The sequence below is a fragment of the Prevotella bivia DSM 20514 genome (assembly GCF_000262545.1).
GTDB lineage: Bacteria > Bacteroidota > Bacteroidia > Bacteroidales > Bacteroidaceae > Prevotella > Prevotella bivia.
The window spans coordinates 216,843-301,326 of record NZ_JH660660.1 but is presented as its reverse complement, the minus strand read 5'-3'; the positions used below and the strand labels follow the sequence as shown (position 1 = coordinate 301,326).

Below are 84,484 nucleotides of genomic sequence, written 5' to 3'. Positions count from 1 at the left end.
CGTCCTCCAACAGGTTGGAATCCGTTGGATAGCGTACCTCTGCGTCGCAGCATGTGGCGTCAATCTTCATCGTACCGCCGTGATCGTTGCCGTCCTCGTCGGTGTATTCCTTCTTCGGCTTGCTCTCGTCTGTTTCCGCCAGCATCAGGGTCAGCATGTTGAAGAAGTCATGGTCGAGTCGCTTGCGGACAAGGACGAACAACTCTGGCACGAATACCGGCTTTTCCGTAAACTTCTCAAGCCCAAGCAGGTATTGCATGTAGGCATTCTCCTGAATGGCTTGGATGGTGTTCTCATCGCTCAGTTTTTCCACATGCTTCACGATTAGCGCTCCCACCACCATGCGGGCGGGCTTGTTGCCGGCACCGTTGTGGCTGTTCCTCAGACGTTTGTTGTATTCCCTCTCTATCCTGTCCCAGGGAAGGTGGTCGGCCAGCTTGACCCAACGGTTGGATTTGCTCAATCCCGAAAGTGACTCCTGAAGTTCAAACAGGTCGTGACTGAGATATTGTGAGTAGTATTTCATCTCGATTCTTGAATCGTTTTAACATCCAAAGGTAGTCATTTTGGACGAATTGACCAAATTTTATACAACATAAATAGTTGATTGTCATATAGTTAAGATTAACGCAGAGTCAACCAGCAAGTGCAAAATTACAAAAGGTGCTTAAAGAACTCGCACTTTGGAGTAGAAAAGTTTAATTTTTCTCTTGGTCTTTCGTTCAATTTCTTTTGTATGGACATAATTCTCTTGTCCGTATAGTTATCAAACGAATCCTTTTTAGGTATATACTGCCTGATTAATTTATTTGTATTCTCAACAGTTCCCTTTTGCCATGAACAATATGGGTCAGCGAAGTACACGGGCACGCCTAAGTATTTGGTGATGTCCTTATGTGCCGCAAATTCAGGTCCGTTATCTGTTGTAATTGTCTTCAGGCTGTTCTTGTATGGCAGCAGTAGTTTCCTAACCACCTTTGCCAGAGGCTTTGACTGCTTTCCAAATGGCAGTTTCTGCATAAGTAGCATATTGGTGGATTTCTCCACCAGTGTGAGTATGGCATGCTGGTCAGGGTCTACGATTAAGTCCATCTCAAAATCTCCGAATCTCTTCCCGTCAACTTCCTTACTTCTTTCATGGATACTCATCCTGTCCTTTATTGGAAGATGTCCGCCTTTGGGACAATGCCTGTATTTCATCTTATGCCTTGTGTGTTTTGCAAGTTTCCCTGTTGTGTCATTGTGGATGATGTTATAGATGGACTGGTGGGATACCTCTATGCCCTCATTCATGCGCAGATACCCTGATATTTGTCTTGGAGACCACTGGTCGTTGGTAATATATTCTTTAATTCTCCAAACTAATTCGTCGGAGAGTTTGGCGTTAGTTACTGTGTTCTTCCTGCACTGCATAGCCATATCATGCGCCTTCGGCCAGATATACTTTCCAGAAGGCGTGCTATTGCGTTTGATTTCACGTGAGAGTGTTGACTGACTAATACCGACGATGTCGGCAATTTCTTTTCTCGCTGTTTGCTTTTGGAGTAAGGCAAAAATTTGCGACCTTTGCTCCGAGATTAATTGATGATACATAAACAATACAAAGTTAGTTAATCTTTGGGAGACAGAGGTCTCCCTTTTTTATTTGTATTGCTGGTTGTTTCTTTTTCCTCGCCGAGAGAGAGATGCAGACAACCTCTCGCTACGCTTCGGGAACGTCTGCATCTCTCGGTGAGGGCTACTCTTTTATTGCACTTCGTTTTGGAACTTGCACATTTCACTACAGTGCATCTCTTCCAATTGTTGTTCACCCTTGGGGGGTAATGAGAAGTGCATCTGTCGTTTATCAATTTTATCTAGTTTGCGCTTAATAAGTCCCTTATTTTCAACGGAAGTGATGATCTTTGAAGTGTTTGAAGGAGTTTACTGTACTATACGTTTTATATCCGCCTGATAGATTACGAACATCCTTAAAACCAAGCCCGATGAGGATGCGTTGTGCCAAATATCCACGTAAACCAACGGCACAGAAAACAATAATAGGATTATCTGTAGACACCTCATTGATTCGTTCACGCAAATCGTCTATAGGTATATTGATGGATCCTGCGATAAATTGCTTTAAAAATAAAAATCTATTTTATTGGTTACCAATTTCTTAAAAATAGCAATTAGTGTCTTATATTGGTATGGTCGGGGAGGGGGTATTGGAAGTGTAAAAAACATTTACAGAAAATGTTGGGCGATATAATGTTTAATATAGCTGTAACTATATGATACAAAAGGCTTTACAAAGAGGTGATGTTTTACGGTGCAAAAGGTGATGTTTTGTGGCTCAAATGATGATGTTTTAATGAATAAAAGGTTATGAATTGCAAAGCAAAAGGTCATTATTTGAATTGCATTTATAAAAATATTTTACATACCATGCAAGAGGATGGGCAATTATTAATGTAATAAGAGGTCGTCCATAACAAACATATAAGGGCAGGTTATTATTAATTATGAATTCTCAATTGAATGAAATTCTCAATTCGTATAGCGTTAGCCTTTTGTTCTTATGTCTCTTATTGAATTGAGGGTTTGTTAGTTGTCTTAAAATAATTGTTCCCCCACCTTTTTCTTGCTGTGTCTGTGGTGGGGGTAGTGTTATGAGATGTTAATATGTAGCTTATCTATATTCTTGGAAGAAAGAGTACATTTATAGCACTTCTATCTGTATTGTAATATCATCTAACGGGCGATCATTACGGTCGGTTTCCACACTTTGAATGCGCTCAATAATGTCTAGCCCTTCTTCTACTTCACCGAAAACAGTGTACTGATTGTCGAGAAACGGAGTACCACCAAGAGTAGTATAAGTCTCTATTTGTTCGAGAGAAAAGACGGGCTTCCCCAGCTCTTTACTTTTTGCTTTAGCTTCTGCAATGAGTTTATCTTGTAGTGCTTGAAGCCCTATACGGTTGCGGTTACGGCGCAGATCCATGATTTGATTGCGATATTGTTTGGTTAAACCGTTGAACACATCTTGCTCTTGCTGCATTGCCATTTGTTTCTCTATCTGTTTTAGCTCGCCATTGCTGTAGGTTTTACCCCAAACTATGTAGAATTGGCTACCGCTACTCTCGCATTCAGGGTTGACTTCATCGCCTGTGTGCGCCGCACTCAACGCACCCCGTTTATGGAAAAGTTGAGGATAAACAAACTCGGCAGGGATGGTATAATCTGGACCACCTGTGCCAAGCATCTTTCCTTTTGGAGCATTTCGGCTATTAGGATCGCCTCCTTGTATCATAAATTCTTCGATGACACGGTGAAAAATAGTGCCATTGAAATAGCCTTCTTGCGCTAATTTTAGAAAGTTATCACGATGTTTTGGGGTCTCATCATAGAGGCGAACAATAATATTGCCTTCTGGGGTTGTAATTTTTATTTTTGCCATTGGTTCTTGTTGATATTCTTGTTCAATTGAGCATCTTATTTCTATTGCGAATTGATTATAGAGGATTGAAAAAAGTTATGAGTAAATGATAGTGAGCCGTTTTTTCAAGAGGTTTAATACTTTTCCGCTTCATTCTAAAGAATAAAGTAAGAAGGGGATTATTAATACTCAATTTTCCATTTTCAATACTCAATTTTCTACATTTTTCTTGCTTTATAAATAGCCTCTTTTGCTGCGTTGATTTCCTGAAATTTCTCTTCAGCAGCCTTGCGAATATCTTCTCCAAGCGATGCTACGCGGTCGGGATGATGTTTGAGAGCCATCTTGCGATAAGCAGCTTTTACCTCATCATCAGTGGCAGAGGGGAGGATACCTAGTACTTTGTATGCAGCGACGAGGTTATTTTGCGGCTGTGTATTGCTTTGATTATTGCTATATGAGTATCCCATATTGAGCATTGACTCTACATCTTGCAGGGTAAGATTGAGGTGGAGCGCAATGTCGTTGAGGGCTAAAATTTCTTCAGAAGAAACAGAACCATCGGCTTTAGCAATAGTTACTAGATAATTGAGCAGTTGGAGGCGTTGTCCCTCGCTCATGTGGAATGACATTTCAACGCAACTTCTGTGGATGGTTTCTTTGAAAATAGGCATACCCTCTTGGTTCATCTTTTCGAAGAGCTTTTTAAGAATTTCCTCACCTTGTGGTACTGCGTTCTCACCGAAATTATGACGAAGGAAATTGCGTACATATTCCATTTCCGAATGCATTACCTTACCATCCGCCTTTATAATATAAGAAGAGAGTACAAGGAGAGAAAAGAGAAATGAGTTTCGCGTTTCTTCAAAAGGTGCTTCGTTGTAGAAGTTTGATGAGGAGTGACCATTGGCGTCATACTCATTCGATCGACTATCTGTGCCTTGCGAGGCGTCTGACATTAAACTTCCAACGCAATAACCAGCCAATGCGCCTAATATATTTCCGCCAGAAAGTATCCAACCAAGGGCGGCACCAATCCATTTTCCTTTTGCCATTATATAGTTTTATAAAATTATTGATAGAACATCTTTTACAATAAATGTGCCAATCTTTGTAGTGTTTACTTTGTTAAATACTTTCATAAGTAGGTATGTCGTCTAAATATAAATATTTTTTACTATCATAATCAAACTTACAAACGTATATTTCTATACCATTTGTTACAATAAGATAAGGTACATGAAGGAGGATGTTATAACTGAAAATTTGATCGAACACTTTCTGTGTAATGGAGATGTTGGGAGCTTTGTATTCGATAATCATTCTTGGTTGTAGGTTTGTATCATAGAGAACACTATCTGCTCGCATCTTCTTATCGCCAAGATTAAGACTTATTTCATTAGCTAAAAGACCTTGTGGATAGTGTTTTTGCTCAATTAAAAAATGGATGAAGCTTTGCCTTACCCATTCTTCAGGTGTTAGCGTTATGTATTTTCTGCGGAGCATGTCGAGGATATAACGCTTTCCGTTTTCTTCTTTTATGGGGAGATGATTAGATAAGAAGTTTGCCTTCATTGTCTTGCTAGATTATGCTATATATAATAAGGTGGGATAAAGTGAAACGGAAATTTTGTTTTCTGTCCAATTTCTATTATCTTTGTATCAAGGTTGAGTACAAATATTAGTTTCAACCATGATACAAAGATAAGAAAAAACGCAATGCCAGCAAAGTTAGATGCCATATTTCAGCGTGTTATAGCCGATTTGAAGGCGAAGAAATATGCTCCGTTTTACCTATTAATGGGAGAGGAATCTTATTTTATCGATAAGATTTCAGACTTTATAGCCAACAATGTACTTGAACCAGAGATGCGCGATTTTAACCAAACGATTTGTTTTGGTTCGGATGTTTCGTGTGCGCAAGTGGTAGATATGGCAAAGCGTTACCCTATGATGGCAGAACATCAGGTGATCATTGTAAAAGAGGCTCAAAACGTGCGGTCGCTAGAACCATTAGAAAAATATCTCAGTGGGCAGTTGGTAAAATCTACGATCTTGGTGTGGTGTCATAAGAATGGTTCTATTGATGGTAAAAAGAAAATTGTGAAATTAGCCAATGCTGCTGGTGTCGTTTTTGATAGTGTGAAATTGCGCGATTATCAGTTGCCTATCTTCATTCAAGAATATCTTGATGCGAAAAAGGTAACAATAGATCCTAAGGCGAAACAGATGGTAGCCGATGCCGTGGGGGCAGATCTGAACCGATTGACGTCAGAATTAGACAAGGTAATGATTTCTCTTCCAGAAAATGGTATGATGATAACACCTGATATCGTGGAGAAGGAGATAGGTATCAGTAAAGATTTTAATGCTTTTGAACTGAGAAATGCCATTGTTCAGAAAAATATTTTTAAAGCAAATCAGATTATCAAATACTTTGACAATAATCCAAAGGCTGGGTCTTTATATTCGTTTCTTCCTATGCTTTTTTCTTATTTCCGCGATTTAATGATAGCACATTATATTCCTGGGAATAACTCGGAAGATGCACTTGCTGCTGGTTTGGGATTGAAGAGTAGGTGGGGGGCTAAAGATTATATGATAGGGCTTCGTGCTTACTCTGCTCGTAAGACAATGGATATATTAGGAAAGGTACGTGAAATAGATGCAAAAAGCAAAGGCTTGGATAATCCTAGTACTGGTTCTGGTGATCTGATGAAAGAGCTTATCTTTTTTATTTTGCACTAATAGGATCGTTATCTTGAAATTGGACATTGCGCTTTTGATAATCAAAAGCGTTTTTATATCTTTATTTTTGTGTGATGTTATTGTAATAGGGTGGTTTTTAATACGGCTTTAGCTTTATTATTGCGGTAAGAATAGAAATAGAGAGCTATAAATTTCTATTTCACCTAGTTTTGAAAACCTAAATTTTAGGGTTTATCTTTTGATAATTAAGCTTTTAAATAAAAAATATCCTTCTATTTTTCGCATATTTACAGCACACTCTTCCCTCCGCTTTAAATATCAAAATTTTAGAGAAAGTAAGACTAAAAAATAGGGGGTAATTTTGTTTTAACTTCCTTTATGACAATCAAAAGAGGCTTATACGTTTGCAAATGTAGTTGCATTTAAGAGATAAAATATAATATTTAAGAAATAAAACTAATATTATTTGTGTTTGTGTTTTTAAAGTTTGCTCTTTTGAAAATAAAATAATAAATACCCCTTCTTATATGAATATCTTTTCATTATTTACAATATAACTATAATATGCTTATTCCTAGTATATTATAGATATATTGTAAAGCTAAACAAAGACTTTTGTTCAGCCTTGTAATTGATCTTGCGTATATCTGGGGTTAATATTGATTTATATATATAATATAATATGCTGTATATCAATAGTTTTATTTGTTTTGTTACAGTTTATTCTAGGGGGCATTTAGACTTGTAGATTTTAAAGGTCGAAATAAGCAGATTTTCTTGTAATTTGTGTATTTACAATTTAAAACTTTAAATATAAAATTTATAATTTCGTATTTAAAAGTTTGCGCAAATATATTTTGATTATTGAATTTTTATATTTACTTTTGTAAATCAAAGTAAGGACACCATTTTTTTAGAATATAGTGAGGTTTTAAGTATGAAAGATAGAATAAAACTGCTTATGGAGCATCAGCGAATGACCCAACAAGACTTCGCAGGATTTATAGGAATATCGCCGGGAGCATTAAGTAGTATTTTTAGTGGTAGGACAAAGCCAACTCTTAATACAGTGGAAGCCATTCGAGGGAAATATCCAGAGATTAATCTTGACTGGTTAATGTTTGGAACAGGTCCTATGTTCTTAGATAATGAATCTTCTGCTACGGATAATGATAAGCCAAGCAAAGGAGAAGAACTTTTGCCTTTCGATACGGTTTCGCCTACTTCTTTGGACACACAAACACCAAATGTTCTTCCTAAGAATTGTTCAGAGGTACGAACAGAGGTGAAATATATTGACAAACCTGCTCGTAATATAACCGAAATACGTATCTTTTTTGATGATCAAACATGGGAGACCTTTGTTCCTAAGAAGTAATATTATCAAGTTTTTCGTATCTTTGTATTTAAATAATGAAATTCAAAGATGAAAAAGTTTCTCTTAGATCTTACAGTAACATCGTTTGAGCAATTAAACGATAGGTATTTCTTGATAAAACTATTTAGTGATGTACCAATGCCAGAGGTTGCTCCTGGGCAATTTGTTGAAGTAAGGGTCGATCACTCTCCTGCCACTTATCTACGTCGTCCTATTTCTATCCATTTTGTGGATTATGATAAGAATGAGCTTTGGTTGCTTATTGCGAAAGTGGGTGAAGGAACTAAAACGCTGTCTTATTTAAAAGAAGGCGATAAGCTAAACTGCCTCTTCCCACTCGGTAAGGGCTTTAATATGGAGGATGTCAAAGGTAAAAACATTCTTCTTGTGGGTGGAGGTGTTGGTGTTGCGCCAATGTTGTACTATGGGAAACTGATAAAAAAGCAAGGAGGGTATCCAACTTTTCTCTTAGGTTATCGTACGAAAGCAGATATTATGCAAATGGTAGCGTTTGCTCAATATGGTGAAATATGTATCACGACAGAAGATGGCACAGCAGGCGAGAAAGGTTTTGTAACGCAGCATTCTATTTTGAATAAAGTAAAATTTGATCGTATAGCCACTTGTGGACCTAAACCAATGATGATGGCTATAGCACAATATGCTAAGCAGACACAGATACCTTGTGAGGCTTCATTGGAGAATTTAATGGCTTGTGGTTTGGGCGCATGTTTGTGTTGTGTGGAAAAAACCATTGACGGCAATCTTTGTGTGTGCAAAGAAGGTCCCGTATTTAATATTGATCGGCTACAATGGTATTTCTAGTTTGTAAATAAAAAAGATAAGGAAATGGCTAAATTAAATGTAAATATTTCTTCGCTTCAACTAAAGAACCCTGTTATGACAGCAAGTGGTACTTTTGGATATGGACTAGAGTTTGCCGATTTTGTACCTTTAGAAGAGCTTGGAGGTATATTCGTAAAGGGAACAACGCTTTATGCTCGTGAAGGAAATGATTACCCACGAATGGTTGAAACTGCACAAGGTATGCTCAATTGTGTGGGACTTCAAAATAAGGGTGTTGATTACTTTTGTAATCACATTTATCCAGAACTGAAGGATATAGATACCAATTTTATCGTCAATGTTAGCGGGGACTCTCCTGAGACGTATGCTGAAGCTGCTGCAAAGATCAATGAATTGGATAAGATTCCTGCTATCGAACTTAATATTTCATGCCCAAATGTAAAAGAGGGCGGTATGTCGTTTGGTGTTACTTGTGCTGGAGCGGCATCTGTAGTGAAGGCTGTTCGTGTCCATTATAATAAGACTTTAATCGTTAAGCTATCTCCAAATGTTACAGATATAGCAGCCATAGCTCGCGTTTGCGAAGATGAGGGTGCTGATAGCGTGTCCTTAATTAATACCTTAATGGGTATGGCTATTGATATCGAACGTCATCGTCCTAAGCTGAGTATTCGTACAGGAGGGCTTAGTGGTCCTGCTGTTAAACCAGTGGCTTTACGTATGGTATATGATGTAGCAAAGGCAGTAAAGATCCCTGTTATAGGCTTAGGAGGTATCTCTACGGCTGAGGATGCTATAGAATTTCTTATGGCTGGAGCCTCGGCTATTCAAATAGGAACAGCCAATTTTGTAGATCCTACAGTATCTATAAAGGTACGCGATGGTATCAATGCGTGGCTTGATGATCATGGATGTCAGTCGGTAACAGATATTATAGGTTGTGTAGACTAAAATATATCTAAGGTTTTTAAGTAAAAAAGTTTGGAGGATTAGGTTTTAGTGTTTACTTTTGCAGCACTTTTTAATAAGGCTGTTATTAACCTTAATTCCGCAGTATTTTTTCTTGTGAGAAAATTTTATATGTTGAGGTGTCTTTTGGGGACTCTATATGTTGATGTGAGGTGCTTCGGTGTTTCTTGGTTTTTTTCTAAGCATAAAATCCCCCACCCAAACCAATGGGGAATATTAAAACCACAAAGAAATACTGTTTATTCAAGGAAGACTTCTGAGTAGTAGGTTTTATTTGTATATAGGTTCAGAACGTGCTGCCTTCCAGTGCGCACCCATTTTGCTGGTACGCTGACGAAATGTAGGATAAAGGCTTTCAGCCTACTTGTCTTTTTCAATGGCTTGACCTTATCGCTGATATGACGGACGAGATAGAGATAGAAGTTCTTCAGCATGGCGGTAACCATCATGAAAACCATGTTCTCAGCCATAAAGGAAAAGGGCAGATGTGACCAGCCGAAGTCATTGTTCTGTATGTCGAAGTTCTTTTCGCTTGCTCCACGTTCATTATAAAACGTAATGATGTCTTTCTCGGTAGACACCCAGTCGTTGGTGAGGATACAGCGGTATGTGTATATTACTCCGAACATATCCGTCTGCTCACTGCCATCCTTGCCTTTCAAAGGCTACGCTGTACGACGAGCCTGTATGACTTTCCTTCTATCAAGCTGTCTATGCTGATGGATGTGACATCGCATTTCTCATAGCCAACCTCAACGTCTTTCCATTCCTTCAACTGTTGGAAATTCTCGTAGCGACTGCCGCAGTTGGCAGCACGAATGTAGAACGTGTTGCAGCGCTGCTCTACGGTTTGGATGATTTCCTTTGAGAACGACCCGCAGTCAGCACGGAAACGCTCTATTACCACACCAAGTTCTGAGGTTACACGGTCCATAATGCGACGGAGCGTGTCCTCCTGATGGAATTTCACATTGGTGTTTCCGTCACGGTTCTCACCTCCGACTATGATTCCCCCAATGGAAGCCCAACCAGGAAAATAGCCAAGGTCCTGCTTATAAGAATACTTAGCATCGAACTTGTGGGCTGGAACGAACTGGTGGTCAAAGTCCAGGTCAACATGGCTGCCCACCTTTATAAGCCCCATTCTCCGTATCATCCGTAATAGTAAGGTGTTCAGCTTCTCTGCCGTGTTGAAACTGTAAGACTTGCCGGAGATTTCGCTCTTGTAAATAATGTTCTCTTCAGCAAGCTCCTTCAGTCCGCGCCCAACTGTGTCGGCACCGGGTAACAGCGTATCAGGTCTCTGCTTGAACTGCCCTATAAGTGCATTGATGTCCTCAAGGCATTCTCCACCACAAAGGTAGCTGAAGAAGAGAGAGCCGAAAATACTTCCATGGCTGAATGCCTTGCCGCTACTTCCACGTTTGCCCAATACGGATTCGGTAAGTTTTTCAAAGCCCAACTTTGAGAAAACGTCCATAATGTGATAAATTCCACCGAAAGAAGTGATATTCTCGTTTTTAATTGCTACCTTTGTCATGTCAGATATTTGCTTACTTGTTATGTTTACAGCACCAAGATAGGTGAAATTTCTGACATATCCAAGTGTTTTGAGAACTTTGTTTCTCAGGCACTTGGAGTTCTTACAAGAATTTATGCTGCGGAATTAAGGATTAATAGAAAAATATAAGAGGAATAGATATGAATAGACAAGGAGAGGCACTATCCTTAAAGAGTTTAACAAAGAGTACTGTTTGGGATATACAGGAAAGTGATGTTTTCCGTCTTTGGGCGCAGGCAGAGCGTAATGGTGATGTAAAGGAAAACTGGTGTCATTATATGGACGTTATAAAAAGTGCTTTTATTATTGAAGAGGTAAAAACCAATAAACCAGAGATACTCGCTAAGTTTGAAGCACGTGGATGTCAAGTGGCTGAAGTTCATATTGACGAGGGTACAAGCTTTAAATGGGCCATTAAGAAGAAGCCTATTTTGCGTACCACCGATCTTACTTGGGAGAATATCGGTCATATTTCTGCACGTAAGCTTATTGAGGTTCTTGAACGCAACTTTGGTGGTGGATGGGATAGTCTCCCTCAAAGTGTACAAGATATTATCAATAGTGCTTTCGACATTAGCACAACAACCTTACCTGTTGATCGTTTGAAAAAGCCAGGTGGTTTATATCACCAGAAGTTAGAAGATGGTTATGAGGTCTTAGAGGTGGCTAAAGGTACTTGGGTTGAAGCTATCTTTGCTAAGGAGAAGCCAAAACTAGAGCTGTCAAGCACTAAGCTTAAGTTGGATGAGGATCTTGATGATGATCGTTTAAGCGATGAGGAAGATGATGATTTAGACTTGAATGATGATGACGAGTTGACCGAGAAACGCAAATCGGATGATGATGAAGACGATGGCTTTGATGAAGATAAGTTGACAGAAGAAAGCTATCGAACTACATTTGATACTAGTACAGATGATCTTGATCTACAAGCTAGCGAAGTAAATGACGAAGAAGATTTCTAATTCTGATTATAGTATAATTGTAAAGGGGTTACGCCGTGATGGTTGTAGCCCTTTGCCATTAGTTTTAAGATAAACTCATCTTTTGCCTTAGTTATCTTTATTTTTACAAAAAAAACACTATCTTTGTACCATTGAAGCTATTTTAAAAGCATGGTAAGAACAAAGGCAACAAGTAGCGAAGCAAAGCCAGCTGCCAAGAAGACAACAACAAAGAAGAAAGGTGCTAAAGCTAAAAAAGCACCCATAAAGCGCACAATATCAGATGCTCTTATTCCAATAAAAGATGAGACATGGCTTATACAGCCTATTGCTGTAACTATGATGCGCTATGACTATTCGCTTATTCAAGTGCGAATACTCGTTTCTATTGTTGAAAACTTGCAAGCTATCCTACTTGGAATATTAAATAATAAGCAGAGTGCTCAGCTCGATTTGTTTCAAACAAAGGAGCTGGATGAAGATGGTCGTATGCCTATCAAGCTGCCTTTTAAGGAATTAGGAGTAGATCCTAATCACTATCCAGAGCTTCGAACATCTCTTAAAATGTTAGCTTCTTTACCTGTAGAAATACCTTATAAGACCACAGAAGGTAGAAAGTACACAAAATATACCAACCTTTGTGATGTCTATATTCCACAAGATAGGTCTTATAACAAATATGCTATTCTCAAGCTTAATCGTGCTGTTGCAGAACGTTTAGTTTCCCTTGACCTTGGTTATCATCGCTTGGGAAAGCAGATAGTTTTTGCTTGTAAAAACAAATACACGCAACGCATCTATATGTTTATAGAGTCTTGGGTAAATAAAGGACGTACTGTTATAAAGACAATCGATTTCCGTAAAATGCTTCGTTTGGAAGATAACTATAAAAAGTTTTCCGATTTCTGCCGTCGTGTTCTCGATCCTGCTATGGCAGAACTTAAAGATATGGCTGGTAAAGGATATTGCGATTGCTACTTTGAATATGAAAAGAAATACGATCATGGACAGAGAGGGGGAGAACCCGACGAACTTATTTTTACTATTTTCAAAGCTAATAACAATGTAAGCGAGCAGTTGGCAGCTATGTCAGAGGCACAGCGTAGCCAGTTTAAGTCAATGTTAATCAAATACTTTGAGTTTGATGCTGACAGAGCACAACAACTTGCCAATCGTATAGATGCGGAGTCTTACCAGGAAGCTATTAGCAAGTTGATTGATCTTCGCGAACGTTTCCGCAATACTTATATAAAGGATAAAGCAGCTTATACCTATAAGAGTTTAGACGAGTTGCTAAAGCAAAAAGAAGGTGTAACAGCAGAAGCTGTGGTTATAGATTAGTTTTTTAGGATTTTTGTGTGCGTATGCGATTAGAAAAAATAAGCAAAGAACGTGTAGCTTCGGCCATAGTATATGGATTTTTTCATAGTTTCTTTTCAGGCGAAATGGACGCATTGTACCCTGATAGACGAAAGTTTGATCCTAAAGAAATAAAAAACTGTGTATCTGATTGTTATGAACAACTCAATACTTATTTCATTACAGCCGTTTTTCCTTTGTTTATTCGTCTTAATTACAATGATTTAGACGCTGTTATAGCAGATATGGAAAAGCGCCATTTCTCTAACAATACATCTCCCAAGCTACTTTTACGTTACGCTTGTGGTTCAAAGGCTGTTTATGATGCAGTAAAGACAGAATATAAGCAGCATTTGTACTATCTTTTAGAAGGCAAATTCCAAACGCCAGCAGAATACCTTGAAGTATGCAGACCGTATAAAGGTGATGAAGAAATTGCTGTGATTGATGCCATTAGAGCTATGGCTCGTGTGCAGATGCAGGCATACGCTATGGGCATAAAACTTTCTAAGGGCGAGATAAAGACATTACATCAAGCTACTATTTATCGCTTGATGATACAAGGTATGATAGTATTATTGCATGAAGAAAATATTGTTTTCGAAGAAGAAAACCTAGAAATGATGTTTCGTAAAGCATGCCTTAACTCTGATAATTTTGAAGTTTTAATGAACGAAATGAACCAAGCTTTTGAAGACTTAGCGCAGTAATATTGCTAAATATGGAAAAATTAAAGATATAAGCCGACATTTAGTGCTTAATATTCGACCTATAGATCTAATTTTAGCGATGCTCTCTATAGGATCTCTATATTTCAATGTCAGTGTACCGAAAGAATGGTGATTGATATGAAACGAAAGAGGTTGTCGAATACCACGATCAAACCTATCGCTTTGAGGTGTACTCCTATCTGTATTCGACTGCGTGATGTTTCAAAAATAGGTCTGTCCTCTTTCTTATCTGTTAGTGGGTAAAGCGAGAGCATCCCTCCACTATCGGGTGCGCAGTGGTGTGATGCTCTCTACAAAAGCTTATTCGCTGTTGTTAAACAACTTAGCCTTTATCTTGTAGCGGCTTGTAAAGTAATAGAGTGGAAAGCGAAAGATTTATTCTGCCGAACTTCCCGAATTATAAAATGTTTTGAGTTTTTCAAGACATTCTTCAGCAGCTTGGCGCCCTAAGTCGTATGTTTGTTGCATTACCTCTGGTTTATGGCAAAGATGCTCGATTGGGAGCTTTGTTTTCGGTCGGATAATGAAAGTATTGCCCTTTTTAGTCTCTTGTTCGAGATAAGCCAACTGCTTGTTGTACATAATATGGCGCTTGCGCATAACTCTTATCATGCGTGGGTAACGATGTAGCCACAGCCTTATCAGTGGCATAAGCTTATTAGGTTGTTTCTGATACCCTTTTGGCTGAGTGGCAACAACGATATTTCGTTCAAATCCCTGTTCTTGAAAGAAAGCTAAAGGGATAGAGTCTGACACGCCCCCGTCAAGATATTTCTTTCCGTCTATGTTGACAACTTTTGCAAATAGTGGCATAGAAGCAGAGGCGCGGATGTATTCTAAAGCCGTGTGATCTATCTTGTCAATGCGTTGATAATGCGCTTTTCCAGTACCAACATTGGTGCATACTACCCAAAACTCTTGTGGATTATTATCGAAAGTTTCAGTATCAAATTTATCAATATAAAACGGCATATAATGGTAAGCATATTCGCCACCAAAGTAATCGCCAGTGGTGAGGAGCGAACGGTAGGACGCATAACGCCAATCGTGTGCCAGATTTTTATTGTAACGGATAACGCGTCCTGGCTGTTTGGAAATGATATTACAGCCAAAGGCTGCTCCAGCCGATACACCAATGATCCCGTCAGGATGAATATTGTTCTCCATGAGCACATCCATAACCCCAGCAGAGAATAATCCTCGTAGTGCGCCACCTTCTAAAACTAGTCCTCTTTTCATTTCTTATTTGCCTCTCTTTGCCTTAAATTTTATACAAATCTGTCTTCTATATATTGTTTATCATGTCTAAAGATATTATGTTATTATGTCTTGCCATGATATACTTTGTTATGCAAAAATACAGATAATTGTCTTATAATTTGCTGTTTAACTTCAAAAGATTGTGCTTTTAACTGGGAATTTAGTACCTTTGTATTATAAAAATAACTAAGTTGAAACAAGTATAAATAGTTGCTGCTGTTTTACTTACATAAAAACCTACAAATGAAAAAGATAGCATTTATAATAAGCTTTGTATTGACAATTATTATAAACGTTTGCGCTCAAACTCCTGTTGACTATGTAAAAACCTTAATGGGTAGCGCTTCTAAACCATCACTCTCTACTGGCAACACTTATCCTGCTATAGCACGTCCATGGGGTATGAACTTTTGGACACCACAAACGGGTAAGATGGGTGATGGATGGGCTTACACTTATAATGCTGATAAGATACGTGGTTTTAAGCAAACACATCAACCTAGTCCATGGATCAATGATTATGGACAGTTTTCTTTTATGCCCGTTGTAGGGACAAAGCATTTTGACGAGGAGGGTAGGGCGAGTTGGTTCTCGCATAAAGCAGAGGTAGCTACACCTTATTATTATAGTACCTACTTAGCCGACTATGATGTAACAACAGAGATAACCCCTACATCGCGTGCTGCAGTTGTGCGTATTACTTATCCAAAGAGCAAGGAAGCCCACTTTGTGCTGGATGCCTTTGATAAGGGATCATACGTGAAGATAATGCCAAAAGAGCGTATGATCGTTGGTTATACTACAAAGAATAGCGGTGGTGTGCCTGATAACTTCAAGAACTATTTTGTGTTGAAGTTTGATCACGACTTTACCTATACCGCTGTGCAGCGTGATAGTACGTTACTAGAAGGAAGGCAAGAGCTAACAGCCGATCATGCTATGGCAATTGTTGGTTTTAATGTAGAGCGTGGCGAGAAGGTAAATGTTAAGGTAGCTTCATCGTTTATTTCGGTTCAACAAGCAGAGGTAAATCTTGCAGAAGTAATGTCGCAGAGCTTTGATGAGGTAAAGAATGCTAGTAAAGAAGAATGGAATAATATTCTTGGACGTATTGCAGTGGAAGATGATAACATCGACCATTTGCGCACATTTTATACCTGCTTATATCGCTCTACACTCTTTCCACGTTCCTTGTATGAGATAGATCAGGCAGGCAAGCCAATTCATTATAGTCCTTATAATGGTAAGGTGCTATCTGGTTATATGTTTACCGATACAGGTTTTTGGGATACTTTCCGCTCGTTGTTCCCATTGCTCAATCTCGTTTACCCTTCTATGAATATGAAGATGCAAGAGGGATTAGTAAATGCTTATAAGGAAAGTGGCTTCTTACCAGAGTGGGCTAGCCCTGGTCATCGTGATTGTATGGTGGGTAACAACTCGGCTTCTATCGTAGCTGATGCTTACTTAAAGGGTTTACGTGGTTATGATATTGAAACCTTATGGAAGGCTGTAGTATATGGTGCTAATGCTGTTCATCCACAGATTAACTCTACGGGACGTAAGGGCTTTGAATATTATAATAAGCTGGGCTATGTGCCTTACAATGTTGGTATTAAGGAGAATGTAGCACGTACTTTGGAATATGCTTACGACGATTGGTGTATTTATCAATTGGGGTTAGCACTAGGTAAGTCGGCAAAGGAGCTGAAACCTTTTAAGGCACATGCTATGAATTATCAAAAGGTATTTGATAAGGAAACCAACTTGATGCGTGGTCGCAACGAGGATGGAACGTTTCAAGCACCTTTTAATCCATTTAAGTGGGGTGATGCGTTCACCGAAGGTAATAGTTGGCATTATACATGGAGCGTGTTCCACGACCCTGCTGGCTTGGCTAAGTTAATGGGTGGCGAGAAGGTTATGGCACAAATGCTAGATAGCGTATTTGTTGTTCCTCCTGTTTTTGATGATAGTTATTATGGATTTACTATTCATGAGATACGCGAAATGCAGATCATGAATATGGGCAACTATGCACATGGTAACCAACCTATTCAGCACATGATCTATCTTTACGACTATGTTGGCGAACCTTGGAAAACGCAATATTGGGTAAAAGAGGTGATGGATCGACTTTATACCGCTACTCCTGATGGTTATTGTGGTGATGAGGACAATGGTCAGACTTCTGCTTGGTATGTATTCTCTGCACTTGGTTTCTACCCAGTTTGTCCAGGAAGTAACCAGTATGCTTTGGGCGCACCTTACTTTAAGTCGGTGAATATAAAGCTTGAGAATGGAAAATCAGTGAATATAAAGGCAAACAACTATCAACAGACCCACCGCTATGTAGACAATATGCTTGTAAATGGAGCTGTTTACACAAAGAATTATATAGATCATAGCTTATTAATGAACGGTGCAAACCTTGTGTTCGATATGTCAGCACAAGCTAATAAACAGCGTGGAGTAGAAGCAAGCGATCGTCCTTATAGTTTCTCTAATGGTGGAGTGATAGCAAAATAGCATAGTGTTCTAGTATTTCGATAAAGCTTAATTCGATTTTTATATTTCTAATAAATAAATGTAATTAAAAGCACCAGATGAAAAAGTTTTTTTCTCTCGTTATTGCCTTGATGGCAATGACAACAAGTATGCAAGCTCAGAATGTGCAGTTGCATTATGATCTCGGTCATAGTCTTTATGATGATTTGTCAAATCGCCAGAGCGTAACCACTACTGTAGAGATGTTTAAACCAGATAAGTGGGGTTCAACTTTCTTGTTTACCGATATTGATTATAAGAAGGATGGTACTATTGGTGCTTATTGGGAGATTGCAAGAGAGTTCAATCTAACACAGAACAAGCAGTGGGCTGCACACGTAGAATATAATGGTGGTGCAGGTACTGGAGAGGCTGAGAACGGCTATTTTGGTAATCGTTATCAGCATGCTTTCTTAGCGGGTGGTGCTTGGAATTGGCACTCACAGGATTTCTCAAAGACATTCTCTGTACAGCTTATGTATAAGTATTATTTTGTTAACCATCACACAGGTTATCGTCCTTTCAGTGGTTTTCAGCTTACAGAAGTATGGGGATTGACCTTTGCAAAGGGACTTTGCACTTTCGATGGTTTTGCCGATTTATGGTATGATCCTAATGTAAATGGTAAGCTAATCTTTCTAACCGAACCACAGTTTTGGGTAAATATGAATAAACTAAAGGGTTGGGATAAGATCAATCTATCTCTTGGTACAGAGGTAGAGATTAGCAACAACTTCGTTTGGAATAATAAGGGAAAGAATAACAAGTTCTATGCTATCCCTACTATCGCTGCTAAGTGGACTTTCTAAGAAGGATATATTAAATAAAAGGAGTTATCTACAGATTTTTTATCTCATAGATAACTCTTTTTTTTTACGATTTAGCTAGAACGGCTAGTTGCTAAAATTAGCCATAAAATCATCCTCAGATAGGATCGGGATGTTTAGTTCCTTTGCTTTCTTATTTTTCCCAGAAGTGCTTTTCACATCATTATTGATAAGGTAATGGGTGCTTTTCGATACACTTCCCGTTACCTTACCACCTTCGCTCTCAATATAAGCCTTTAACTCATTACGGTTTTTATAATGATGAACATCACCTGTAATGACAAAGGTTAAGCCTTGACATAGGTTGCCTTTTGGCTCTGATGAAGTTTGACTAACGGTGAGTTCTTGCAAGAGGCGTTGTAGTTGTGCGTAGTTGCTATCGTCTTGCATCCAGCCTACAAAGCTAGCACTTTTTTCTGGTCCAATACCATCTATTGTGGAGAATATTTCCTCATTGTTTGGTCTTGGCTCTTCGAATAATGACCTTTGAAGGGTGGGTGATACCATGTTTTCACGACTCTTATTGATCAATTCCTCCAAAGGATAAGCTGAAAGCAAGCGTGTACATACATCTTTACCTACTAAAGGTATGCTTAAAGCGAAAAGTAACTGTTTAGCTTCCACTTTACGTGATTTCTCTATAGCTGTAAGAAGATTGTCGCAACTCTTCTCGCCAAAGCCTTCCATGTACTTTAGCGCCTCAGCTTTTTCTTGTAGATGAAAAAGATCGGCATACTCGGATACCCAACCAAGATTGATAAACTTCTGTACAGTTTGCTCAGACAGACCATCAATATTGATACCTTCTTTCGATACAAAGCGCGCAAACTTCTTGAGTTGTTTGGCTGGACAATGGTGGTTGGTACAGTGGAGGGTGCGCGTTCCACTAGCCTCGCTCTCAACGATTTGGGTGGGTTGATGACAAACGGGACATGTTGTAGGTATGGTAAAACTGCCCAAACACTCGGTAACACTGATCACTTTGGGGATAATCTTATTGGCTTTAATCACCATGAGCTTTGTGCCAGCATCACCAATACCGAGTCGTTCGCATTCAGAAATATTGCAGAGGCTAGCACGTTTTACGGTGGTGCCTTCTAGCTCTACAGGCTTGAACACAGCCACTGGCGATATTGTAGAGGTGGCACACGACCATTCTATATATTCCAATGTCGTCTCTACGCTTTCATCTTGCCATTTAAAGGCAAAGCCTGCACGTGTGGCATGGTGTCCCGTTACCGATCCTGTCGCAGCATATTCGGTGTCGTCATAGGTTATCACTAAGCCATCAACAGGGTAGGGCTGTTTGTCTTTTCGAGTAGTGTCGGTAACGCGGAGTGTCCAAGTTGCGATTACTTTCTCAATGTTTTCTGCCGTTGGTAGAGTAATAAGTTCGCGTTCTACCGTGTTAAAGCCTAATTTGTCAAGGAAAGCCATTCGATCGCCCCACGAGATAATCTCCTCATCGGTGTGTACAAGTGAGAAAGGTATCCAGCGCAGATGACGTGCTTTTACCTCGTTGATATCCTTTAGTGTGAGCGATCCTGAAGCTAGATTACGAGGGTTGGCATATTCCTCTTCCGACTCAAGGTTGAATTGTTCGAAGTCGGCATAGCTTATTACGGCTTCTCCACGGATAACAATGTGTCCGTTAGCTTTTACCGTAGGTAAGATATTATCAATAGCAGCAGCTAAATGAGTAATATTAGTACCAATGTGTCCATTGCCACGTGTTACTACTTTTGTCAGTTTACCATTATCGTAAGTTACGACCAATGTTAAGCCATCTAGCTTCCATGAAAGCCAAATAGGACGTTCTTCTGCCCACTTTGCTAGCTCTGTCTCACTCTTTGTTTTGGCTAGTGAGAGAGCCGGATATTCATGTTCCTCTTTCTGCCCTTTGAGTTTGTCTGCACTAACACTATTGGTAGGGGAGTTTGGAAGAACCTCTCCAAGTTCTTCTTCAAGAGCCTTGAGACGGTCGAAGGCTGCATCCCATTCAAAATCAGTCATGGCTTCGCCCTTACCATTATAATAAGCATCAGAAGCTTCATTCAGTTGCAGGACGAGTGCTTCCATTATTTTATGTTTATCTTCTGTCATTGTTTATTGTTATTGGGTATTGAGAGATAGAACCTTGATGAGCTGCTCGTCGGCAGCAGTCCACTGAAGTGTTAGTAACTCCTCGGGGAATAGCCATTTAGCTTCAAGATGTTCCAATAGTTTATAGTTCTTATTATCAGCCGTGCAGGCAAAAGCTTTTAGTGCGATGGTGAAGTCGGGATATTCATAGATTATTTCACCTATTTCTTCTCCCATAGTAATTTCCCAATCAAGTTCTTCTTTTATTTCTCTTCGCAATGCTTCTTTTGGAGTTTCGTTAGCTTCAACTTTTCCTCCCGGAAATTCCCAATGCTCGGCTATATAGTGTGGACCTTTGCGTAAACGTTTTGCACAAAAGGTCTTACCTTCCATTTTGACAACTGCACATGCTATATTAATAACCTTCTTTTTCATAAGCTATCTTTTAGTTACAAATATACAATAAAAGCATGAAAAAACTTTGCTAGTAGCTTCAAATTTAGCCTCTATTTAGGAGTCTTATATTATCTTTTGTGTAACTTTGCCTCCGAATAAAAACTTAAATGTTTCATATAATTTATGTCAACACTTACTATTTCAATTATCGTTGTGTTTGTGATGGGGTATATGCTCATTGCAACCGAAAGTCTAACTAAGATCAACAAAGCTGCAATAGCGTTGTTAATGCTTGCAGCGTGCTGGATTTTGTATATGGTAGACCCTGCTCAATTTATCCAAGTTATGCATCCTGATGTAAAGGTTGCTGCTGATGCTGTGATGTCGTTTGGCAATAAGCTAATCGTAGAACATCTTGGCGATACGGCTACAACCTTGTTTTTCTTAATGGGGGCTATGACCATAGTGGAGATAGTCGATCAGAATGGTGGCTTTAATTGGGTGAAGAATGTTATGCAGTCGAAGTCGAAGCGTGGCTTGATGTGGAAAATAGCGTTTATGACTTTCGTCCTCTCTGCCATCTTAGATAATCTTACCACGAGCATTGTTATGATTATGATTTTGCGTAAACTCATAAAGTCGCATGAGGACAGAATGATTTATGCTTCATTGATTATTATTTCTGCAAACTCTGGTGGAGCTTTCTCTCCTATTGGTGATGTTACCACTATCATGTTGTGGAATAAGGGATTGATTACCGCTGCAGGCGTAATTAGCGAGATCTTTATACCTTCACTCTTGTCAATGGTGATCCCTGCGTTGGTATTGCAGTTTATGTTAAAGGGTGATATTCTTGTAGATGTAGCATTAGAGAAAGGCGGAAGTGCTGATAGTAGAGATGAATTTTCTGGTGGCGAGCGCAAACTTATCTTTGCTATTGGTGTAGGTGGCTTGATGTTTGTTCCTGTGTTCCATACTTTAACAGGTCTGCCTCCATTTATGGGTATTCTTTGTGTGTTAGGTATTTTATGGACAGTAACAGAAGTGTTGTATCATCGTTTACACCGTAAGATTGGTGGTAGTGAGGACTTTGCAAAGCGTGTTAGCAATTTGTTGAGTCGCATTGATATGTCAACCATTCTTTTCTTCCTCGGCATTTTGATGGCTGTAGCTTGTTTGGAAGAGGTTGGAGTACTAGAGCAGGTAGGTAAAGGATTGAATGTAGCTTTCAGTGGTAACCACTATGCAGTAACAGGTATTATTGGTGTACTTTCATCGATTGTCGACAATGTACCATTGGTAGCTGGTAGTATGGGTATGTATCCTGTAGTTCCTACAGGCGATATGGCAGTAGATGGCATCTTCTGGCAGTTGCTAGCTTATTGTGCTGGTGTAGGTGGATCTATGTTGATCATCGGTAGTGCAGCAGGTGTTGTGGTAATGGGCTTAGAAAAGATTACTTTCGGTTGGTACATGAAGAAGATTTCTTGGATAGCTTTCATAGGCTATATTGCAGGTATTGCTTCTTATTGGGCTATTCGTACTTTTATCTTTACCACTCCGCTATAAGAACAATTTAACAAATGACAGATCCTTGCTAAGTTTATAATTTAGGCTTTATATAATATAGTAAAGGTGGGAGATATTGCTTCTTGGGCAATACTCCCACCTTTTAAACTGTTTGATAAAACACTTCCTTATTTAGGGAGGAAGCAGATATGTCCTGGACAAACGCCCGATGTTTCTATTGAATAGAGGTATCTACCTTGCATATTGTAAACAAGAATAGCACCTCCCGCAGTGAAGTTTCTTGCGTCCATAATGTAGATATGTTGGTTCATAGGGTTGATGTATAAACCGTGTGGGGTTGCGATAGAATGTGAAGTTTCAATGTTCTTGATAGGCTCGTCCTTTACCTCTTCCATTGTATTGATGTCGAATGCACCATACAAACGCTGTCCATTCCAAGGCGTAGCACAGTAATATACCTTGTCGCCAGCAAAGTCAAAGTAAGTTACACCGATTTCGTGAGTATGGATAGGGGCATCATTTTTTATAATAACGATACCCTCATCGTTGGGCTTATTGTAATCGCCTAGACAGTTAACCCATATTTTTCCAGTTTTGTCAACGGCTACATGTGAAGGGTTTTCTAAACGTAATTCAATATCCTTTGCTTCCTTTGTAAATGTTTTCAAGTCAATAATGCTGAGTGTTTTGCCATATTTGCCCTCTGGAGAATTAGCATATCCGCCACTGTTAGCAACATAGAGCTTTCCATTGAGGACAGCTAAGCCTTCTGGTTGATAGCCTACAGCAACCTTAGCTGTTATTTCAAATGTTGTTTCATTAATCTTGTATACGAGTCCTGGTTCGGTTGTTTTACCTGTTATGCCCGCAAAGGATGTAACGTATATAAAGCCATTATCATAAGCTAGGCAGCGACAGTTAGGTACTTGTATGTCCTTTTTGATAACCTTACCAGTGTTAGTGTCGATAACCATCACAACGCCCGACTGATTTAATGTTATCCACACCTTACCATTTTTGTAAATAATATCGTTACCAGTATCACCAATGTGCTGAATATCTTTAGAGAAATAGCCATTAAAATATACATTGTCATAGAATTTACCAGTCGTAAAGTCAAGATAGTCGAGTGTAGCATTGTTCTTCATCCACTGCCCTTCGTTGAGCATGTACATTCCTTTATAGTCGCCAGTGGCTATTTCCTTAGTTTGTAGAAAAGGTATTTCTACTGGTGGTTCTGTTTTTTTCCCACCAGGCTCTGTTGTAGGGTTATCGTTGCTACATGCCGTAAAGGTCATAGCGAGAGCCGTTATGAGCGATAACCCTATAGCTTTAGGTACTAGCGCAAATGCGCGTTGTTTGTTGAATGTAAACATAATTTTATTATTTTAGTATGAATAAATATTGTTATTGCGTTTTATAGTTCTACTTGTAGCCCTATGGTTCCACTCGTGCCGGGCATAGGATAGTTGGCTATCACCTCATAGCGTTGGTTGAATAGGTTATTTACCTCTAATATCGCTTTGCAGGGTAGTTTAGCTAAGCTGAATTTGTATTGCAAATTAAGATCGTGTGTAGCCCAAGCTGCCATGTAATAATAGGGAATATTGTCTTGTGAGCTATACCTACTGCCCGTAACGATAGCGCTATAATTGAGTATGAAGTTAGCGTAGTCAGCCCCTAGAGTTACTGATCCGCTGTGGTGCGGAACGTAGGGTATTTGGTTTTTATAATAAGAATCATGCTCAGAGGTAATATCCAAAGCCGATTGATAAGTGTACTGCGACTTCACCGAAAGTAGTAGTGGTTGCGCTTTCTTGCCCATAGGAACAGCCATATCAAAACCTGCGGCTACATCTACGCCCATTATTCTAACTGTGCCAAGATTGATCATCGTCCAGCGAAACTGTTTTCCTGTAGGGTAGGCTATAATCTTGTTATGAATGGTGTTATAGTAAGCATCTAATTGTAGGTGTACACGTTTTGCCCATGCTGCTAACCATTGGTGAGAGAATGTAGTACCTAAGTCGTATTGCGTAGCTACTTCTGGAAGGAGTTTGGGATTACCAAAATCGATGTAGTAGAGATCGTTGAAGGTAGGCATACGGAAGTTGCGCTTAGCAAATGCACGTAGTTCTAGATTGGTTTTGGAAATACCATTCTCGGCATACTCCGTGTGTACAATGGGAACGTTTACAAAAAGAGCTGGACAGAATTTGGTAATGGGCTTTGGTGGTTCAGCAAGAAGGTGTAGCGCTTTGAGATCATCGTCTATGTGGGTTGCTAGCAGTGATGCTTGTGCCTTCAAGAAGGGCAAGTCAATAGCTGTAGCAAGACTCACAAGGTGAGAGAAACGAGTGGGATAGTTGAAATTCTTCGTGTTTGCATTTAGTTTATTCCAACGGAAGTCGTAGGCAGCTGAAATTGTCCAATTAGGAATTAATTCGTATGCGTTTGCAGTGGAGAAATACACCTCTTGTTGCCAAAAGCTATTGTCGTATGCTATGTAGTTGGGGTTATCATTTTTATAATGTGTTTTGTAATAGGCATACTTTGCTAACCATTGGGTGGAAAACTTGTTAGTAATATCCTTTTGGAAACGTCCTTGAAAGAAAGCGTTAAGGTCGTTTAGACGTTCGGAGCTTCTCCATACGTTTTCTATGATTGCTCCCGGAATGCCACGCGATGAGTTATAGAGATACGCCTTAAAGTTCCAAAAGCCACGCGAGATAAGCCCGTGAATATTTGCCTCTACACGCTCAGCTAGTATATCGCCATTATGCCGAGTGGCAATGGTGTCGTAAGTGGAAACACCATCGTTTGCAAGCATTGTGTGGTGGAATTTATATTTTCCGCTTGCAGTGAGTAGCTCGGCATTTAACGATGTAACCACAGCAGGGGAAAGATGTTGTTCCCAAAGTGCAGAAAGATTGAAGAGGTCGCTTGATCCATATTTTATTTTCACTTTTAGGTTATAGTTTTTACCATTAGTGAAGCGTGGTAGGCGAGTGCGAATATATACGCTGCCAGCATTACCAAAGTCGGAGGCGGGTTGGAAGATAGAACTCTTCTGACCATTATAAAGCGTTATCTCATCTACATTGTCAAGCGAGAATTGTCCAAGATCTATCTGTCCATTTTGTGCATTACCTAGCATTACGCCATCATATACAATGCCAACATGCTGACTTCCCATGCTTCTAACATTAACGGTCTTGATACCGCCCACACCGCCATAATCCTTTACCTGTAAGCCTGCAAAGTAGCGAAGTGCATCGGCTATAGACTGGGTGTTGAGGCGTTCAAGGTCTTTTCCTTTTAGCTTTTGTGAGGGGATTATCTCGCGCTGTGTTAGGCGAGAAGTAATGATAACCTCGTTAAGCGTATCGTTGAGTGCCTTTAACTTATTATCAGCTTTGATCTTAGTGGCTGTAAGAAATAATAAGGCGATGAGAAAGATACAATGAATGTACCTTGGAGGTACATTATTCTTCCAATTATAAGGGTACATGGCGCTATTATACATTGATTGATGAAACAACATTCTTCCGCGAGAATAGATGTTTTAATAATATAGGCAGGTATTCTGACTTATAGCTAAACCCTAGCAAATCGCCTTCCCATTTCTCTTTACGGAAGCAGTGGCTTTTGTTTGCTAGTTCATACTGATATATATATATATATTAATGTGAAAAACCCACAAGTATTAGTATGATATTTTGCTATTTACAGCTGCGGGACAGTATCGGACTTACACCGATTTCCCTTTTTAATCATGTTCACAATGAACCTATATATGCGGTGCAAAGATACAAAGATACTTTGTAATAGACTAGAAATATTTATTAGAAGGCTTAAGCTTCTTGAGAGAAAATCATACTTTTGCTTCTATTTTAATTGGTATATAAGCATAAAAAATGGAAGAGCATACTCTTCACAAATACACTCTTCCTTACCACAACGTTTAAGGTTTTCGACAATGTTTGGAGAGATGGTGTAGTGGAGCATATCACATGTTGACTAAACCTACTCCTTGTGAGATTGTTTCATTTCTGTTGAGAAATATTATATGCACGTTTCAGTACATATTTCTCACAAAACATTTTTGCAAGTATGTTCGTCATTATTTGTTGGATGACGATTGTTTATGAATAGTTAGTAATAGTAATTCTGTTGCAAAGATATATTTTTTTTCCTTTTCTGCAAAAGAAAATAAAAAAAATATTTTCATTAAAATAAGTTTTTTATCCATTTTACGTATAAAGTGAGTGAAAGATTACTTCAGATGACATTTGCAGATTTATGAGCGAGGTATAGATAGTCTTTGCAGATGCTTGTGTAATTATGTTTTGCAGCAACTATTTTGGTAGACTCCAAAATAGTTGTTGTAAAAAATAAATATAGTAAATTATAGAAGGTTATCGTTCAGATCCCTTTTACAACGTAAAAGGTAACCTTTTGATGAGTAAAAGATTACCTTTTAATGAGTAAAAGGTAACCTTTTGAGGAGTAACAGGTAACCTTTTGTAACTCGTTGCCTATAAGAATGTTATAACGTTAAAAAACAGAACTTAACGCAATTATGTATGTAATGATTTTTCAAAGAACAATTATACATCGTGGCAAGTTGATATAGTTGTCTTTGAAACATACAATTCTATTCGTCCTATTAAGCTATTTTTTCTCCTTTTCTTCTACTTGTTTTTTAGCATACTTGCTACCATCCATATTTAGATAAACATGCCTGCCTTTGCGTTTAGCATCAAAGTAGGGTGGCTCTTCGCGAAGTGAAATGGAGTCGTAATCAAATGGAATTACAATGGTATCTTTACCATCTGGCAAGATAACTCCCATTTTCCCCTCTAGCTGAGCTATAATAGGTAGTATTTGGAAAGTGCCAACATACATATAACAAGTTCGCAAAAATTCGTATTTAGGACTAACGATCACATTCCCTTTATAGTCTGCAATGCCGAACTTTCCATTTTCTTCAAACACCGTATGATACCTTATATATATATCGTTAATAAGTTGGAGATATTGCACGATACGCCTTTTATCATTAATAAGAGTAACAAGATAGCTATAGGTATCGCAATAGTTTGCCATAGCACGAGCTAAAACAAGCTTCATATCTAATCCTTTTAACGCTTTTCGATTAAGGTCAAGATACTGCGCTATAGTAGCTTCCTTCTCGTCTAACGAAAGTCCTTGCAAATGTTCTTCGAATAAGAGCATTTGTTGTTTGCTACCACTCATTGCTTTAATATATCTATGAATTTGCCTACAAATTTCTTTGCATACAAAGTGGCGAATTTGATACACCTCTATAGGATCGGTATATTCTAGGTTAAAGTTGTCTTGTGTTATCATAAGCCGTCCTCCGCTTTTTCGCAAAGATAGTGTATCTTTCACATTTAGCCAAAGTTTTATTCTGTTTTTTTATATTTGCTTCACGGCTCTTTCATTTAAAAAGTCTTGGTTCTTATTCTAAATATCATTATTTTATAGCACGCCAGTAACACAGTGAAAGCTGTTTTTTTCTAAAAATACTACCATAATTATATGGTATTTAGCTATTGATATTCGTGTGGTATGATAGGTTTAAACGAGTGCATCTACGGTACTATCAAGGAAGCTGAACAATCCCTCGGTGGAGATCCTCAAATCTTCAGCGAGAAACGGAAAATTCTTCGGAACTTCGAAATCTTTCTTCCGAAGTTTCATTTCATTCTTCCGAACTTTTATTTCGACCTTCCGTGAAGAATTTTCGTTTGCTCTGTGGAGTTTTTTGATTTCCTCAAGAGGTCATCATATGTAGTCCCTAGAGGAAAGGATTATAATGCGTCAGCCCTGTTCTCTGTTATTTTAGGATAAGGAATTTATTCCTCTCGCTTATACTTAGCGATGAGTTCGTTTAACATAGAAAGTATGCCATCAATGGAAATGCCACTGCGCTCGCTCATCATAGCGATGGTTGCTTTAGGAATGATAATGCGTGCGAGAGGTGAATTGAGCATTTTAAAAGCAGAATTCATACTTGGCAAATCTTGCCGTAGCTTTGGGTAGATTTTGAACAAATCCTGTAAGCGAGTATTGGCAGAGAGTTCTATTATCGAGCCTTCTCTTGTTGCAGGCGTATCGTCTGGAGTAGACTTTTTCGCCTCCATTGATTTTACTCCTTGCATGTCATTTGACCACGTCAGCAACGTACGTGAACCTTGAAGCTCACGAATACGATTACAATCTTGCATCATTTCGAGTACTCCCCTAAATCGTCCTTCTGAGTCACGCACAGCAACATAATAAATATAGATGAATACACCAGGTTTGTTAATCCAAAAATCCACACTATCCTGCTCACCCGAGCGGAATTTGGCAATGATTTCCTCAACGAGGTGGACGCTGGTGCGCGGATGGCAGTTCTTCACATCACGTCCGATAACATTCTTGCTACGTGGGAAGATGCGGTGGTTGGTATCTGAATAGAAGCGAACGAGTTCGTTTTCATCTACATAAGATATATCTATAGGAAGATGCTTGTAAATGAGGTTGATTTGTTCGAGGGAGAGTTTGCCTGTTGTAACATCGAAAACTCGGCATGTATCGTCTCCCCCCAGACCATATTTACTAAGAAGCGCAGATAGTTCTGAGGTAAAACCGTCAGGGACTGTTGTGGATTGGGGTTCTGTTTTGTCAGTATTTTGGAAATTCTCTACATCAATCCATGCAAAGCCAATTTCGTAATCTCCCAGACGCATCTGTTCGAATTCTTCTGGAGTTATCATCGCCAAAGCAGTTGGGTAGAGTACAGATTCTTCTTTCTGTAAAAGATCCCGCACATCTGCCACAATAGTAGACTGCATTGCCAAAAACTCTTCTTCTTTGTCTTCTTCAATAAGATTTTTAGCATCACGTATTTCGTCTCGTACAAAGTCATCGAGCAACCACATCGTAGTCGTTGGGCGGTCAAATCCTTTCTGTTCGAGTATGGAGTAGAGCTGATTCTGCTTACGTGAAAGGTGAGTGCGAAAAGCCGCTATTTGGTCGTACAATTCAAGCCACTGGTTCTTGATAATCGGATATTGTACAAGATCTTCTATAGAGAGCATAAAGCGACGCATTTCTTCGTTCTCTCTGTAGTAGCACATGATAGGGTGGTTAAGAGGAAGATTTGGGCGACTAGTGTCCATCACTTCATCAAACAGCTCAATCATTTTTTGAATATCCTCCTTATGACACTCATTCTCTTCAATGGTTTTGAGTTCTTGTTCTGCCAATGCAATTTCATAAGGGTAGATTTTCCCAACTTGCTCTCTTATTCGGGTTCTACCCTCTTCCAATGAAATATCTCCTCGTTGGTATTCTTCTTTAATCTCGAGTATTTTGCCGAGTTTTTCAAGGTCTACATGCGGCAGATGTTTTTTCATATCCATAACGTCATTGTCTGTTGATGAGGTAAACGAAAAAATCACTCTCTTCTATGGCATTTATGCCTACATGAGCTTCGCCAGGAAAATGTAAAACGGTACCTGTGCTGATACGATGTACCTCGGTATCGTCAAGAGTAACTTCCACAGTTCCTTTCACTATAGTGAAGTATACTTCCTGTCCTTTATGGTCGTGTGAGGGAATTTGTTCTCCGCTTTTCAATTGCAGGTGTACCAGCATGAATTCTTTGTTGTCAACAACCTTGCCTAAGGCGCTGATTTTCTTGCCGATATGATTGATTGATTGTTCCATAATCTCTTTTTATTTGGTTATGATTAATATCTGTCTGCTACAAATGTACGTAAAACATTTGAATGACGTTCGTTTTGATGTCATATATTTGTATGTAGATGTATTACAGCCTATTGCAACTGTGCAAAGCTAAATAAGATGCTATTGCTTATGCTCTCTTAGCTACTTGAACGCTTGCTTGTATCTTCATTGTTGAAGTTGAAAGTCCGTTGCTGAAGCTGTCCGAAGTTGTCCTCCACGTAGATGTCAATCGTTTGTCGGTCGGTAGAGAGAGGTTTATGAACCAATCTCTCTTATATCGTTGTAGGACAACACATTATATATTTTAATAAGTCTGTACTGTAGCATTTTTGTAGCAGTTTTTTGACTGACTGTTGCATAGCACTTTGACTATCTTTTGAAAGCATTTCAGCTCTCTCTTTATGGTTGCAAAGGTATAAAAAGTAAACTAATCACCAAATGTTTGGTATAGAATTATTTGCAGCCTTCACGGCTCTTGCACGGGACTGACCTCATTGCAAATAAGGAGAAGTGGAACGGCAACCTAACCATCATAGATTATGAGTGCGAAACTGTCAAAAAATCAACAGGAAGCTGCACTACTGAGAAAAGGCTGTATGTAAGCAGCCTGCCTGCGAACACACCAAGATTAGGGACATTGGTGCGTAATCATTGGTCGATAGAAAGTATGCACTGGAGGCTAGATCGTAACCTGTTACAAGACAAGATAAAACGAAAGTCGGCAAGGGCAGCCCGCAATTTAGATACCATACAAAGAATTGTCTACTCCGTGTTCTCAATATGGAGAGGACGGAGAAAGAAAAAATCCGACAAAAGAAAGGGCATAGCAGAACTGATGAGACATGTTTCATTGAGTTTCACAAAACTATTGCCTTTTCTGTATCAAGATACCAATGCTACTATAAAATAAAAAAGGAACTATGAACCTTAAAATAAGCAGTTCACAATTCCTTATCTTTTATACTTATTGTATGTTGATTTTGTTTCTCAATTACATAGTAACGCTATTTCGCAATTGACGTAGATGCTCCTTGTAAGCATCAAAGTCTTTAATTTCAGTGCGCGCCACACCACTTTCTATAGCAGCCTTAGCAACAGCAGCACTCACCTCTACGATCAAACGGGGATCAACGGGTGTTGGAATAAAATATTTTGCCCCAAAGGTAAGTTCTGTATTATTGTAAACCTCTTTTACAACATCGGGTACTGGCTGTTTAGCAAGATCGGCAATGGCTAGCACTGCGGCCATCTTCATCTCTTCGTTGATAGCAGTAGCATGAACATCGAGCGCACCACGGAAGATGTATGGGAAGCCCAATACGTTATTAATTTGGTTAGGATAGTCGGAACGACCTGTCGACATTATCACATCGGGACGTGCTGAGATAGCATCCTCGTATGTAATCTCAGGGATAGGATTGGCAAGGGCAAAAACGATAGGGTGGTTAGCCATAGAGCGCACCATATCTTGCGATAAGACATTCCCCTTTGACAAGCCTACAAAAACATCTGCTCCCTTAACAGCTTCCTCTAAAGTGTGTACATCTCTGCGATCAGTAGCAAAGAGTTGCTTCTCTTTAGTAAGGTTTTCACGATCGGAGGTAATCACGCCTTTTGAGTCGAGCATTAAGATATTTTCTTTCTTTAAGCCTAGAGACATATAAAGTTTTGTACACGAGATAGCAGCAGCACCAGCACCATTTACTACAAGTTTTACTTCCTCAATGTTTTTCCCAGCCACTTCTAAAGCATTCTTTAGTCCTGCTGCCGAGATAATAGCCGTACCATGCTGATCATCGTGCATAACAGGAATATCTAGCGTACGCTTCAGTCGTTCCTCAATGTAGAAACATTCAGGGGCTTTAATATCTTCGAGGTTAATACCACCAAAGGTTGGTGCTATGCGTTCCACTGTTTCACAAAACTTATCTGGATCTTCTTCGGCAACTTCAATATCGAATACATCAACGCCACCATATATCTTAAACAGCAAGCCCTTACCTTCCATTACGGGTTTACCACTCATAGCACCAATGTTACCTAGTCCTAAAACAGCAGTGCCATTGCTTATAACAGCTACCAAATTGCCTTTATTAGTATATTTATAAGCATCGTGTGGATTTTGCTGTATCTCTAAGCAGGGATATGCCACACCTGGGGAGTAAGCCAAACTCAAATCGGTTTGTGTGTTGTAGGGTTTAGTAGGTTTTACTTCAATTTTTCCAGGACGCCCAGTGTTGTGATATTCAAGAGCTGCTTCCTTTGTTACTTTAATCATATTTCTTAGTCTTTTTTTTGTTTGTTCTGTTTCTGTATATCAGTGTAAGGTATACACGTTACAAAGATACCAAATTCACAATAAAACGATGTGAATATTCATAAGTTTTTTGTAATTTTGCTCCCTAATAAATATAAGTAACTCTATAATAACACCAAAAATATTTTTCTTGTAAACTAAGGCAAGAATATAAATAATGAAAAGTAACATCCATAAGCCTTTATTGCTTACATGCTTGGTAGTCATAATCCTCGTGTTGCTCCACTTCCTACCAACTATCAAGATAGCAGGAACCGAACTTCGTAAGATAGATATATTGAGCGATTTAATCCATAAAGAAAAAACATCAACCTCGGCGATTATCACCTCTTCAAATAGTGTTATGAAAATTACCACAGGCGATGGTCGTAAGATCAACTTTAAAGAAGAGTGGGGGAAGGGTGTAGAACCTATTACCGATTATGGCACTAATACAGGCAATAGCCTAGACGATTTCTATGCTAATCTTACCAAGCTTGCTGCCCATGAAGCAGTGGGACATCCTGTGCGCATTGCTTATTTTGGCGACTCGTATATAGAAGGCGATATTCTCCTTGCTGATCTGCGAGAGGATCTGCAAAACAAGTATGGTGGCTATGGGGTAGGCTGGTTAGACGCTGGTAATGATATTAATCAATATAAGCATACTACCACTAATAAATTCTCAGGTATAGTAGAGCACATGGTAAAGCGTCCCGACTCATACGATGTTACAAAGGCTGGTATAGCTGAGCGTTATTATACGCTGTCAGGTCCTGCTCAAATAAGTCTTGCACCTTTTGTCCTTCACGAATACAAGCGCACTGATATATGGAGTAGTACCAAACTTTATCTTCGTCCAACGGCAGGTGCTAATGTTACTATCAATATTGACGGTGGTAAGCAACAGACCATCGCAGTATCTCCATCTACAGATATTCAAATTGCCGAGTTAGCAGGTAAAACTTCAAATGCACTTATAAAGATTTCAAGCAGCAATGCGACACTTTTTGGTACTGCACAAGAAGCCGAAGAGGGTGTTGTAGTAGATAACTTTAGTATGCGTGGATCCGATGGGCAATCGCTAGCTAAACTGCCTGAAGCTATGTTAAAGCGTTTTGCTGCTATTCGTCCTTACGACTTAATCGTGTTCCAATTTGGTGTTAACGCTGTTGATGCAAACACTACTCCCGAACGTTTACAGAAGTATATTAAGGGAATGGGTAAGGCAATAGAACTCTTTAAGCGTGCTTTCCCTAATACAAGTATTCTTATAATGGGTGCTCCAGATCGTGGTTCAAAGGCTTCACCTAATGGAACAATGAAGGGAATAGAAGAACTAGAGCGCTATCAAATGAAGCTAGCACAAGAATGTAAAGTGGGTTTCTATAGCTTATTCAATGCTATGGGAGGGGCTGGCTCTATGTTGCGCCTTGTTGATGAGCAAGGTATGGGAACTAAGGATTATGTACACATTAATTATAAAGGTGGCAAGTATATCAGTGAACGCATTTTTAAATCAATTGTGGCAGGGCAAGGCAACTATGCTCGTCGCAAGAAAATGATAGAAGAACATTAATCCCCCCCTTTTTTAATACCGTATATATACATGGACTTTAACAACATATTTGATACAATTCTTAGCTTTTTCAGTGCTTTAGGTAGTCAATTTGCAGCTTATTTCTCATCATTAGATGCTGCTAATATTCTTTCTATTTTACAGTACGATCCTCGTAACCCATTGCTATTTTCTTCGGGAGCTTTTCTTTTTATCTTCCTTGCTTTTATGCTGGGGTATTGGGGTTTCCGCAAACAACTCTCGGCACGCTTACTTTTCGTAACGCTCTTTTCTTATTATTTCTTTTATAAGAGTAGTGGGATCTACTTCCTATTATTAGTAATCATTACGATTTCCGATTTTTATATCGCACGCCGAATAGCTCAAAGTGAAAAGAAAAAGACTTGGCTTGTCCTCTCGTTATTTATCGATTTAGGTATGTTGGCTTATTTTAAATATACCAACTTCTTTGCAGGTATGGTGAGCCAAATGATAGGTAACAACTTTCAGCCATGGGATATTTTCCTTCCTGTAGGTATTAGTTTCTATACTTTTAAGACTATATCTTATACCGTTGATGTTTATCGTGATAAGATGAAGCCACTAGAGAGCTTGCTTGATTATGCTTTCTATGTTAGCTTCTTCCCTACATTGTTAGCAGGACCCATTACGCGTGCCAACGATTTTGTTCCACAAATTCGTAAGCCTCTTCATCTTTCCAATGAAATGTTTGCGCAGGGCGTGTTTCTCATTGTTATTGGTTTGCTTAAAAAGGCAGTAATCTCCGATTATTTATCCGCCAATTTTGTGGATCGTATTTTCGATAACCCATCGCTCTTTTCAGGAGGTGAAGTTTTACTAGGGCTCTATGGCTATTGCTTCCAAATTTATTGCGACTTCTCTGGCTATTCTGATATTGCTATTGGTATTGCGATGCTCCTTGGATTTACTATTCCTCAAAACTTCAATGCACCGTTGCAAGCCGACTCTATGACCGACTTTTGGCGTCGTTGGCACATCTCTTTATCTACATGGATACGCGACTATGTATATATTGCGCTAGGTGGTAATCGTTATGGAAAATGGCGTATGTATCTCAATCAGATGATAGCTATGACGGCCTGTGGGTTGTGGCATGGTGCTTCTTTAAACTTTATTGTTTGGGGAGTGCTGCATGGTTTGTTTGTATGTGTGCATAAATTCTGGTCGCAAACTATCTTACATCACGATAAGCGCTATCATCCTGCAGGTATCAAACGCTTCTTTTCAGTGTTTATCACTTTCCACATTATCACCTTCTCGTGGCTACTCTTCCGTTGTCGCGACTTTCAAGCTGTGGGCATCATGGTGCGTCAAATGTTCACCAAGTTTAATCCTAGTGTATTGCCCGATGTCTTTGTGGCTTATAAATATGTATTCCTCCTCATGGGCTTTGCATTGCTCTCGCATTGGATTCCCACTTCATGGCAAAACAATTGTATTAAAGTGCTTCAGCGTACAGGTGTAGTTGGCGCAGCAATAGTTCTTGCATCGGTCATTTTTATTATTATGCAAGTGAAAAGTTCTGATGTTCAGCCATTTATCTATTTTCAGTTCTAAAGCCTTAAAAAGATAAGAAGAAAGCGTAAAACTGTCTTATGAGAGAATTTAAAATGTGTTATAAGATAATTAAAATTCTCTCATAAGACAATTTGAAGCCTATAAATAGGCTGTACGAATAACGACTTTTTAAAGTAGCTCCCTTGCTTTTTCTTTCAAGTTTTACTATCTTTGTTTTCGTATGGCAAAACTTAACAGAACATCTATTACTTTGAGAGCGTTTTTGCTTCTCCTTACTTGCATTACTGTCATTACAGCAAAAGCAGGTAAGGACGAAAAGGTTTTGCTACAAAGAATTACAGCTTACGGAAAGGAAATAGCGAGCAGTATGCCCGATTCTATCGAGCGAAACGTTTATAGAAAATGTTTTATCGATATAAAACGTCGCAACTTTCTGCTTTTGGGTATGCCGACAATGTTCTTTATGATGAAAGACAATCGTCGAAAGGCTGTGGCAGAGGCATACGAGCATGAAGTGGTATATTCTAATCGTGAATGGCGCACGAAGAGGAACATTTGGCTAAGTACGGTATATCATGGTCATACTGTGCTTTATAATCTACTCGATTATATTCGTCCACAGCTATACGATACAGAGATATTTTATAACAAAATCCTTTCTCCTTTAAATAGCAATAATTATAAATATTATTCGTATGAAGCAAAAGTGATAAGCGACTCTATCACTAGACTGTCGTTTAAAAGCAAACGTATACATACGGAATTAATAAGGCGTGGCCATGCAAATATTGTTACAACTACTGGGCGTATCATCGACTTTAGCTTAGAAGGTGAAAGCGATATGAACCATTTTACCATAAATGGAGAAATGGCAAATGAGGGAGCTAATTTGTTATTGCCTCGCTGGTGTAAAATAGATGCCTCCATAAAATTTATGGGTAACCATATAGATGCCATAATGGATAGTTACTTTGATATGCCAGAAACTTTAGCCGACACCATTAATGACTCACACGATCTGAGATTGATGGAGCGATTACGCCCTAAAAAATTAACAACAGAAGAGCAAGACTTGATAAAAGAATATTACCCCAGAGAAGACACGTTACATACCGATACTATAAAAGTTCCGAAGAAAAAGAATTGGGCAAAGATAATTTTTTGGGACATCATTGGCGATAATATCCTAAACGACATCAGTACACATACCGCTGATGATAAAGGCTATATGCGCATAGCACCTATTCTCAATCCACTTTATTTTGGTTATAGCCATAGGAAGGGACTATATTATAAGGTGGATATTAAGGGAGGATACACATTTAATTCGAACAGAGATATTTATGGACGATTAAAGATGGGCTATTCATTTAAGCAGAAGCAATTATTCTATAGTATCCCTATTATCTATAACTTTAATAAAAATCGGTTTGGATTTGTACGATTGGAGATTTCTAATGGTAATCGAATAACCGACTCACGTGTATTAGATAATATTAAAGCGGCTGTGCATCGAGACACCATAAACTGGGAGCGTATGAACTTAGACTATTTTAAGGATACAGAGCTACGCTTTACTGCGGGCTATGACATTCTATATCAACAGTTATCTTTGCAAGGAGGTATCTCTATACATAGGCGATCGGCAATAGACAAAACAGGCTTTTTGACAGTGGGAAGACCATCTGCTTATCAGTCGATAGCACCATTTATATCGGTGTCATGGTATCCATTTACTCGTCATGCCCCTCTTGTTTTTACTGCGCAATATGAACATGGCATAAAAGTATTGGGAGGTAATATATTGTATAGTAGAATAGAAACCGATTTACAATATATTGGGTATTTGCCCTCTATGCGATTGTGGTCCTTACGAGTAGGGGCAGGTGGCTATCTAAACAAAAAAGGAGAGACCTACTTCCTATCTTATTACAACTTCCACGAAAACTATATTCCTAATGGATGGCGTGATGATTGGAGCGGGGAATTTGAAATGTTGAATGCAAACTGGTATAATGCCTCTAATTTTTATGTAAGAGCTAATTTCACCTATGAGAGTCCGCTATTAGTACTATCATGGCTACCATGGGTGGGAAGGGTCATCGAAAAGGAGCGCATTTACGTGAGTATGCTAGGTGTGAAATATTTATGCCCTTATACAGAAGTAGGGTATAGCTTTACAAACAGAGTGTTTTCAATGGGAATTTTCACAGGATTTTCTCAAAGACATTATGAAGGCATTGGAGTAAAATTTGGCTTTGAACTCTTTAGCAAGTGGTAAAAAGCACAAACAACAAAGAAGTATCTCTTAAATAAGGAATAATGACTATGGCAAATAACGATAAAGCATTAACGGTATATAGGGCTTCAGCAGGATCGGGAAAAACATTTACCTTGACAGTGGAATATATTTCTATTTTGGTGAAGAACCCCGAGGACTATAATAAAATGCTTGCCGTTACCTTTACTAATAAGGCAACGCAAGAAATGAAGTTGAGAATACTCTCTCAGCTTTATGGTATTGGTAATGGACTGCCTAGCTCAGACAACTATTTGCTGCAAGTAAAGGCAAAGACAGGGTTGACAGAAACCTCTATCCGCAATAATGCGCTTTATATCTTGGAAAAGTTGACACACGAATATCAAAACTTTCGAGTGCAGACAATAGATGCCTTCTTTCAAACTGTATTGCGCAATTTAGGTAAGGAACTTGGACTTACTGCCAACTTGCGTGTAGACCTAAATACGCAGCAAGTGGAAGCAAAGGCGGTAGATCAACTGATCGACAGTTTGAGAGAAAACGACCCAATGTTAAGATGGATAGACGAATATATCTCATCAAACATCGAAGAGGATAGGAGTTGGAATGTAGTAAAAGAAATCAAAGAGTTTGGCAAGACTATATTTGATGAACTTTACAAAACTCATGAAAAGCAATTAGACAAAATTTTCAAAGACGAGAAGTTCGTTACCGACTTTATTAAACGCTTGCGTTTTGTATGTATAGATTATGAAAAAAGTATTAAAGAAAAAGCAAAAAATATAGTAGAGAAAATTGCTACTAGTGCTATTCCTATAAATTACTTCGCTAGTTATGCCTATAATCAGGTGGTAAAGCTATCCAAAGGTAAGATAGAAAATGGTGATCCACACATTCACACACAGCGGATTATAGAGGGTGAGAAGCAGTGGGCTTCGTCTAAATGCTCCAAGAAGGCTGACAAGGAAATGCTTAATAGTTTTGTGGACGGAGTAGGACTAACCGAAATGGTTGCTAACTTGGAAGCAAGTCGTATAGAAGGATGGAAAATGTATTGCACTAGTAAGCTTGTATTGCTACATCTCTCTAAGCTCCGTCTTCTGCACAAGATAGCCAAGCAAGTGGAGGATGATAATTTAGAAAATCATCGTTTTATGCTGAGCAATACACAATCGCTTTTAAAAAACTTGATGAAAGATAATGATATTCCTTTTGTCTTTGAGCGAATAGGAGCAATGCTGAAGTACATCATGATAGATGAGTTTCAGGACACTTCCCGTGTACAGTGGGATAACTTTAAAAAGCTTTTGCTTAATTGTATGGCAGAAATAGGTTCACACAATCTATTGGTAGGCGATGTTAAGCAGAGTATCTATAGGTGGCGTCAGGGCGATTGGGAATTGCTCAACAATATAGAAGAAAGTATTAAACCAGCAGATGGTAGCTATGTAGATACTTCATCAATAGAACTGAAAACACTAGCCACTAACTATCGTTCAGAGGCAAATATTATTCGGTTTAATAATGCTTTCTTCCTTCAAGCTATGAATGTTTATGAATATCCAGAAGACTATTTTACACCATCAAAGGATAAGAAGATAGATAAGCTCGAACATTCACAAAAAGAAAAGCTAAAATTGGCTTATGCTGATGTGGCACAGAAAAGTCCAAAGGCTGATGAACGTGGCTTTGTAAAGGCTACTTTCTACAAGAAGGATGCAGTATATGCTAATGATATTTTAGCAGAATTAGCTGATAATATAAAGCAATTACTCGACATAGGTTATTCTCAAAAAAGTATAGCTATCCTTGTGCGTAACAAAAAAGAGATTGCCGATATTGTAACTACAATTAATGGAACAGAATGGGGGAAGCATATTGCCATTGTTTCAGAAGAGGCTTTCCGTCTTGATGCTTCGCTTGCCGTTAATATTTTGGTGGAAGCACTAAGATTACTTGCCCAACCGTCTGATAACTTAACGCGTGCTAAACTTGTGAGAGCATACTATCAAGTGGTGAACCCAGAATACGATTTTGCTAAAGAGCGTAGCACAAAGTTAGTATCGGATGTTGTGGACATAGCGCATGATGAACATTATTACGAGCAAAAAGAAGAGTTTATCCGAAAGCACCTCAACGTTTCACTTCCTAGCGAATATGTAATGGATAGAGAAAAGTTGCTACGTTTATCGTTAATCGACTTAGTTGATAAACTTTATTCGCTTTTCCAACTCAAAAACTTGTCGGTAGAGAATGCGTATATTAGCACTTTTTATGATGTTCTCAACGACTATTTACGCGATAACCCTGCCGATATTGACGACTTCGTAAAGGAATGGGATGACAGTCTCTGTGGAGTAAATATTCAGACAGATGATGTAGATGGTATTCGTATTCTCACTATTCATAAGAGTAAGGGCTTAGAGTTTGATAATGTGTTGATACCTTTCTGTGATTGGGAGTTAGAGAAAAAGAATACTATCTTTTGGGTGGATGGTAAGAATAAAGTAGAACCTTTCTCGCAATTGCCTATTATTCCTGTTTCATTTAAAAAAGACTTAGAAAATAGTTTCTTTTCTGCTGATTATAGTGAGGAGCATTTTCAGAACATAATAGATAACCTCAATCTTCTCTATGTTGCCTTTACGCGTGCTGGGAAAAATCTATTCCTTTCTGGAAAAAACATAGCAGACAGTAATAGACGTAGCAATTTATTATGGCACTGCTTAAAGGCTTTAGGGACTACATTGCCGAATGCTAAATATTCTGAATCAACAAAAGAAAAAGACGATGAAACAAAGAGCGATGAACCTATTTGCTTTGAATTTGGCACTTTGCTATCAGCTCATGAATATGAACCAAACAAGAAAAAGGAAGAAGAATTTACCAATCCATTTACCGTAATTCCCCAGCCCAAAGATATTCGTATTGAAACTTTTAATGCTGCGGTGAGCTTCCGACAAAGTAACAAGAGTGATGCTTTTGTACAGGGTGAGGAGATTACTGATAGGCAAAAGTATATGCAAGTGGGTAGTGTGCTACACAATATCTTCTCTTCTATCAAAACACTTGCCGATATTGAACCACATCTTCAGGCATTGGAAGCCGAGGGAGTGATCTATAATGATGATATATCATCGGCACAGTTACGCCAACAAATAACAGCAGCTCTCAATAATGAACAAGTAAAATCATGGTTTGCAGGCGAGTGGGAGGTATATAATGAATGTACTATTCTGCAATACGATAAAGCTACCGATCGTTATTACGAACAACGTCCTGACCGTGTTATTACTAAAGGCGATGAAATGGTGGTTATTGATTATAAATTTGGTAATCACAGAAACGAGTATTACGAGCAAGTGCATCGTTATATTCTGTTGCTTCAGCAAATGGGGCATCAGAAAGTAACAGGGTTTCTGTGGTATGTAATGCGTGGTGAAATTCTGTCTGTTTAATTTTTCTATTCTTAATAAATCATGAAATCTTTCTTATCATACGTTGCCAAAGACTTATTAAATAAGTATCCTAATGGTTTAGCACGCATTGCTGTAGTTTTTCCTAATAAGCGTGCGGCATTGTTTCTTAATCAAGAAATAGCACGAATATCAGACAGTCCTGTGTGGTCGCCAGCCTACATTACTATTTCCGAATTCTTTCGTGAGCAATCAACGCTCACAGTTTCCGACTCTATCAAGAATATCTGCATTTTGCATAAGGTGTATATGGACATTACGAAGAAAACCGAAACCCTTGACCAATTCTATGGTTGGGGAGAGTTACTTCTTGCCGATTTTGATGATATAGACAAAAACTTAGCGCCTGCAGAGAAGGTTTTTGGCTTGCTAAGTGCCAATAAAGAAATGGAGTCGCTCGACTATCTCACACCAGAACAGGTAGCCGAACTACAAAAGGTTTTCACCAATATTAATACCGATGAGGACAGCTTGCGTAAGCGTTTTCATGAGTTTTGGAATAAGCTTTTTGATATTTACACTGAGTATAAACGCCGTCTTCGCACGCAAGGTATGGCTTATGAGGGTATGTTATATCGTGATGTGATAGAAAACAATAATCTTACTTTGCCTTATGATCGTTATATCTTTATCGGATTTAATGTGTTACAGCAGGTAGAACAACGCTTATTTACTTTCTTAAACGAAGCCGATAAAGCAGCATTTTATTGGGATTACGATAATTACTATCTCAAAACAGGGCGCGAAGCTGGTAGATATATTCAACGATGGTTAGAGAGATTTCCGAATGAGCTAAAAGATAATGATCATACCATTTTTAGTAATCTTGACAGGGATAAAGATATTTCATTTATAGCCTCGCCTACAGAAAATATGCAAGCACGCTATATCACGCAATGGCTTAAAGAGAATGATCGTTATCTTGATGGACGAAAGACAGCTATTGTATTATGTGATGAAAACTTATTGCAAACAGTAATCCATTGTATTCCAACGGAGGTAGAAACGTTAAACGTTACCACAGGATACCCTCTACAGCAATCGCTTATCTCCTCTTTCGTAACGCAGATTATTAAGCTTCAAGTGGATGGCTATTCGCTTACCGAGCAACGTTTCCGACTTCGCTATGCTAATCGTGTTCTTCGCCACCCCTACGCAAAATATGTTTGGAGCAATGCAGAAGAACTTCTCCAACAGATAAATGAAGAAAAACAATTTTATGTACTGTGGGAGGGTATGGACTATCATCCTCACGATGCACAGAATATGCTAGCTTTTGTGGAATGGCTTGCCAATATTATTAGGCAAGTGGGAATTAATGGGCGCACACAAGCCGACCCATTATTCCAAGAATCGGTATTTAGAATGTACACGCTGCTTAGTAAGTTTGTCGACTTGATGACTGTGCAAGAAGATGGCTCCTATTATCTTGATCATGATATTATTATTTTCCGTCGCTTACTCGTTCAACTCACCAATGCTACTAGCGTGCCTTTCCATGGCGAACCAGCACAAGGTGTGCAAATAATGGGTGTACTAGAAACGCGTAACCTTGACTTTGATCATGTACTTATCCTTTCATGTAACGAGGGTAATATGCCAAAGGGAGTGGACGATGCTTCATTCATTCCTCATGCCATTCGCCACGCCTTTGAACTAACTACAGTAAATAATAAAATATCTATCTTTAGCTATTATTTTCATCGTCTCATTCAGCGTGCAAGCGATGTAACTATTCTTTATAATAACTCAACACAAGGAATAAAGACAGGAGAAATGAGCAGATTTATGTTGCAGTTTATGGTAGAGTGGACAAAAACTGAGCGCAAAATCCACCGCTATGTGCTTAAAGCAGGACAAGAGCAACATAATTTCATAGCCGAACCGATAACGAAAGATAGGCGAGTTATGGCAAAACTCTTGCATATCTCTAAGTTTTCACCCACTGCTATTAATACTTTTATTGCTTGCCCTGTGAAGTTCTATTATAAATATGTAGTAGGTATTGATACGCAAGATATTGTTGATGAAGATAGCATTGATAACCGTGTCTTTGGAAACATCTTTCATAAAGCTGCCGAACTTATGTATAAAGATATATTTAAAGGGGAAGAGGTTTCTGCTGCAACCATAGGAACAATACTTGCTAAACCAAATATGCTCAATAGCATAATTGATCAGGCTATTGCTTCAGAACTCTTTAATAGGAAAGACTTCTTAAAGGGTAATAAATTAAACCTTAATGGTTTACAACTTCTCAACAAAGAAGTAATTAAGAAGTATTTACTACAGTTGCTACGCCTTGATCAGGCAGTTGCTCCTATTAAAGTCCTTGCACATGAGTTTGATGTAGAAGATGATGTTGAGGTAAATATTGCAGGGAAGCTTTATAAAAAACGAGTAGGAGGGCGTGTCGATAGATTAGATATGGCTACTTATGCCTTAGGCGATCATACCACTATCAAACGCCTACGTGTTGTTGATTATAAAACAGGTAGAGCAGAAGCAAAGCCTATGCCTGATATTCCTTCTATCTTTAGTCCTGAATTGTTAGACAAGAAGAGTGATTATGTTATGCAATCAATGCTTTATAGCTTACTAATGGCTGAGAATAAAGTAAAAATACAAAATGGAATTTTGCCTGCTAACTTTAATCCTCACCATTTGCCAGTTACACCTGCTTTGCTCTTTATTCAATATGCTAGCAAAAAAGATTATTCCCCTATTGTTTGTATTGATAAAGAAGAAGTAACTGATGTTTCAAAATATCATAAAGAGTTTATGGAAAGCTTAGCTTCTGTATTAGAAAGTCTTTATGATGAAACAAAACCGTTTACTCCAACAGACAACCTCAAGCTATGTGGCTATTGTCCTTTTAAGTTTATGTGTGGAAGATAGTGTTAAGTGATTAAAGCTGTTATTACTGTTTGCTAGTTCCGATAGCTGATAGAAACAAAAAGTGGCTAGAAAAAACTTCCTAGCCACTTTTTTATTTTCTTAGCAATAGCTTACTTACGAAGACCTAGTGCCTTGATGATAGCACGGTAGCGCTCAACATCTATCTTGTACAAATAGTTTAGGAGGGCACGACGCTTACCTACTAGACGAGTAATTGAACGAGTAGTAACGTAGTCCTTACGGTTCTTCTTAACATGCTCGGTCAAGTTCTTGATACGATAAGAGAAAAGAGCGATTTGGCTTTCTGCAGAACCAGTGTCTGTAGTCTTTTGTGCCTTACCATACTGTCCGAAGATCTCTTGCTTTTTTTCTTTGTTTAAATACATGATTTAAAATGGATTAATTATTTGTTTGCAATTACATTTTTCGATTGCTCAACCGTCATTAATCACAGCGGGTTACAATCTCAAATGCATCGGGCTTTCCGAAAATGCGCTGCAAAGGTACAACTTTTTATGTTGATTACAAGTATTTACCACTTTTTCTTCGTACTTTTGCATTTGATTTTAAGAAAAATCTTTTTAAGGTAAATTCATGCAAGATATTCGTAACATCGCAGTTATTGCGCACGTTGACCATGGTAAAACAACTTTGGTTGACAAGATGATGCTCGCTGGTAAGTTATTCCGTGACGGACAAAACAACAGTGGGGAAGTTCTCGATTCTAATGACTTGGAACGAGAGCGAGGTATTACCATTCTCTCAAAGAATGTTAGTATCAATTGGAAAGGTACAAAGATTAATATTCTAGATACTCCAGGACACTCTGATTTCGGTGGTGAAGTAGAGCGTGTGTTGAATATGGCTGACGGTTGTTTGCTCCTTGTGGATGCTTTTGAAGGTCCTATGCCACAGACTCGCTTCGTGCTTCAAAAGGCATTGGAAATAGGATTGAAGCCAGTTGTTGTTATTAATAAAGTGGACAAACCTAACTGTCGCCCTGAAGAAGTATACGAAATGGTATTCGACCTTATGTGTGATCTTAATGCAACAGAAGAGCAGCTCGACTTTCCTGTTGTATATGGTTCGGCAAAGAATGGTTGGATGGCTAAGAGCTGGAAGCAACCAACTGATAATATTGACTACTTACTTGATCTTATCGTTGAGGCTATTCCTGCTCCAAAGCAGCTAGAGGGTACTCCACAAATGTTGATCACATCGCTTGACTATTCTTCATATACGGGTCGTATTGCTGTAGGTCGTGTGCATCGTGGCGTTTTGAAAGATGGGCAGAATATCACTGTTTGCCACCGTGATGGCTCTAAAGAACGCACTAAGATTAAAGAGCTACATACCTTTGAAGGTATGGGGCATGTTAAGACAGATGTTGTAGAGAGTGGTGATATTTGTGCTGTTATAGGCTTGGATAATTTTGAAATTGGCGATACCATTGCCGACTTTGATAACCCAGAAGCATTGCCACCTATTGCTGTTGATGAGCCTACTATGAGTATGCTTTTCACTATTAACGACTCTCCATTCTTTGGTAAGGAAGGCAAATTCTGTACTTCTCGCCACATTAACGATCGTTTGGAGAAAGAGCTAGAGAAAAACCTTGCGTTGCGTGTTCGTCCTTTCGAGGGTGCTACAGATAAGTGGATCGTTAGTGGACGTGGCGTGCTACACCTCTCTGTACTTATCGAAACCATGCGCCGTGAGGGTTATGAACTTCAAGTAGGTCAGCCACAAGTTATCTATAAGGAGATCAACGGTCAGAAATGTGAGCCTATCGAAGAGCTTACCATTAATGTGCCAACCGACTTCTCTAGTAAAATGATTGATATGGTAACGCGTCGTAAGGGCGATTTGCTAGGTATGGACGCAGAGGGTGAGCGTGTTAATATCACTTTTGAAATCCCTTCACGTGGTATCATCGGTTTGCGTACCAATGTGCTTACTGCTAGTCAGGGAGAGGCTATTATGGCTCATCGCTATAAGAATTACCAACCATTTAAGGGCGAGATTACTCGTCGCACCAATGGCTCTATGCTTGCGCTTGAAAATGGTACTGCTTTCGCATACGCTATTGATAAGTTGCAAGATCGTGGTAAGTTCTTTATCGACTCAGGTGAAGAGGTTTACGGTGGACAAGTAGTGGGTGAACACGTTCATGATAACGATCTTGTTATCAACGTAACTAAGGCTAAACAGCTTACCAACGTTCGTGCATCAGGATCTGACGAAAAGGCTCGTGTTATTCCTAAGACAGAAATGAGTCTTGAAGAGTGTTTGGAATACATCAAGGCAGATGAGTATGTAGAGGTAACACCAGAAAATATTCGTATGCGTAAGATTATTCTTGACCATCAAGAGCGTAAACGTGCTAACAAAGATTAAGTTTTTAGCTTAACGATATACTAAAATAGGTAGCTATCCGTGTGAAAATGGGTGGCTGCCTTTTTTTCTACTACAATAATGCGTAATAAAACTTTTAAAGAATCATATAAAGGTCTCTATAAAAGGTAATATTATAGAGGAAATATAATATTTATTCATAATGTTATACCAATACATAAGCTATTGCATCGCAAAACATTATGTTTTTGATGAGAAAAGGTCATCTTTTGTTAAGTAAAAGATGATGTCTTATAAACTATTGATTATTAGTTTGTTGCCGATGTAGTAACATTGAAAGAAATCTTTTCCAATTATCGGATAAACCAATTTTCCATAGAGCAATTAAGCCTAGTATGGAAAGAATGCTTCCAAGAGTTATCGTAACAATATTTTCTACTTGGTGCGACTTAGTTTCATAATTTTCAATTGTCATGAGCTTAATAGGTTTTCTGTGAACCTTTTCAGTTAATTGTTTAAAGGTAAGACTATCTTGCTTTTCATCAGTTTTTGTGTTGAGGATGAAGTAGGTGCCATGACAAGAGCCAATTACCGAGTCGCCCATTAATTGTACTTCCTTTACAGGATAAAAAATGCCTTCGTGGTCATCTCCTTTATATATGCCAGCTTGGTCGGGTATATCGATATAAGTGAGTGTATAATTGTTCTTTAGAGGCATTGTAACCGTATCAGAAATGCCTAAGCCTGTGCCTTGAAAAAGAGAAAAGATTAAACTAACAATGATCGCCGTAAAGAAAAAAATACCAATTGCGACATTAGGTGAAAGGAAAGCCAAAACCATTTTTCGTTTACGGTTTGACTTTTTTCCTATATACCCCAAAGGAATAAATAATAAGCCAAGTACAAAAGCTATTATACTCAATAATACTATGCATAGTATTAACTTGAAAAGAAGTATAAAAAGATAAAACATATTTTTTAGTGTATAAGATAATTATTGTTTTATATGCTTCATACTCAGTCCAATGCGTTTACGACAAAGATCTACTTCTATAATCTTTACACGCACATGCTGCTGCAAGTGGACTACCGAATTGGGATCAGATACGAATTTATCAGCAAGCTGAGAGATATGGATTAGTCCGTCTTGATGCACACCGAGATCAACGAAGGCACCAAAGTTGGTGATATTAGTAACAATGCCAGGTAGCTCCATTCCCACGACAAGATCGTCGATAGTGTGGACATGAGCGTCAAACTCGAATTCTTCCAACTGCTCGCGAGGATCAACACCAGGTTTTTCTAGCTCTTTGATAATATCGGTGAGTGTAGGGAGTCCTACTTCAGAGGTGATATATTGCTGTAGGGCAATAGTTTTTAGAAGCTCTTTATTACCTATCAAATCGGCTACTTTACAGCCCTTATCCTTTGCCATTTGTTCCACGATGTAGTAGCTTTCTGGGTGAACAGTAGAGTTGTCGAGAGGGTTTTTAGCGTTGGTTACCTTTAAGAAGCCAGCACACTGCTGATAAGCAACATTACCCAGACGAGGTACTTTTTTGAGTTGGGCACGCGAAGTGAAAGCTCCGTTTTCGGCACGATAGTCCACTATGTTTTGGGCAAGGGATGTGCCTAAGCCACTTACATAGGTAAGCAAATGCTTGGACGCAGTGTTAAGATTTACCCCAATGAGGTTGACACAGCTCTCCACAGTCTGATCGAGCGACTTCTTGAGTTTGCTTTGATCGACATCGTGCTGATACTGTCCCACACCAATGCTTTTAGGGTCGATCTTCACAAGTTCGGCTAGCGGATCAATGAGTCGTCTGCCAATGGAAACGGCTCCACGCGTGGTAACATCTTCGTGAGGAAACTCTTCGCGAGCTGTGGTTGAAGCAGAATAGATAGAGGCGCCGTCTTCACTTACAATAAACACTTGCACAGTATTCTCTAACTTGCATTGTTTCAGTGTGTCGGTTATAAATTCTTTACTTTCTCGACTCGCAGTTCCATTGCCTATAGCTATTGCTTGAATGGCATATTTACTAATCATCTGTTGCACAGCATTCACAGCCTCAATATACTTCTTGTGAGGAGGATGAGGGAAGATGATTTCGTGGTAGAGCAAATTGCCTTGTGCATCAAGGCAAGCCATTTTGCAACCATTAGCAAAACCTGGGTCGAGTGCTAAGACACGCTTCTGCCCTAAGGGGGCTGAGAGGAGAAGCTGCCGTAGGTTTTCGGCAAACACCTTAATGGCTTCGTCATCGGCTTGTGCCTTACTACTAGCAGCAAACTCGTTTTCAATGCTAGGTATGATAAGTCGTTTGAGCGCATCTTCGATTGCTTCTGATAGGTAACCACTGCAAGGATTCTTTCCTTGCAAATAGATGCGACCTACCTTGTAATTGCATTGTTCGCCATCAATGCTGATACCCACGCGCAATATGCCTGCTGCTTCTCCTCGGCGCATTGCCAAAAGACGATGACTATTACAGCGGCGCAGGGGTTCTGAAAAATCGAAATAATCGGAGAACTTCTGTGCTTCCTCCGTAGCTTCCATTTTCTTGATTACCTTTGAGGAGATGATAGCTTCACGCTTGAACACCTCGCGCACCACATTACGTGCATCTTGGTTCTCACTAATGGTTTCCGCAATAATATCTTTCGCACCATTCATGGCTTGCTCAATGGTGGTAATATCACCCTTTAAGAAACGCTTTGCGGCTTCCTTAGGCTTCTGCTCGCGTTGTAGCAGAAGAAGGCTAGCTAGGGGTTCTAAGCCCTGCTCGCGCGCTATCTGTGCGCGTGTTCGGCGTTTAGGTTTATAGGGTAGGTATATATCTTCTAATTCTGTTGAAATACAACAAGATAGGATCTTTTGTTCAAGTTCTGGAGTAAGTTTATTTTGTTCGCTAATGGTCTTGATGATAGTCTCCTTACGCTTGTCTAACTCCCTCATTGAACTAACTAGCTCATTAATGCTTGTTATAGCTACTTCGTCAAGGTTGCCCGTCTTTTCTTTGCGATAACGTGAGATGAAAGGGATGGTACAGCCCTCTTCTAAAAGGGCGATCGTAGCATCTACTTTTTTCTCATTTAGCCCTAGTATGTGGGCTATATGCAGTGTGTATTTGTTCATTATTCTTCGTTTGTAGATGATTTTGTTAGCAAAGTTAGGCACTTTTCTCAATACTTTGTCGTAAGCATTTACGAAATGTTAGGTTGGTAAAAAAATATTTTTTATCTTTGTGCCTAAATATAAAGATGTAGAGGAATACCAAGGTATATGATATCTGTTGAAAATTTAAAAGTAGAATTTGGCGTGAAGCCATTGTTCGATGATGTTTCGTTTGTAATTAATGATCGTGATAGGATCGCACTAGTGGGAAAGAATGGTGCAGGAAAATCGACGATGCTCAAGATATTAAGTGGATTGCAAAAACCTACTTCAGGCAATGTCTCTATTCCAAATGATGTAACTGTGGGATACCTGCCACAGATAATGAGACTCTCTGACGATACTACCGTGAAAGAGGAAACACGTAAAGCCTTTTCTGATAATACTAATTTGGCTAAAAAGATAGAGAAGTTACAAAAGGAAGTGGAAACACGCACCGATTATGAAAGCGAGAGCTACACTGAATTGCTCAATAAGTTTACCCTAGAGCATGAACGCTACCAGATGATGGGTGGTGAGAATTACGAGGCAGAGATTGAGCGTACGCTAACAGGATTAGGCTTCGTGCGTGATGACTTCGATCGACCTACGAAAGAGTTTTCTGGTGGATGGCGTATGCGTATAGAGTTGGCAAAGATCTTGCTTAGTTCGCCCGATGTGCTTTTGCTTGATGAACCTACTAACCATCTTGATATAGAGTCTATTCAGTGGTTGGAACAATTCCTAGCACAAAGTGGTAAGGCTGTAGTGTTGGTTTCGCATGATAGGGCTTTTATTAACAACGTAACCAATCGCACACTAGAGATTACCTGCGGGCATATAGAGGATTATCGTGTGAAATACGATGAATACCTTGTGTTGCGTAAAGAACGTCGTGAGCAGCAAATGCGTGCTTATGAAAATCAGCAAAAGGAAATAGCTGACATCAAAGCCTTTGTTGATCGTTTTCGTTACCAAGCCACTAAAGCAGTTCAGGTGCAACAACGTTTGCGCCAACTAGATAAGATTGTGCCTATTGAGGTCGATGAGGTAGACACTTCCGCTATGCGTTTGAAATTTCCTCCCTGCCTACGTTCTGGCGATTACCCATTGATCACTACTTCGCTGTCAAAGTCGTATGGCGAAAAACTTGTGATAAGCGATGTGGATATGACCATTAAGCGTGGTGAGAAAGTGGCTTTTGTGGGTAAAAATGGTGAAGGAAAGTCTACGCTAGTGAAGTGTATTATGGGGGAGATCCCTTACGAGGGCGAGCTAAAGGTGGGACACAACATACAGATAGGCTACTTTGCACAAAATCAAGCACAGCTATTAGATGAGCGTTTAACTATCTTCCAAACCATTGATAATGTAGCAAAAGGTGAGATGCGTTTGAGGGTAAACGATCTTTTGGGTGCTTTCATGTTTGGTGGTGAAACATCGGAAAAATATGTTAAAGTATTGTCTGGTGGTGAGCGGTCTCGATTGGCGATGATTAAACTCTTGTTAGAGCCTGTTAACCTGCTTATTCTCGACGAACCTACTAACCACCTTGACCTTGTATCGAAGGAGGTGTTGAAGGAAGCTATTAAGGCTTTTGATGGCACTGCCATTATCGTATCGCACGATCGTGAGTTCTTGGACGGTTTGGTGAGTAAGGTATATGAGTTTGGTGGCGGTAAGGTACGCGAACATCTTGGTGGTATTTACGATTATTTACGGACACATAATGTGCAGAGCATCGAACAGGCTGTCAACAAACTTTCATCAACAGGTAATCCTTCTATTACTCCTGTTAAAGAGAGTGCTACAGTGGCATCTAATCAAGAGGTGTTAACTGCCAGCAATACAGTATCTACAGATAGCAAACTAAGCTATGCCGAGCGTAAAGAATTTCAAAAGAAATTGAAGAAAGCTGAGCGAGCTGTGGAGGAGTCGGAAAAGAAGATAGAGAAGCTAGAAGCGCGTAAGCAGGAGCTAGACGATCTCTTGATGCAGCCCGCTAATGTTGCTAATATGGAGCTTGTTAATGAATATACTGATTTGCAACGAAAACTAGACGAAGAGAATACAAGGTGGTTAAAGCTTTCAGAAGAACTAGAGGAATTGCAATAAGGCTTAATTAAACTCAAGTATATTCGGAATTAATGCTCGAAACTCTTTGAGGTGTTATCATAGAATAAAAAACAATTAATTTTTAAATAAATAATTATGAACATTAAACAAATCGTACCGATGATGCTATTAGCATCGGCACCGGTAGCAGCATTTGCACAGAGCAATGCTGGTATTAGAGCTGAGAACTTAGATAGATCGGTTAATCCAGCAACAAACTTTTATCAGTTTGCTACAGGTGGTTGGCAGAAGCTAAACCCATTACCTGCTGCTTATTCACGTTATGGTTCTTTCGACCTACTTCAGGAAGACAATAACAAGCGTATCAACTCTATTCTTACTAGTTTATTGAAGACTAAGGCTAAGAAGGGCAGTATAGAACAGAAGCTAGGCGACTTCTACAAACTTGCTATGGACTCTGTTCGTCGCAATAAGGAGGGTGTAGCTCCTATTAAGCCTTTGCTTAACGAGATGGAGGCTGCTAAGACTACAGCAGAACTTCAAGCATTGCAGAAGAAATATGCTATCTTTGGCTATGGCGAAGCTGCTGGTACTTTCTTTGGTGCTGATGAGAAGAATGCTAAGCAGAATATCTTCAACGTTTATCAAAGTGGACTAACACTTGGTCAGAAAGAGTACTATCTTGATAATGATCCTGCTACCACTAAGATTCGCAATGCTTACAAGCAGCACATTGTAAATATGTTTAAGCTTTTCGGCTTTACACAAGAGCAGGCTGAACAGAAACGCGATGCTATCATGCGCTTTGAGACCATGCTTGCTATGATTTCTAAGAACCGTACCGAACTTCGTGATCCCGAGGCTAATTATAACAAGATGACACTTGCTGAGTTTAAGGCAAACTATCCTAATATTGATCTTGAGGCTACAGCAAATGCAGGTGGTATCAAGTCGGAGTATATTCAGGAAATGGTAGTTGGTCAGACACAGTTCTTGGCAGGTCTTGATAAGTTAATAGCTACTCAGAGTGCAGAAGAACTTCGTGCACGTATGGAGTGGGATGCTATTATGTCAGCAGCTAACTATCTAAGCGATGATATTCGTGCAGAATATTTCAATTTCTTTAGCAAGGAAATGCGCGGCACTAAGCAGGACTTCCCTCGTTGGAAACGTGCTACTGCTCAAGTAGAAAGTCAGATGGGTGAGGCATTAGGTCGTATCTATTGCCAACGTTATTTTACAGCTTCTAGTAAGGAGCGTATGGTGCAGCTTATTAACAATCTCAAGCTAGCTCTTGGCGATCGTATTGATGCACAAGATTGGATGTCTCCAGAAACAAAGAAAGCTGCTCATGAGAAGCTTTCTACTTTCTATGTAAAGGTGGGATATCCTGATAAGTGGAAAGATCTATCTGCATTGCTTATCGATCCTTCTAAGTCTTACTACGAGAATGTACAAGCTTGTCGTGAATTTTGGACAAAGTTGACTATTGCAGAAAAGGCAGGTAAACCAGTAGATAAGGACGAGTGGGGCATGACTCCTCAAACAGTTAATGCTTACTATAACCCAACTACCAATGAGATTTGTTTCCCTGCAGGTATCCTTCAGTATCCTTTCTTCGATGCAAAAGCTGATGATGCGTTCAACTATGGTGCTATTGGTGTAGTAATTGGTCATGAAATGACACATGGCTTTGATGACCAAGGTCGTAAGTATGACAAAGATGGCAATATGAAAGATTGGTGGACAGAAGCTGATAGCAAAAAATTTGATGCACGTGCTTCTAAGTATGCCGACTTCTTTAGTGCTATTAAGGTGTTGCCAGATTTAAATGCTAATGGTAAGTTTACCCTTGGTGAAAACTTAGCCGATCATGGAGGTCTTATGGTAGCTTTTGCAGGTTTGGAGAAAGCTAATAAGGGTAAGGCTCCTAAGAAATTGCTAGGATTTACACCAGAGCAGCGTTTCTTCCTAGCTTATGCTGGCGTATGGGCTAGCAATATTACAGAAGCTGAGATTCGTAATCGTGTGAAGAGTGATCCTCACTCTCTTGGTATAGATCGTGTAAACGGTGCACTTCCTCACATTGATGCATGGTATAAAGCCTTTAATGTAAAACCTACTGATAAGATGTATATACCAGATCAAGATCGACTAAAGCTTTGGTAATTTAGGCAAAGATTATAAATAAATTATTACTGTTCGATAAGAATATCAATATAAAATAGGGTTGAGATCCTCGCATGGATTTCAGCCCTTTTTGTTATATTTGTCTTTACCACAAAACAGTATAACGAAAGAACAAAAGTTAGGTACTCATTTTATCGGACGATGCTCATAATACAAAACGAGTTTTTATATAGATGAAAAAAATGTACTTCTGCAAAAATTAGCAGAAATACATTTTTATTTCAGATAAGATATTTCTTATTTGTTTAATTGCTTTTTCAAAAGCATAGGAATTTCACTTGTTTCCTTAGCCACTGGCACGCCTACAGCTTCAAAAGCAGCGATCTTCTCCTTTGCTGTACCAGACCCACTAGAAATGATAGCACCAGCATGTCCCATCTGCTTTCCTGGAGGAGCTTGCTGACCAGAGATAAATACCGCCACGGGCTTTGTAACGTGAGCTTTGATAAATTGAGCAGCACGTTCTTCAGCATCACCACCAATTTCACCGATTAATGCGATAGAGTCTGTTTCAGGATCATCTTGAAACATCTGAAGAAGATCTTCAAAGTAAAGACCAACAACAGGGTCACCACCAACACCAACAGCGGTAGACTGCCCTAATCCTTCTTGGGTAAGGTTGTAAACAACCTCGTAGGTAAGCGTTCCACTACGGCTGATCACTCCTGTATGTCCTTTCTTAAAGATATTGGTAGGCATAATACCTGCCATACTTTCCTCTGGAGAAATCAATCCAGGACAGTTAGGACCAATCACTTTAACACCACGTAACTTTGCATAACGCTGCGCTGCAACGGCATCAACAGTAGGTACACCTTCTGTAATACAGATAACAAGTTCTACACCACCATCAATCGCTTCAAGCATAGCGTCCTTAGCAAATGCTGCTGGAACAAAGATAATAGAAGTATTTGCTTTAGTAGCAGCTACAGCTTCTTTTACGGTATTGAATACAGGAATACCCTTCACTTCTTGTCCGCCCTTACCAGGAGAGGTTCCACCTACAACGTTAGTGCCATATTCTTTCATTTTAGTAGCATGGAAACTTCCATCTCTACCTGTTATACCCTGTACTATTAATCGTGTATTCTTATTAATTAAGATACTCATAGTTTTCGATTTTTTTATGTTACTTACTAAGTTCAACAGCCTTATGACCAGCGTCAGCCATACTCGTACCCACAGTGAAGTGTGTACCTTCGAGCAAAGCTCTACCTTCTTTCTCATTGGTACCAGTGAGGCGGATAACAATAGGAATATCTGTATGAATGATCTTAAATGCTTCGAGCAAGCCTTTTGCAACATCGTCGCAACGAGTTATACCACCAAAGATATTAATAAGTACCACTTTTACATGCTTGTCGCTAAGCAATAGCTTCATAGCCTCCACAATCTTTTCAGGATTTGAGCTGCCACCAATATCAAGGAAGTTAGCTGGTTCACCACCATAAAGCTTAATCATATCCATAGTAGCCATAGCAAGACCAGCCCCATTTACCATACAGCCAATATTTCCTCCAAGGTTTACATAACTGAAACCTTTATCCTTAGCCTCACGCTCTTTGCGCTCCTCTGCAGTAGGCTCAAATAATTCAGCCACATCAGGATGACGGAAAAGGGCATTATCATCAAAGGTCATCTTAGCATCAATAGCTTTTAAGGTGCCATCACCTAGCTTTACAAGTGGGTTGATCTCAGCTAATGAAGCATCTTTCTCAACAAAAAGTTTATAAAGGTTTTTAAACAAAGGTACAGCTTGCTTTACTAATGCCATATCATCGAATAATTGGAAAGCAGCTTCACGAGCTACATAATCGCTCATACCTATTAGTGGATCGATCACTATCTTAGCAATCTTTTCAGGGGTATCTTTAGCAACCTGCTCAATATCCATACCACCAGCACGGCTAAGCATAAGGATAGGACACTTTGTTTTGCGATCTACCAAAATACTAGTATAATATTCTGCAGCAATATCAACAGCTTCACCAACTAGAATTTTTTCAACGGTATAACCTTTGATATTCATTCCTAAAATAGCTGTAGCGTGTTCTCTTATCTCGTTTTCATTTGATCCAAGTTTCACACCACCAGCTTTACCGCGACCTCCAATATGTACTTGTGCTTTAACAACAGCCTTTTCTACGCCTAGCTGTTTATATGCAGCTACAGCTTCCTCAGGTGTTTTACACAAAATACTCCTGTCAACTGGTAATCCATAGTCAGCAAAAAACTTTTTTGCTTGAAATTCATGTACCTTCATAGGATTTTGTTTTGATATTAAAAATATGTTTTAAATTAGTAATCTTTTGCTTCTCGTTCACCTTTAAGAACGGCTAAAGCGTTCTCTGTTAGGGCAAGCATTTCATCCTGGCCTGGATATATATAAATAGGTGCAAGATAAGATAAACGCTTTTTAAAAATATCCATTAAATAATTACTGCGTGCAATGCCACCCGTAAAAATAACAGCATCAATCTTACCGCATAAAACGGCTCCTTCTGCTGCTATGCTTTTTGCAACATGAAAAGCCATTGCATTAAGGATAAGTTCGGCATGCTTATCACCTTCTTCTATTCTTTTCTCAATTTCTATACAGTTGTTTGTGCCGAGATGAGCTGTAAGTCCAGCTTTATTTGAGATATATGTGATGAGTTCTTGCTCAGTAAACTTTCCTGTATAACAAAGATGAATAAGATCGGCTACAGGTAAACTTCCTGTGCGTTCCGGTGAAAACGGACCTTCACCATTCAATGCGTTGTTCGCATCGACAGCCTTACCCTTTTCGTGAGCTGCTATTGAGATACCACCACCTAAGTGGCAGATAATAAGGTTAAGATCCTCGTACTTCTTACCCATATCTTTTGCAAAACGGCGTGCAATAGCCTTTTGATTAAGCGCATGCCAAATGCATACACGTTGAATAAGTGGTGTGCCAGATATGTGGGCTTCTGGATACATCTCATCAACAACACCTGGATCAGCTATAAAGCAGTTAGGGCAGTTTAGTTCTTTACCTATTTCATTGGCAATAGCGCAGCCTAAGTCGCAAGCATGCTGATGAAAAGCAGTAAGCTGTGCTGCAACCATCTCATCGGTTACTTTATATACACCGCTTTCTACGGGCTTCGCGAGTCCACCTCGTCCTACAATAGCATCAAACTGAAGAGGTATGCCTCTTTTTTTCAATTCAGCTAAAATCACTTCTTTGCGATAATCAAACTGATCGCTAATTTTCTTAAAGTGCTTTAATTCTTCTTGTGTATGAACGATATCTTCTACTAGAATGAATTTGTCATCATCAGATACAGATATTTTAGTCGATGTAGAGCCAGGATTAATGGCTAGAATTTTATAACCCATTTTTATCAGATATTAAAGTTGCTAATGCCAAACTATTTAGTTTTGTTGTAATGGAATCGCCTCTACTTGTAAGAATAACAGGGGCTAAAGGACCTTGTAATACTGCTGCTGTTTCTGCTTGGCAGAATAAAGTTATCGTCTTGTAAAACGCATTGCCAGCTTCAATGTTAGGCATAATCAAAGCATCAGCTTCACCATTAATAGGAGATTCTATTTGCTTATATTGTAAAGCTTCTAATGAACAAGAAGTCTTTAGATCAAGCGGACCATCAATAATACAATCGCCAAGCTCACCATTCTTGCACTTTTCTTTTAAAGTAAGATAGTGGGCAGTATATGGGAAATGTCTTTCATCTACTTTTTCTGAACAGTGGATGAGCGAAACCTTTGGTGTCTTAATCTGGAATTTATGGCAGATATCTACAACATATTTTATTTGTGCCTCCCGCTGTTCATCTGTAGGGAAAGGAATTACAGCAGGATCGGTAAATACTAGAAGTTTCTTATAGCTTGGTATTTCTGCGACTGTAATGTGAGTCATTACTGTACCACGAGGCAAGATACCTACTTCTTTGTCTAAGATAGCTCTTAACAGAACATCGGTAGAAACAAAACCTTTCATAATAGTTTCTGCCTCTCCTGATCTCACCAACGCAACTGCTTTCTTAGCAGCATCAGTAGGATCGGTTGCTACCAAACAAGTAAAAAGTTTGTTGTTAGTATACTTGTCTGCTACTGCTTGAGAGCAAACGAAGATAGGGTCAATAAAACCTTTTTCAACAGCTAGGTTAACAGCTTCTTGCGTATGCGCTTCTTCAGGCCATACTACAGCAATGCGCTTCTTTATATTCCTCTTTAGAAGTAGGTTTACAAGTTCACCAAAATTGGCAATCTCTTCAGATGTATTTAACATTTTATTTACGTATTAGTAAGTTAGTATTTTCTGAAACAAAGATACTAATTACTTTTGTAATTAACTGTTCTCATTAGGGAAATTTTATAAATAGATTTGTTTTTTACACAGGTATACATTATTTTTGTAGAGTAAAACGAAAATTATGAAAAGGATATATATTATTGTATACACGTTATTAACTGTTGTTTTTACTTTTGCCCAACAACGTGTCAGCTCTAGCATTCCCCCAAATGCTTTTTTTTATAATAGTAATTGGCGTGGTGTTCCTAGTATGGCACAAGCTGCTTATTACCGAGTGCTTGGGAGAGATGATGCTGGTCGTAAGATGTTTTACGATTATTACATCACGGGACAACTCAAAGCAGAAAAGCATTATATTACAATCAGCAAACAGAACGATCATAATACAGTTTTAGATGGAGTTTGTAGAACCTTCTTTAAATCGGGCAGGGTAGAGTCGATTATGCAATATAAAAGAGGTGTGGCTCACGGTAGGGCTGTATCTTTCTATCCAAGTGGCAATGTTGGTATGAAGCTAAACTATCGCAATGGAGTATTAAATGGTTTCACTTTTACTTATAATGAGAATGGAAAAATAGAAAATACTACGGTATGGAACAATGGCAAAATGATTTCTCAAAGTTCTGGAGGACGAGATTCTTACATAGACAAAACTACTAATGTTGATATGTTTTGCAACCGTTATAAATCTGATGAAGCTCTGATTATGGAGCAATCGCGCAATATTGCTAATGCGCGAAAAGCTAGTGAACGAACAATTACACAAATATCTAATAATAAATATAATACCAATAATCATTCAAGCATTTTAAAGGAAGAAGAAACAAGTAATCAAGCTATCAGCAACAACGGCATCGTTAGCAACGTGAAGTATCCCAAAACATCTGCTAGCGATATTTCAAATAACGACAATATAATAGGAAATAATAAGACTAAAGAATTCTCGTTTTCATATCTCTATGCCATCCTTTCCAATATCCAACATCAGACTAATAATATTCAGTTCTATGATGACATTGCAATGAACTATTATCTGAATATAGCCCAAACAATAAATGGATATGGAGCCTATAAGGAACTGATATATCACTATAATATGGATTACGATGAAGTAAGTGGCTCGGATAAGGTTGTTGGTAGTTCGCCTCGCCAACTTGGCTTTTGGGGTATGGTTACTAATAATCAACTCACGGTGCAGCGAATAAATATATTTACATGGTCAAAAAATGAAATGCTCAACTTTGCTAACGAAGCGTTTAAAATAGGTTATCAAGTATTGGGTGGAGGAGATTATCTTTCCATGGATGGCAACTTTGTTTTAGAACCTAAGAAAGTTGCTAAGCAAGCAGGAGTAAATCAAGTTGTTATTAGTTTTATACATAAAGGAAATGTGTATGCAGGGTTATACCATATTCAGATGGATATAAAATAAGAGCAAAGTAAGAAAATATACCTTTCCTTTTTGTTTACGTAATATTTTTACGATGCCCCACAGCTATTTACTACTTTTTTAGCTACCTTTGTAGGACAAAAACATCAAGAGGGATTATTAAATGCGATACCCATATATTTAGAAAGTTTACTTAATATATGAATACTTTAAAGAAAATGTTTAGCTGGTATTTCTCTGTAAATGCCTTGCCCTATTGGGTGATACTCGTTGTAGATAGCTTAATATGCTATCTTTCAGGACTTATTGTTTTTTGGCTATCCTATCATGGGAGTTTAATAACTTTCACCAATTTAGATCTAATTTCACGCACTATCTTCATATATATGGTTTTTAACCTTATAGGTTTTCGTGTGTTTAGAACCTATTCAGGTATAGTAAGATATTCTTCCTTTGTCGATTTACGTAGAGTATTTTTTGCTATGCTACTTTCTTTAAGCATAGCAGAGATTATGCACTATACAATGTATCATTGGCACTTCGTTGGGCTTGATTTTGTTAGATTACGTGGCAAGCAAATATTCATTATGTATATACTTGCTATGATAGGAATGACCCTATTCCGTATCTTAGTGAAATCATTCTATGATGCATCGCTTAATAACAGAAATGGTATTCGTACTCTAGTATATGGTATGAATAGTGGTGGTATTGGAGTTGCTAAAAGTATCCGTGATGAAAAGCCACACCGCTTTCTTCTCAAAGGATTTATTTCGCATGATAAATCAATGAAGGGGCGTATATTGATGGGAGAGAATGTCTTTGTTGTAAATGAAGAATTAGCAGGTTTTATAAAAGAGCTTGATATTCAGGCTGTATTGATATCGCCGCTTCAAAATGATCGTTTCCGCAATGATACCGTTCTTCAAGATATATTATTAAACTCTGGGGTAAAAATTTATATGAGTCCAGATACTAAGATTTGGACTCCTGATGATGACTACTCTAATGTTACTTTAAAAGAAATTAGTGTAGAAGACTTGCTTCCACGCAATCAAATCCAAGTTGATATGGAGGCTATTGGCTCTTTGCTTAGAGAGAGAAATATTATGATTACGGGATCGGCTGGTAGTATTGGTTCAGAAATGGTACGCCAAATAGCTGTTTATAAACCTGCTAAACTTATATTGATTGATCAAGCAGAAACTCCACAGCACGATATTCGCTTGATGATGCGCAAAAATTGGCCAGAGATAAAGGTTGAAACGATTGTTACAAGCATCACAAATGCGGAACGTATGGATCATATTTTTGCAGCGTATAAGCCCGATTATGTTTTCCATGCAGCAGCTTATAAACATGTTCCTATGATGGAAGATAACCCATCAGAGAGTATATGCAATAATGTATGTGGAACAAAGATTATAGCCGATCTAAGTGTGAAATATGGTGTGAAGAAGTTTGTAATGATCTCGACTGATAAGGCAGTAAACCCAACCAATGTAATGGGGTGCTCTAAGCGCATCTGTGAGATTTATTGTCAGAGTCTTAATCATACTATTAATCAAGGCAAAGAAAAAGGCACTGTAACCCAATTTGTAACAACTCGCTTTGGTAATGTTCTTGGTTCGAATGGTTCTGTCATTCCTTTATTTGAGAAACAAATAAAAGAAGGTGGTCCTGTAACGGTTACCGACCCTAACATTATTCGCTTTTTCATGCTCATTCCAGAAGCATGTAAACTTGTACTTGAAGCCGGGACACATGGTGATGGTGGAGAAATATTTGTCTTCGATATGGGTAAACCAGTGAAGATAGCCGATCTTGCAAGGCGTATGATCCGTCTTTCTGGTGCAAAGAATGTAGAAATAAAATACACAGGCTTGCGTGCAGGCGAGAAGCTATATGAGGAAGTGTTAAGCACAACAGAGAACACCTTACCTAGTTTTCATGATAAAATCCGTATTGCAAAAGTACGTGAGTATGATTTTACCGAAGTGCAAAAAGACATCAATGAACTTATTGATATTGCCCATACCTATGATGATATGGCAATCGTAGCTAAGATGAAAGCTATTGTTCCAGAATATATAAGTAAGAATAGTATCTATTCTTCACTTGATGCGAGTGAATAATATAATGTAGCGCTAGCAAGAAGCCCTAAGTAACTCTATACTGAAATTACTTAGGGCTTTTTCTTTTGTGTGTTTTTTCTTTTTGCTACAGTGTTTTATCTTTATTGGAGATGTACTAGTGTCTATTAGTATTAAAGTGTATCTTTGCAAGAACAGGGTAGTGATCGGATGGTAAGCGATGTGTATAATGTTCAAAAGAGATTTGTTGTGGAGCATTTGCTTCTTTTGTAGTATTTGTACTCGCATTCTTACTCCAATAGCCATTGGTCAAGATGCCATAATGATTTACTTCAAACTCATTTGACACAAATATATGATCAATACGGCTTTCGGTGTATAAGTCTGACTTGAACCCCTGATACGTTCCGTTCTCTGCAAATCTTTGTTTAGCAGCTATATAAGTGTCTTTTAGTATTTTTGACTCTGCAAAGATCTTATAGATTTCATCTTTCTGGTCTACATTAAAATCACCTGTTAGGATTACTGGAGCCTTGTCGCCTGCTATCTCTTTGATGCGCTTTATCACAAGTTTTGCTGCTTCTCGGCGAGCCACAACACCCACATGATCCATGTGTAAATTGAAATAATAGAATTTAAACTTTGTACCTATTTCTTCAAATTTCCCCCATGTACATATTCTGATACAAGCAGCATCCCAACCTAATCCTGGCTTTTCTGGTGTTTCACTCAACCAAAAGTTGCCGTTAGCGAGCTTCTTTAGTTTGTCTTTCTTATAAAAGATAGCCGAAAATTCTCCAGCCTCTTTGCCATCATCACGTCCTACACCAATATAGTCATAGCCATTTAGTTGGCTCTTAAGATCGTGTACTTGGTTGATTAAAGCCTCTTGAACTCCAAAAATATCAGGATCTTCAAAGTTCATCATATCGCAAAGAACCTTACTTCTAACATTCCATCCATTTCCTTCAGAACGGTCGCTTTCTGCATCATAACGAATATTATATGTCCCTACAAAAAGATTTTGAGCATTCACACACAAGCCCATAATTATTAATAAGGCTGATATTATCACTTTTCTCATAAATTTATGATTATTAGTTATTATAATTCATTATACAAAGGTATACTACGTTGCTACTTTTTCTCTACTTTTATCAGTAATAAGCCTATAGCAGTCCAAATTAATTCACGAATGCGCACGATTAGTGCTACAAAGATACCTGCATTAGCGGTAAGTCCTAACTCTGTTATTGATATCAAAAAACCACCTTCACGCCCCCCTAGCTGCAAAGGGATAAAAAACAATAAGTTAGCAAATAGCGTTGTAAAAGCTATAATTAAAATACATGCAATGAAGTTGATATGTGGGAAAAGCACGAATAGAATAAACATTACCTCTAGCGCACTACAAACGCGGCAAGCTAACTCTAATAAAACTACAGAGATAAATGTACGTGGATTTTGATTGTGTAGCGATGCTACTTGTTTATCTATTGTTGACAATTGCTCCTCATGACCCTCTATAAAGCGTTTTGCCCAGCCCTTTACAAAAGGAATATGGCTCAGCAACTTCATCAATCTTGCTGCCAAACCTTTCTTATATCCAGAAAGGAAAAACCAAATAGCAAGTATGCAAAAACCAACAACAATTGCCAAAAGTATGCCCATAAAGACATTTATCGATTGTGTTAGTATAAACAATATACAAGATAAAAGCCAAAACCAAAAATGACTAAAGATATGTGTCATAGCATAAAGAAGCACTGACGCTGTGGCTTTCTCCGCACCTATCTTTGGGGTTAAAGCCATAACGCGATAAGGCTCACCTCCCATTAACCCTCCGGGAGTGGCATAGTTGAGTGCGAAACCTGATATGGTTACCTTATATAACCACGCATACGGAATAGGTTTAAAGGGATATTCTTCATCATCTTTAGTCTGCCCTCCCTGCTTCTGTAAGCTACGAATAATGATATACCATGCCGATGTGTTAAAGAGATATAGGAAAGCCCATAACACAATAACTGCCAACGTCCAATAGCCTGCATGTTGCAAACCCTTCCACACTTCAGTAAAGTTGAGTTGAGAAACCATAACTCCCAAAACAATGATGCCAAAGATAAAGAATACGTTTTGGTATTTACCTTTCATCTTGATATTGCCAAATTGCTTATTATCTATTGTTCGTTAGAGCCCTGCTCGCCTTTAGTACTAAAATCGTTGCGCTTTACCGCAAAACGAACCTTTTCGCCTTCCTCTTTGCGTTCTTTATAAAGCTTTGGCAAAGGATTACTTAGCGGTTCGTCATAATTGATACGATTACGGTAAATATCAATAGCTGCATAAATGGCATTGCGGAAAGCATCCACTTCAGCAATGTTCTTTCCTGCTAGTGATAGGCTATTAGGCATATCTGGAGCAGTGCGAATAAGCGATAACCCTGCTGTGTAATTGATACCATTCCCTATAGGGATAGTGCGGAAAGGTGTAAAAGCTTGTTCATAATACATTGCAAGGATAGCATCAAATTGGGTGTAATCGCCATTGCCAAAAAGCGTATCTGCTGCGTACGCACCAAAAGCTTGAATGCCGTTAGCTGCGAGCTGCTCAATGGCTGGTTGAATAAGTTCTATCTCTTCCGATCCTAATAATCCGTTATCGCCAGCTTTGGGATTAATGCCTAGCAAGGCTATACGTGGACAAGATAGGCAGAAGTCGCGCTTTAAACTTTCATAGAGTAGGGTAGCTTGCCTCACAAGAATCTCCTTTGTTAGGTACTCACATACATCCTTTAGCGGCAAGTTGCGAGTAGCCAATGCTATGCGCATACCTTCATTTACCAAGACGGTTAATCCCTGTTCCATAATTCCAAGGTGATCATTGATATACCTACTTTGACCACTGAAATGGAACTTGTCGTTATTCTCTAGTGGACAAGTAATAAGCACATCAAACAAGCCCTGTTTATAATCCTCTAAAGCACGATCAATAGCAACCAATCCTGCATTGCCCGACTCCTCTGTAGCTACTCCTAATTCCACCTTTATTTCCTCGTCAAATACGGGAAGCAAGTTTACTCTACCGTCTTTTATATCCGAGGCATCATTAATAATTGTAAAGTTGGCCTCAATATCTAATGCGTTGCGATGATATGTAGCCACCTTTGGCGAGCCATATATAATAGGCGTACAAAGTTCCAATATCTCCTGTTCGGCAAAGGTTTTAAAAATAAGCTCATATCCAATTCCGTTCGTATCACCATGAGTGATAGCTACACGTAGTTTTTTATTATTTTCCATTCTATAAAATGAATTTATTGTATAATATATTTTTCTAAATGTTTTCTAGTTTAATGTAGTGTATAAAGTGCTGCTTCTAGCCGTCTCATTCTATTGCGTTTTTCCTTTTCTGGTGCAAAGAGAAAAGCCTCTACAGCCAAACACTTACCCTGTTTTTTCACATTATGAAGGATATAAGTAACGAATGGACCACCCATTGCTTCTTGTCTCATCCGCCATATACCACGAATGGTGGTGTTTTTAGTATCTTTGTTTACAATGCGTGTTGCTAAAGTAGCAATACTTAGATAGTCGCCTTTTTGTGTGCCTTGTATGTTTCTTTGCATGATACTATCATGCTGTGTCTCAAACCTTTTTGCATCTACATAATAAAAGCAGATATTCAGCATACCCTCAGCAGTATTGTTGGATAACCAAAGAAAGTCTTTTCCTGCTTTACTTGCTGTCAGCTCTTGTGGAATAAGCATTGTCTTACCAAACATTTTCTTTACTAAAGCTGCTGCTTTAATATTCGGTTTTTGTGCAAGATTACGCTGCTCGCGAGCTATCTCTGTTGTCAAAATTGTGCGACGGAGCTTCTGCGTGATTTCTTTAAGTGCTTTCTTATCTGATGCAAAGATATAGAGTGTTTGCTGATTATCTACAAACTCGTTTGCTTTTTCCACACTATGCGCTTCAGCCACTTTCTTCGGTACATTATCCATATTGACCACAATAATCGTTCTGAAATTATTATTGTCCGAAGTTAGTTGCTTTGCGTGAATGACATCCATTAGTGGTTCTGCTTGTGGCAGACCTGGAGTGGGAGTTGAAAGCACACTATCTACTATATTATCAACATCGCCCACCACCAAAACCTCATAAGGCTTACCTACACTTTTGGGGCGAGTGTTTACTTGTTTGCAGCTTGCCAATATGAGTATAGCTGTTACAAGTACGGCTGATATATAGCAGAATGATCTACACATTACCTTGTTTTTTTGCAGTAGAGAGTAGACCACAAGCCGCAAAAATATCCTGACCACGACTTGCACGGATAGTAGTAAACACACCATGCTTGGTGAGATAATCGCGAAACTTTTCCATAGTCTCACGATCGGCTCCCTTCAATGGTACGTTGGGGATTTGGTGGAAGCGGATCAAATTGAAACGACAATCTAAGCCCTTTACAAGGTCTACTATCGCCTTTGCATACTCCATACTGTCATTCTTTCCACCAAAGACGATGTATTCAAACGACAAACGACGCTGATGCGAGAAGTCGTAATTGCGCAATAAGTCGACTACCTCTTGAATGCGCATACCCTTTTCTGCTGGCATTATCTCTTCGCGTTGTTCATGTAGTGGCGAGTGCATACTGATAGCTACATGGCATTGGCTCTCGTCTAAGAAGCGTTTTAGCTTACTCTTCAAACCCACACTGCTCACTGTAATGCGCTTTGGCGACCATGCGTAGGCATATTCCGCTGTCATTAGCTCGGTGGTACGAAGCACATTATCAAGGTTATCCATAGGTTCGCCTTGCCCCATGAAAACAATATTGGTAAGCTTATCGCGCTCTGGTAAAGAGTAAATCTGATTAAGAATATCGGTTGCTGATAGGCTTCCTTCAAAACCTTGCTTACCTGTTTGACAGAACAAACAATTCATCTTGCAACCTACTTGAGACGATACACACAGCGTAGCGCGATCTTCATCGGGGATATACACCGTTTCTACAAACTTTCCCCTCTCAGTAGGAAAAAGATATTTTATAGTTCCGTCCTGTGAGTGTTGCGCATCAATAGGGGCTTTACAGCCTATCGTATATACACTTTCTAGCTTTTCGCGATTAGCCTTTGAGATGTTTGTCATCTCGTCAATGCTTTTTACATGCTTCACGTATAGCCATTCTGCCATTTGTTTGCCAGCAAAGGCTGGCAAACCAAGCTCTTTTGCAACTTGCTTTAGCTCAAAAAGTGTTTTGCCCAATAGGGGCAACTTATTTATTTCCATTAATGTCTTATTTATCTATGCAAAGATACGAAAAAGGCATGATAAGTAGGTTCGTTTTCGATGTTTATATATAATAAGGTGGAAAAAAGATCATATAACAGCTAACCATATAAAGAAAAAGTACATATTATGACCAAAATACCTAAATAATAAGAGTTCTTCCGAAATTTGGAGTGATGAACCATAATCCCTTATATTCATATAGTTACGAAGTAATAGCCTCCACTAAAAGCTTATAAAAAGCCATTTTACAAAAACGAAAAATCATAATTCAAGCTTTTCTAAAGTCGGTGTCGCCGAACTGCTGTGCGACATCGTTAACCCCTTCTATATAAAGGTGTTGTAATGGAGACTTGTTTTCTTCTACGACAACGTTGATTATATCTATCACTCCAAATTCCTGATGAACCAAAATGTATAAGCCACAGGTAAGCTATAATGATATTGTGTGAAATATTTATATAAACAGCAAGCCTACTCTAAACACAGCAGCACTAACAATCCAAGCGAGGACTGTCGTATAAATAGCACTAAACGACGCCCAAAGCCAACTGCCCGTTTCACCTTTTACTGCAGCAATGGTGGCAATACAAGGAAAATAGAGTAAGACAAAGAGCAAAAAACAGTAAGCAGTGAGGGTGGCTATAGGTTCGGCAGCCTCAAAACTAATACCACGTGCTTTAGCCACATCGGCAGTGATTTGACGATGGAGCGATTCGTATTTGCTGTTGTTATCGTTATAGTGGGTGTCATTAGCATAACTGCTATCCTCTGTATAAAGTACTCCCATCGTAGAGGCCACTATCTCTTTTGCTCCAGCACCAGCAATCAAGCCAACATCTAATCGCCAACTAAAGCCCTGTGCGAGAAAAAGAGGTTCTATGGTTTTACCCAATCGCCCAATATAGCTTTGTTCCTGTCGCTGCTGTTCGGTGAGAGTGGGATTGTCATTCATAGGAAAATAACCCAATGCCCAAACAAAAAGTGAAGCCACAAGGATAATGCCGCCCATCTTCTTGAGATATTGCTTGCCCTTCTCCCACGTGTGTCGTCCGATGGCTTTCCATGTAGGGAAGCGATAGGGTGGAAGCTCCATAACGAAAGGAGTATCTTCACCTTTTACTAAGAATTTGGAGAAGATTTTACTCATAATAACAGCTACCAGAATGCCTATAACATAGAGCGAGAGCATAGCAAGCGAGCGATAGCGCATGGCAAAGAACGAACCTGTTATCATAATATAAATAGGGAGACGTGCCGAACAGCTCATCATAGGGAGAATGAGCATGGTAATGAGTCGGCTTCGTTTGCTCTCTATAGTGCGGGTAGACATAACGGCTGGCACATTACAGCCAAAGCCCATAACAAGGGGAATGAACGATTTCCCATGAAGTCCTATCTTGTGCATCAAGCGATCCATTATGAAGGCAGCACGTGCCATATAGCCTGAGTCTTCCATATAGGATATGAAAAAGTAGAGGATAAGTATTTGGGGTAAAAACACAATGACCTGTCCTACACCACCAATAATCCCCCCAATGAGCATATCCTTTAGTGGTCCTGCGGGGAAATGGGTCTCAATGAGTTCGCCTAATGCCGCTACCCCTGCATCAATCCAGTCCATAGGATATTGTCCGAGGGTAAAGGTAGCCGTGAACATCACAAAGAGAATGAGAAAGAAGATGGGGAAGCCCAAATACTTGTTTGTGAGTATTTGGTCAATGAGATGGGTGGTTTGATAAGTGTTCTTATTTTTACCCGTTTGATAATTAGCCTCCTTGAGCGCACCATTGATAAATCCATATTTCGCATCCATAATAGCTGTCTCGCTATCATTACCCGTTTCTTCCTTAACACGCGCTTCTGCTTCGTTGCGGTGTTTGAGTATCTCGGTGGCATCATTCAGTGTTTTTATGAAGTCTTCCACATGCTTATCATGCTCTAAGAGTTTGATAGCAAGATAGCGTGTAGAATAGCGTAAGCGAATGTCGGGATATTGTTTCAGATGTTCTTGAATATCTTTGATACCATGTTCTATCTCGTGTCCATGGTTGATATGGATATGACGATAACCAGAAAAAGCACTTTCATGATCTTCATACACATCAATTACTTTCTGAAAAAGCTCCTTAACACCACGCCCTGACACAAAAGAAGTAGGGATCATCGGTGTACCAAAAAGTTTAGAAAGTTGTGCTTCGTTAATGTTATCACCACGCTTTTCAGTCTCATCAAACATATTGAGCGCACATACCATAGGTATATTCATATCAATAAGTTGCGTGGTTAGATAAAGGTTTCGCTCTAAGTTGGATGTGTCTATAACATTAATAACAATATCGGGGGTCTTATCGGTGAGCTGCTGGCGTACATAAAGCTCTTCAGGACTATAAGCCGAGAGCGAGTAAGTGCCAGGCAGATCGACAAGGTTAAACCGATAACCGTCTTGCTCGGCATACCCCACTTTAGCATCAACGGTTACCCCCGAGTAGTTGCCCACACGTTCATGTGCCCCCGAAGCAAAGTTGAAGAGGGATGTTTTTCCGCAATTAGGGTTGCCCACGAGTGCCACAGAAATGGTCTTGTGTTGCTGATCGACAGCAGCATTGAGGTCAATAGGGCTAAGCACTTTGTCTAAAGTGTCGTCCTTATCGGCAACGATGGTTTGCTGGTTGTTGGTAGTATTTTGCTTGAAGTCCTCCGTTTCATATTCTGAAAGTACCTCTATTTGTTCGGCTTCGCTATGGCGTAGGCTCACTTCATAGCCCATAATCTTGTATTTTACAGGGTCTTGGAGTGGAGCATTGAGCAATACTTCCACTTTCTTTCCCTTGATAAATCCCATTTCTATGATGCGTTTACGGAAGCCACCATGTCCTAAAACTTTTATGATAATGGCAGAGTCGCCTGTTTTCAAATTAGCTAATTTCATTGCTTTTCTTCTTTCGTACGTAGTGAGAAAAATCGCTATATTTACAAATTGCGATTTTGTTAGCACACTAATTGATGAGCAAAGATACAAAAATTAGACGGAATATAAATAAATATATTCCGTATTCCCTATAAAAATACCTATTATTAGGTATTGCGCTTTATCCGAAAAGTTCGCGAATGGCTTCCTCCACCTTGCGTACAGGATGGATCTTTATGGTGTATTTTCCTGTTAATCCTTGTGTGTTATACTTAGGAATGATGATGTCTTTGAAACCTAATTTTTCGGCTTCTGCAATACGTTGCTCTATGCGATTGACGGGGCGCACCTCACCGCTCAAGCCTACTTCTCCACACATACACCAACCTTGCTCTATAGGCATATCAAGATTAGAAGAGATAACGGCAGCTATCACACTCAAATCCATTGCCATATCAGTAACACGCAAGCCACCAGCAATATTGAGGAACACATCTTTCTGCATGATTTTAAAGCCTACTCGCTTTTCAAGTACAGCCAACAACATATTGAGTCGGCGACCATCGAAGCCTGTGGCAGAGCGTTGTGGTGTGCCGTAAGCAGCTGATGACACTAAGGCTTGTGTCTCGACTAAGAAGGGGCGCACCCCCTCTATGGCACTCGATATGGCTACTCCTGATAGTCCTTCATGGTCGCCCGTGAGTAGCAACTCTGACGGATTGCTCACTTGTCGTAATCCCTGTTGTTGCATTTCGTAAATACCTAGCTCTGAAGTGGAGCCAAAACGGTTTTTAATGCTACGCAAAATGCGATACATATAATGCTGATCGCCCTCAAATTGGATTACTGTATCAACAATATGCTCTAAAATCTTTGGGCCTGCAATGGTACCTTCCTTGTTGATATGACCTATCAATATTACAGGAATACCACTCGTTTTGGCAAAGCGGAGGAGGGCAGAAGCACACTCGCGCACCTGTGTAACGCTTCCAGGACTACTATCAACATCTTCTGTGGCAATAGTTTGTATAGAGTCGATTACCAATAGTTGGGGCTTTACATCTTTAGCATGTTCAAAGATATGTTCGAGCGATGTTTCTGAAAGGATTACCACATTTTCAGGAATATCTTTTGTAATGCGTTCGGCACGCATCTTTATTTGATGTGGACTTTCTTCTCCACTCACATAGAGAACACTTAGGTTGAGGTGAAGAATGGTTTGCAAGGTAAGCGTACTCTTACCTATACCCGGCTCTCCACCCAACAAGATAATACTACCAGGCACCATACCTCCACCCAAAACACGATTGAGTTCGCTATCGTTCATGTCAATGCGAGGATCGTCTTTTGAGGAAATATCGCGCAATCGTTGAGGTTTGTTAGTAAGGTTAGCTCTTGCCCCTGTAGTACCATTTCGTAACATTGTGGCAGCATTTTTAGCAGCCGAAGTACCACTATCTGTTGCTACCCTAAACTCTTTAAAGGTGTTCCATTGTCCACAATTAGGACATTTACCTATCCATTTTGCACTTTCATGTCCGCAATTGCTGCAAACATACGCTATTTTGTCCTTTGCCATATTACGACAAAAGTAAGAAGATTTTTCTTAGTTACAAAATTAATGCTTACTTTTGCATTAATATGAAACGTGTAAGTTATCTATTATTTCTGACAATTTTAATGCTTGTTAGCTGTGGAAAATCTGCCGAGCAACAAGCTTCAGAACAGCAAGCCAAGAAGAAAGCAGAGCTTGCTAAATATCAAGCTGCATTTAAAGTAGCAGTAATGCCTACGTTAGACTGCCTTCCTGCTTATTTACTGAAAGATAGTTTGCTATACGATACTGCTAAGGTGGATATTCGTTTGAAGGAATATAATGCACAGATGGATTGCGACACAGCAATGATCCGCCACCGTGTGCAAGCAGCTTTCTCCGACTTAGTGAGGACTGAACGCCTCAAAAGAAGAAAGAAGGTGTTGATGCACTACTTGACAAGTACGAATGCTAGTTGGAAACTTATAGCCGATCGCCAGTCAAAGGTAATGAAATTAGCTCAACTTAGCGATAAGATTTTGGCGATGACACGCTTCTCTGCAACCGATCTTTTCACCGATAAAGTACTTAAAAAAGCAGAACCAAAGTATAAGGTGTTCCGTGCGCAGATCAATGATGTCTTTGTTCGATTGAAGATGCTTGCCAACCATGAGATTGATGCTTACTGGTTTCAGGAACCACAAGCCACAGTGGCAATGCAGGGGGATAATATCCTTTTATATGACACTTCGGAGAGTGGTATTAGCTTAGGGGTATTAGCTATTATGGATAATGAGGATCGTAGTAGTCAAGAAACGGCTTTTGCCGAAGCGTATAATAAAGCCATTGAGCTAATCAATGAAAGGGGGGTGAAGTATTATGCTGCCTTGATTAAGAAATATATGGGATTAACCGATGCACAGGTTAATGCTTTGCCTACTATTAAATATACAAAGACAGAACGACCTCGTCAGGTAGATTTGCTAAAGGCTATGGATTATGTAGCTAAAATAAGGCAATAAAAACAATATTTTTCTAAGTTTTCATTCTTAATACAATTACCGTTGAACGCAAAAGAACTTTTAGACAAAGCCCTCAAAAAGCTAAGGAAAAAGCATGTTTATGGAGCGATAAAGCCGCTTGATAAACTATTTCGTGAGCATCCTTCATTGGCTGGACACGATGAGTTTGAAGCCATTAAGACCAACTTTGGCTTAATGCTTGAATACATGGAAAAAAACTTTGAAGATCCTCATCGTGAAGCTCTTTATATCACTTTATTGCAGCGTTTATATGTCGTTACAGCTAACTTGATGGTGAGTTGGCGCTGTAAACACACACCTATATATATAGATGCTTTCCATAAAAGCGATCATTTGAATACGAGTTATGATTTTTTGCGCACTGTTTTAGAGAGCTTTGTCTCGGATGTGGCATTGCTTTCACTAGAGCAAGAAGCTGTAAGAAAGCAAAAACAAGAGGAGTTATATAGTCGACATTTAATATTTATTGAGCGTCTCTTCGCTACAATTATCGTTTCGTTACAATGGAGTGAAGACGATCGAAACTTCTATGAAACACTTCTTTTATCACCAACAGTAGATGTTATTGATCAGCAAATATTGGTAGCGGGCATTATGATGAGTGGTATAAACCAGTTTGATATCAATAAGTTTAAGCTGCTCACCACCGTTTATCAAAAGGCAATGGAGGAAAGTGTGCGCCAAAGAGCATTAGTAGGGTGGGTGTTGATGCTCAATCGTGAGGGCTTCCTTTACGACGATTTCAGCACACTAGTGGCTAGCCTTTGTAGTCAAAAGGCTATCGCTAAGGATTTACGTGATCTCCAAATACAATTCTTGCTTAATAAAGATGCTAAGAAAGACAATGCAGAGATTGAGCGAAATATTATGCCTGACATCCTCAAAGCGCAGCATGCACAAAACGATCGCTTAGGCGTTAATATTGATGATAAGACCGATTTAGAAAACATCTTCCATACACATGACGAAGAAGAGATGATGGAGAAGATGGAAATGAAGATCAATCAAATGGGGGAGATGTATCGTAACGGCTCCGATGTCTATTTTGGTGGTTTCCGACAGATGAAGTCTTTCCCTATATTCCGATCAATAGTTACTTGGTTTTCACCTTTCTATATCGAGCATCCTGAACTTCGTTTTGTACGTGAAAAGATAGATTCTAGTAAAATAATCGACTCCTTTGTTAAGAATGGAGCTTTCTGTGAGTCGGATAAGTATTCGTTTACTTGCGCCCTTGGTGCTGTTATTGATAAGATACCACCACAGATAAAAGAAGCCATTAGTGGAGATGCTACATTGATGCCAATGGGTGGTATAGGGGTAGAACAGTTGCAGCAGCCTGCCTATATACGGCGAATGTTTATTCAGGATCTTTATCGTTTCTTCCAACTTTACCCAGCATTGACCGATGTAGTCAATCCGTTTAATATCGAAAAGGTCATTGCCGACACACCAAATGTACTCTTCTTTGCGCATAATGTGTTTAAGAATACAGGGCTTGATCGTTATAAGCTAAAGATCGCTTTCCAACTCTATAAGCGTAAGATGAAGCATGAAACGCTTAGTTTGCTACATACTTTCCATGAAGAAACTTCCAACTACTATGCACTTTCTGCATACGCTTCTTTGCCTATGGTGAGCTTCGATAAGTTTGAAAAAGCGATAGAACTAGATCCGACTAACGAGTGGGCTGTAGAAGGTTATGCAAAAGGCTTGTTAGGTATCAATATTTACGATAAAGCCGAAGAACTTTATCAACAACTAATGGTAGCACATCCTGACAACCTTTCTTACGTGCTTAACTATACGCTTTGTCTTTTACATGGGGACAAGCTTGCAGCGGCTAAGGAACAAATTTTTAAGCTCGATTACGAACACCATGATAATAAAAACGTAAAACGCTTATTAGCATGGGTGTTGCTCAATGATAATAACCTTGAAAAGGCATATTCTGTATATACCGAACTACTAGAGATGGAGCCTATAAAGGCAGAGGATTATCTTAACGCTGGTTATTCACGCTGGTTTAAAGGAGAGTTAAACGAAGCAATCGACTTGTTTAGACTTTGGATGGCTCGTGGTAAATATCCTAAGACTACGTTTGAATATGAGTTTGAACGTGATAAAGCCTTACTAGATAAATATGGCATATCAGAAGTTGCAAAGATCTTAATGCAAACGATAGCTGAGAAATAAAAAGAGAAAAATAAATTTGCTTACATTTATTTTATATTGTATCTTTGCATCACGTTTGAGTAATGAGCCTAGTTTTAGATCATCATAAAACAAGATAAGACGATGGCATACCATTATCTTTACAAAGGCTTATCGCCGATATGGCTCAGTTGGTAGAGCAACGCATTCGTAATGCGTAGGTCCCGGGTTCGAGTCCCGGTATCGGCTCATATTGCGGAATTAGCACATCGGTAGTGCACGGGCTTCCCAAGCCTGGGAGGCGGGTTCGATTCCCGTATTCCGCTCTACGCTTAGTCGGTTTTCTGCTTTCTAAGTATGTAAAGGCGTTTATAGATAGGAGCAGTTTCGCTCTTGGGTATCATTTTCTCCACCTTTTATAGGATACCTAAGGCTGATTAGCAATCCTTTCTTTAAACTCTCTAAGCTCTTTGCATGTCTCAAAGAGTTGCCTTGCAAGTTCTCTATTGCGTTTTTTATATAGAGAAATGGAAGAATGTAACCTTTTCACCTCCTCTATTTTTGAGGCTAATGAGTATGTATCCATAAGCTTTTTGAAGTCCTCAGTATATTCATCGCCGTCCATATTCTTTTTCATAAAGTTTTGGGCAGCTTCTCCTTGTATTATCTTATCGTAGAGTTCTAGCTTATGCCTCCTTTTTGCCTCTCTCTTAGATTTGGGCTCTTCTTGTTCAGCATAATACTGCTCGGTGATATAATCATACTTGCCTTTAAGCTCATTATAGGCTATTTCAAGATTATGCACATATTCGGTTCTCTCCTTATCATACGCTTTAAACTTTTGTATAGTTCTTTCTGCAACAAGTAGTTTTTGCTGTTCGGGGGAGAGTAAATCCCAATTGGGGAAGTGTGATGTTAGTTTATTCTTCTTTTCTTCCATAGCGTATATAGTTTATTATATTTCTTATCTATTGCAAATAAACTATTTTTTTAACTAATATACAATATTTTCTTAGTAAAAAAACATAAATACGCTTATTTATTTTTCTGCATTCACAGAGATAGCCCTATTATCATTTTCAAGTTTGATCTGTACACACTTCTGTGTATCATTATAGCAACTATGTAGTAATACTCATAACAGTTAGATAACTCTTGCTCGATAAAATATAAGATTTCAACCATTACAAAAACCTTTGCGGTCAAATGACCGATCTGGGTTTAAGATAGTTTCTCCTTTGAAATGATTTCCTAAGACAAGGAAATCGTTTTTTCGTTTTATTTTATTACTTTTGTAATCACTAAAATTAGCATTAAATAAAATAACATAAGCAAAAGCAAAATGGAACAACTAGTAGTAAGTAGCTATGATGAGTTTGCATCATACTTGGGTAAAAAGTTAGGTGAAAGCGAATGGCTTACAGTAGATCAGGAACGCATCAATCTCTTTGCCGATGCCACGCTTGACCATCAATGGATCCACGTAGACCCAGAACGTGCTAAGGTGGAAAGTCCCTATAAGAGTACTATCGCTCATGGTTATCTTACCCTTTCTTTACTTCCTCACATGTGGAACCAAATTATTAAGGTGAACAATCTGAAGATGATGGTCAACTATGGAATGGAAAAGATGCGCTTTGGTACTCCTGTCATCACTGGCTCACGTGTTCGACTTGTTACCACCCTTGATAGTATCGAGAACTTACGCGGTATTTGTCGTGCAGGCATTAAATTCCAAATAGAGATAGAAGGACAGCGTAAGCCAGCTTTAGAGGGCTTAGCTACATTCTTATATTACTTTGAATAAAGTACTCTTTAACTATAAATGTAGCTCTTTTTCATACGTGCTATATTACCGAAAAATCCCTTAATAGATACCGAAAAATCTATTAAGGGATTTTTATTTTTTGTAGAATGCTTTCCTATGGGCGCACAGGGTAGTCGTAACGCTGCACGTTATAGAAGTTATCTCGATGGCTAGGCAAACGATCAAACTCCACGTTTATGGAAATGGCGTTTTGATTATGTTCCCCCCATTGATAGGTAACACCTCCACCAATACGATCCATGTAGCGTGTATTCATCATACCATAGCCCATACCCATACCAGCATATCCATAAGCCATAGCGCCAAAGCCCATACCACCATAACCGCCCCAATAGGGTGAATAGTAGTTGTTATAACCGAAGAGCGTACCCGTGTTATTGCTAGAGAAAGCCTTCTGCACGAAAGCATACGCACTCCAATGCTCGTTAAAGTGATAGCCAAGCATAGCGTTTACACCTCCCACGTAGTAATTGTCGCCTTTATAAGTGAGGTGATTAACATAACCACCCACTGCAAGGGTTAGTTTTGGCGATAGGTTGGTAACATATTGCATCGACACATCTTGCGAAAAACCACCCCCATGAAAGTAGCCTTTTCCAGTGTTATAGAATGCCGAAGCACCCAAATTGACGTTCAATCCCGGATGCAAACGCCACGTGCCATAATCCCATACAGGACAATAGAAGTCGGTGCTTGTAATGGCTTGCCCATTTTTATCTACTACAGGCAAATTGTAGTCCACCTGTCTTTGCTCTTCTCTTTGTTTTGCTAGCTGTTTAGCAAATTCCTTCTCTTCCACTGTTGCCTCGCGTGCTCCACGTAGTTGGGAAGACTCAATAGGCGCAACTCGTACAGTATCTACCGCACTTGCTTTTACCTCTTGTTGTGCATACATTGGTATGCTCAACGCAGCTGCTATTATGAAAGATATTTTTTTTCTCATCTTGTTGCAAAAATAGATATAAGGAGAGTAATAACCAAGTATTTTAATTTTAATTAGTGATAAAACCTATAATATTACGCTATTATTAAATAATGTGTCTTTATATGCGAATAGGATTGATAAAAAGAAATATGATTATTTTTTTATCTTTTTACGATCAAAAATTTGTATAACTTGTAAAAATACTATACTTTTGTACTAACAAAATACGCAAATTAGACAAATAAAGACTTTGGTATGCATCTTCTTGCTAACTGCCATATAGAAAATGTTTGCAGAGCAGAAAGTGGCATAGAGTTTTTACTTATGATTTATCTTAATACCATTTAAAATACCATCGAAACGGTCCCTCTCTATTAAGAGCGGGATCGTTTTTATTTTGAATAATAATAAAGACATTGAGCAAAAGTTCTGTGGTATATGATTATGTATAAAAACTTTATTATCAATCAAAATAACTAAGCTTTCTACTTAGCAGCGATGACCTTTCTTGTAGCTATAGGTGGTGTTTAATGTGATAAACAGTAAATTTTTAAAAAGAAAAATAATTTATTTTTAATTGAAAAATAAATTAAAAATAAAATAAAAACAAATTAAAAAGCAATCAAAAATAATTTATTTTTATACTTAATCGCTTATCTTTTATGATGCAAATGATAAGTTTTTACCGCTTGAAAGACTATGTTTTTCGGAAAAATTCTGCTAAAATCTACTGAACAGCTTAAAATGAGCTATTTATGAATAGTTCACCTCAATAGAGGTAATGACTTGGCAATAGTACCAACTTCTTCATTATACATAAGTTTGCCTTGCTTGTCAAACAACTCTGTTACGATTGCAAAGATAAATTTAAAATCTGAGAAATAACATCTTTTGCGTTGTTTTTATAGATTATTAAATTATGGTCGGAAAATGTCTCAGAAATGCAACTGTACAATATCTAAAGAAACACATATAAGTTTCATATACAGCATTAAAAACATGAGAAATGTTAAATGCAATTCCCTTTCTAACAATACAAAGCAAAATTTTCTCGTTTGTAGATTGTTTTTCGTACTTTTGAAATTAGAATTATAAAAATGGGTATTTTTAGAATTTATGACTAAGGAGTAACAATATACCCATTTTGTAAATAAAGGGAATGTTGAACACCTAAAAATATCAATTTATGAAAACCAAAGGACGCAACATATGCGATACCCTCAAGGCTATTCGCAAACAAATAGCGGATGCCAATGGGATAGACTATTCGCCCGAAGAATGCCACTTCAAGGGCGAATGCAAGGGAACTTGCCCAAGATGTGAGCAAGACGTGAGAGACCTGGAACATGAGTTGAGAATCAGACAAATGGCCGGGAAAGCCATCAAGGTCGCAGGAGTGGCATTGGGAATCACCGCCCTCGCCGCATCCACCACATCATGCGCCACCCAGAAGGGATATTATAGTTCTATATCAGAGAAAACCCTCCCTATTCTATTTCAAGAATATACGCCAAACGATTCCGTCCTCCTCAAAGAAAAAGAAGCACTAAACAAGAAAGGAGTACTTTTTGTACAAGGGCATCTCATTGACGAGCAAGGAGATCCACAAGTAGGAGCCACGATTACGGCAAAAATTTCTGGCAGCAAGACTATTGCTGACAAAGATGGAAACTTTACTATCGAGGTGGAGAAAGAAGATATAATCACCGTGAAATATCTTGGCATGCAAGACAGAATCATCAAAATCACAAAAATGAGCCAAGAGAAACTCAATATTATCACTTTGACAGAAAGCAGAGATGTCTTGGGGGAAGTCGCAGTTATCAGAGGAACAGCTCCTATCATCAAGAAAGATACTCATTCAGAAGAAGCAAAGCAAGAAAAGTACACGAATGATGGTAAGACCGCCATCATCCAACAAACCGTCGCATCAGACTCCACCAAGAGCAGCAAGCTATTTGGCGCAGCAATCGAGGAAATGGCATCATTCCCTGGCGGTTCAGCTGCATTGATGCAATACATCGCCCAAAATCTCCGCTATCCAAACATACAAGGAGATTGCAATATACAAGGAAGAGTCATTGTTGGTTTCACTGTCAATGAAGACGGAACCCTGAGTGACATCAAGGTGATGAAAAGCATTTCCCCTACCTTCGACGAGGAAGCCATTCGGGTAGTGAAAAGTATGCCGAAATGGAATTCTGCCAAGCGAAATGGCAAGGCCGTAAAAACGAAATATACAGTCCCCGTTACCTTTAGATTAGAATAAAATGAAGACCGCCCCACTCATTTGCATCGACCGCCACCGCCTTACGATAGACGGCGAGGGTGTCACCACCCTCGTGGCATTCCATGGATGCCCTCTCCATTGCAAGTATTGCCTCAATCCCCAATGCCTCGAAGCCGACGGCGTATGGCAGGAGATGGACACGGAACTGCTGATGATGAACGTGGAGATGGACAATCTTTATTTCTTGGCGACAGGAGGCGGCATCTGCTTTGGTGGAGGCGAACCACTCTTGCGAAGCGCATTCATCAAGGAATTTTGCGAGCAATGTCCTGAGGGATGGCAGTTTACGATGGAGACGGGCCTCAACGTGCCTCGCCATCACTTGGAGGAAGTCATCTCCTTCATCGACTCCTTCATCATCGACATCAAGGACATGACACCTGCCATCTACCAAGCCTATACCGGCAAGGGCAATCAGCAAGTTATTGAGAACCTTGTCTGGCTCTACTCCCATGCCAAACATAAAGATAAAATCACCCTCCGTCTCCCCATTATACCCAAGTTCAACACTGAAGAGGACAGAAAACACAGTCGTCAAGTCTTAGAAGAATTAGGGTATGAGAATTTTGATGAATTTGAATATGTGATTAGAGGATAAACTGGTTAAATCTATGCCCTACCGAGACTATGGTCTCATTTCAGTGTTGTTTCTACGGACTATCTTGCCGTTCAAGGTGGACTCACGGATATACTCAGCCAACTTGCGATTGGTTTTTCTCGCCATCAATTTCAATACCTCGTAGCTTGGCAGAGAGAATTTCTTCGTGTCAAACTTTGACAGCTTGCGAATCCTTTTAGTGGGCAGTTTTCCACCCTTTCTCCTGGCTTGTTCATGCATGCTTGTAATTCGACATACTGTTTATAGTTGGTATACTCATTTTCTGCGACCATCGGGAGCAAAAATTCTCCACCCTCATGGTGGAGCGAGGAGTTTTGGGGTTCCCGAAACATAACCTCGCTCCCTCCTCTAAGAACAAAAGACGAGATATTTGCCTTTCGGCTTTCCATGCCCAAGGTTGCAGACCTTAATTCTCTCAATTTACGCCAAACATCAAAGCTGCCACATTGAAAGAACAAGGTCACAGACACAAGCTACTTTGTACATGGAGTTTGCAAAGGAAAAGGTGATATTTTCAGTGTGAAACTTGCCAAGTGTTTCAATTGTGTGTTGTTGATTTCCTTTGTGAACTATGCCGAGTGTGTTATGTGTGCTGTGTGTCCTCGGTATAGTCTGCATAAATCTAATGCCATGCTAAAACACTGCGGAGGTTCGCCCAAGTGGCTGGAGGCGCAAAGCCTCCAAGGAACGTTGCTGCAACCATTTCGGAGAATAGAGCGGTTGCCAATTAATCCACAAGCACATTTTACAGCGTACCAAGTGAGGGCATGTAAAACGTTGAATTGTTGAAGATAGGTATTATCTTTATGAGAACCAACCACTTATACCCTCAACAAACTCTCAACAAATAGCTCTACACAACAAATTACTGGGCAAAAAAGAAAGAAAGGAATGGTGTTCATGGTTTTCTCTTTTCAACATTATCTTTCTTTTGTTGAGAGATTTGTTGAGAATATGTTGAGCCGTAAATGCCTGATGTTCAATACTTCTTTCATCATATTCAACAATTCAACAAAAATAAGGGGTGTTTTGTCCGTCATTTTTATGAACAGAACTCATCCCCCTACAAGTAAGAATGTCATGCTTATGCTTCAGTACTTATTCACGACAGTACGACAGCGCCAAGCCAACAAACAAGCAAGAGGACATTCAACTAAAGGCGGTTGTTCCTCCACTGAATTGTAGGACAATGACACTACTTTTCTCTTTTGCCCCGTACAACTTCTTCATGATGGTGTCCCGAAACCGAACAGCACCATAAGAGCCTATACGGAAACAAAGGGCAACAACCATCGGGAAACCATACATCGTTTGCCAAATGCCCTTGGAGGTTTCCTGTTTCTGTTGTACCTCCGACATGGGCAACAAACCTTCCTCGTATATCGACCTTATCACAGCATGGAGTTTCGGGGCGGTGACATGGAGCATATCAACCAATTCACCCTCACTCATCCACAAGTCTTGCAAGTTGGACGGAATGGATAACATTCCATTTCCGTCCACGGTGATTACAGTCCTTTTCATGCCATTCCCCCCATTGTCGGCATATGCCCCTTGATTCGACTTTCAAAAGCTGATATGTCATGCTCCAATTTAGTACTTGTCACCTTTGCGTAAATTTGTGTTGTGGCGATGTCCGTATGTCCCAGTATCTTGCTTACACTCTCTATCGGCATACCGTAGTTTAAAGCCAAAACTGCGAACGAATGCCGGCTTACATGAAATGAAATTCGCTTCTTGATGCCACACATTTTTGCCACTTTCTTTATACGCTTGTTTACCATGTCAAGTGAGCCAATATTAAACAAGTGCATATCTTTTCTCAATGGCTTGTAACGTTCAATTATCTGTATGGCTGCATCTATCAGTTTAATTTTGAATGGTACGCCTGTCTTTTGACGCTGAGAAACTATCCATGGAGACCCACTTATAATGGCAACATTGTCCTCTGTAAGATTCTTGATGTCAACGAAAGAGATACCTGTCCAACAACCAAACATAAACAAGTCTCTCGCAAAAGCAAAGTTGGGATTTTCCAACTCTATTCCTGCAAATATGTCCAATTCTTCCTCTGTCAAGAACTCACGCTCCTTGTGGTCTGGGGCAACGTGGTACATGGCAAACGGATTTCTCTGTATCTTGCCGTTGTAGTGTGCTGCCGTGACGATATGCTTCAATGGTATGGAGTATATCCAAATGGTAGATTGCGTGAGTCCAATGACATTCTTCAAATACAGACAAAAATCACGGATGAACTCCTCGGTAAGCTCATTCATGGACATATCGCTGCGCTTGTACTGAAATTTGATGAACTCGGCAACGTACTTTCTTACCGTCAGATACTTGCGGTAGGTTCGGACAGCTCGGTCTTTTCCCACGCGTTGGGCAAAGGCTGCGTTCTCCTTGTCAAAAGCTCTGAGTAATGTCTCATACTCCGTGCCTATGCCTTGATATGCGTTTCTCACCATTTCAGCGGTAACGAACGCCTCACGGTCGGAAAGCCGTTGGTAATGCTTAGCGATTTGAGCCTTGATGTTATCAAGCGCAAAGTTCACCTCATTGGCTTCCTTGCTTCTGCCTTTGGCTCTGTTGCCCTTGGCATCCCATATCGCTTTGGTCACGCTCAGCTTGCAACTGAACTGTGCGATAGTTCCGTTGATTGTCACACGTCCCATGATAGGGACAATTCCGTTTCTCTCCTTGCTTCCGTTTACATAGAAGACTGTCTTGAATGTACTTCTCATAATTCCTTGCTTTTTGTTCTGTGCAAAATTAAATCATGAGAGTTGCATGGCAAATTCACAACCTGTGCAGAATTGAGAAGTAAAAACCGAAGCCGTTAAAAATGCTTATTAGAGCGTTTCTTTGAGGTAATGACTTGAAAGCGTTTCTACTTCTCAAATTCGCCATTTTCGCATTTCCTCACGAATGCCACAAAAAGCCAACGACTGCCACAACCACTTGAAACTCAAAACAAAAGCTCAAATCTGCTATTTTTTGCTTTTTTAGTCATTCTTTTTCGGAAAAAGGCTTACCTTTACAAAACAATATCGACAACGTATAAAATAAGACAGTATTGAAGAATAGAATAAATAAGCTTATGGAACTCGAGTTAGAACCCTTACAATTGCCCAGCGACAACGAGCGCCCTATTGTGATAGCAGGGCCCTGTTCGGCTGAAACAGAGGAGCAAGTTATGGAAACAGCTAAAAGTCTTGCTGCTAAAGGTTGCCACATGTTTCGTGCAGGGGTATGGAAGCCACGCACAAAACCCGGCGGCTTCGAGGGTAATGGGGAGATAGCTTTACCATGGATTAAGCGCGTAAAAGACGAAACAGGTATGCTTGTGGGTACAGAGGTGGCAACACCAGGGCATGTGGAGTTAGCACTAAAATATAGTATGGATATTTTATGGGTGGGTGCTCGCACTTCAGCAAATCCCTTTGCTATGCAGGCATTAGCCGATAGTTTGCAAGGCATTGATGTGCCTGTTCTCGTGAAAAATCCAGTTAATCCCGATTTAGAGCTATGGATTGGTGCCTTACAACGCCTCAACCAAGTAGGTATCAAGCGGTTGGCAGCTATTCATCGAGGTTTCTCAAGCTATGATAATAAGATGTATCGCAATTCGCCTATGTGGCAAATTCCTATTGAGCTACGCCGTCGTATCCCTGAATTGCCCATTATTTGCGATCCTAGCCACATCGGTGGGCGTCGCAATTTGATAGCCCCCCTTTGTCAGCAAGCTATGGACTTAGGTTTTGATGGATTGATCGTTGAGAGCCATTGCAACCCTGATTGTGCATGGAGTGATGCCTCACAGCAGGTTACCCCTGATATTCTTGATTATATTCTTTCACTGCTTGTAGTGCGCGATGGACATAGCTCTACGGAGGGTATCCGTCAGTTGCGCTCACAGATAGACGAACTAGACGATAACTTAATGGACTTGCTTGCCAAGCGTTTTCGTGTGTGTCGTGAGATAG

General features: G+C 39.3%; 59 protein-coding genes, 2 tRNA genes, 4 pseudogenes and 1 riboswitch (1 of these 66 running past the window's edge). Of the genes and pseudogenes, 29 read left to right on the top strand and 36 right to left on the bottom strand.

The features are described 5' to 3' along the window. The 7 genes and pseudogenes from PREBIDRAFT_RS03645 to PREBIDRAFT_RS03625 form a co-directional block, all read right to left on the bottom strand. Window positions 1–526: transposase (locus PREBIDRAFT_RS03645; protein WP_004339230.1), on the bottom strand; the 526-nt coding region annotated here is incomplete at its 3' end. A gap of 128 nt (window positions 527–654) precedes the next feature. Then, window positions 655–1,593 (bottom strand): IS30 family transposase, encoded by a 939-nt coding sequence (locus tag PREBIDRAFT_RS03640; protein ID WP_004339227.1) that lies wholly within the window; start codon window positions 1,591–1,593, stop codon window positions 655–657. A 153-nt stretch (window positions 1,594–1,746) separates the two neighbouring features. Continuing rightward, window positions 1,747–1,872, bottom strand: coding sequence for a hypothetical protein (locus PREBIDRAFT_RS11370; RefSeq protein ID WP_244864330.1), 126 nt, complete (start codon window positions 1,870–1,872; stop codon window positions 1,747–1,749). Between the two features lie 58 nt (window positions 1,873–1,930). Then, window positions 1,931–2,128, bottom strand: a pseudogene (locus PREBIDRAFT_RS11000) (rhodanese-like domain-containing protein); the annotation flags it as partial. Between the two features lie 573 nt (window positions 2,129–2,701). Next, window positions 2,702–3,442 (bottom strand): peptidylprolyl isomerase, encoded by a 741-nt coding sequence (locus tag PREBIDRAFT_RS03635; protein WP_004337359.1) that lies wholly within the window; start codon window positions 3,440–3,442, stop codon window positions 2,702–2,704. Window positions 3,443–3,639: 197 nt separating this feature from the next. Further along, complete coding sequence (locus PREBIDRAFT_RS03630) at window positions 3,640–4,476, bottom strand: DnaJ domain-containing protein (RefSeq protein ID WP_004337358.1); 837 nt, start codon at window positions 4,474–4,476, stop codon at window positions 3,640–3,642. Window positions 4,477–4,549: 73 nt separating this feature from the next. Further along, entirely contained in the window at window positions 4,550–4,996 is a 447-nt protein-coding gene (locus tag PREBIDRAFT_RS03625) for a type I restriction enzyme HsdR N-terminal domain-containing protein (protein ID WP_004337357.1), read from the bottom strand. A 144-nt stretch (window positions 4,997–5,140) separates the two neighbouring features. Between PREBIDRAFT_RS03625 and holA the strand changes: the two genes are divergently transcribed. From holA to PREBIDRAFT_RS03605, 4 genes are all read left to right on the top strand, one after another. After that, on the top strand, window positions 5,141–6,169 hold the full coding sequence (gene holA / locus PREBIDRAFT_RS03620; protein ID WP_004337355.1) for a DNA polymerase III subunit delta: 1,029 nt from the start codon (window positions 5,141–5,143) through the stop codon (window positions 6,167–6,169). Window positions 6,170–7,067: 898 nt separating this feature from the next. Then, window positions 7,068–7,508, top strand: coding sequence for a helix-turn-helix domain-containing protein (locus PREBIDRAFT_RS03615; protein ID WP_004337354.1), 441 nt, complete (start codon window positions 7,068–7,070; stop codon window positions 7,506–7,508). A gap of 48 nt (window positions 7,509–7,556) precedes the next feature. Beyond that, window positions 7,557–8,333, top strand: coding sequence for a dihydroorotate dehydrogenase electron transfer subunit (locus PREBIDRAFT_RS03610; protein WP_004337353.1), 777 nt, complete (start codon window positions 7,557–7,559; stop codon window positions 8,331–8,333). 24 nt (window positions 8,334–8,357) lie between these two features. After that, window positions 8,358–9,266, top strand: coding sequence for a dihydroorotate dehydrogenase (locus tag PREBIDRAFT_RS03605; RefSeq protein WP_004337352.1), 909 nt, complete (start codon window positions 8,358–8,360; stop codon window positions 9,264–9,266). Window positions 9,267–9,523: 257 nt separating this feature from the next. On the opposite strand, the pseudogene PREBIDRAFT_RS03600 reads toward PREBIDRAFT_RS03605, so the two are convergent. Continuing rightward, a pseudogene (locus PREBIDRAFT_RS03600) lies at window positions 9,524–10,824 on the bottom strand (IS1380 family transposase). A 161-nt stretch (window positions 10,825–10,985) separates the two neighbouring features. Between PREBIDRAFT_RS03600 and PREBIDRAFT_RS03595 the strand changes: the two are divergent. From PREBIDRAFT_RS03595 to PREBIDRAFT_RS03585, 3 genes are all read left to right on the top strand, one after another. Then, window positions 10,986–11,810, top strand: coding sequence for a hypothetical protein (locus PREBIDRAFT_RS03595; protein WP_004335522.1), 825 nt, complete (start codon window positions 10,986–10,988; stop codon window positions 11,808–11,810). A gap of 150 nt (window positions 11,811–11,960) precedes the next feature. Further along, complete coding sequence (locus PREBIDRAFT_RS03590) at window positions 11,961–13,130, top strand: replication initiation protein (protein WP_004335525.1); 1,170 nt, start codon at window positions 11,961–11,963, stop codon at window positions 13,128–13,130. Between the two features lie 23 nt (window positions 13,131–13,153). Beyond that, window positions 13,154–13,858, top strand: coding sequence for a hypothetical protein (locus PREBIDRAFT_RS03585; protein ID WP_004339219.1), 705 nt, complete (start codon window positions 13,154–13,156; stop codon window positions 13,856–13,858). 396 nt (window positions 13,859–14,254) lie between these two features. On the opposite strand, the gene PREBIDRAFT_RS03580 is transcribed toward PREBIDRAFT_RS03585, so the two are convergent. Beyond that, window positions 14,255–15,118: a patatin-like phospholipase family protein gene (locus tag PREBIDRAFT_RS03580; RefSeq protein ID WP_004335531.1), complete on the bottom strand. Its 864-nt coding sequence runs from the start codon at window positions 15,116–15,118 to the stop codon at window positions 14,255–14,257. Window positions 15,119–15,382: 264 nt separating this feature from the next. Here PREBIDRAFT_RS03580 and PREBIDRAFT_RS03575 point away from each other — a divergent pair, with 264 nt between their 5' ends. Both PREBIDRAFT_RS03575 and PREBIDRAFT_RS03570 read left to right on the top strand, forming a co-directional pair. Then, window positions 15,383–17,668, top strand: coding sequence for a GH92 family glycosyl hydrolase (locus PREBIDRAFT_RS03575; protein WP_004335534.1), 2,286 nt, complete (start codon window positions 15,383–15,385; stop codon window positions 17,666–17,668). A 77-nt stretch (window positions 17,669–17,745) separates the two neighbouring features. After that, window positions 17,746–18,495 (top strand): nucleoside-specific channel-forming Tsx family protein, encoded by a 750-nt coding sequence (locus tag PREBIDRAFT_RS03570; RefSeq protein ID WP_004335536.1) that lies wholly within the window; start codon window positions 17,746–17,748, stop codon window positions 18,493–18,495. An 84-nt stretch (window positions 18,496–18,579) separates the two neighbouring features. Here the strand turns inward: PREBIDRAFT_RS03570 and ligA are convergent, their stop codons facing one another. After that, window positions 18,580–20,616, bottom strand: coding sequence for an NAD-dependent DNA ligase LigA (gene ligA, locus PREBIDRAFT_RS03565; RefSeq protein WP_004335537.1), 2,037 nt, complete (start codon window positions 20,614–20,616; stop codon window positions 18,580–18,582). Between the two features lie 9 nt (window positions 20,617–20,625). Next, window positions 20,626–21,030, bottom strand: a complete 405-nt coding sequence (locus PREBIDRAFT_RS03560) for a (deoxy)nucleoside triphosphate pyrophosphohydrolase (RefSeq protein WP_004335539.1) — start codon at window positions 21,028–21,030, stop codon at window positions 20,626–20,628. Window positions 21,031–21,174: 144 nt separating this feature from the next. Here PREBIDRAFT_RS03560 and nhaD point away from each other — a divergent pair, with 144 nt between their 5' ends. Continuing rightward, a complete protein-coding gene (nhaD, locus tag PREBIDRAFT_RS03555; protein WP_004335541.1) occupies window positions 21,175–22,560 on the top strand; it encodes a sodium:proton antiporter NhaD in 1,386 nt (461 codons plus the stop codon). 128 nt (window positions 22,561–22,688) lie between these two features. On the opposite strand, the gene PREBIDRAFT_RS03550 is transcribed toward nhaD, so the two are convergent. The 6 genes and pseudogenes from PREBIDRAFT_RS03550 to PREBIDRAFT_RS10980 all read right to left on the bottom strand — a co-directional run. Further along, entirely contained in the window at window positions 22,689–23,897 is a 1,209-nt protein-coding gene (locus PREBIDRAFT_RS03550) for a DUF5074 domain-containing protein (protein WP_004335543.1), read from the bottom strand. 41 nt (window positions 23,898–23,938) lie between these two features. Continuing rightward, window positions 23,939–26,032 (bottom strand): TonB-dependent receptor, encoded by a 2,094-nt coding sequence (locus PREBIDRAFT_RS03545; RefSeq protein ID WP_004335547.1) that lies wholly within the window; start codon window positions 26,030–26,032, stop codon window positions 23,939–23,941. A 48-nt stretch (window positions 26,033–26,080) separates the two neighbouring features. Then, window positions 26,081–26,330, bottom strand: a riboswitch (cobalamin riboswitch). Window positions 26,331–27,195: 865 nt separating this feature from the next. Beyond that, a complete protein-coding gene (locus PREBIDRAFT_RS03540; protein WP_036862949.1) occupies window positions 27,196–27,894 on the bottom strand; it encodes a hypothetical protein in 699 nt (232 codons plus the stop codon). A 509-nt stretch (window positions 27,895–28,403) separates the two neighbouring features. Continuing rightward, window positions 28,404–29,957, bottom strand: a complete 1,554-nt coding sequence (locus PREBIDRAFT_RS03535; protein WP_004335556.1) for a DUF438 domain-containing protein — start codon at window positions 29,955–29,957, stop codon at window positions 28,404–28,406. A 4-nt stretch (window positions 29,958–29,961) separates the two neighbouring features. Next, window positions 29,962–30,264 carry a cupin domain-containing protein gene (locus tag PREBIDRAFT_RS03530; protein ID WP_004335559.1) on the bottom strand — a complete coding sequence of 101 codons (303 nt, stop codon included), beginning with the start codon at window positions 30,262–30,264 and terminating at the stop codon, window positions 29,962–29,964. Between the two features lie 158 nt (window positions 30,265–30,422). Beyond that, a pseudogene (locus PREBIDRAFT_RS10980) lies at window positions 30,423–30,554 on the bottom strand (TraQ conjugal transfer family protein); the annotation flags it as partial. 206 nt (window positions 30,555–30,760) lie between these two features. Between PREBIDRAFT_RS10980 and PREBIDRAFT_RS03525 the strand changes: the two are divergent. Beyond that, window positions 30,761–31,195: a hypothetical protein gene (locus PREBIDRAFT_RS03525; RefSeq protein ID WP_050772579.1), complete on the top strand. Its 435-nt coding sequence runs from the start codon at window positions 30,761–30,763 to the stop codon at window positions 31,193–31,195. A gap of 87 nt (window positions 31,196–31,282) precedes the next feature. Here PREBIDRAFT_RS03525 and PREBIDRAFT_RS03520 read toward each other — a convergent pair. Beyond that, window positions 31,283–32,563 (bottom strand): annotated as a pseudogene (locus PREBIDRAFT_RS03520) (malic enzyme-like NAD(P)-binding protein); the annotation flags it as partial. A 196-nt stretch (window positions 32,564–32,759) separates the two neighbouring features. On the opposite strand from PREBIDRAFT_RS03520, the gene PREBIDRAFT_RS03515 reads away from it, so the two are divergent. The 5 genes from PREBIDRAFT_RS03515 (at window position 32,760) to PREBIDRAFT_RS03495 (ending at window position 44,333) form a co-directional block, all read left to right on the top strand. Next, the gene (locus PREBIDRAFT_RS03515; protein ID WP_004339215.1) at window positions 32,760–34,160 is read left to right on the top strand and encodes a GDSL-type esterase/lipase family protein; all 1,401 of its coding nucleotides are present in this window, start codon (window positions 32,760–32,762) and stop codon (window positions 34,158–34,160) included. 30 nt (window positions 34,161–34,190) lie between these two features. Beyond that, window positions 34,191–35,738 carry an MBOAT family O-acyltransferase gene (locus PREBIDRAFT_RS03510; protein ID WP_004335567.1) on the top strand — a complete coding sequence of 516 codons (1,548 nt, stop codon included), beginning with the start codon at window positions 34,191–34,193 and terminating at the stop codon, window positions 35,736–35,738. Between the two features lie 181 nt (window positions 35,739–35,919). After that, complete coding sequence (locus PREBIDRAFT_RS03505; RefSeq protein WP_004335568.1) at window positions 35,920–37,980, top strand: DUF5686 family protein; 2,061 nt, start codon at window positions 35,920–35,922, stop codon at window positions 37,978–37,980. A gap of 47 nt (window positions 37,981–38,027) precedes the next feature. Then, on the top strand, window positions 38,028–41,417 hold the full coding sequence (locus tag PREBIDRAFT_RS03500; protein WP_004339212.1) for a UvrD-helicase domain-containing protein: 3,390 nt from the start codon (window positions 38,028–38,030) through the stop codon (window positions 41,415–41,417). Window positions 41,418–41,438: 21 nt separating this feature from the next. Then, on the top strand, window positions 41,439–44,333 hold the full coding sequence (locus PREBIDRAFT_RS03495; protein ID WP_004335570.1) for a PD-(D/E)XK nuclease family protein: 2,895 nt from the start codon (window positions 41,439–41,441) through the stop codon (window positions 44,331–44,333). Between the two features lie 110 nt (window positions 44,334–44,443). Here PREBIDRAFT_RS03495 and rpsO read toward each other — a convergent pair whose 3' ends face one another. Next, window positions 44,444–44,719 (bottom strand): 30S ribosomal protein S15, encoded by a 276-nt coding sequence (rpsO, locus tag PREBIDRAFT_RS03490; RefSeq protein ID WP_004335571.1) that lies wholly within the window; start codon window positions 44,717–44,719, stop codon window positions 44,444–44,446. Window positions 44,720–44,927: 208 nt separating this feature from the next. Between rpsO and typA the strand changes: the two genes are divergently transcribed. Continuing rightward, window positions 44,928–46,730, top strand: coding sequence for a translational GTPase TypA (gene typA / locus PREBIDRAFT_RS03485; RefSeq protein WP_004335572.1), 1,803 nt, complete (start codon window positions 44,928–44,930; stop codon window positions 46,728–46,730). 256 nt (window positions 46,731–46,986) lie between these two features. Here typA and PREBIDRAFT_RS03480 read toward each other — a convergent pair whose 3' ends face one another. Both PREBIDRAFT_RS03480 and PREBIDRAFT_RS03475 read right to left on the bottom strand, forming a co-directional pair. Beyond that, window positions 46,987–47,661, bottom strand: a complete 675-nt coding sequence (locus PREBIDRAFT_RS03480; protein WP_004335573.1) for a hypothetical protein — start codon at window positions 47,659–47,661, stop codon at window positions 46,987–46,989. Between the two features lie 21 nt (window positions 47,662–47,682). After that, window positions 47,683–49,830 (bottom strand): Tex family protein, encoded by a 2,148-nt coding sequence (locus PREBIDRAFT_RS03475; RefSeq protein ID WP_004339210.1) that lies wholly within the window; start codon window positions 49,828–49,830, stop codon window positions 47,683–47,685. 147 nt (window positions 49,831–49,977) lie between these two features. Between PREBIDRAFT_RS03475 and PREBIDRAFT_RS03470 the strand changes: the two genes are divergently transcribed. Next, a complete protein-coding gene (locus tag PREBIDRAFT_RS03470; RefSeq protein ID WP_004335575.1) occupies window positions 49,978–51,963 on the top strand; it encodes an ABC-F family ATP-binding cassette domain-containing protein in 1,986 nt (661 codons plus the stop codon). A gap of 96 nt (window positions 51,964–52,059) precedes the next feature. Further along, the gene (locus tag PREBIDRAFT_RS03465) at window positions 52,060–54,093 is read left to right on the top strand and encodes a M13 family metallopeptidase (RefSeq protein WP_004339208.1); all 2,034 of its coding nucleotides are present in this window, start codon (window positions 52,060–52,062) and stop codon (window positions 54,091–54,093) included. A gap of 258 nt (window positions 54,094–54,351) precedes the next feature. On the opposite strand, the gene sucD is transcribed toward PREBIDRAFT_RS03465, so the two are convergent. Genes sucD through PREBIDRAFT_RS03445 form a run of 4 tightly spaced genes read right to left on the bottom strand, consistent with a single transcriptional unit; the run spans window position 54,352 to window position 58,390 of the window. Beyond that, a complete protein-coding gene (gene sucD, locus PREBIDRAFT_RS03460; RefSeq protein ID WP_004339206.1) occupies window positions 54,352–55,224 on the bottom strand; it encodes a succinate--CoA ligase subunit alpha in 873 nt (290 codons plus the stop codon). A gap of 19 nt (window positions 55,225–55,243) precedes the next feature. Beyond that, a complete protein-coding gene (gene sucC / locus PREBIDRAFT_RS03455) occupies window positions 55,244–56,377 on the bottom strand; it encodes an ADP-forming succinate--CoA ligase subunit beta (RefSeq protein ID WP_004335578.1) in 1,134 nt (377 codons plus the stop codon). A gap of 35 nt (window positions 56,378–56,412) precedes the next feature. After that, window positions 56,413–57,477, bottom strand: coding sequence for a butyrate kinase (gene buk / locus PREBIDRAFT_RS03450; protein ID WP_004335579.1), 1,065 nt, complete (start codon window positions 57,475–57,477; stop codon window positions 56,413–56,415). Continuing rightward, window positions 57,467–58,390: a phosphate acyltransferase gene (locus tag PREBIDRAFT_RS03445; protein WP_004335580.1), complete on the bottom strand. Its 924-nt coding sequence runs from the start codon at window positions 58,388–58,390 to the stop codon at window positions 57,467–57,469. The genes buk and PREBIDRAFT_RS03445 overlap by 11 nt, the downstream gene beginning before the upstream one ends. Window positions 58,391–58,535: 145 nt before the next feature. Between PREBIDRAFT_RS03445 and PREBIDRAFT_RS03440 the strand changes: the two genes are divergently transcribed. Both PREBIDRAFT_RS03440 and PREBIDRAFT_RS03435 read left to right on the top strand, forming a co-directional pair. Further along, window positions 58,536–59,846 (top strand): toxin-antitoxin system YwqK family antitoxin, encoded by a 1,311-nt coding sequence (locus tag PREBIDRAFT_RS03440; RefSeq protein WP_004335581.1) that lies wholly within the window; start codon window positions 58,536–58,538, stop codon window positions 59,844–59,846. Window positions 59,847–60,004: 158 nt separating this feature from the next. After that, window positions 60,005–61,939, top strand: coding sequence for a polysaccharide biosynthesis protein (locus PREBIDRAFT_RS03435; RefSeq protein ID WP_004339204.1), 1,935 nt, complete (start codon window positions 60,005–60,007; stop codon window positions 61,937–61,939). Window positions 61,940–62,054: 115 nt separating this feature from the next. Here the strand turns inward: PREBIDRAFT_RS03435 and PREBIDRAFT_RS03430 are convergent, their stop codons facing one another. From PREBIDRAFT_RS03430 to radA, 7 genes are all read right to left on the bottom strand, one after another. Further along, complete coding sequence (locus tag PREBIDRAFT_RS03430) at window positions 62,055–62,981, bottom strand: endonuclease/exonuclease/phosphatase family protein (protein WP_004339201.1); 927 nt, start codon at window positions 62,979–62,981, stop codon at window positions 62,055–62,057. 53 nt (window positions 62,982–63,034) lie between these two features. Further along, a complete protein-coding gene (locus PREBIDRAFT_RS03425) occupies window positions 63,035–64,051 on the bottom strand; it encodes a lysylphosphatidylglycerol synthase transmembrane domain-containing protein (protein WP_004337680.1) in 1,017 nt (338 codons plus the stop codon). A 26-nt stretch (window positions 64,052–64,077) separates the two neighbouring features. Then, window positions 64,078–65,199 (bottom strand): PdxA family dehydrogenase, encoded by a 1,122-nt coding sequence (locus PREBIDRAFT_RS03420; RefSeq protein WP_004337681.1) that lies wholly within the window; start codon window positions 65,197–65,199, stop codon window positions 64,078–64,080. A 50-nt stretch (window positions 65,200–65,249) separates the two neighbouring features. Next, window positions 65,250–66,167, bottom strand: coding sequence for a DUF4837 family protein (locus PREBIDRAFT_RS03415; protein ID WP_004337682.1), 918 nt, complete (start codon window positions 66,165–66,167; stop codon window positions 65,250–65,252). Continuing rightward, window positions 66,160–67,194, bottom strand: coding sequence for a 23S rRNA (adenine(2503)-C(2))-methyltransferase RlmN (gene rlmN / locus PREBIDRAFT_RS03410; RefSeq protein WP_004337683.1), 1,035 nt, complete (start codon window positions 67,192–67,194; stop codon window positions 66,160–66,162). Before rlmN ends, PREBIDRAFT_RS03415 begins: the two co-directional genes overlap by 8 nt. Window positions 67,195–67,651: 457 nt before the next feature. Further along, window positions 67,652–70,126, bottom strand: a complete 2,475-nt coding sequence (gene feoB, locus PREBIDRAFT_RS03405) for a ferrous iron transport protein B (protein ID WP_004337685.1) — start codon at window positions 70,124–70,126, stop codon at window positions 67,652–67,654. A 160-nt stretch (window positions 70,127–70,286) separates the two neighbouring features. Continuing rightward, window positions 70,287–71,684 (bottom strand): DNA repair protein RadA, encoded by a 1,398-nt coding sequence (gene radA / locus PREBIDRAFT_RS03400; protein WP_004337692.1) that lies wholly within the window; start codon window positions 71,682–71,684, stop codon window positions 70,287–70,289. Between the two features lie 62 nt (window positions 71,685–71,746). On the opposite strand from radA, the gene PREBIDRAFT_RS03395 reads away from it, so the two are divergent. The 4 genes from PREBIDRAFT_RS03395 to PREBIDRAFT_RS03380 all read left to right on the top strand — a co-directional run bounded on the left by PREBIDRAFT_RS03395 (window position 71,747) and on the right by PREBIDRAFT_RS03380 (window position 75,162). Then, window positions 71,747–72,661: an ABC transporter substrate-binding protein gene (locus PREBIDRAFT_RS03395; RefSeq protein WP_004339199.1), complete on the top strand. Its 915-nt coding sequence runs from the start codon at window positions 71,747–71,749 to the stop codon at window positions 72,659–72,661. Between the two features lie 42 nt (window positions 72,662–72,703). Continuing rightward, on the top strand, window positions 72,704–74,878 hold the full coding sequence (locus PREBIDRAFT_RS03390; RefSeq protein ID WP_004337697.1) for a tetratricopeptide repeat protein: 2,175 nt from the start codon (window positions 72,704–72,706) through the stop codon (window positions 74,876–74,878). A gap of 134 nt (window positions 74,879–75,012) precedes the next feature. Next, window positions 75,013–75,085: transfer RNA gene (locus PREBIDRAFT_RS03385), tRNA-Thr, on the top strand. A gap of 6 nt (window positions 75,086–75,091) precedes the next feature. Then, a tRNA-Gly gene (locus PREBIDRAFT_RS03380) sits at window positions 75,092–75,162 on the top strand. A 101-nt stretch (window positions 75,163–75,263) separates the two neighbouring features. Here PREBIDRAFT_RS03380 and PREBIDRAFT_RS03375 read toward each other — a convergent pair. After that, window positions 75,264–75,776, bottom strand: a complete 513-nt coding sequence (locus PREBIDRAFT_RS03375; protein ID WP_004337699.1) for a hypothetical protein — start codon at window positions 75,774–75,776, stop codon at window positions 75,264–75,266. Between the two features lie 402 nt (window positions 75,777–76,178). Between PREBIDRAFT_RS03375 and PREBIDRAFT_RS03370 the strand changes: the two genes are divergently transcribed. After that, entirely contained in the window at window positions 76,179–76,643 is a 465-nt protein-coding gene (locus PREBIDRAFT_RS03370; protein ID WP_004337700.1) for a MaoC family dehydratase, read from the top strand. A 115-nt stretch (window positions 76,644–76,758) separates the two neighbouring features. Here the strand turns inward: PREBIDRAFT_RS03370 and PREBIDRAFT_RS03365 are convergent, their stop codons facing one another. Beyond that, window positions 76,759–77,607 carry a hypothetical protein gene (locus PREBIDRAFT_RS03365; RefSeq protein ID WP_230583407.1) on the bottom strand — a complete coding sequence of 283 codons (849 nt, stop codon included), beginning with the start codon at window positions 77,605–77,607 and terminating at the stop codon, window positions 76,759–76,761. A 1,378-nt stretch (window positions 77,608–78,985) separates the two neighbouring features. Between PREBIDRAFT_RS03365 and PREBIDRAFT_RS03360 the strand changes: the two genes are divergently transcribed. Both PREBIDRAFT_RS03360 and PREBIDRAFT_RS10975 read left to right on the top strand, forming a co-directional pair. Next, the gene (locus tag PREBIDRAFT_RS03360; RefSeq protein WP_230583406.1) at window positions 78,986–79,858 is read left to right on the top strand and encodes an energy transducer TonB; all 873 of its coding nucleotides are present in this window, start codon (window positions 78,986–78,988) and stop codon (window positions 79,856–79,858) included. A 1-nt stretch (window position 79,859) separates the two neighbouring features. Continuing rightward, window positions 79,860–80,477, top strand: a complete 618-nt coding sequence (locus PREBIDRAFT_RS10975) for a radical SAM protein (RefSeq protein ID WP_004339198.1) — start codon at window positions 79,860–79,862, stop codon at window positions 80,475–80,477. Window positions 80,478–81,647: 1,170 nt separating this feature from the next. On the opposite strand, the gene PREBIDRAFT_RS03345 is transcribed toward PREBIDRAFT_RS10975, so the two are convergent. Both PREBIDRAFT_RS03345 and PREBIDRAFT_RS03340 read right to left on the bottom strand, forming a co-directional pair. Next, the gene (locus tag PREBIDRAFT_RS03345; RefSeq protein WP_004339195.1) at window positions 81,648–82,022 is read right to left on the bottom strand and encodes a hypothetical protein; all 375 of its coding nucleotides are present in this window, start codon (window positions 82,020–82,022) and stop codon (window positions 81,648–81,650) included. Then, window positions 82,019–83,242, bottom strand: a complete 1,224-nt coding sequence (locus PREBIDRAFT_RS03340) for a site-specific integrase (RefSeq protein ID WP_004337707.1) — start codon at window positions 83,240–83,242, stop codon at window positions 82,019–82,021. Before PREBIDRAFT_RS03340 ends, PREBIDRAFT_RS03345 begins: the two co-directional genes overlap by 4 nt. Window positions 83,243–83,598: 356 nt before the next feature. Here PREBIDRAFT_RS03340 and PREBIDRAFT_RS03335 point away from each other — a divergent pair, with 356 nt between their 5' ends. Beyond that, a protein-coding gene (locus PREBIDRAFT_RS03335) for a bifunctional 3-deoxy-7-phosphoheptulonate synthase/chorismate mutase type II (RefSeq protein WP_004337708.1) crosses the window boundary here: on the top strand, window positions 83,599–84,484 show its 5' portion. 182 nt of this gene lie beyond the right edge of the window; the window shows 886 of its 1,068 coding nt (coding positions 1–886); it begins with the start codon at window positions 83,599–83,601; its stop codon lies beyond the right edge, outside the window.

Excerpts from the sequence above, each read along its gene's own strand:
- PREBIDRAFT_RS03640 (WP_004339227.1), bottom strand. The coding sequence starts at position 1,593 with ATGTATCATCAATTAATCTCGGAGCAAAGGTCGCAAATTTTTGCCTTA.
- PREBIDRAFT_RS03635 (WP_004337359.1), bottom strand. The coding sequence starts at position 3,442 with ATGGCAAAAATAAAAATTACAACCCCAGAAGGCAATATTATTGTTCGC.
- PREBIDRAFT_RS03630 (WP_004337358.1), bottom strand. The coding sequence starts at position 4,476 with ATGGCAAAAGGAAAATGGATTGGTGCCGCCCTTGGTTGGATACTTTCT.
- PREBIDRAFT_RS03625 (WP_004337357.1), bottom strand. The coding sequence starts at position 4,996 with ATGAAGGCAAACTTCTTATCTAATCATCTCCCCATAAAAGAAGAAAAC.
- holA (WP_004337355.1), top strand. The coding sequence starts at position 5,141 with ATGCCAGCAAAGTTAGATGCCATATTTCAGCGTGTTATAGCCGATTTG.
- PREBIDRAFT_RS03615 (WP_004337354.1), top strand. The coding sequence starts at position 7,068 with ATGAAAGATAGAATAAAACTGCTTATGGAGCATCAGCGAATGACCCAA.
- PREBIDRAFT_RS03610 (WP_004337353.1), top strand. The coding sequence starts at position 7,557 with ATGAAAAAGTTTCTCTTAGATCTTACAGTAACATCGTTTGAGCAATTA.
- PREBIDRAFT_RS03605 (WP_004337352.1), top strand. The coding sequence starts at position 8,358 with ATGGCTAAATTAAATGTAAATATTTCTTCGCTTCAACTAAAGAACCCT.
- PREBIDRAFT_RS03595 (WP_004335522.1), top strand. The coding sequence starts at position 10,986 with ATGAATAGACAAGGAGAGGCACTATCCTTAAAGAGTTTAACAAAGAGT.
- PREBIDRAFT_RS03590 (WP_004335525.1), top strand. The coding sequence starts at position 11,961 with ATGGTAAGAACAAAGGCAACAAGTAGCGAAGCAAAGCCAGCTGCCAAG.
- PREBIDRAFT_RS03585 (WP_004339219.1), top strand. The coding sequence starts at position 13,154 with ATGCGATTAGAAAAAATAAGCAAAGAACGTGTAGCTTCGGCCATAGTA.
- PREBIDRAFT_RS03580 (WP_004335531.1), bottom strand. The coding sequence starts at position 15,118 with ATGAAAAGAGGACTAGTTTTAGAAGGTGGCGCACTACGAGGATTATTC.
- PREBIDRAFT_RS03575 (WP_004335534.1), top strand. The coding sequence starts at position 15,383 with ATGAAAAAGATAGCATTTATAATAAGCTTTGTATTGACAATTATTATA.
- PREBIDRAFT_RS03570 (WP_004335536.1), top strand. The coding sequence starts at position 17,746 with ATGAAAAAGTTTTTTTCTCTCGTTATTGCCTTGATGGCAATGACAACA.
- ligA (WP_004335537.1), bottom strand. The coding sequence starts at position 20,616 with ATGACAGAAGATAAACATAAAATAATGGAAGCACTCGTCCTGCAACTG.
- PREBIDRAFT_RS03560 (WP_004335539.1), bottom strand. The coding sequence starts at position 21,030 with ATGAAAAAGAAGGTTATTAATATAGCATGTGCAGTTGTCAAAATGGAA.
- nhaD (WP_004335541.1), top strand. The coding sequence starts at position 21,175 with ATGTCAACACTTACTATTTCAATTATCGTTGTGTTTGTGATGGGGTAT.
- PREBIDRAFT_RS03550 (WP_004335543.1), bottom strand. The coding sequence starts at position 23,897 with ATGTTTACATTCAACAAACAACGCGCATTTGCGCTAGTACCTAAAGCT.
- PREBIDRAFT_RS03545 (WP_004335547.1), bottom strand. The coding sequence starts at position 26,032 with ATGTACCCTTATAATTGGAAGAATAATGTACCTCCAAGGTACATTCAT.
- PREBIDRAFT_RS03540 (WP_036862949.1), bottom strand. The coding sequence starts at position 27,894 with ATGATAACACAAGACAACTTTAACCTAGAATATACCGATCCTATAGAG.
- PREBIDRAFT_RS03535 (WP_004335556.1), bottom strand. The coding sequence starts at position 29,957 with ATGGATATGAAAAAACATCTGCCGCATGTAGACCTTGAAAAACTCGGC.
- PREBIDRAFT_RS03530 (WP_004335559.1), bottom strand. The coding sequence starts at position 30,264 with ATGGAACAATCAATCAATCATATCGGCAAGAAAATCAGCGCCTTAGGC.
- PREBIDRAFT_RS03515 (WP_004339215.1), top strand. The coding sequence starts at position 32,760 with ATGAAAAGTAACATCCATAAGCCTTTATTGCTTACATGCTTGGTAGTC.
- PREBIDRAFT_RS03510 (WP_004335567.1), top strand. The coding sequence starts at position 34,191 with ATGGACTTTAACAACATATTTGATACAATTCTTAGCTTTTTCAGTGCT.
- PREBIDRAFT_RS03505 (WP_004335568.1), top strand. The coding sequence starts at position 35,920 with ATGGCAAAACTTAACAGAACATCTATTACTTTGAGAGCGTTTTTGCTT.
- PREBIDRAFT_RS03500 (WP_004339212.1), top strand. The coding sequence starts at position 38,028 with ATGGCAAATAACGATAAAGCATTAACGGTATATAGGGCTTCAGCAGGA.
- PREBIDRAFT_RS03495 (WP_004335570.1), top strand. The coding sequence starts at position 41,439 with ATGAAATCTTTCTTATCATACGTTGCCAAAGACTTATTAAATAAGTAT.
- rpsO (WP_004335571.1), bottom strand. The coding sequence starts at position 44,719 with ATGTATTTAAACAAAGAAAAAAAGCAAGAGATCTTCGGACAGTATGGT.
- typA (WP_004335572.1), top strand. The coding sequence starts at position 44,928 with ATGCAAGATATTCGTAACATCGCAGTTATTGCGCACGTTGACCATGGT.
- PREBIDRAFT_RS03480 (WP_004335573.1), bottom strand. The coding sequence starts at position 47,661 with ATGTTTTATCTTTTTATACTTCTTTTCAAGTTAATACTATGCATAGTA.
- PREBIDRAFT_RS03475 (WP_004339210.1), bottom strand. The coding sequence starts at position 49,830 with ATGAACAAATACACACTGCATATAGCCCACATACTAGGGCTAAATGAG.
- PREBIDRAFT_RS03470 (WP_004335575.1), top strand. The coding sequence starts at position 49,978 with ATGATATCTGTTGAAAATTTAAAAGTAGAATTTGGCGTGAAGCCATTG.
- PREBIDRAFT_RS03465 (WP_004339208.1), top strand. The coding sequence starts at position 52,060 with ATGAACATTAAACAAATCGTACCGATGATGCTATTAGCATCGGCACCG.
- sucD (WP_004339206.1), bottom strand. The coding sequence starts at position 55,224 with ATGAGTATCTTAATTAATAAGAATACACGATTAATAGTACAGGGTATA.
- sucC (WP_004335578.1), bottom strand. The coding sequence starts at position 56,377 with ATGAAGGTACATGAATTTCAAGCAAAAAAGTTTTTTGCTGACTATGGA.
- buk (WP_004335579.1), bottom strand. The coding sequence starts at position 57,477 with ATGGGTTATAAAATTCTAGCCATTAATCCTGGCTCTACATCGACTAAA.
- PREBIDRAFT_RS03445 (WP_004335580.1), bottom strand. The coding sequence starts at position 58,390 with ATGTTAAATACATCTGAAGAGATTGCCAATTTTGGTGAACTTGTAAAC.
- PREBIDRAFT_RS03440 (WP_004335581.1), top strand. The coding sequence starts at position 58,536 with ATGAAAAGGATATATATTATTGTATACACGTTATTAACTGTTGTTTTT.
- PREBIDRAFT_RS03435 (WP_004339204.1), top strand. The coding sequence starts at position 60,005 with ATGAATACTTTAAAGAAAATGTTTAGCTGGTATTTCTCTGTAAATGCC.
- PREBIDRAFT_RS03430 (WP_004339201.1), bottom strand. The coding sequence starts at position 62,981 with ATGAGAAAAGTGATAATATCAGCCTTATTAATAATTATGGGCTTGTGT.
- PREBIDRAFT_RS03425 (WP_004337680.1), bottom strand. The coding sequence starts at position 64,051 with ATGAAAGGTAAATACCAAAACGTATTCTTTATCTTTGGCATCATTGTT.
- PREBIDRAFT_RS03420 (WP_004337681.1), bottom strand. The coding sequence starts at position 65,199 with ATGGAAAATAATAAAAAACTACGTGTAGCTATCACTCATGGTGATACG.
- PREBIDRAFT_RS03415 (WP_004337682.1), bottom strand. The coding sequence starts at position 66,167 with ATGTGTAGATCATTCTGCTATATATCAGCCGTACTTGTAACAGCTATA.
- rlmN (WP_004337683.1), bottom strand. The coding sequence starts at position 67,194 with ATGGAAATAAATAAGTTGCCCCTATTGGGCAAAACACTTTTTGAGCTA.
- feoB (WP_004337685.1), bottom strand. The coding sequence starts at position 70,126 with ATGAAATTAGCTAATTTGAAAACAGGCGACTCTGCCATTATCATAAAA.
- radA (WP_004337692.1), bottom strand. The coding sequence starts at position 71,684 with ATGGCAAAGGACAAAATAGCGTATGTTTGCAGCAATTGCGGACATGAA.
- PREBIDRAFT_RS03395 (WP_004339199.1), top strand. The coding sequence starts at position 71,747 with ATGAAACGTGTAAGTTATCTATTATTTCTGACAATTTTAATGCTTGTT.
- PREBIDRAFT_RS03375 (WP_004337699.1), bottom strand. The coding sequence starts at position 75,776 with ATGGAAGAAAAGAAGAATAAACTAACATCACACTTCCCCAATTGGGAT.
- PREBIDRAFT_RS03370 (WP_004337700.1), top strand. The coding sequence starts at position 76,179 with ATGGAACAACTAGTAGTAAGTAGCTATGATGAGTTTGCATCATACTTG.
- PREBIDRAFT_RS03365 (WP_230583407.1), bottom strand. The coding sequence starts at position 77,607 with ATGAGAAAAAAAATATCTTTCATAATAGCAGCTGCGTTGAGCATACCA.
- PREBIDRAFT_RS10975 (WP_004339198.1), top strand. The coding sequence starts at position 79,860 with ATGAAGACCGCCCCACTCATTTGCATCGACCGCCACCGCCTTACGATA.
- PREBIDRAFT_RS03345 (WP_004339195.1), bottom strand. The coding sequence starts at position 82,022 with ATGAAAAGGACTGTAATCACCGTGGACGGAAATGGAATGTTATCCATT.
- PREBIDRAFT_RS03340 (WP_004337707.1), bottom strand. The coding sequence starts at position 83,242 with ATGAGAAGTACATTCAAGACAGTCTTCTATGTAAACGGAAGCAAGGAG.